General features: G+C 61.3%; 110 protein-coding genes, 1 tRNA gene and 4 pseudogenes (2 of these 115 running past the window's edge). 70 read left to right on the top strand and 45 right to left on the bottom strand.

The features are described from left to right. Together VW35_RS19350 and VW35_RS19345 are read left to right on the top strand one after the other, a co-directional pair. A protein-coding gene (locus tag VW35_RS19350) for a TetR/AcrR family transcriptional regulator (RefSeq protein ID WP_052951880.1) crosses the window boundary here: on the top strand, positions 1-201 show its final stretch. Its footprint begins 414 nt before the window's first position; the window shows 201 of its 615 coding nt (coding positions 415-615); its start codon lies off the left edge, out of view; the stop codon is at positions 199-201. 4 nt (positions 202-205) lie between these two features. Next, on the top strand, positions 206-1,690 hold the full coding sequence (locus tag VW35_RS19345; RefSeq protein ID WP_046144729.1) for a DHA2 family efflux MFS transporter permease subunit: 1,485 nt from the start codon (positions 206-208) through the stop codon (positions 1,688-1,690). Between the two features lie 77 nt (positions 1,691-1,767). Here VW35_RS19345 and argB read toward each other — a convergent pair whose 3' ends face one another. Beyond that, complete coding sequence (gene argB, locus VW35_RS19340; RefSeq protein ID WP_046144728.1) at positions 1,768-2,667, bottom strand: acetylglutamate kinase; 900 nt, start codon at positions 2,665-2,667, stop codon at positions 1,768-1,770. 194 nt (positions 2,668-2,861) lie between these two features. On the opposite strand from argB, the gene VW35_RS19335 reads away from it, so the two are divergent. The 5 genes from VW35_RS19335 (at position 2,862) to VW35_RS19315 (ending at position 6,421) form a co-directional block, all read left to right on the top strand. Continuing rightward, positions 2,862-3,407 (top strand): sigma-70 family RNA polymerase sigma factor, encoded by a 546-nt coding sequence (locus VW35_RS19335; protein WP_046144727.1) that lies wholly within the window; start codon positions 2,862-2,864, stop codon positions 3,405-3,407. After that, on the top strand, positions 3,404-4,105 hold the full coding sequence (locus tag VW35_RS19330; protein WP_052951879.1) for an anti-sigma factor: 702 nt from the start codon (positions 3,404-3,406) through the stop codon (positions 4,103-4,105). The genes VW35_RS19335 and VW35_RS19330 overlap by 4 nt, the downstream gene beginning before the upstream one ends. A 340-nt stretch (positions 4,106-4,445) precedes the next feature. Then, entirely contained in the window at positions 4,446-5,009 is a 564-nt protein-coding gene (locus VW35_RS19325) for a fasciclin domain-containing protein (RefSeq protein ID WP_046144726.1), read from the top strand. A gap of 118 nt (positions 5,010-5,127) precedes the next feature. Next, on the top strand, positions 5,128-5,622 hold the full coding sequence (msrB, locus tag VW35_RS19320) for a peptide-methionine (R)-S-oxide reductase MsrB (RefSeq protein WP_046144725.1): 495 nt from the start codon (positions 5,128-5,130) through the stop codon (positions 5,620-5,622). Positions 5,623-5,716: 94 nt separating this feature from the next. Then, positions 5,717-6,421 carry a type 1 glutamine amidotransferase gene (locus VW35_RS19315; RefSeq protein ID WP_046144724.1) on the top strand — a complete coding sequence of 235 codons (705 nt, stop codon included), beginning with the start codon at positions 5,717-5,719 and terminating at the stop codon, positions 6,419-6,421. Positions 6,422-6,427: 6 nt separating this feature from the next. Here the strand turns inward: VW35_RS19315 and yihA are convergent, their stop codons facing one another. The 4 genes from yihA to rpmH form a co-directional block, all read right to left on the bottom strand. Next, entirely contained in the window at positions 6,428-7,087 is a 660-nt protein-coding gene (gene yihA, locus VW35_RS19310) for a ribosome biogenesis GTP-binding protein YihA/YsxC (protein WP_046144723.1), read from the bottom strand. A gap of 67 nt (positions 7,088-7,154) precedes the next feature. Then, positions 7,155-8,999: a membrane protein insertase YidC gene (yidC, locus tag VW35_RS19305; protein WP_046144722.1), complete on the bottom strand. Its 1,845-nt coding sequence runs from the start codon at positions 8,997-8,999 to the stop codon at positions 7,155-7,157. Next, entirely contained in the window at positions 8,996-9,418 is a 423-nt protein-coding gene (rnpA, locus tag VW35_RS19300; protein ID WP_046144721.1) for a ribonuclease P protein component, read from the bottom strand. Before rnpA ends, yidC begins: the two co-directional genes overlap by 4 nt. Before the next feature lie 13 nt (positions 9,419-9,431). Further along, positions 9,432-9,566, bottom strand: coding sequence for a 50S ribosomal protein L34 (gene rpmH / locus VW35_RS21155; protein WP_035077916.1), 135 nt, complete (start codon positions 9,564-9,566; stop codon positions 9,432-9,434). Positions 9,567-9,800: 234 nt separating this feature from the next. On the opposite strand from rpmH, the gene VW35_RS19295 reads away from it, so the two are divergent. The 3 genes from VW35_RS19295 (at position 9,801) to VW35_RS19285 (ending at position 12,903) form a co-directional block, all read left to right on the top strand. Further along, positions 9,801-11,228, top strand: coding sequence for an FAD-dependent oxidoreductase (locus VW35_RS19295; RefSeq protein ID WP_046144720.1), 1,428 nt, complete (start codon positions 9,801-9,803; stop codon positions 11,226-11,228). Between the two features lie 47 nt (positions 11,229-11,275). Continuing rightward, positions 11,276-12,703: a sensor histidine kinase gene (locus VW35_RS19290; protein WP_046144719.1), complete on the top strand. Its 1,428-nt coding sequence runs from the start codon at positions 11,276-11,278 to the stop codon at positions 12,701-12,703. A gap of 123 nt (positions 12,704-12,826) precedes the next feature. Next, positions 12,827-12,903, top strand: a tRNA-Arg gene (locus tag VW35_RS19285). Positions 12,904-13,252: 349 nt separating this feature from the next. Here the strand turns inward: VW35_RS19285 and VW35_RS19280 are convergent. The 5 genes from VW35_RS19280 to VW35_RS19260 form a co-directional block, all read right to left on the bottom strand. Beyond that, positions 13,253-13,759, bottom strand: coding sequence for a hypothetical protein (locus VW35_RS19280; RefSeq protein ID WP_152662666.1), 507 nt, complete (start codon positions 13,757-13,759; stop codon positions 13,253-13,255). A gap of 401 nt (positions 13,760-14,160) precedes the next feature. Then, the gene (locus VW35_RS19275) at positions 14,161-15,291 is read right to left on the bottom strand and encodes an SAVED domain-containing protein (RefSeq protein ID WP_046144717.1); all 1,131 of its coding nucleotides are present in this window, start codon (positions 15,289-15,291) and stop codon (positions 14,161-14,163) included. Positions 15,292-15,327: 36 nt separating this feature from the next. Beyond that, complete coding sequence (locus tag VW35_RS19270) at positions 15,328-15,819, bottom strand: M67 family metallopeptidase (RefSeq protein ID WP_046144716.1); 492 nt, start codon at positions 15,817-15,819, stop codon at positions 15,328-15,330. Continuing rightward, positions 15,800-17,518, bottom strand: a complete 1,719-nt coding sequence (locus VW35_RS19265; RefSeq protein ID WP_046144715.1) for a ThiF family adenylyltransferase — start codon at positions 17,516-17,518, stop codon at positions 15,800-15,802. Before VW35_RS19265 ends, VW35_RS19270 begins: the two co-directional genes overlap by 20 nt. Beyond that, complete coding sequence (locus tag VW35_RS19260) at positions 17,515-18,729, bottom strand: nucleotidyltransferase domain-containing protein (protein WP_046144714.1); 1,215 nt, start codon at positions 18,727-18,729, stop codon at positions 17,515-17,517. The genes VW35_RS19265 and VW35_RS19260 overlap by 4 nt, the downstream gene beginning before the upstream one ends. A 528-nt stretch (positions 18,730-19,257) precedes the next feature. Here VW35_RS19260 and VW35_RS19255 point away from each other — a divergent pair. From VW35_RS19255 to cysG, 7 genes are all read left to right on the top strand, one after another. Then, the gene (locus VW35_RS19255; protein WP_046144713.1) at positions 19,258-19,953 is read left to right on the top strand and encodes a YoaK family protein; all 696 of its coding nucleotides are present in this window, start codon (positions 19,258-19,260) and stop codon (positions 19,951-19,953) included. A 294-nt stretch (positions 19,954-20,247) separates the two neighbouring features. Further along, positions 20,248-20,835 (top strand): ANTAR domain-containing response regulator, encoded by a 588-nt coding sequence (locus VW35_RS19250; RefSeq protein ID WP_046144712.1) that lies wholly within the window; start codon positions 20,248-20,250, stop codon positions 20,833-20,835. A gap of 16 nt (positions 20,836-20,851) precedes the next feature. Beyond that, positions 20,852-22,087 (top strand): CmpA/NrtA family ABC transporter substrate-binding protein, encoded by a 1,236-nt coding sequence (locus VW35_RS19245; RefSeq protein WP_046144711.1) that lies wholly within the window; start codon positions 20,852-20,854, stop codon positions 22,085-22,087. Between the two features lie 311 nt (positions 22,088-22,398). Then, a complete protein-coding gene (gene nirB / locus VW35_RS19240; protein ID WP_046144710.1) occupies positions 22,399-24,843 on the top strand; it encodes a nitrite reductase large subunit NirB in 2,445 nt (814 codons plus the stop codon). A gap of 5 nt (positions 24,844-24,848) precedes the next feature. Then, on the top strand, positions 24,849-25,199 hold the full coding sequence (nirD, locus tag VW35_RS19235) for a nitrite reductase small subunit NirD (RefSeq protein WP_083983104.1): 351 nt from the start codon (positions 24,849-24,851) through the stop codon (positions 25,197-25,199). 40 nt (positions 25,200-25,239) lie between these two features. Continuing rightward, positions 25,240-26,094: a formate/nitrite transporter family protein gene (locus VW35_RS19230; RefSeq protein ID WP_046144709.1), complete on the top strand. Its 855-nt coding sequence runs from the start codon at positions 25,240-25,242 to the stop codon at positions 26,092-26,094. Between the two features lie 22 nt (positions 26,095-26,116). Beyond that, positions 26,117-27,559, top strand: coding sequence for a siroheme synthase CysG (gene cysG / locus VW35_RS19225; RefSeq protein WP_046144708.1), 1,443 nt, complete (start codon positions 26,117-26,119; stop codon positions 27,557-27,559). A gap of 197 nt (positions 27,560-27,756) precedes the next feature. Here the strand turns inward: cysG and VW35_RS19220 are convergent, their stop codons facing one another. The 3 genes and pseudogenes from VW35_RS19220 to VW35_RS19210 all read right to left on the bottom strand — a co-directional run bounded on the left by VW35_RS19220 (position 27,757) and on the right by VW35_RS19210 (position 29,433). After that, positions 27,757-28,011, bottom strand: coding sequence for an HU family DNA-binding protein (locus VW35_RS19220; protein ID WP_046144707.1), 255 nt, complete (start codon positions 28,009-28,011; stop codon positions 27,757-27,759). 14 nt (positions 28,012-28,025) lie between these two features. Next, positions 28,026-28,412, bottom strand: a complete 387-nt coding sequence (locus tag VW35_RS19215; RefSeq protein WP_046144706.1) for a limonene-1,2-epoxide hydrolase family protein — start codon at positions 28,410-28,412, stop codon at positions 28,026-28,028. Positions 28,413-28,470: 58 nt separating this feature from the next. Next, a pseudogene (locus tag VW35_RS19210) lies at positions 28,471-29,433 on the bottom strand (aldo/keto reductase). Between the two features lie 131 nt (positions 29,434-29,564). On the opposite strand from VW35_RS19210, the gene VW35_RS19205 reads away from it, so the two are divergent. After that, positions 29,565-30,449: an AraC family transcriptional regulator gene (locus VW35_RS19205; RefSeq protein WP_046144705.1), complete on the top strand. Its 885-nt coding sequence runs from the start codon at positions 29,565-29,567 to the stop codon at positions 30,447-30,449. Positions 30,450-30,638: 189 nt separating this feature from the next. On the opposite strand, the gene VW35_RS19200 is transcribed toward VW35_RS19205, so the two are convergent. Next, the gene (locus VW35_RS19200; RefSeq protein WP_200896918.1) at positions 30,639-31,052 is read right to left on the bottom strand and encodes a winged helix-turn-helix transcriptional regulator; all 414 of its coding nucleotides are present in this window, start codon (positions 31,050-31,052) and stop codon (positions 30,639-30,641) included. 33 nt (positions 31,053-31,085) lie between these two features. Here VW35_RS19200 and VW35_RS19195 point away from each other — a divergent pair, with 33 nt between their 5' ends. Then, positions 31,086-31,940: an SDR family oxidoreductase gene (locus tag VW35_RS19195; RefSeq protein ID WP_046144704.1), complete on the top strand. Its 855-nt coding sequence runs from the start codon at positions 31,086-31,088 to the stop codon at positions 31,938-31,940. Between the two features lie 104 nt (positions 31,941-32,044). On the opposite strand, the gene VW35_RS19190 is transcribed toward VW35_RS19195, so the two are convergent. Then, positions 32,045-32,587 carry a cysteine hydrolase family protein gene (locus tag VW35_RS19190; protein ID WP_046144703.1) on the bottom strand — a complete coding sequence of 181 codons (543 nt, stop codon included), beginning with the start codon at positions 32,585-32,587 and terminating at the stop codon, positions 32,045-32,047. 88 nt (positions 32,588-32,675) lie between these two features. Here VW35_RS19190 and VW35_RS19185 point away from each other — a divergent pair, with 88 nt between their 5' ends. Continuing rightward, the gene (locus VW35_RS19185) at positions 32,676-33,599 is read left to right on the top strand and encodes a GlxA family transcriptional regulator (protein ID WP_046144702.1); all 924 of its coding nucleotides are present in this window, start codon (positions 32,676-32,678) and stop codon (positions 33,597-33,599) included. Positions 33,600-33,995: 396 nt separating this feature from the next. On the opposite strand, the pseudogene VW35_RS19180 reads toward VW35_RS19185, so the two are convergent. The 6 genes and pseudogenes from VW35_RS19180 to VW35_RS19155 form a co-directional block, all read right to left on the bottom strand. Then, positions 33,996-35,221 (bottom strand): annotated as a pseudogene (locus VW35_RS19180) (IS91 family transposase). Positions 35,222-35,224: 3 nt separating this feature from the next. Further along, entirely contained in the window at positions 35,225-36,133 is a 909-nt protein-coding gene (locus tag VW35_RS19175) for a tyrosine-type recombinase/integrase (RefSeq protein WP_046144701.1), read from the bottom strand. Between the two features lie 360 nt (positions 36,134-36,493). Beyond that, on the bottom strand, positions 36,494-37,798 hold the full coding sequence (locus VW35_RS19170; RefSeq protein ID WP_046144700.1) for a GH1 family beta-glucosidase: 1,305 nt from the start codon (positions 37,796-37,798) through the stop codon (positions 36,494-36,496). A gap of 96 nt (positions 37,799-37,894) precedes the next feature. Further along, positions 37,895-38,920: a mannonate dehydratase gene (locus tag VW35_RS19165; protein ID WP_046144699.1), complete on the bottom strand. Its 1,026-nt coding sequence runs from the start codon at positions 38,918-38,920 to the stop codon at positions 37,895-37,897. 63 nt (positions 38,921-38,983) lie between these two features. After that, the gene (kdgD, locus tag VW35_RS19160; protein ID WP_046144698.1) at positions 38,984-39,886 is read right to left on the bottom strand and encodes a 5-dehydro-4-deoxyglucarate dehydratase; all 903 of its coding nucleotides are present in this window, start codon (positions 39,884-39,886) and stop codon (positions 38,984-38,986) included. Positions 39,887-40,118: 232 nt separating this feature from the next. Continuing rightward, positions 40,119-40,820: a FadR/GntR family transcriptional regulator gene (locus VW35_RS19155; protein ID WP_046144697.1), complete on the bottom strand. Its 702-nt coding sequence runs from the start codon at positions 40,818-40,820 to the stop codon at positions 40,119-40,121. Positions 40,821-40,945: 125 nt separating this feature from the next. On the opposite strand from VW35_RS19155, the gene VW35_RS19150 reads away from it, so the two are divergent. The 8 genes and pseudogenes from VW35_RS19150 (at position 40,946) to VW35_RS19115 (ending at position 51,115) form a co-directional block, all read left to right on the top strand. Then, complete coding sequence (locus VW35_RS19150; protein WP_046144696.1) at positions 40,946-42,547, top strand: ABC transporter substrate-binding protein; 1,602 nt, start codon at positions 40,946-40,948, stop codon at positions 42,545-42,547. Between the two features lie 15 nt (positions 42,548-42,562). Beyond that, on the top strand, positions 42,563-43,591 hold the full coding sequence (locus VW35_RS19145; protein ID WP_046144695.1) for an ABC transporter permease: 1,029 nt from the start codon (positions 42,563-42,565) through the stop codon (positions 43,589-43,591). After that, a complete protein-coding gene (locus VW35_RS19140; RefSeq protein WP_083983047.1) occupies positions 43,588-44,490 on the top strand; it encodes an ABC transporter permease in 903 nt (300 codons plus the stop codon). The genes VW35_RS19145 and VW35_RS19140 overlap by 4 nt, the downstream gene beginning before the upstream one ends. Beyond that, entirely contained in the window at positions 44,477-45,319 is an 843-nt protein-coding gene (locus VW35_RS19135) for an ABC transporter ATP-binding protein (protein WP_046144694.1), read from the top strand. Before VW35_RS19140 ends, VW35_RS19135 begins: the two co-directional genes overlap by 14 nt. Beyond that, entirely contained in the window at positions 45,316-46,053 is a 738-nt protein-coding gene (locus VW35_RS19130) for an ABC transporter ATP-binding protein (protein WP_046144693.1), read from the top strand. Before VW35_RS19135 ends, VW35_RS19130 begins: the two co-directional genes overlap by 4 nt. A 105-nt stretch (positions 46,054-46,158) precedes the next feature. Continuing rightward, a pseudogene (locus VW35_RS19125) lies at positions 46,159-47,078 on the top strand (alkene reductase). A 204-nt stretch (positions 47,079-47,282) separates the two neighbouring features. Beyond that, complete coding sequence (locus VW35_RS19120) at positions 47,283-49,511, top strand: hypothetical protein (RefSeq protein ID WP_052951878.1); 2,229 nt, start codon at positions 47,283-47,285, stop codon at positions 49,509-49,511. Positions 49,512-49,528: 17 nt separating this feature from the next. After that, positions 49,529-51,115, top strand: a pseudogene (locus tag VW35_RS19115) (alpha-L-fucosidase). A gap of 79 nt (positions 51,116-51,194) precedes the next feature. On the opposite strand, the gene VW35_RS19110 reads toward VW35_RS19115, so the two are convergent. The 7 genes from VW35_RS19110 to VW35_RS19080 all read right to left on the bottom strand — a co-directional run bounded on the left by VW35_RS19110 (position 51,195) and on the right by VW35_RS19080 (position 55,135). Then, positions 51,195-51,563, bottom strand: coding sequence for a DUF5655 domain-containing protein (locus tag VW35_RS19110; RefSeq protein WP_046144692.1), 369 nt, complete (start codon positions 51,561-51,563; stop codon positions 51,195-51,197). A 196-nt stretch (positions 51,564-51,759) separates the two neighbouring features. Further along, a complete protein-coding gene (locus tag VW35_RS21725) occupies positions 51,760-51,993 on the bottom strand; it encodes a VOC family protein (protein WP_046144691.1) in 234 nt (77 codons plus the stop codon). Positions 51,994-52,200: 207 nt separating this feature from the next. Continuing rightward, the gene (locus VW35_RS19100; RefSeq protein WP_046144690.1) at positions 52,201-52,986 is read right to left on the bottom strand and encodes a sulfite exporter TauE/SafE family protein; all 786 of its coding nucleotides are present in this window, start codon (positions 52,984-52,986) and stop codon (positions 52,201-52,203) included. 13 nt (positions 52,987-52,999) lie between these two features. Beyond that, positions 53,000-53,323, bottom strand: a complete 324-nt coding sequence (locus VW35_RS19095) for a protein tyrosine phosphatase family protein (RefSeq protein WP_046144689.1) — start codon at positions 53,321-53,323, stop codon at positions 53,000-53,002. A 5-nt stretch (positions 53,324-53,328) separates the two neighbouring features. Next, on the bottom strand, positions 53,329-54,243 hold the full coding sequence (locus VW35_RS19090; protein ID WP_046144688.1) for an MBL fold metallo-hydrolase: 915 nt from the start codon (positions 54,241-54,243) through the stop codon (positions 53,329-53,331). A 26-nt stretch (positions 54,244-54,269) separates the two neighbouring features. After that, a complete protein-coding gene (locus VW35_RS19085; RefSeq protein ID WP_046144687.1) occupies positions 54,270-54,707 on the bottom strand; it encodes a DUF6691 family protein in 438 nt (145 codons plus the stop codon). After that, positions 54,707-55,135: a YeeE/YedE family protein gene (locus VW35_RS19080; protein WP_046144686.1), complete on the bottom strand. Its 429-nt coding sequence runs from the start codon at positions 55,133-55,135 to the stop codon at positions 54,707-54,709. The genes VW35_RS19085 and VW35_RS19080 overlap by 1 nt, the downstream gene beginning before the upstream one ends. A gap of 95 nt (positions 55,136-55,230) precedes the next feature. Between VW35_RS19080 and VW35_RS19075 the strand changes: the two genes are divergently transcribed. The 12 genes from VW35_RS19075 to VW35_RS19020 all read left to right on the top strand — a co-directional run bounded on the left by VW35_RS19075 (position 55,231) and on the right by VW35_RS19020 (position 64,863). Further along, complete coding sequence (locus VW35_RS19075; RefSeq protein WP_046144685.1) at positions 55,231-55,560, top strand: ArsR/SmtB family transcription factor; 330 nt, start codon at positions 55,231-55,233, stop codon at positions 55,558-55,560. A gap of 189 nt (positions 55,561-55,749) precedes the next feature. Continuing rightward, on the top strand, positions 55,750-56,022 hold the full coding sequence (locus VW35_RS19070) for a PepSY domain-containing protein (RefSeq protein WP_046144684.1): 273 nt from the start codon (positions 55,750-55,752) through the stop codon (positions 56,020-56,022). Next, positions 56,015-56,599 (top strand): cytochrome b/b6 domain-containing protein, encoded by a 585-nt coding sequence (locus VW35_RS19065; protein ID WP_046144683.1) that lies wholly within the window; start codon positions 56,015-56,017, stop codon positions 56,597-56,599. Before VW35_RS19070 ends, VW35_RS19065 begins: the two co-directional genes overlap by 8 nt. Next, positions 56,580-57,254: a response regulator transcription factor gene (locus VW35_RS19060; RefSeq protein ID WP_046144682.1), complete on the top strand. Its 675-nt coding sequence runs from the start codon at positions 56,580-56,582 to the stop codon at positions 57,252-57,254. The genes VW35_RS19065 and VW35_RS19060 overlap by 20 nt, the downstream gene beginning before the upstream one ends. Next, positions 57,251-58,570, top strand: a complete 1,320-nt coding sequence (locus VW35_RS19055) for a sensor histidine kinase (RefSeq protein ID WP_046144681.1) — start codon at positions 57,251-57,253, stop codon at positions 58,568-58,570. The genes VW35_RS19060 and VW35_RS19055 overlap by 4 nt, the downstream gene beginning before the upstream one ends. Beyond that, positions 58,567-59,265, top strand: a complete 699-nt coding sequence (locus tag VW35_RS19050; protein WP_046144680.1) for a VIT1/CCC1 transporter family protein — start codon at positions 58,567-58,569, stop codon at positions 59,263-59,265. Before VW35_RS19055 ends, VW35_RS19050 begins: the two co-directional genes overlap by 4 nt. A gap of 247 nt (positions 59,266-59,512) precedes the next feature. Beyond that, on the top strand, positions 59,513-59,827 hold the full coding sequence (gene groES, locus VW35_RS19045) for a co-chaperone GroES (protein ID WP_046144679.1): 315 nt from the start codon (positions 59,513-59,515) through the stop codon (positions 59,825-59,827). Between the two features lie 24 nt (positions 59,828-59,851). Continuing rightward, positions 59,852-61,477, top strand: coding sequence for a chaperonin GroEL (gene groL, locus VW35_RS19040; RefSeq protein WP_046144678.1), 1,626 nt, complete (start codon positions 59,852-59,854; stop codon positions 61,475-61,477). Between the two features lie 404 nt (positions 61,478-61,881). Then, entirely contained in the window at positions 61,882-63,540 is a 1,659-nt protein-coding gene (locus VW35_RS19035; RefSeq protein ID WP_046144677.1) for a Na/Pi cotransporter family protein, read from the top strand. 139 nt (positions 63,541-63,679) lie between these two features. Next, positions 63,680-64,201 carry an NUDIX domain-containing protein gene (locus tag VW35_RS21395; RefSeq protein ID WP_152662664.1) on the top strand — a complete coding sequence of 174 codons (522 nt, stop codon included), beginning with the start codon at positions 63,680-63,682 and terminating at the stop codon, positions 64,199-64,201. Positions 64,202-64,399: 198 nt separating this feature from the next. Then, complete coding sequence (locus tag VW35_RS19025; RefSeq protein ID WP_046144675.1) at positions 64,400-64,615, top strand: cold-shock protein; 216 nt, start codon at positions 64,400-64,402, stop codon at positions 64,613-64,615. Positions 64,616-64,671: 56 nt separating this feature from the next. Then, positions 64,672-64,863, top strand: coding sequence for a hypothetical protein (locus VW35_RS19020; protein WP_046144674.1), 192 nt, complete (start codon positions 64,672-64,674; stop codon positions 64,861-64,863). An 87-nt stretch (positions 64,864-64,950) separates the two neighbouring features. Here VW35_RS19020 and VW35_RS19015 read toward each other — a convergent pair whose 3' ends face one another. Both VW35_RS19015 and gcvA read right to left on the bottom strand, forming a co-directional pair. Further along, the gene (locus VW35_RS19015) at positions 64,951-65,304 is read right to left on the bottom strand and encodes a hypothetical protein (RefSeq protein WP_342017866.1); all 354 of its coding nucleotides are present in this window, start codon (positions 65,302-65,304) and stop codon (positions 64,951-64,953) included. 203 nt (positions 65,305-65,507) lie between these two features. Beyond that, positions 65,508-66,398: a transcriptional regulator GcvA gene (gene gcvA, locus VW35_RS19010; protein ID WP_046144673.1), complete on the bottom strand. Its 891-nt coding sequence runs from the start codon at positions 66,396-66,398 to the stop codon at positions 65,508-65,510. 128 nt (positions 66,399-66,526) lie between these two features. Here gcvA and VW35_RS19005 point away from each other — a divergent pair, with 128 nt between their 5' ends. From VW35_RS19005 to VW35_RS18945, 13 genes are all read left to right on the top strand, one after another. Further along, the gene (locus tag VW35_RS19005) at positions 66,527-66,937 is read left to right on the top strand and encodes a VOC family protein (RefSeq protein ID WP_046144672.1); all 411 of its coding nucleotides are present in this window, start codon (positions 66,527-66,529) and stop codon (positions 66,935-66,937) included. Positions 66,938-66,947: 10 nt separating this feature from the next. Then, entirely contained in the window at positions 66,948-68,132 is a 1,185-nt protein-coding gene (locus VW35_RS19000; RefSeq protein ID WP_046144671.1) for a hypothetical protein, read from the top strand. A 22-nt stretch (positions 68,133-68,154) separates the two neighbouring features. Beyond that, the gene (locus tag VW35_RS18995; RefSeq protein ID WP_046144670.1) at positions 68,155-69,237 is read left to right on the top strand and encodes a ketopantoate reductase family protein; all 1,083 of its coding nucleotides are present in this window, start codon (positions 68,155-68,157) and stop codon (positions 69,235-69,237) included. After that, positions 69,234-70,349 carry a Gfo/Idh/MocA family protein gene (locus VW35_RS18990; RefSeq protein ID WP_046144669.1) on the top strand — a complete coding sequence of 372 codons (1,116 nt, stop codon included), beginning with the start codon at positions 69,234-69,236 and terminating at the stop codon, positions 70,347-70,349. The genes VW35_RS18995 and VW35_RS18990 overlap by 4 nt, the downstream gene beginning before the upstream one ends. Further along, a complete protein-coding gene (locus VW35_RS18985) occupies positions 70,346-71,965 on the top strand; it encodes a DUF885 family protein (RefSeq protein ID WP_046144668.1) in 1,620 nt (539 codons plus the stop codon). Before VW35_RS18990 ends, VW35_RS18985 begins: the two co-directional genes overlap by 4 nt. Beyond that, positions 71,962-72,984, top strand: coding sequence for an ABC transporter ATP-binding protein (locus tag VW35_RS18980; protein ID WP_046144667.1), 1,023 nt, complete (start codon positions 71,962-71,964; stop codon positions 72,982-72,984). The genes VW35_RS18985 and VW35_RS18980 overlap by 4 nt, the downstream gene beginning before the upstream one ends. Continuing rightward, positions 72,977-73,969, top strand: a complete 993-nt coding sequence (locus tag VW35_RS18975; protein WP_046144666.1) for an ABC transporter ATP-binding protein — start codon at positions 72,977-72,979, stop codon at positions 73,967-73,969. The genes VW35_RS18980 and VW35_RS18975 overlap by 8 nt, the downstream gene beginning before the upstream one ends. 164 nt (positions 73,970-74,133) lie before the next feature. Then, complete coding sequence (locus tag VW35_RS18970; protein ID WP_046144900.1) at positions 74,134-75,063, top strand: 2-hydroxyacid dehydrogenase; 930 nt, start codon at positions 74,134-74,136, stop codon at positions 75,061-75,063. Positions 75,064-75,124: 61 nt separating this feature from the next. Continuing rightward, positions 75,125-76,738: an ABC transporter substrate-binding protein gene (locus VW35_RS18965; protein ID WP_083983043.1), complete on the top strand. Its 1,614-nt coding sequence runs from the start codon at positions 75,125-75,127 to the stop codon at positions 76,736-76,738. A 162-nt stretch (positions 76,739-76,900) separates the two neighbouring features. Next, positions 76,901-77,854, top strand: a complete 954-nt coding sequence (locus VW35_RS18960) for an ABC transporter permease (protein ID WP_046144664.1) — start codon at positions 76,901-76,903, stop codon at positions 77,852-77,854. Next, entirely contained in the window at positions 77,847-78,725 is an 879-nt protein-coding gene (locus VW35_RS18955; RefSeq protein WP_046144663.1) for an ABC transporter permease, read from the top strand. Before VW35_RS18960 ends, VW35_RS18955 begins: the two co-directional genes overlap by 8 nt. Position 78,726: 1 nt before the next feature. Continuing rightward, positions 78,727-80,385 (top strand): gamma-glutamyltransferase, encoded by a 1,659-nt coding sequence (locus VW35_RS18950; RefSeq protein WP_046144662.1) that lies wholly within the window; start codon positions 78,727-78,729, stop codon positions 80,383-80,385. A 165-nt stretch (positions 80,386-80,550) separates the two neighbouring features. Further along, positions 80,551-81,576: an aldo/keto reductase gene (locus VW35_RS18945; RefSeq protein WP_046144661.1), complete on the top strand. Its 1,026-nt coding sequence runs from the start codon at positions 80,551-80,553 to the stop codon at positions 81,574-81,576. 140 nt (positions 81,577-81,716) lie between these two features. Here VW35_RS18945 and VW35_RS18940 read toward each other — a convergent pair whose 3' ends face one another. Beyond that, entirely contained in the window at positions 81,717-83,303 is a 1,587-nt protein-coding gene (locus VW35_RS18940; RefSeq protein ID WP_046144660.1) for an aldehyde dehydrogenase (NADP(+)), read from the bottom strand. Positions 83,304-83,464: 161 nt separating this feature from the next. Between VW35_RS18940 and VW35_RS18935 the strand changes: the two genes are divergently transcribed. Beyond that, the gene (locus VW35_RS18935; RefSeq protein ID WP_200896915.1) at positions 83,465-83,896 is read left to right on the top strand and encodes a YdeI/OmpD-associated family protein; all 432 of its coding nucleotides are present in this window, start codon (positions 83,465-83,467) and stop codon (positions 83,894-83,896) included. Here the strand turns inward: VW35_RS18935 and VW35_RS18930 are convergent. The 3 genes from VW35_RS18930 to nudC form a co-directional block, all read right to left on the bottom strand. Beyond that, positions 83,877-84,305 (bottom strand): DUF1810 domain-containing protein, encoded by a 429-nt coding sequence (locus tag VW35_RS18930; protein ID WP_046144898.1) that lies wholly within the window; start codon positions 84,303-84,305, stop codon positions 83,877-83,879. The two genes, VW35_RS18935 and VW35_RS18930, sit on opposite strands and share 20 nt — an antisense overlap. An 18-nt stretch (positions 84,306-84,323) precedes the next feature. Next, the gene (locus VW35_RS18925; RefSeq protein WP_046144659.1) at positions 84,324-84,626 is read right to left on the bottom strand and encodes a PRC-barrel domain-containing protein; all 303 of its coding nucleotides are present in this window, start codon (positions 84,624-84,626) and stop codon (positions 84,324-84,326) included. 76 nt (positions 84,627-84,702) lie between these two features. Then, positions 84,703-85,662: an NAD(+) diphosphatase gene (nudC, locus tag VW35_RS18920; RefSeq protein WP_200896914.1), complete on the bottom strand. Its 960-nt coding sequence runs from the start codon at positions 85,660-85,662 to the stop codon at positions 84,703-84,705. A 115-nt stretch (positions 85,663-85,777) separates the two neighbouring features. On the opposite strand from nudC, the gene VW35_RS18915 reads away from it, so the two are divergent. Continuing rightward, a complete protein-coding gene (locus VW35_RS18915) occupies positions 85,778-86,074 on the top strand; it encodes a DUF1905 domain-containing protein (protein ID WP_052951900.1) in 297 nt (98 codons plus the stop codon). Positions 86,075-86,098: 24 nt separating this feature from the next. On the opposite strand, the gene VW35_RS18910 is transcribed toward VW35_RS18915, so the two are convergent. Then, a complete protein-coding gene (locus VW35_RS18910; protein WP_046144657.1) occupies positions 86,099-86,689 on the bottom strand; it encodes an NADPH-dependent FMN reductase in 591 nt (196 codons plus the stop codon). A 177-nt stretch (positions 86,690-86,866) separates the two neighbouring features. On the opposite strand from VW35_RS18910, the gene VW35_RS18905 reads away from it, so the two are divergent. Beyond that, positions 86,867-87,241 (top strand): winged helix-turn-helix transcriptional regulator, encoded by a 375-nt coding sequence (locus VW35_RS18905; RefSeq protein ID WP_046144656.1) that lies wholly within the window; start codon positions 86,867-86,869, stop codon positions 87,239-87,241. On the opposite strand, the gene VW35_RS18900 is transcribed toward VW35_RS18905, so the two are convergent. The 6 genes from VW35_RS18900 to VW35_RS18875 form a co-directional block, all read right to left on the bottom strand. After that, positions 87,238-87,993, bottom strand: coding sequence for an amino acid ABC transporter ATP-binding protein (locus tag VW35_RS18900; protein ID WP_046144655.1), 756 nt, complete (start codon positions 87,991-87,993; stop codon positions 87,238-87,240). The two genes, VW35_RS18905 and VW35_RS18900, sit on opposite strands and share 4 nt — an antisense overlap. Continuing rightward, positions 87,990-88,670: an amino acid ABC transporter permease gene (locus VW35_RS18895; protein WP_046144654.1), complete on the bottom strand. Its 681-nt coding sequence runs from the start codon at positions 88,668-88,670 to the stop codon at positions 87,990-87,992. The genes VW35_RS18900 and VW35_RS18895 overlap by 4 nt, the downstream gene beginning before the upstream one ends. 67 nt (positions 88,671-88,737) lie before the next feature. Further along, positions 88,738-89,505, bottom strand: a complete 768-nt coding sequence (locus tag VW35_RS18890; protein ID WP_046144653.1) for an amino acid ABC transporter substrate-binding protein — start codon at positions 89,503-89,505, stop codon at positions 88,738-88,740. 255 nt (positions 89,506-89,760) lie between these two features. Then, entirely contained in the window at positions 89,761-89,976 is a 216-nt protein-coding gene (locus VW35_RS18885; RefSeq protein WP_046144652.1) for a cold-shock protein, read from the bottom strand. A gap of 187 nt (positions 89,977-90,163) precedes the next feature. Next, positions 90,164-91,216: a LacI family DNA-binding transcriptional regulator gene (locus tag VW35_RS18880; protein WP_052951876.1), complete on the bottom strand. Its 1,053-nt coding sequence runs from the start codon at positions 91,214-91,216 to the stop codon at positions 90,164-90,166. Between the two features lie 23 nt (positions 91,217-91,239). Continuing rightward, complete coding sequence (locus VW35_RS18875) at positions 91,240-92,241, bottom strand: Gfo/Idh/MocA family protein (RefSeq protein WP_046144895.1); 1,002 nt, start codon at positions 92,239-92,241, stop codon at positions 91,240-91,242. Positions 92,242-92,427: 186 nt separating this feature from the next. Between VW35_RS18875 and VW35_RS18870 the strand changes: the two genes are divergently transcribed. From VW35_RS18870 to VW35_RS18855, 4 genes are all read left to right on the top strand, one after another. Continuing rightward, positions 92,428-93,156 (top strand): ThuA domain-containing protein, encoded by a 729-nt coding sequence (locus VW35_RS18870; RefSeq protein WP_046144894.1) that lies wholly within the window; start codon positions 92,428-92,430, stop codon positions 93,154-93,156. A gap of 107 nt (positions 93,157-93,263) precedes the next feature. Continuing rightward, on the top strand, positions 93,264-94,415 hold the full coding sequence (locus tag VW35_RS18865) for an MFS transporter (protein WP_046144651.1): 1,152 nt from the start codon (positions 93,264-93,266) through the stop codon (positions 94,413-94,415). Between the two features lie 83 nt (positions 94,416-94,498). Continuing rightward, entirely contained in the window at positions 94,499-96,544 is a 2,046-nt protein-coding gene (locus VW35_RS18860) for a M3 family metallopeptidase (protein WP_244465946.1), read from the top strand. A 235-nt stretch (positions 96,545-96,779) separates the two neighbouring features. Continuing rightward, positions 96,780-97,472 (top strand): DedA family protein, encoded by a 693-nt coding sequence (locus VW35_RS18855; protein ID WP_052951875.1) that lies wholly within the window; start codon positions 96,780-96,782, stop codon positions 97,470-97,472. Here the strand turns inward: VW35_RS18855 and VW35_RS18850 are convergent. The 4 genes from VW35_RS18850 to VW35_RS18835 form a co-directional block, all read right to left on the bottom strand. Next, on the bottom strand, positions 97,469-98,086 hold the full coding sequence (locus tag VW35_RS18850; protein WP_046144649.1) for an FMN-binding negative transcriptional regulator: 618 nt from the start codon (positions 98,084-98,086) through the stop codon (positions 97,469-97,471). The genes VW35_RS18855 and VW35_RS18850 overlap by 4 nt on opposite strands. Positions 98,087-98,256: 170 nt before the next feature. Further along, positions 98,257-99,261, bottom strand: a complete 1,005-nt coding sequence (locus VW35_RS18845) for an ABC transporter ATP-binding protein (RefSeq protein WP_046144648.1) — start codon at positions 99,259-99,261, stop codon at positions 98,257-98,259. Position 99,262: 1 nt separating this feature from the next. After that, positions 99,263-100,831: an ABC transporter permease gene (locus tag VW35_RS18840; protein ID WP_425283798.1), complete on the bottom strand. Its 1,569-nt coding sequence runs from the start codon at positions 100,829-100,831 to the stop codon at positions 99,263-99,265. Positions 100,832-100,941: 110 nt separating this feature from the next. Continuing rightward, on the bottom strand, positions 100,942-101,940 hold the full coding sequence (locus VW35_RS18835) for an iron ABC transporter substrate-binding protein (RefSeq protein WP_046144647.1): 999 nt from the start codon (positions 101,938-101,940) through the stop codon (positions 100,942-100,944). A gap of 143 nt (positions 101,941-102,083) precedes the next feature. Between VW35_RS18835 and VW35_RS18830 the strand changes: the two genes are divergently transcribed. The 10 genes from VW35_RS18830 to kdpB form a co-directional block, all read left to right on the top strand. Beyond that, positions 102,084-103,346: an imelysin family protein gene (locus VW35_RS18830; RefSeq protein ID WP_046144646.1), complete on the top strand. Its 1,263-nt coding sequence runs from the start codon at positions 102,084-102,086 to the stop codon at positions 103,344-103,346. Between the two features lie 191 nt (positions 103,347-103,537). Then, positions 103,538-105,001, top strand: a complete 1,464-nt coding sequence (locus tag VW35_RS18825; protein ID WP_244465950.1) for a di-heme oxidoreductase family protein — start codon at positions 103,538-103,540, stop codon at positions 104,999-105,001. Further along, positions 105,001-106,056, top strand: coding sequence for an imelysin family protein (locus VW35_RS18820; RefSeq protein WP_046144644.1), 1,056 nt, complete (start codon positions 105,001-105,003; stop codon positions 106,054-106,056). Before VW35_RS18825 ends, VW35_RS18820 begins: the two co-directional genes overlap by 1 nt. Positions 106,057-106,058: 2 nt before the next feature. Then, positions 106,059-107,150, top strand: a complete 1,092-nt coding sequence (locus tag VW35_RS18815; protein WP_046144643.1) for a DUF1513 domain-containing protein — start codon at positions 106,059-106,061, stop codon at positions 107,148-107,150. A 79-nt stretch (positions 107,151-107,229) separates the two neighbouring features. Then, positions 107,230-107,964 (top strand): SDR family NAD(P)-dependent oxidoreductase, encoded by a 735-nt coding sequence (locus VW35_RS18810; protein WP_046144642.1) that lies wholly within the window; start codon positions 107,230-107,232, stop codon positions 107,962-107,964. 103 nt (positions 107,965-108,067) lie between these two features. Next, positions 108,068-108,208, top strand: a complete 141-nt coding sequence (locus VW35_RS21720; RefSeq protein WP_161796950.1) for a hypothetical protein — start codon at positions 108,068-108,070, stop codon at positions 108,206-108,208. A gap of 15 nt (positions 108,209-108,223) precedes the next feature. After that, positions 108,224-109,255 carry a GNAT family N-acetyltransferase gene (locus VW35_RS18805; protein WP_046144641.1) on the top strand — a complete coding sequence of 344 codons (1,032 nt, stop codon included), beginning with the start codon at positions 108,224-108,226 and terminating at the stop codon, positions 109,253-109,255. Continuing rightward, positions 109,255-109,404: a hypothetical protein gene (locus tag VW35_RS21715; protein ID WP_161796949.1), complete on the top strand. Its 150-nt coding sequence runs from the start codon at positions 109,255-109,257 to the stop codon at positions 109,402-109,404. The genes VW35_RS18805 and VW35_RS21715 overlap by 1 nt, the downstream gene beginning before the upstream one ends. A 311-nt stretch (positions 109,405-109,715) precedes the next feature. Next, the gene (kdpA, locus tag VW35_RS18800; protein ID WP_046144640.1) at positions 109,716-111,425 is read left to right on the top strand and encodes a potassium-transporting ATPase subunit KdpA; all 1,710 of its coding nucleotides are present in this window, start codon (positions 109,716-109,718) and stop codon (positions 111,423-111,425) included. Positions 111,426-111,444: 19 nt separating this feature from the next. Further along, a protein-coding gene (gene kdpB, locus VW35_RS18795) for a potassium-transporting ATPase subunit KdpB (protein WP_152662676.1) crosses the window boundary here: on the top strand, positions 111,445-113,235 show its 5' portion. 267 nt of this gene lie beyond the right edge of the window; the window shows 1,791 of its 2,058 coding nt (coding positions 1-1,791); it begins with the start codon at positions 111,445-111,447; its stop codon lies off the right edge, out of view.

Here is a 113,235-nt window from a genome sequence, read left to right as displayed (position 1 = left end):
ACCGAGCAATTCGCCACGGTCTACCGGCTCGGCATCGCGGATGGGTCCTTCCGTAACACCATCGATCCTGCAGCCGCTGCCGTCATCACCACCGCAGCCCTCTACGATTGCTGGCGCCCGCATCGACGCGATCAACTCGACGGCGTTTTCGCCGAGCTTGAGCGCGCCTTTTCCAATCCGTCTCATGCCTCACAAGGATAGTTCCATGTCCGATCATCACCCCGCCGCGGCCGGTGCGCCGCCCGATCCGCGCCGCTGGGTCGGCCTTTTCGTGCTGCTCATTGCCAATTTCATGAACCTGATCGACGTGACCATCGTCAATGTCGCGCTGCCCTCGATGCGGGAAGGGCTCGGCGCTTCCGACACGCAGATCGAATGGGTTGTCGCCGCCTATATTCTCGCCTTCGCCCTTGGTCTTCTGCCGTTCGGCCGTCTTGGCGACATTCTGGGGCGCACGACGCTCTTTCTCTGGGGCGTCGCCGGCTTCACCGCCGCGTCCGCCCTTTGTGGTCTCGCGCCCAATATCGAGTTCCTCATTATCGCCCGCATCATCCAGGGCCTTGCCGGCGCCATGATGACGCCGCAGGTTCTGGCCATCGCAACCGTCACCTTCCCCCCGCAGGAACGCGGCCAGGCCTTCTCGCTCTTTGGGCTCTCGGCCGGCCTTGCTTCGGTGTGCGGCCCTATCCTGGGCGGCCTGCTGATTTCAGCCAATCTCTTTGGCCTTTCTTGGCAGCCGATCTTCCTCGTCAATATCCCGATTGGCATTGCAGCCGTGGTCGCCGGCTGGTTCCTGATCCCGCGCCTGCCGGGCCATCCCTCGCTCAGCAATGACTATGTCGGCATCGCGCTTTTCGGCCTCGGCATCATGGCCGTGGTGTTCCCCATCGTCGAGGGCCGCGCCTATGGCTGGCCGTTCTGGGCCTTTGGCATGATCGTTGCCGGTGTCGCGCTCATCGTTGCCTTTGTCTTCTGGACGCGCAACCGCGCTGCCAATGGTCAGCCGCAGCTTCTCAATTATGATCTCATCACCAATCGGCAGTTCATGTTCGGCGCCTTCGTCGTGACGATCTTTGCCTCCGGCATTCCGGGCATGTTCATGGTGATTTCGCTGTTGCTGCAGGGCGGGTTCGATTTCACCCCGCTTGAATCGGGCCTCACCAACACGCCCTTTTCCGTTGGCGTGCTGATCGCTTCAGCTATCGCCGGCCGGTTCGGCGCGCGTTACCTGCGGACCCGCCTCGCCACTGCCGGGGCGCTTCTCAGCTTCGGCATCGGCTGGCTCCATTTCTATATCGCTGGCGTCACCGACATGATCGATCATTGGGCATTCCTCCCGCCCTTGCTCATCGCCGGCATCGGCCTTGGTCTCGGCTTTTCCTCGCTCTTCCAGCTCGTTCTCGCCAACGTGCCGCAGCGCGATGCCGGCGCCGGTTCAGGCGCACTCCAGGCCTTCCAGCAGGTGGGCGGTGCACTGGGTGTCGCCATCATCGGGGAAATCTTCTTCACCCACCTCGGCAATTCCATGGCTGCCGGCTCGACGCCTCACGCCGCCTTTGCCGATTCGACGGCCCTTGCCCTTTGGTATCAGGTCATCAGCTTCGGTCTTGTGCTGGTGCTGGCTTTTGCCTTCAAGCGCCCCGGCGTCAGTCGCCAGGCCGCGCCGCAGCATGTTGCGGTGGAAGTCTGAAACAACAAAGGGGCCGCGTCAGCGGCCCCTTTTTTTCTTTTCGGCTCAATCTGGTAGGTCCGGGGGACCTGGCTGGCTTAGCGGACGATCAGCGTGCCCGCGCCGAACTCGGTGAAAAGTTCGACCAGCACCACATGCGGCTGCTTGCCATTGAGGATGACGACGCCTTCCACGCCCGAATCCAGCGCTTCGAGGCAGGTTTCCACCTTCGGGATCATGCCGCCAGAAATGGTGCCGTCCGCGATCAGCTTCTTGGCGTCGCTCACCGTCAGCTCCGGAATGAGCTTGCCTTCCTTGTCGAGCACGCCGGGCACGTCGGTCAGGAACAAGAGGCGCTTGGCGCCGAGCGAGCCGGCAATGGCGCCGGCAAAGGTGTCGGCATTGATGTTATAGGTATTGCCGTCGCGGCCTGGAGCCACCGGCGCGATGACCGGGATCATTTCCGAGCGGGCAAGCAGATCGAGCAGGGTCCGGTCGACTTCGACCGGTTCACCGACAAAACCGAGATCGAGCACGCGCTCGATGTTCGAGCCGGGATCTTTCACCTTCTTTTCGGCCTTGCGGGCAAAGACCATGTTGCCGTCCTTGCCGCAAAGCCCGATGGCCCATTCGCCTTCGGCATTGATCAGCGCGACGATTTCCTTGTTGATCGAACCGGCCAGGACCATCTCGACGATTTCCATCGTCCTTGCGTCGGTCACGCGCAGACCGCCTTCGAACTTGGATTCGATGCCGAGATTTTTTAGCATCGAGGCGATCTGGGGTCCGCCGCCATGCACGACGATGGGATTGACCTTGGATTGCTTGAGCAGCGCGATGTCGCGGGCAAAGGCCTGGCCGAGCTTGAGGTCGCCCATGGCGTGGCCACCGTATTTCACAACGACCGTCTTGCCCTCGTAGCGCTGCATATAGGGCAGGGCTTGCGCGAGGATGCCGGCATCATGGCTGAAGCGATCGGTCGTGTTCTGGTCGGTCATGGGTCGACTGTTTCCTCGGAAAGACCTGCGGACGGGCAAAGGGTCTAGTGCATTTTGCCGCCCGTTTAAATCAGTGGAGGCGACAAAATCGTGGCCGATGATCCATTTCTTCCACAATTGCGTTGTCCGAGCGGCGGGTGCGTGGAAAGATGCTCGCATGGAGGAGCCGGAGAGCGTTTCCGGACATAGAACCGATGCAAGCAGATGCCCGCGACATCGCGGACCTAATCTCTCGTTGTGCCTTACGCGATCGAGCGGCCTTTCGCGCGCTTTACGACAGAACCAGCGCGAAACTTTTCGGCGTAATTCTTCGTATTTTAAAAGACAGAGCCGAAACCGAGGAAGCTATCCAGGAAGTCTACGTCAAGATCTGGCAAAAAGCCGATCGTTATGTCTCGAGCAATACCAGCCCCATCAGCTGGCTTTGCGCTGTTGCCCGCAACCACGCCCTCGACATCATCCGGGCACGGCGTCCGACCAACGAAGACATAGACGTTGCCCTCGATATCCCCGATCTCAGCCCTAACCCGGAGCGGCAGACCGAAGCTGCCGAAGATAGCGCGCGGATCGAGTATTGCCTCGGAACGCTCGACCCCGATCGTGCCGATGCTGTGCGCGGGGCCTATCTCGATGGCTTCAGCTACGAGGAACTGGCAAGCCGCCATTCCGTCCCGGTCAACACGATGCGGACCTGGCTGCGACGCAGCCTGATCAAACTACGAGAGTGCCTGACGACATGACCGAGCAAGATTTCGAGCAAGAGGATGAGCGACGCGCCGCAGTCGCCGAATATGTCCTTGGCCTGCTCGGCCCCAAGGCTCATGCCGCCATAGAAGCGCGCATTGCGCAGAAGGTCGATTTGCAGCGCGAGCGCGATTTCTGGGTCCAACGCTTTGCCCATCTCGACAATCAGGTCGAGCCGGTCACTCCGCCGTCCCATCTTTTCCAAAATCTCGAAGCGCGGCTTTTCGGCGCAGAAAAGCGCACGTCGTTCTGGGATAGCCTGGTTTTCTGGCGGTCCATGGCTGCAGGCGCATTGGCCGTTGCCGCTGTGGCCGTCGCCTTCACCGCTCTTGAGCCGCAGCCCAATTCTGGGCAACTCGCGACCCAGCTTGTCGCCGCCCTTCAGGCCGAAGGCAGCGATGTCGAGTTCGTGGCGCTCTATGACGGAACAGGCGCAGTGCGCCTGACCTCGCTCTCGGGCGACGCCGTGCCCGGCAGCGATTATGAGCTTTGGGCCATTCAAGGTGGCCAAAACCCCATTTCTATGGGTGTCGTCCCGGTCAATGCCCGCACGACCGTCGAGCTTTCCGACGCCGTTCGCGCCGGCTGGGGCGAAGGCTCCGTTCTCGCCATCACCCTCGAGCCCGCCGGAGGCGCTCCCAACGGCGTTCCCACCGGCCCGGTCGTGGCACAAGGCGCGGTGACGAAGATTTAGCCAAGCGCGTTTGCGTGCTCGCTAGCCCAATTCCCACACTATCGTCATTGCCCAGCTTGTCCGGGCAATCTATCTTTTGGCCAAGTGCACCGCCCGGACGAGCCGCATGGTGACGGCTGCCAGATTATTGGAGCTTACCGACGGTGATGTGTCGACCCGCATTATTCAGGGAACGCCAGCCCCGTTCCTGAACAACCCCCACGATGCCAGACGCCAAAAAGTTTCACTGTTTTTCTCGCAAAAAAAGCGAAACTGACGAAAACTACTCCGGAAAGTCCTTCGTACCTATCTCTGTCCCGACAGTGATCGGGAACAGAATTAAAACAGGAAGGAACTTTCAATGACCATTTCTCTTCGCGCCCTGTCGCTCGCAGCCGTCCTCTCTTTCGGTGCCATCTCCGGCGTCGCCTATGCTCAGGAGAATCCGGAAGTCGGCGGCGCAGCCATGTTCGCTGACAAGAACATCATCGAGAATGCCGTCAATTCCGCCGATCACACCACGCTCGTTGCCGCCGTCAAGGCCGCTGGCCTTGTGGAAACCCTGTCGGGCCCGGGCCCCTTCACCGTGCTCGCGCCAACCAACGAAGCTTTTGACGCTCTCCCGGCTGGCACTGTCGAAACCCTGCTCAAGCCGGAAAACAAGGATCAGCTCACCAAGATCCTGACCTGCCACGTGATCCCGGCCAAGGCCCTCTCGACCGACATCGTCAGCATGGTTGAAGAAGATGGTGGCGAGCACGTCGTTGACACCGTCGGCGGCTGCAAGCTGACCCTCAAGGCCGATGGCGGCAAGGTCACCGTGACCGACGAGAATGGCACTGTTGCCAATGTCACGATTGCCGACGTGATCCAGTCGAACGGCGTCATCCACGTCATCGACAAGGTCCTCACCCCCAAGATGTAACCTTATTCGGCACCACGCCGAATGATGACTGGAGGCCCCGCTCCCCCGCGGGGCCTCTCTTGTTCTTGACCACCATTCGCCCCGGTTTGCTTTGTGCTGACGGGCAGGGAGAAACGACATGCAGCTTACCCGACGCGCAATGCTTCTCGGCGGCTCGGCCGTAGCCGCGCTCTCGGCCTTTTCGATCTGGCGCTCGCCCGGAGACGTCGTCGCGGCCGAAGGCAATTTTCCGTTCAAGCTCACGGATGCCGAATGGAAGGCCAAGCTCGATCCGGCCGCCTACGATGTGTTGCGCCATGAAGGCACGGAGCGCCCATTCACCTCGCCGCTCAACGACGAGCACCGCTCCGGCACTTTTCATTGCGCCGGTTGCGACCAGGCGCTCTTCAAATCCGAAACCAAATTCGACAGCGGCACCGGCTGGCCGAGCTTTTACGATTTTATCCCCGGCGCGATCGGCACCACCGAAGACAACAGCTTCGGCATGGTCCGCACCGAAGTGCACTGCTCCAATTGCGGCGGGCACCAGGGGCACGTCTTCAACGATGGTCCGGCTCCGACCGGCCTGCGCTACTGCATCAATGGGGTGGCGCTGAGTTTCGTCGCCGCCTGAGCCAAACGGCATGGCAGGTTTGAAGAGGCCCGGAGTTGATCTTCGGGCCTTTTGTCGACTACCTGTCCTTGCCCTCACTTTTGCCGTTGACCAGATGCGACTGACGATCGTCCAGACCGGGGATGTCCCGGCGCCGCTCCGTTCCCACTTCGGACCTTACCCCGCCATGTTCGAGCGCATGTTCGACAATACCGGAAAAGCGTTCGAATACGAGACGGTGGTCGTCAATGATAACGGAATGCTACCCGATCCGACGCAGCTCGAAGGCATCGTCATCACCGGTTCGCCTGCCGGCGTTTACGAGAATCACGCCTGGCTGCCCCCGCTCCGCGCCTTCATTCGCGCTGCCTATGAGGCAAAAACACCCATGCTCGGCATCTGCTTCGGTCATCAGATTATGGCCGATGCCCTTGGTGGCGATGTCCAAAAATCCGAGAAAGGCTGGGGTCTCGGCCGCCATACCTACCGCGTCGCGAGCCGTCCCGGCTTTATGGCCGATGCGCCGGAAACGCTTGCCATTGCCTGCTCGCACCAGGACCAGGTGATCGTCCCGCCCTCCGAAGCCGAGGTAATCCTTGCATCCGACTTCACCCCCAATGCCGGACTTTTCTATAAGTCCGGCAAGGCTTTAAGCTTCCAGCCGCACCCGGAATTCCTTGACGATTATGCCCTGGCGCTCGTCGAACTCCGCCGCGGCAAGGCCCCCGACACCGTTGTTGATCAAGGCATCGAATCGTTCGGCAAGACCTCGGACAGCGATCGGCTCGGCGACTATATCGGCGCCTTTTTTCGCGACTGACTGGCGCTAATCCTGCGTGCCGCTGGTGGCCAGCAGCATGGCGATCTCGGTACGCAACTCCTTGATGCCCGTGCCTTTTTCGCTCGAGGTCAGCAATACGTGAGGGTGTGAGGCCGGGCGTTTCGCTATCGACCAGCGCGTCGCGGCCAGGGCCTTTTCGACATCGGCAGAGTTAGGCTTGTCGGCCTTGGTCAGAACCACCTGATAGCTCACCGCAGCCTTATCAAGCTCGTTCATGACGCTGAGGTCATTGTCCTTGGGCCCATGGCGGCTATCGACCAGAACATAGACCCGACGGAGCGTCGCGCGCCCGACGAGGTATTGATGGACGAGCTTGGTCCAGGCCTTGACCTTGGGCTCGGGCGCCTTGGCATAGCCATATCCGGGCATGTCGACGATGCGCAGGTTTTCGCTCTGGCTCTCGAATATATTGAGCTCCTGCGTCCGCCCCGGCGTATTCGAGGTGCGCGCCAGATTGGACGTGCCGCACAAGGCGTTGATAAGGCTCGACTTTCCGACGTTCGAACGTCCGGCAAAGGCAATCTCGACGCGGTCCATAGGGGGCAGGTCGGCGAGGCTGACGCAGCCCTTGGTGAAGATGATGGGGCGGGCAAAGAGCAGGCGGCCGCGTTCGATGAGGTCGGTTGGGTAGTCGATTTCGGTCATTTTGATCAGCCTCAAAGACAAGGCCCGCTGGCTTTACCAGCGGGCCCCGTGCGTGTCGGGTTTGGCGTTAGCTCTTGGAATTTTCCGCCGGCTTTGGCTTCTTGCGGAAGCTGTCGACGATATTGCCGAAAAGGTTCACCTCGGCGCCGTGGCGCTTCATGATGAACCATTGCTGGGTCACCGACAGGGTATTGTTCCAGGCCCAGTAGATCACGAGGCCAGCCGGGAAAGTGCCGAGCATGAAGGTGAAAATCACCGGCATCCAGTTGAAGATCATCGCCTGGGTCGGATCCGGCGGCGGCGGGTTGAGCTTCATCTGCACCCACATCGTGATGCCCATGATCACCGGCCAGATGCCGAGATGGAGGAACGAGCCGATGATTGGCAGCACGGTCGGGTTCCAGGGGATAAGCCCGAAGAGCGTGAAGATGTTGGTCGGATCGGGCGCCCCGAGATCCTGAATCCAGCCAAAGAACGGCGCGTGCCGCATTTCGATGGAGATGAAGATAACGGTATAGAGCGAGAAGAAGACCGGGATCTGTACGAGGATAGGCCAGCACCCCGAGAGCGGATTGATCTTTTCCTTGCGGTAAAGCTCCATCATCGCCTGCTGCTGGGCGGCACGATCGTCCTTGAGCCGTTCCTGGATCGACTTCATTTCTGGCTGCACGCGGCGCATCGCGGCCATGGAAGCATAGGAGCGGTTGGCAAGCGGGAAGAAGATCGCCTTGACGATGATGGTCACGGCAAGGATCGCAAGGCCGAAATTGCCCAAGATGCCGTAGAGCGTCACCAACAGCCAGTGCATTGGCTTGGTCAGGAAGTGGAACCAGCCCCAGTCGATCAGGAGTTCAAGACGGTCAAAGCCATATTGGTTCTGATAGCCCGAGATGACTGCCTCTTCCTTGGCGCCCGCGAAAACGTAGCTTTCCGAAGAGGCAGTGCCACCTGCCGGAACGACGACCGGAGCGGTCTCCACATAGTTGGTCTGGTAGACTGGGGTAGAGCCCGATGTCGAATAGGCAAAGCGCGCATTGATGCCGGCTGCAGGCTTGGGCAGCACGGCAGTGGCCCAGTACTTGTCGGCAATGCCGAGCCAACCAGTGGTCGAGGCGAAGTCTACCTGACGATCGTTCTGGAGGTCGTGATACTTGCGCGACACGTAGTTGTTGGAGCCGAGAACGCCGATCGGGCCTTCATGCTGGATGAAGAAGTTCTGAACCGGCGGGGTGCCTTGGCGCACGACGCGCGCATAGGGGAAGAGGGCCACGTCGCCCGTACCGGTATTTTCGACCGATTGGGTGATGGTGAAGAGGTAGTGCTCGTCGACGGCGATGGTGCGGCGGAAGATCAGCCCCTGGCCATTGTCCCAGCGCAGGGTGACGGGGGTTGCGGCCGTCAGCGTGGTTGTATCGCCTTCGACCGACCAGACGGTATTACCATCGGGCAGGGCGATGGTAGCACCGGCTGCCGGGGCCCAGCCATGTTCGACATAATAGCCGCCCGGCGCGCCCGAAGGGCTGAGGAGGGTAATGATCGGCGAATCGTCCGCTGTGGTCTCGCGATATTGTTCGAGCTTGAGATCGTCGATCCGGGCGCCGGTCAGATTGATCGAGCCGGCGAGGTCTTCGGTGTCGATGGCAATGCGGTTCGAAGCGGCAATGGCAGCGTCGCGATCGGCAAAAGTCTGCGTGCCGGAGGCGGGCTGCTCGGCGTTGGCTGCCGGCGTCGTGCCATCGGCAGGGGTGGCGGGCACGGCGAGCGCTTCCTGCTCGGCTTGCTGCTGCTGGGCGATCTCATTGGCGCGCTGCTGGCGTTCGAGCTGCGGGCCGGCAACGAAGAATTGCCAGCCGAACAGCACGACCATGCTCAGCACGACGGCGAGAATCACATTGCGATTGTCAGAATTCATGGTGTCGCGTTCCGTGGGCCACGGCCGGCCCCTGTCCGATTATCGTTCGCCTTGGTGTCATGCACATTGGTGTCATGCACGCGGGCGATAAGACCGCTGAGGTCCGTGATCATTTTGGCAAAGGGCCTCGATAGGGCCTCGCGCCTTGCCAACAGCACATAGTCATGGCCGGGCAGAAAGTCATCGGCACATGCTGCCGCAGCCGCGCGCAGACGACGCTTCATGCGATTGCGCTCCGGCGAGTTGCCGACTTTCTTGGTGACGGTGAAGCCGATGCCGGCCAGGGCTTCGTCTTTGGATGCCATCACCTGCAGCCCAAACGCAGAGCGCCCGGCGCGATTGCCCCGGGCTGCCCTCAAAAACTGCGAGCGCCGCTTGAGGCGGCGCAATGTCGCTTTCGGTTGCGCGTCGGCCGTCATCCGGCCAACAGCCTTAGGCGGAAAGCTTCTTGCGGCCGTCGCGACGACGACGGTTCAGAATCGCACGGCCGTCCTTGGTGGCCATACGAGCACGGAAACCGTGACGGCGAGCACGCACGAGCTTGGAAGGCTGGTAAGTACGCTTCATGACTTTTAACCGCGCGAGAGCACGGTTCCTCTATTGCTGGCGCATCTCGCGCATAAAACTTATCCGGCCGGCGGGACAGGCGCGCCAGCTTTGGTCGTGGCGTCTATAGGGAAAAGCCCCCGGCAAGTCAACGCGGCAACCACGGGCCAGCTGCACTTTCCAGCCTGTTGCCAAGGGGCTCCATATCCTTCCATAAGTGCATCGTTTCTTTGAGCCTGCGGCGGATTTGCGTACGTGTCCACTTCTTCTGACCTCTGCATAGTCGGTGCCGGGGCGCTCGGCATCGATCTGGCGCTTCACGCCCGTCGCTTCGGCGCCGATGTGGTGCTGGTCGATCGTGGCCAGCCCGAACCGGGCGATGCGGCCCAGCAGGCCGTGCGGGCTGCCAGCCTCAAGGAAAGCGCCCGCCGCGCGCAGGACCTGCGCCAGGCAGCCGATGTCGGCCTTGTCGCTGGCGAGATCAAGTTTTCGGTGCGGCAAGTGACCGAGCGCGCCAAGGCGCTGGCGGAACGCCGTGCCCGCGCGACAAGCGAGGAAATCCTGACGGCGCGCGGCGTCACCGTCATGCGCGGCGCCGTCAGTTTCGTCGATCACCGCTCAATGCTCGTCGGCGATATCACCCTGCGGCCGCGAAACATCCTCGTGGCCATCGGCGGCGCTCCGGCGATTCCCGATGTGCCGGGGCTAGGCGATATCGGCTACTTTACCACTGACAGTATTCTCGAAAACACGCGGAAGCTGACCCATTTGGTCGTCATCGGCGCAGATGCTGCGGCGTTCGAGCAGGCGCAGGTGCAAAAACGCCTTGGTGCGGAAGTCACGCTTGTCGCCAATGGCCCCATGCTGGCCGGCTTTGATCCCGAGCTTGTGGCGTTGCTGTGCAGCATGCTGGCCGAAGAGGGCATCCGCATCCTTTCGGATGCCCGCATCGGCGCGATCAAGGCGCGCTCGCAGGGGATCGGTATCGAGATTGTGCGCGAAGATGGAACGAGCCAGCTGCTCGATGCTTCGCATATCCTTGTGTCGGCAGGCCGCACGGTCGATCTCGATGGGCTCGCGATCGCCAAGGCTGGGCTCAAGCCCGGCAATCATCCGCTCCATGCCTATATTCGCGGGCCGTTCGGCGAGACCTCGGCGCGCTCGATCCGCCTTGCCGGGCTCGCCGGGGGCCAGGAAAGCTGGGCCGAGGCGCAGGCCCATGGCCGCGCCTCTGTCGAGACGATTCTGGGGATCAAGCGGGCGGCCTCCGCCGTCCGTGTGCCGCGGCTTGTCGAAACCGAGCCGGGCCTCGCCCAGATCGGCCCGCACCTCGAGCGTGCCGGCAAGCCGCGTCCCGGTGAGCAATCGCTGCGCGAAAACTTTGCCGAGAACGATCGCGCCGCTGCCATGGCCAGCGAACGCGGGCTCTTGAAGGTCAGTGTCGACGCACAGGGGCAGGTGCTGCGCGCCGGCATTGTCGGCCCGCGTGCCGCCGAAATTGCGGGTGCGCTCGCCTTGGCCGCCGATCGCCGGATCGGGCTTGCCGGGCTTGCCGAGCTGCCTGTGCCGACGCCGAGCCTTTTTAACATTCTGGTGCGATTGGCGGAAAACTATCTGGCGTCTCGCCCCGTTTCCTCTATGGCGCAGCGGACTGCGGCGCTGCGCCGGCTGTGGCGCCGATAGGGCAGGGGCTGACGTTTGCCATCGTCATCTCCTATGATTGAGTCGCGATGACAGACGAGTCCAACGTCACACCGAGCCGGTTTTCCGGCCTGTCGAACAAGCTGATCGCCGCAATCATCGCGGTGATCCTGCTTGTCGAAATCATCGTCTATCTACCCTCGCTCGCCACCTTCCGCGCCTCATGGCTCGACGATCGGCTCCGCGTCGGCATCGTCGCCGCCCGCGTGCTCGATGCCGTGCCTGATGTCATGGCGCTGCCGCGCGACCTGACCGATCGCCTGCTGACGTCAGCAGGCGCCAATGCCATCGTTTATCGCCGTGCCGGCCAAAGCCAGCTGATCGAGCTTGCCGATCCCGTGACGCCCGAGCGTGTGGTGACCGCCGATATGCGCCAGCGCGATCTGCCGAGCCTGATCGTCGGCGCGCTCGACACGCTCTTTGCCGGACCTGGCCGGACATTGCGCATCGTCGGCGAGGGCGATGTCGACGATAGTCTCGTCGAGATTCTGATGTTCGAGCGGCCGCTGCGCGCCGACATGCTCGATTATTCGCGCAACATCGTTCTCGTCTCGCTCGGTATCGCTGCGGTCACGGCCTTCGCGCTCTACATGCTCGTCAGTTCGCTCTTCATCCTGCCGGTGCAGCGCCTCACCAACAATATTCTGCGGTTCCGCACTGCGCCTGAAAATGCCACGCTTATTCTCGATCCCACCCAGCGCCGCGACGAGATTGGCGTTCTGGAGCGCGAACTTTCGGCCATGGAAAGCGAGCTTTTCGGCATGCTGCGGCAGCAGCGTCACCTGGCCGATCTCGGCCTTGCGGTCGCCAAGATCAATCACGACCTGAGGAACACCCTGACCTCGGCGCAACTGCTCTCGGATCAGGTGGCAACGCTCGACGATCCCAAGGTCCAGCGCCTGGCGCCGCGCCTCGTGACGACGCTCGACCGGGCGATCGGTTTTGCCCAATCTGTGCTCGATTATGGACGGGAAGCGGCGAGCGTGCCGCAGCCGGCGCCCGTCAACATCAAAAGCCTGATCGAGGATGCCGCTTTCGAGGCACGTCTTGTTGGTCACCCCGCCATCGCCTTCGAAGCCAGCGTTCCGGAGGACCTCACGGTCCATGTCGATCCGAGCCAGATGACGCGGGTGCTGGTCAACCTGATGAAGAATGCGCGCGAAGCGCTTGAAGCAAGCCAGCAGATCGAAAGCCCCAGGGTGAGGGTCACGGTCACTGCGGAGGCAGACAGGGCGCTGATCGTCGTTGAGGACAATGGCCCCGGCCTGCCGCCCCGTGCGCGCGAGAATCTCTTCGTCGCCTTCGAGGGGTCGGCCCGCGCCGGCGGCACGGGGCTCGGCCTTGCCATTGCCCGGGAACTCACCGAAGCCAATGGCGGCACATTGCGGTTTGTCGAAACCGGCGCTCCTGGGACGCGCTTTGAACTGACGCTGCCCAAAGATATTCACAGCCTCTGAGCGCCGATCACAAAAACCCGTGTCACACGCTTGCAATGCGCGAAGCACCACTATATGGGTTGCCTCGCTTTCGGGATGAGCGCACCGCTCACCTCCGAACACCGCCGCGACACAGCGGCCTGCGCGCCCGTAGCTCAGCTGGATAGAGCACCAGACTACGAATCTGGGGGTCAGGAGTTCGAATCTCTTCGGGCGCGCCATTTCTTTTCGAGTGTCCTGACACGGAAAGAGCGACTCGATTGCGTCGATAAACGACTCGATTGCGCGTTAAGAGTGACTCTCCATTCCGCGATACGAACGACCCGTACGCACGGCTTTTCACGGTGTCAGGTGCGCGCCAAGCAGCACCGTCGCTAAAGCGACTGGTTACGGGCTAGGATTATCCGCAGCCAAGGAGTGGAATTTCCCCGTGACGTTGGATTAAACCATCTATCCATGCTGCCCCATTGGGCGCGGCCGCCTACGCCTTTAACGGCCACCCCAAAAGCCAGTCGCTTTGCTGACAGAACGCTAATTCTCCAACGCCGATATACCGCTGCGCCGATGACTTCAGTGCCTTGAAAGCTCCGAAGCCAATTCGGTGCGCGTAGCAGCCGCAAGAAAGCGCAAGCTCAGGTACCGGGCGTAGTCAGGTTCCGCTTGCGTCCTCGCCAGACGATCTTCAAAGCGTTCTCCAGGCGCCAGAGTGAATGGCTCGGCGATCGCCTCGTAAATGCGCAGACTGCGCAGAACCACGTCATCGTGATCTCCGCGTACCATGGCCGCCGCTTGCAAGAGAATGGCCCAATGGCGGGCATCCAGCTTGGGCAATGATGAAAGAAGCGCACTCCCATTCTCGATTGCGACAGATAGTGCCACCACCTCTGAAGCGTCGGTGTGCTCTTGCGCTTGCTCGGCGCGCTCCCGCGACTTGTGCAAGTCTTCGAGCATTCCGCTGATGGTACTCACCATGCTCGCAACAGAAGGCGTTTCTACTTTACCGAGGGCTCCAATCGCGGATTCGAGAAAGAACAGCTCCTCGAACGTTATCTCTGTGAGGTCAATGTAGGCGGTCAATGCTCGAATCCTTTTCAATAGCGACCTGAAAACGGTCGCTCGGATTTTGGCAAGGCACAACCACGAAGGCGACGCATAGGCGATGCGGCTGACTAGCCCGTCTTGCCGATCTCCAAAAATTGAAAAGTAAAGGATTAATGCGACGTGGCCTGCCATCACGATCGTGATTCAAGCGCCGAACCGCTTCGAACTTTTTTGGGCGGCAAGGACGGCAGGAGTCACCTAGTAGGCACTCATCGACAGAAATGGACGACTGTAAACAGGCCCTGATACTGCTTGAAAGAAGCGGAGGCAGATAACGACCGTAGTGGGGCCGAATGCCGACTGGCGGCTTACGGGACCCGCTTGGCGAGAGCTGACATTTCGGCTTAGGTAGGATGTTGCTAGGCCACCGCGGTGTCCTACCCGATGGCGATCGTTGGGACGAATGCTTGCGCGGTACGGTTCTGGTCGTAGATCTTCATCGAGAGGTCCGCCTTAGGCATCCATATGCGCCCCGCCTCCACCGCTGCGGAAGCCGGCACCACGGGGAAAACATGCAGCAACACGCCTTCCCCGTGGTAGGCCTTGATGCGGTTGAACATGTCGCGGACCAATTTCTTGTAGGCGGCGAGGTCGTCCTTCCTCCGCATGATGTCGTTGCCAGGTTGTTCGCAGGTGATTGACCAGATGGCGGTATCTTCACCCAGTACCGACGTGATGCGCTCGTCGTTCACCGTGGCACTCAGGGACAGCTTCAGCGCGACCGGCACGTCCTTCCTGCCACTGTATTCGCCGACCTTGTAGGCGATGCGCGGCTGGTCAGGCAGCCATTTCCACGTGTCTGGTTCGCGGTGCTTCTGATGTACGGAGACCGGTACAACGTCGCCGAGGAGCGTCCCAAGACGGATGAGCAACGGCTGTGGAGCCAGGGCGAAAACGCTGAGTTGGCGGATTTCCCGTTGCTCGATCCTCTCCTTGATCTTCCGGGCGAAGGCTGTCTCCAGGTTTCGGCCTTGTTCGGTCCAGTAAGCCTCTTCGTGATCCTTCAGTTCGGAGCCAATGAGTTCGATATCGATCGTCCGAAAGTCAGCCGGATGGTGATCAGGTGGCATGGCGGCGAAGATCGCTCGCGTCGTGATAACCGCGTCGCGTTGACCGATGTCCGCTGCGAACCTAACGACATGGGAGACGCGGTCGACGTCCATATCCGTGACGATCTCGATGCGGTCCTCATGTTCGGCCTTCATGGCAAGAAGCGCGGCTTCGTCGTAGTCGGCCAGATGGTCCACGTCGATCGCCTTATGATGGATCGGGCACATCAGCATCAGGTTGTCGATGTCCTGGGCAAGCTGCAGCGACCTCACCGCGTCGCCACGGGGACCGCCTGGCTCATCGGCAACGATGTGGGCGATGTAGCCATATTTGCCCGTCCTCTTGCCGGTGATCAGGTCACCGACAAGAAGCTTGTTGCATCCACGGAACTGGCAACGCCCCGCAGCTTTTGCCCAGAGGGCGTTTGCAACCTTTGGCGGAATTGCAGTCTTGGACATGTCGCTCCTCCTATCGCCGCATCGAAGGCGACAAACTTAAATAAATCTTCTCTTCGACCGTGGCATCGGATCGTCGATCATCTCGACGCGTTGCGGGTGCTGCCCCCGCATGAAGAGGTAGGTTCCCACCTGCAGCATCACGAACATCCGCAGCCGGACGATCATCAAAACTGAGAAGTCGATGTTGCCGACGTCTTCGACCATCGCCTGCATGGTCCTGATGTCGGTGATGCTCGGGTCCACTGGAAAGCTCGGATGGGAATGCCATTCCCCCAGGTAGTTGAAACGGCCAAACTCGTTTCCGTTCTTCTCGAAGAAGGCTTCCAGTGCCTGGGCGTGCAGTTCCGGGCGGCGCTCGAAGTAGGCGCTCTCGCCGCCGCTTGGGTCCACGGTGACGTCGACAACCCGAAATCTTCCTTGGTCGTCCAGTTGCTCGGCGAGCAGCAAGCCCCCGGTTTCGCGGCGTCCTGACAGCGCCAGTTCGCTGCAAATCTTCTTACGGACGGTACTAGACAGGGCGATCTGCATCGTCGGCCTGTAGGGGAAAAAGGAGGGTCACGAGCTCTGTCAGCTTCACCTCGTCGGGTGAGGATCCCGCGTCCCAGCCCTCAGTACCGATATAGGTGATGGGGTGGGTGTCGAATGGAGCGGCGAATATCCAGCCTTCGCCGAGGCCGACCGCATATGCGGGAGCAGGGAACTGGCTCCCGCCACCCCGAAGCGTGTCAATCGCGAGACGTGCCAGGTGGCCCGCCATTACGGAGACGTCGGCATCGTCTGCGATCAACGGTGCCTGATCCGCCCGCATAATGCCGTATTCCACCTGCCGCGAGGGCAACTCCCACTCGACGCCCTTGTCTTCGCACCACTTCAGAATTTGGCGGCGGGCCAAGTCGGGAGACGGATCATGACCCGGTCGAGACCGGGCGATGATGCCGCCGATCCCGCCCTCGAAGACTTCGCCCCAGACCATCGGTCGGCCCTTAAATCTCGCGGCGGCCGAGGCGAGGCCGAAAACGGTCGCGTCCGCCGTGGCGTCGATGATCAAGTCACAGTTGGATAATGTCTCTAGCGCTGTTGCGGTCCACTCAGAACTCTCCTGGCCGCCGAGGTTCACGATCTGCACCGTGATCTTAGCGTCAGGGGCGATTTCGAGCAGTCGTGCTCGCAACGCCTTGGCCTTATGTGCGCCAACAGCGCGCCAATCCAGTTCGTTCCTCACCAAGTTGCCGGGCGAGAGGATGTCATCGTCGAATAGTTCGAGCTTCCGGGCTCCCGATCGTACAAGCATTGCCGCTGTTCTCGACCCCAGCGAGCCGCATCCGATCAGGGCGATCCGCTTGTCGGCCAGCGCCGCGTTCGCGGTCGGCAGTCGCTGTTGGTCTGAGTCGATGACGAACGTGGCGTATCCATAATCCTGAACGCCACCATCCGCCTTGCGATACACCATCGCCAACCACGCCGTCGTGTCATCCACCAGCATGTAGTTGGCAGGTGGCCAAGCCGGGTAATCAGTCGTAAGGCCCGCAGCCTTGAGCGCGACCTCAAGGGTCTCTTTGATGATCGGGCCTGGAAACTTAATTCCCCGAGGAACACGGATGGCAAGTCCCTTGTATTTGGATGCCGTCGAGACCGGCTTGTTCCGATGCCATATCCTAGCCTCATCTGGACCGAGGGCAGTTAGATGCGCCACGGCGGCTTCGCCGTAATAGTGTTCGTCGATCTCGATCGGCTCGACATGGCCGTTGTCCATCGCCTGGATCAGGCGCAACGGTTCTTCGGGTATGACCAGCCTGAGATAGCTCCCGCGAAGACGCTGGCCTTCGGATACGGCATGAGCTGACGGAACTCCTTGACCCGCAAACTCCGCGCTTTCTCCGAGGAGAAGGCGATGGGCGCTTGCGATCATCATGGCGCCCGTCCAATCGAGTTGCCAGTTGTCGGGCCGATACTCCAAGCAAAGTTCGCCCGATAGACCGTATTGATGTCCAGATAGCCGTTCGCCGTCCGCGTTGAACAATAACGGCGGGATGGAGGGGAAGAAGTCCGGGTAATGCATGACGAGACGCCACCTGGATTCGCCTTCGACAATGTCGAAATCTAGGAGCAGCTTCAGGCCATCAAGGCGCCACCTTACGTTCTGGAGCCAGTCTGAGGACTGCTCGAGGCGGGCGACCTCGCGGCGCTCCGCTAAGCCCCGGTCCGGATCGGAAATCCACCAGCTCATATGCCGCCGAATCCGGCCGGCTTGCCGGGAACACGCGGCTCGGAGGGGAAGGTCGGTGTTGCAGCCGCCGTAGCGGACACCGCCGTGGCGGGGCGCAAAAGCGATGTGGCCGGCCTGGGCGCTACACGATCCCTTGCCCTTTCGGCAAGGCTGCGGCCGATGCGGGGAGCGACGGAGTCCGTAATCATCTGTCGGCTGCTGACCTGAGCCGCATAGAAGAAGTCGCCCCGCGCTGCTTGCAGCCATTCGTAGAATGCGGCACGGCGCTCGGGATGCTCGGCCCATTTGTCCGCGAAGTTCTCGAGCGGGTCAGACGGGTTGGGGATATGATATTTTATGCCATCAAACCCGATGAACTGGTCCATCTTGGTCAAGATAGAAACCAATGCCTGACCGATTGTTTCCTCGCCGTCATATGCATGGGCGGACAGGGTGGTCAGGATCACCGAGATCGGTTTGACATCCTTGCGGTCCGCGAACATCTGATCGCGATGCCGCTTCAGGATCATAATCGCCTGTTGCAGTGGGGTGACCACCCGGTATTCGGGAATGCTCTCAACACTGGCCTGGGCCGCTTCTGCAAGCTTTCGGCGCTTGCGCGAGAAAACGACTGCCATGCGCGAGCGGAACCAGTCGGCATAGCCCTTCGGATTGGAACGGGGCCAGTCAGTGGTGGTCTGATAGAAGAGGGGATGCTTGTTGTCGGTAATGGCGATTGCGGTGCCGGCCCACTGTGCATCCAAGCCGCGTGCCTCCAGCAACAGGCGCGTGGATGTGCCATTTGGTATCGCCGGCACGATATCCATGTGGAACTGGGCGCCATCGGCATACTCGAGCGTCCAGCAACGACGGCCTTCGCCGACTGGCTTCACCATTGCCTGCGCCGTCCGATAGGCCTCGATCTCGACCCGAAGCAATTCCTTGAGCGTGTACTGGGTCAACTGGTTCTTCTCGAGAGCGGCCAACTCGCAAACCGAGTCGATATCATACTGGCCGTTTTCGTCGTCGGGCTTGATGACCGTGCCCAGCCGGAACGAACCCTGCGAGTAGACCTGCGGGTCGTACTGTTTCACCGTCGAAGCTTCGCGATGCAGCCAATTGCCCAGCGACTCGTACCGGGCGACCGCCTGTTCGTACCTGGTGGGCGAAATCGTGAGCTCGTCGGCCAATGCCTCGAGGTAGCCTTCGGCTTCCTTAGTAATCGTAACCATCGTGCCCTCGTCCTGCTGACCCGCTGATGAGCACGACTATCGGCGCTTGCGCCGAAGGCGCATGTCGTCCGACAACTCGGATGGCTATGTCCCGAAGCCTGACCGAGTGCGTCGCAACCGACGAGCCAGATTGAATAATGCCCCGCGGCGATTTACCTCTCATTAACCGTATCTAGATTGGCGCCACCAGTCGTTCAAGGTGCATTCTTCGGCGACCCGCACGGGAGTTGAGCAAGTCGCGCAAAGGCCAAAACTGGGCGCTGTCCCCGCCGGTGGCGAGTTCTGCGTCATGTCAGGATTCAGGAAATCGTAGACGCAGTTTTCACGACCGGAATGGGGCGCGTAGCGGCTCCTAGAGTGTGCTGCTCTTGACCAACTAGGGCAGTATCTTATTGGCCAAGCCATTTGCCTTACTGCAGTTGACGACAACGATAGACCAGTTGATTAACGGGGTCATTCCCCAAAAAGCCTTCAGACCGAGAGGGCGCTGAGGTGCGTCTTCCTTCAATAAACTCCAGAAAGTAGACGATGCTTATCCGGGAAGGCGAGGAGCGCACCTTCGATACCGACATTCGGCTTGCTGCGCTGCTCTCCGGGGTGGCCGGCGCCATCAATGCCGCCACGTTCCAAGCGACGGGGCTGTTCTCAGCCAATATGACCGGCAATGTCTCGGCGCTCTCCGACTCCATCAGTCTTGGACAGGTCAGCCGGACAGCGCTGATGGTCTCGCTGGTGCTCGTCTTTATCGTTGGAGCATTCAGTTCCGGCCTGCTCATTGAGGCCGGACGTCAACGCGGCGTCCGAGCGATCTATGCATATAGCATAAGCTTTGAGGCGGTGATGTTGATCGCGCTCGGAGCGGCCGACCTGACATGGCACTCTGTGCTCTCCGGTGGCGGCCTGATCTTAGGTATGAGCTTCGTGATGGGCCTGCAGAATGCCGCAACGACGCGCATCTCCAACGCACGCGTGCGTACGACCCACGTTTCCGGCATGGCTACCGACATTGGGCTGGGCTTAGCCGCGATGGTCACCGCTGCGCATGATCGGAAATCCGCAGTCGCACGATTGCGCCTTTATCTCTTCACCATCATCGCCTTTCTGGCTGGCGGCGTCGCCGGCGTGGCGCTGTACCTCTTATCAGGGGGCTACGTGTTCGTGGTTGCTGGGTGGGTGCTATTGGCTATCGCTGTGCCGGAGGTGCGCAGGGCGAGGCGATCATGAGGGTGCCGAAGGTCGGTCCACAAGCGGAGCCCATCCCCTTTCACACTCCGTCCGCCGCCACGAACCAACTGTCTCGTCACTCACAGGTTTCACTGAGCCGGATACTGACGCAATCACGTCAAACTAGCCGTTTAGCTGGTGGGACGGTGATGACCGCTTTCCGGAAACCCCTAAGGTTCCTGGACTGACCGAAATGGGGCGCATGTTGGACAACTGCAATTCCAATCGCCGACCGGACTACGCTGCCAACGCATACCCGATTGTCCAGCCACACTTTCCCGGCGATAAAGTCGCATGGCCGATCCGTTGTCTATCCTCGTCATCGATGACAATCCCATCCGCGCTTCGATTATCGAAGCAGGGTTGCGTGAGGCTGGGCATCAGACTGTGAAGGTCATTGTCGATATTGAGGATATCGCACAAAAGATCGGCGCCATCTCGCCCGATGTGGTCATTATCGATCTCGAAAACCCAAATCGCGACGTGCTTGAGCATTTCTTCGCCCTGTCGCGGAGCCTTAGGCGTCCCGTTGCCATGTTTGTCGACAAGGCCGATCCGGCCGAGATCGAAGCGGCCGTTGATGCCGGTGTTTCCGCCTATGTGGTCGATGGCTTGCGAAAAGACCGGATCAAGCCAATCCTCGACATGGCCATCGTCCGCTTCCGCGCCTTTTCACGCCTGCAGGGCGAACTCGAGGCTGCGCGTTCCGAATTGCAGGGTCGCAAGGTGATCGATAAGGCCAAGGGCATCCTGATGTCGACGCGCGGGCTTTCCGAAGACGCGGCCTATGCGCTGCTGCGCACCACTGCGATGAATCAGAATCGCAAGATCGCCGAGATTGCCCAAGCGGTCGTCACCGCCGCGGAGTTGCTGGGACCATGAAGGAGAAGATTTGGTCATGGGCCTGACGCAGATCACCGCCGGCTATGTGCCGCTGCTCGATAGCGTGGTGCTGCTTGCCACCGAAGAATTCGGCTTTGCCGAAAGCGAGGGCCTCCACCTCAATCTCGTGCGCGAGACCTCTTGGGCCAATATTCGCGATCGTGTCGCCATCGGCCATCTCGATGTCGCGCATATGCTCGGCCCCATGCCGCTCAGCGCCAATCTTGGCCTCACCCCCCTCGATGCGGCGGTGATTGCGCCCATGGCGCTTGGCCTCGGGGGCGCGGCGATGACCATGTCCAATGCCGTCTGGGCCAAGATGGCCGAGGCAGGCGCGCCGGAGGACGGTGCGCCGGGTCCGGTCGGCGCCGCCCTGCGAAAAGTGGTCGAGGAACGAAACCGCGGCGGCGAGCCGCATCTGCGCCTTGCCGTCGTTCATCCCGAAAGCGCCCACAATTACGCGCTGCGCTATTGGCTGGCGGCCTCCGGGATGGACCCCGACAATGACGTCGATATCGTCATCGTGCCACCCCCGCTCCAGGCCGATGCCCTCGCCGCCAAACGCACCGACGGCTTTTGTGTCGGCGAGCCCTTTGGCTCGGTCGCCGTCGCCCGCGGTGTCGGGCGCATCGTCACCACCAAGGGCCATATCTGGCAGATGAGTCCGGACAAGGTGCTTGGCACGCGGCTTCAATGGGCCGAGCGTTTTCCCGAGCAGTTGGCCGCCCTCCTCCGCGCCGCCACCCGCGCCGCGCGCTGGTGTGAAGACCCGACCAATCACGCCGCCATCGCCGCGATGCTGGCGCGCGAAGATCGCCTCGGCATCGACGCCAATCTCATCCTGCGCGCCCTCACCGGCCGGCTGCAATTCGCTCCGGACGTCGAAGAGCCGATCCCCGACTTTTTCGTGCCCTATTCCCGCGCCGCCAATTTCCCGTGGGTCAGCCACGCACTGTGGTTCTATTCGCAGATGGTGCGCTGGGGTCAGGTCACCCATACGCCGGAAAATGCGCGAAAGGCGGCCGCAAGTTATCGCCCCGATCTTTATCGCGCCGCCCTCTCCGGCATGGGCATGCCCGTCCCCGGCGCCAGCAGCAAGATCGAAGGCGCACTCGTCGAACCGACGGAAGTCGGCGCCGTCGGCGGCCACCTGACTCTCGGGCCTGACGGGTTCTTCGACGGGTCGCAATTCGACCTCGATTATCTCGATGATTATATTAGAGGCCAGTCGCGCGATCTGCGCACAGAATAAGCAATCTGCTATAGCCGTGTGCGCAGGCACCAGCGCTCCGCGCGCTCCAGCGTCGCGGGACAAGCCGTAAGCATCTGCCAACTCTGAACATTTATCTCCGCCGCCGATCTGGCACGGTTCATGCAATAAGGTCTGCGAGCGCTTCGGCGCAGCAAAATTCCGGCGTCCAATGACGGGCGCCACAACATCTGGCAACGCCGCCAACCATCAAGACCGGCTCTCCCCATGGGAGACAGGTCGCGACGGTTGGCGGCGTTTTCGTTTTGGCCGCGCGGTTTTGAAAGACCGCCATAACGAGAGCAGTCGACTCAATGACCGAGAAGCTCGTCATCATCGGTGCTGGTATGGCCTCCGGGCGCATGCTCGAGCACCTTTTTGAGACATCACATAATTACGAGGTCACCCTCTTCGGCTCCGAGCCGCGCGGCAACTACAACCGCATCATGCTCTCGGCGGTCCTTGCAGGCGAAAAGGCCTATGAGGACATCGTCACCCACGACGCCGACTGGTACGCGGCCAATGGGGTCGACACGCGCTTCGGCCACGCCGTGACCCGTATCGACCGCACCGCCCGCACAGTCTTCGCCAATGGCGTCGAGACGCCATACGACAAGCTGGTCATCGCCACCGGCTCCGCCCCCTTCATCCTGCCCATCGCCGGCCACGACCTTCCTGGCGTGCGCGCCTTCCGCGACCTCGATGACGTCAACGCCATGCTTTCGGCCGCCGATTGTCCCGGCAGCCGCGCCGTCGTCATCGGCGGTGGTCTCCTTGGCCTCGAAGCCGCCGCTGCTCTGCGTGGCCGCGGCATGCATGTCGTGGTGCTGCATCTCGCCGGGCACCTGATGGACCGGCAGCTCGACCCCGCCGCCGGCTATCTCCTTGAACGCGAACTTGGCCGCCGCGGCATAAAAATCCATTGCCGGGCACAGACCAAGGCCATCCTTGGCACCGACCGTGTGGAAGCGGTGCTGCTCGAAGACGGCACGATCTACGAAGCCGACCTCGTCGTCATGGCGGCCGGCATTCGCCCCGAGACCCGCCTCGCCACCGATGCGGGGATCGAGGTGCAGCGCGGCGTGGTTGTCGACAGCGCCATGCGTACCTCCAATCCCAATATTCTCGCCCTTGGCGAATGCGTCGAACACGAGGGCGCCGTCTATGGGCTCGTAGCGCCGCTCTACGACATGGCCAAGGTGGCCGCTAAGACACTTGTCGGAGAGGCTGCAGCCTTCGTTGCACCCAAGACGGCTACCCATCTAAAGGTTACCGGCGTCAATCTCTATTCCGCCGGCGATTTCGCTGAGGGCGAGGGCCGCGAGGAGATCGTCCTGCGCAATGCCGCCTCCGGGATTTACAAGCGCGTCGTCCTCGCCGGCAACAAGGTAATCGGTACGGTCCTCTACGGCGAGACGGGCGATGGCGCCTGGTTCTTCGATCTCATCAAGCGCGGAACCGACATCTCGCAGATGCGCGACACGCTGATCTACGGCCAATCCTATGGAGGCGGCGCCGTTGCCGATCCGCTGGCCGCCGTCGCCGCCCTCCCCGCCGACGCCGAAATCTGCGGCTGCAACGGCGTCTGCAAAGGCAAGATCACTGACGCCATCTCAGCCCAGGGTCTCACCTCGCTCGATGATGTCCGTGCTCATACCAAGGCCTCCGCCTCCTGTGGCTCCTGCACAGGCCTTGTCGAAAAGCTGCTGATGGCGACGCTGGGCGACGCCTACAATCCCGCTGCCATCCAGCCAATGTGCAATTGCACTGAGCTCGGCCACGACGAAGTGCGTCGCCTCATTATCGCGCAAGAATTGAAGTCCATCCCTGCCGTCATGCAGGAGCTGGGCTGGAAGACCTCCTGTGGCTGCGCCAAATGTCGGCCAGCCCTCAACTATTATCTCGTCGCTAACTGGCCCGGAGAATACGAGGACGATGGCCAGTCGCGCTTCATCAACGAGCGCGTCCACGCCAATATCCAGAAGGACGGCACCTATTCGGTCGTGCCGCGCATGTTCGGCGGCATCACCAATGTCAAAGAGTTGCGCGCCATCGCCGACGTCGCCGAAAAATTCGACGTACCCACTATCAAGGTGACCGGCGGGCAGCGCATCGACCTCCTGGGCGTCAAGAAGGAAGACCTGCCAGCCGTCTGGGCCGATCTCAATGCTGCCGGCATGGTGTCTGGCGCCGCCTATGCCAAAGGTCTCCGCACTGTCAAAACCTGCGTCGGTTCCGACTGGTGCCGCTTCGGCACCCAGGATTCGACCGGCCTCGGCATCCGGATCGAAAAGTTCATGTGGGGCTCATGGACCCCGGCAAAGCTCAAGCTCGCCGTCTCGGGCTGCCCGCGCAACTGCGCCGAAGCCACCTGCAAGGATATCGGCGTCATCTGCGTCGAGAGCGGCTACGAGATCCATTTCGGCGGTGCCGCCGGCCTCGATATCCGAGGCACGGAAGTCCTCTGCCACGCCAAGACCGAAAACGAGGCCATCGAGATCATCGCCGCCCTTACCCAGCTCTATCGCGAGCAGGGCCGCTATCTCGAGCGCATCTACAAGTGGATGAAGCGCGTCGGCATCCCGTCGATCAAGGCCGCCGTCGTGGAGGATCTGGCCAGGCGCCAACAGCTCTTCGAACGCTTCGTTTATTCGCAGCAATTCGCCCAGGTCGACCCCTGGGAGGAGCGCGTCAACGGCAAGGACGCGCACGAATTCGCCGCCATGGCCGAGTTGTCGATGCTGCAGGCGGCGGAGTGATCGCGATGACCGACATGAGCCCCATTACTTGGGTCGAAATCGGCGCCCTCGCCGATGTCCCCCGCCGCGGCGCCCGCTGCATCATCACTGCCTTCGGCAAGATCGCCGTTTTCCGCACCGCCACCGACGAAGTTTTCGCCATCGACGACAAGTGCCCGCACAAGGGCGGCCCCCTGAGCCAGGGCATTGTCCACGGGGCGCAGGTCACCTGCCCCCTCCACAACTGGGTCTTCTCCCTTGAAACAGGCGAAGCCCAGGGCGCCGACAAGGGCGCCGTCCGCACCTATCCCATGCGCAGTGACGGCGGCCGCCTCTTCATCGACGCCAGTATTCTTTCCGCCGCCCCTGCGGCCTGACCCCCCTTCATCCCCACGACCAGACCCCAGGAGACTCCCAATGGACTACGTAGCCCCCAAGGACTTCGTCACCAAAATGATCGATGCCGGCGAGGCGAAGGTCTTCATGTCCACCCGCGACACGCTGATCCGCTCCTTCATGGCCGGCGCCATCCTGGCGCTCGCCGCTGCCTTCGCCATCACCATTACCGTGCAAACAGGCCAGCCGCTTCTCGGCGCCGTGCTCTTTCCGGTCGGCTTCATCCTTCTCTACCTCATGGGTTTTGACCTCCTTACGGGCGTCTTCACCCTCGCCCCGCTCGCCCTTATCGATCGTCGTCGCGGCGTCACCCTTGGCGGCGTCCTGCGCAATTGGGGCCTCGTTTTCACCGGCAATTTCGCCGGCGCCATGCTTGTCGCCCTGATGATGGCGGTCATCGTCACCTTCGGCTTCAGCCAGGCGCCCGACGCGGTCGGCGAAAAGATCGGCCATATCGGGGAAGGCCGAACCATGGGCTACGCCGCCCACGGCGCCGCCGGCATGCTGACGCTCTTCATCCGCGGCGTCCTTTGCAACTGGATGGTCTCCACCGGCGTCGTTGCCGCGATGATGTCGACCTCGGTCTCCGGCAAGGTCATCGGCATGTGGATGCCCATCATGCTCTTCTTCTATATGGGCTTTGAGCATTCCATCGTGAACATGTTCCTCTTCCCCTCGGGCATCATGCTCGGCGGCCAGTTCTCGATCATGGATTACCTGGTCTGGAACGAAATCCCCACTGTCATCGGCAATCTCGTGGGCGGCCTCAGCTTTGTCGGCCTCACGCTTTACGCCACCCACTCACGCACGGCGCCCCGGCGCCAACCCTTCGCCGGTGATCGCAGCGAAAAGATCATCCCCGTCGCCGCCGAATAAGCGCAAGAAAGGAGACCGGCAGATGCATATCGTGCCCCAGACGCGTCCTACTCCTCAAGCTCCGCGCATGGCCGACCTCGCCACGCTGCCGGTCTTCTATATCCTTGCCGACAAGCGCGTGCTTGTCGCCGGCGGCTCCGACGCCGCGGCCTGGAAAGCCGAACTCCTCGCCGCCACCGGCGCCGAAGTGCTCGTCTATGCCCCGGAAGCCGATTGCAGCACCGAGACGCTGGCGCTTGCCAAGTCCGCCCGCGTCCACCTCCACCACGTCGATTGGCGCACGGCCCCCTGGACCGATCTCGCTATAGCCGTGGGCGATTGCGACGACCTCGAAGCCGCCGACTTCGCCACCCATGCCAAATCCATGGGCGTCCCCGTCAATGTCATCGACAAGCCCGACTTCTGCAGCTTCCAGTTCGGCGCCATCGTCAATCGATCCCCCCTCGTCGTCGGCATTTCCACCGCCGGCGCCGCCCCCATTCTCGGCCAGGCCGTCCGGCGACGCATCGAAATGTTGCTGCCGCCCGCTCTCGCCGGCTGGGCCAATATCGCCAAAACGGTGCGCGACCAGGTCACCGCCCTCCTCGATCACGGTCCGCAACGCCGCGCCTTGTGGGAAAACCTTTCGGAGGCCGCCTTCCTCCGCGCCCCCGACGAGAGCCTTATTTCCAACTGGCTCGCCACCGCCAAGACAGCACAAGCCGGCAAGGTGACCCTCGTCGGCGCCGGCCCGGGCGACGCCGAATATCTCACCATCAAGGCCGTGCGTGCCCTCCAATCCGCCGACATCATCCTCTTCGACGATCTCGTCTCCGACGATGTCCTTGAGCTCGCTCGTCGCGAAGCCAAGCGCATTCTCGTCGGCAAACGCAGCGGCCGACCAAGCTGCAAGCAAGAAGACATCAATGCCATGATGATCTCCTTGGCCAAACAAGGCCACCATGTCGTCCGCCTCAAGTCTGGCGATCCGATGATCTTCGGCCGCGCAGGAGAGGAGATCGCTGCGCTCGAGGCGGAGAATATTCCCGTCCATGTAGTCCCCGGCATCAGTGCGGCCATGGCGCTAGCGGCGGGCCTCAACATCTCGCTTACCCATCGCGAATGCGCCCAATCCGTCCGCTTCGTTACTGGCCATTCCCGTGACGGTGGTCTGCCGGATAATCTCGACTGGCGAGCACTTAGCGATCCGTCGACCACCCATGTTTATTATATGGCGGGGCGCAACGGCGCCGCCATTGCCAAAGCGCTGATCACCCACGGCATGCCACCGCAGACCGGCGTGGCCATTGCCAGCGACATCAGCCGAGCAAACGAGACTGTCATTCATACGTCTCTCAAGCACATGGCCGCCAAAATGGGGGAAAACATACCGCCAAATGGCCCGGTGCTTATCATGGTTGGCGACGTACTGACCCGCGCGGAAAAAACAGCCACCGTTGAGAAATCCGTCGCACGGGCCTTATAATCTTGCACTATAGCGGGGCCGACAGAAATACCGACGCCCAGTACGTCGTCGATTGCTTATGCCGAACTGTTTCTGAACGGCTGCTTTAGGGAGTTGGGGATTGCTCCCATGACGTCCGGAATGGGGCGCTTGCCGGCCGGCGGCTGTCGACCCCATTGCGGCCATTCGGTTGGTTGTTGTTGATGCCGAAATGCGGACTAAAGCGCCAGACGAAAAGCGACACGAACCGAGGCTGATGTGGCTATCGCTTCTCCAGTCGAAGGGTGGTGATCTCGCCGTTCGGGAACCTGCTCCGCGTAGAGCGTGCCGGCGCCGGGAAAGTCGATTGTGCTGCCGCCCACGATAGCCTCAGCTAACTCGTGCATGACGCGGTCCACTATGTGCATTGCGGTGGCAGCTTCCATTTGATGCTCGCTGGCGATCTTGGCGGCGATGTGATCGGAGAGTTTCATGACATGATCTCTATTCAGTCAGCGGCCGCCATCGAGAGTGCATTTGGGTGAGCATAATCGCGCCATGCGGCAATGTGATCACCGTCCAGCTCATAAATGCCCATGAGAGTCGTCCGACCGATCTCGCTTCCATCAGCACGTTCGAAAATGTCCAGGCGCTCGGTGAGAACCCGATTGCCGGTTGCCGCGATCGCCAACATCTCAATGCGGACCGTGGCGATACCCATGGATTTCTCAAGCCCGTCGATGAAACCGATCGCTTCTTCAATTCCGGTCGTCGACGTGATGCCGACGTTGTCCCAAATTGTCTCTGGACTAAACCACCGTCTGATAGCGGCTCTGCCGCCGTCCTCAACGAAAGCGGCGCAGAACTCGGATACAATTTCGATTGGTGTGGTCATCTCATTCTCCTTTGGAGGTGGGGCCGATCAGTTATCGGTCGGCCCTGTGGTTTCGGCATCAAATCCAGGTCGGTTTGAAGCCTTCCGCATAACGGTCGCCGAAACCGCCGTCGGGTAGGATTTCTTGGATGCGGGCCAGGTCGCCGGCCGTAAGCACCACATCGGCGGCACCGACGTTTTCCGCGACGCGCTCTGCTTTTCGAGACCCGGGTATTGGCACGATGTCGTCGCCTTGGGCGAGCAACCAAGCGAGCGCCAACTGCGAGACCGTTGCGCCCTTGGACGCAGCAAGCTCTTTCAACTGGCGAACGGCTTCGACATTTTTTTCGAAGTTACCGGGCTGCCAGCGCGGGTCATCCCGGCGCATATCGCCCTCTTCAAGCTGGTCAGCAGGCTTGACCGCACCGGTCAAAAAACCACGACCGAGTGGAGAGTATGGGACGAAGCCGATACCGAGCTCGCGCAAAAGCGGGAACAAGACCTCCACCTCACGCTCGAATACCGAGTACTCGGTCTGCAATATTGCCACTTCTTGCACGGCATGAGCCTTGCGAATGGTTTGGGGACCGGCTTCGCTCAGCCCAAAATGCTTCACCTTTCCTTCGTCAATCAGGTCTCTGACCGTGCCGGCAACGTCTTCGATTGGCACGTTGGGATCAACGCGGTGCTGATAGAGCACGTCGATATGGTCAACGCCCAAATATCTTAGGCTGTTCTCGGTCACTTCGCGAATGTGCTCAGGCCGACTGTCAGCTTCTCAAGATGGAGTGAAGCCGAACTTGGTGGCGAGGACGACGTCATCGCGGAAGCCTGTGATGGCACGTCCGATGAACTTCTCGTTTTCGCCCCACCCATAGAGCTCGGCGGTGTCGAAGAACGTTACGCCAAGATCATAGGCACGACGAATTGTCGCCAGACCTGCTTCTTCGTCGGCGGAGCCATAAGCCAGATGGAAGCCCATCGCGCCGTAACCAATGGCTGAGACTTCCGGGCCGTTTGTACCCAGTTTCCGCTTTTGCATAATTCTACCTTTCATTGCGTGAAAGGAATTTGGACCAAGGGTGGCTGTTCCACCATGCCTGATGGTCCCGAAAAAATGCCTGATCCCGCCGGGCGCTTGATATTTTCAGGCATCGGGGCACATTATTGTGCATGGATAAACTCGACGACATTCGCGCCCTGGCGATGCGACATGCTGGTGTGAAGCACCCTGGCATGCCTCGCCTGAGTATTTACAGCATTACCCAGCCAACGGAGCTGAGCGCGCTCGTCTACGATCCAATGGCGTTCATCGTGCTGCAAGGCACGAAGCGGACCATTATTGGTGATCAGGTTTTCGAATACGGTCCTGGACAGACCATGGTTGTAGCCGCTGAAATAACCGCAATGGGCCAGATCATTGAGGCATCACCCGAGCAGCCCTTTTTGGCCATCAACCTCGATCTCGATCCTGCCGTCATCATGAACGTGGTGCTCTACCTGTCCGAGACGCCAGAACTACAGATGCAGCCTGGCTTCGCCTTCAGTATGGCCAATGTTGAACTGATCGGTGCGTGGCAAAGGCTATTGGCAGTGTGCGACAGGCCAAAAGAAATCCCGGTAATGGCGCTGCATCTCGAGCACGAGCTGATGTTTCGGCTTATGCTAAGCCCACATGCCGAGATGCTTCGTCAGATCGCCGGCGTTGACTCCCGTCTTTCCCATATCCGAAGGGCGATGGCTTGGATTCGTGAGCATTACACTGAGCAACTCAGCGTCGAGGATATGGCTGCTATCGCCGGTATGAGCGAAACTGTATTCCACCGACGCTTCAAGGCCGTCACGGCTCTAAGCCCTCTCCAGTATCAGAAACACATCCGCTTGCAGGAAGCGCGCCGTCGCATGGTGGCAAAGGAGGCTGATACGGCATCGGTGTCCTTTGCCGTCGGCTATAAAAGCACCTCGCAATTCAGCCGTGAATACAAGCGCCTTTTCGGCGAGCCTCCTCGCCGTGATGCCGAGATTGTACAGACAAGGGTTGGAGCAGGTTTGCAATAAGACGCCGCACCGGGCGTCAGTTGCAATTCGACCGGCCCCTTGTGGGCTTTTGGCATCGGAATGCCGGAACCCGCCAGTCCGCTACCCAACCCGCTATGGCAGTGCGAAACTGACCGAACTGGATCATACAATCGTCGCAGCTCATGCCTTAAAAACAGCCGACCGTATCCTACAGCATCATTGGATTACTCAGCCCGCAAGTTGCTCATCCTCAACCGAAACACCCCAGGCGTTCATGGCATTCAGCACGCCACTCAGCGTCATGCCCAGTGCCGTCAGTTCATAAACGACCCGTGGCGGTGTTTCGGCAAAAGCAGTTCGGGTGACAATGCCGTGTTGCTCGAAACGTTTGAGACGATGGGTAAGCGTGTGGGCGCTGATGCCATCTAGAGCCGTTTTCAGTTCATTGAACCGGCGCGGCCCCACCAGCAGCTCTCGAACAATCAGCGTTGCCCAAGGACCATCCAGCAACAGTAGACATCGTTCGACCCCACATTCGGGAAGACAGTGATCCGCCATGTTCGCTCTCGCTTTCCGCTCAAAATAATTTTGCGCGACGTCCATTAGTGCATTTGACGTAACCGATGCACAGAATGCACTCATGCGCCTTTCTAACAGCTTAGCGAGATTATTCCTATGTCCTTCATCATTCACGGCGCCACCGGCGCACAAGGTGCTCCCCTGTTCGACCGCCTCAAAGCGGCAGGAAAATCCGTTAAGGCGGCGTCGCGAAATGCTGAGAACAGCGACCATACCGTTACAGCAGACGCCGCTTCTGCCGACTCGCTGACCAGCGCATACAACAAAGCAGAAGGCGTTTTTGTGCACCTGCCCCAGGCTCCAGAAGATCTGCGTCTCAGCTACGCCAACAATATCGTTGCGGCGATCCGCGCTGCGCAGCCTGCGCGCGTCGTGATTTCGACCAGCGGCGCGGTTGTCGACGCCCCAGATAGCCCGCTGCAGTCGCCTGCCGATTCCGCCATCACGACACTGATCAATGGTGTCAAGGACAGTGGCGTTTCAAACTCTGTGGTCGCCCCCCGGCTGTACCTTGAAAACCTGCTGCTGCCGATGGTTTCCGCACCCGTCACGGCCGAGGGCGTGTTGCGATACCCGGTTCGGTCCGATTATGCCGTTTCGTGGAGTACTCATGCCGACGTAGCCAAGGTGGCGGAACGACTGCTGATGGACCACACATTGACGGGCGTTGTCGGCATTGGCCATTTGCCGGGTCTGCTGGGCGCGGATCTGGCCGCCGGTTTCAGCAAGCATTTTGGCCGCGACGTGAGATTTGAAGCGCTGACACCTGAAGCGTTTGGGGATCTGATCGAGCCGTTCTTCGGCCCGGCCTTTGCGGGTGTCGTCGGCTTCTACAAAGCACATTGGCAGGCTCCGGCAAATACCATCGAGCCAAAGACCAGTGCGCAGACCTTGTTGGGTATCGAGCCTGACAACGTGCAAACCTGGCTTGCCCACGCTTTGGGCAGTTAACCCGTCACAATTGTCTCACCTTCCGTGCAGACACGGACGGCTTAGAGGACATTGTCGGGTGGGTTGCGCCTGTGCGGGTAAGCGTCCCGCACGGGCGCAATTGCTTACTTCACGTATTCATCGGATTTCACGACCTTGCCGTAAGCAAAGCCCAGGGCCGACATGAACGCCGTGTGCACCTGAGCTGCCGGAACGGTCATACCGTCGAACTCGGCGTCGCGGGTTGCGGCAGCATCTTCGACCACAGTCACGTTGAACCCGTAGTCGGCGGCGGCCCTGGCGGTGGCGTCGATGCACATGTGGCTCATGGCCCCGATGATGATCACATCCTTTGTACCCGCGGCGTCCAGCTTGGCCTTGAGGTCAGTGCCGCGGAACGCGTTCGGGAAGTTCTTAACGACGACCTGCTCACCGTGCTTGGGCGCTACGGCGGGGATGATCTCGGCTCCGGGTGTCCCGATGACGAAGAACGGCGAGCCTGCAGGGCTCTCATGCCGGACATGGATGACGGGAATGCCCTTGGCTCGAGAGGCTTCGATCACCCTGACCGCATTTTTTACGGCGACATCCACACCGACCAATGGCCAGGAACCGGATGCAAGGTAGTCGTTCTGTAAATCCACGACGATGACAGCTTGGTTGCTCATGAATGGCTCCTTTCGATGCGTGTTTATGGACGCTGGCTGACAACGGCGCTATTGGCGATACCGACAAATTGCGGGTCGGAAACGACAAATGAGCGACGACATTGAAATCGGGCTTCTCGAGTATTCCGGTGCTCAGGAGGCCGCCTTGCTGGGGTTGGAAGACTTATTAGAAATCGCAAATCAGCCTGATCGACCTCAGCTCCGGGTGACAAGATGGCGGGCTATCGGCGATGAGCTAGTACCCGGCAGGAATACCGCGGCGCCTTCCGTCATCATCATACCTCCCGGCAAGCTGGGGCCGGTTACTGCCGATGTGGCTCGACCTAGCGCCTCGGCGCTGCGACAACTGCATGGCAACGGCACCACCTTGGCGTCCGTGTGTGTTGGCGCGTTCATTCTAGCTGAAACAGGTTTGCTGGATGGGCGATCGGCGACGACGCATTGGGAAACAGCTGAGGCTTTCCGGTTTCGGTTTCCCAATGTCTACCTCGACGTCGATAGGCTTGTGATCGATGACGGAGACATCATGACTGCTGGTGGCATGATGGCGTGGACGGACTTGGGATTGAAGTTGGTCGACAGGTATCTCGGTACTACGGCCATGATGAAGACCGCAGGAACTCTGCTGATCGATCCTCCTGGTCGCGAGCAGCGCTACTACAGTTCCTTCCTACCAACACTGGCCCACGGCGACGCGCCTATCTTGTTGGTGCAGCATTGGCTGCATGCAGAGTATGCAGACAGCATCAGCCTTTCAGATATGGCCAGCAGGTCAGGCTTGGAGGAGAGAACCTTCCTGCGGCGGTTTCGGAAGGCGACGCACATGACTGCAACCGAGTACCTCCAACGATTTCGCGTCAACAAGGCCCGCGAGATGCTTCAGTTCGGAGCTGACGCCGTTGAAGCGATTGCATGGGCAGTTGGCTACAGTGATGCCAGCGCCTTCCGAAAGGTCTTTTTTCAGATCGTAGGCTTGTCGCCGTCTGATTATCGGAGGCGATTTCGCGCCTAACTTATCTACAGCTTTGCATCGCTCATGCGCTGACGGCAACTATTTGATGATCAATCGCCCAGGTCTGCTTTGTGGGATCTTTCGTCAAAACCGGTCTGACTGCATCCCTGAAGAGTTTCGGCTGCCGGTAGGCGCCCGAAAGTCCGGGAAGACCGAACCCGCGAGCCACGGGGTGGGCGCTATGGGTTTTTCTGGATTTGGCCGACTTGTGGACCGTCTGGTGGGTGTGATTGAGCCGCGACGCTAAGGTTGAACAAGTCGATTTCGCTATCGTTGCGCTGGAGTCTGCGGCAGCAGATGTGGCCGATCGAGAGGGTGATGACGATCCAGCCATCGAGGGGCGCAAGGTCCCCTGCGGGCCGCGATGGTGATGTCGCGGTCTGGGCGAGCAAAAGTTCATGCCGGGTCATTGATGGTCTCCCGGTTTGGTGGTGGCGCGGTCGGCGGTGCCCGCGGCTGGCACCATGCAGCGAAGGTCTCGATGATCACCATAGCGCCGCCGCAGCAGGGACAAGGTGGGCGCAGGTCCGGAGTGGCCTGCTCGACCGCGGGTTCGTCCGGGGCTGGCGCCACTCCAAGCATGTTGCGGGCCAGGGCAAGGCAGTCCTTGCGGGCGGAGCCGGCGAGCAGGCCCCCGGAACAAGTCCGGGGCAGGCTCCGTGCCGGATACGGTGGAACCCGCGTGGCAGAACGTGGATCAGGAAGCGGCGAATGAACTCGTTGGCGGCCAAGGTCATGACCTGCTGCCGGTCGGTGCCAGCGCGGCGGTAATCCTTGTAGCGGAAAGTGACCTCCTTGCCGTCGAACCGGAGCAGGCGGCTGTTCGAGATGGCGACCCGGTGGGTATAGCGAGAGAGATAGGCGAGCACCGCCTCAGGCCCAGCAAAGGGCGCCTTGGCATAAACGATCCAGCGCTTCTTGCGGACCGAGGCGATGTGGTTGACGAAGGCCCGGCGGTCGTTGAGTCCTGCCATTTGTCCGAAGAAGGCAAGCTTTCCGGCATTGTGCAGCTCAAGCAGCCTGCTCAGGAACAATCTTCGGAACAGCGCACCTAGAACCCTGACCGGCAGCAGGAAGGCTGGTCGCGACGAGATCCACCGACCATCCGGCGCAATGCCGCCACCGGGCACGATCATGTGGATGTGGGGATGGTGGGTCATCGCCGAGCCCCAGGTGTGGAGCACGGCGGTCATGCCGATACGGGCGCCCAAATGTTTTCGGTCGGCCGCGATCGTCAGCATGGTCTCGGACGCCGCCTTGAACAGCAGGTCGTAGATCAGCCCCTTGTTGTGGAAGGCGATGTCGGCGATCTCTGCGGGCAGCGTGAAGACGACGTGGAAGTAGCCGACCGGCAGGAGATTGGCCTCTTGTGCTTCGAGCCAGGCGCGTGCGGCAGCGCCCTGGCATCGCGGGCAATGCCGGTTGCGGCAGGAGTTGTAGGCGATCCGCTGATGGCCGCAGTCGGAACAGGCTTCGACGTGGCCACCCAGGGCAGCAGTGCGGCAGGTCTCGATCGCCGACATGACCTTGAGCTGACTGAGGCTCAGATGAGCGGTATGGGCGGCGCGATAGGCAGGGCCGGCAGTCCGGAAGATATTGGCGACCTCGATGGTGGAGCGCACCGCTCAGGGGGCGGGTGGCGTCTCTGTCGGAACGAAGATGCCCAGCTTGTCGAGCGGACTGATGATGGCCCGCACCGTGCGGGTTGCCACCTTGGTAAAGAGCGCCGTCGTCTCGAGCTTGGCGTGGCCTAGCAGCACCTGGATGATGCGGACATCGACGCTGTCTTCCAACAGGTGCGTGGCAAAGCTGTGCCGCAATGTGTGTGGACCGACGCGCCTGGTAATCTCGGCGGCGTGGGCAGCCTCCACCACGACGCGATAGAGCTGCCTGGTGCTGATTGGCTTGAGGGCGTACTGGCCCGGAAACAGCCAGCCATCGCGATGCAGTACCCCTTGGCGATGGCCATCATGCCACCACTGGCGCAACAGGGTGAGCAAGTCGGGCGAGAGCATGGCATTGCGATATCGCCCGCCCTTGCCGCGCTCGACCCGGATCATCATGCGTTCGCTGTCGATATCGCGCACCTTGAGCATGGCGACCTCGCCGACGCGCAACCCAGCACCATAAGCCACCGACAGCGCCGCCTGATGCTTGAGGCTGGTGGTGGCGTTGAGCAGCCGGGCGACCTCGTCGCGGCTCAATACCACCGGCAGGTTACGCGGATGGCTCACGCGCACCAGCTTGCGCGCCAGGTCAGGCCGGTCGAGCGTATTGGCGAAGAAGAACCGCAGCGCCGAGACCACGGTATTCATGGTCGGCACCGGGACACCGGCCTCGCTTTGAGCAAGCTGGAACTGGCGCACATCCTCGGTGGTTGCCGTGTCCGGTGATCGCCGGAGGAACGATGCGAAGCGCCCCACATCACGGATGTAATTGCGCTGGGTGGCCGCCGAGAAGTGGCGCATGGTCATGTCGTCTATCAACTTCTGGCGCAGCGGGCTGACAGGGACGTTAGGAAGGATCGTGGTCATCGTCGGGCTCCTGGGTTGAAGGAGCCAAAAGGGAACGCCCAAACCAGGCGATCCTCAATCAAACCGTGACGACCGGTCCTTCGCCGTTATCCAACCGCGCGCACCCTCCCGCGGCAGCGGGTTCGTTCTTCCACCCCGATTAGGTCGTCGCCCGGCGTGATGGGAATGTCCGCTTTGAGGAATTCGCTGAAGCCAGTCTAACGTCCGAGATGGGCCGCATTGCTGAATCGGCATCTCTCGACTCCATTCCATTTCTGTCTACATCTGCATGATATGCTCAAAGCTGCCTTTCCCTCGTGAGCATCCGCTCCCAACGCATCCGCAAGCGTCGGTGTTTGCCATTGCGCATCATTGGCGGTGCTACTTCGTCAGCATCTTCTGGAAAGCGCGATAAGTGTCCTTGGGCTTGCGGTCACGCGTGTCGGGGTCCATGCCGACGATGCCGAATTTCGGCGTAAAGCCTTCTGCCCATTCAAAATTATCGATCAGCGTCCAGGCGATGTAACCGCGGAGGTCAACGCCCTGGCGCTTGGCGTCCAGCATGGCGGCAAAGTGCCGGTCGAAGAAGCTCATGCGCTTTGCTTCATCCGTTTCCGAAGCGCCGTTTTCCGTCACGTAAAGGGGCACGTTCGGGTAACGTTGAGAGACGCGTAAGAGGAATTCGGTGAGGGCTTCGGGAATGATCTCCCAACCCACATTGGTTTTCTCGAGCGGACCGCGCGCTTGCGTAAACGGAAACACCGGGACGCATGGGTCGGCGGTGTAGAGGAAGCGCGTGTAGTAATTGATGCCGACCCAATCGAGGGGTTGGTTGAGCGTCGCCATGTCGTCGCGCCAGCCCTTGGGCAGATGCGGATCGAGGATATTGGTGACCTTCTCCGGGTAGGTGCCCTTGAGGACGCCATCGAGGAAGAACTGGTTGAAGATGGCATCGCCCAGTGCGGCCGCTTCGATGTCCTCGGGCTTGTCGCTTGCCGGGTCGCACTTTTCCATGTTGACGACGATGCCGAGGTTCTTGTTGGTCCCGACCTCGCGCATGGCCTTGATACCGAGGCCGTGGGCCAAGAGGACATGGTGCATGGCGCGGGCGGTGGCGCGGACGTCGCGATAGCCCGGGGCATGGGCGCCGAGGAAGTGGCTGAGCATGGTGATGCACCAAGGCTCGTTGAAGGTCGCGATGCTTTCGAGCCGCAAGCCGAACTTTTCAGCGGCAAAGGCGGCATAGTCGGCAAAGGCCGCGGTGGTGTCGCGGTTCATCCAGCCGCCGCGATCCTGCAGCGCCGATGGCAGGTCCCAGTGGTAGAGCGTTGCGAGCGGCTTGATGTTGCGCTCGAGCATGCCGTCGATCAGGCGATCATAGAAGTCGACACCGGCCTGGTTGATGGCGCCGGTGCCTTCGGGGATCAGCCGCGACCAGGAGAAGGAGAAGCGATAAGCGTCGAATCCGCCGTTCCGGATGATGTCGAGGTCCTCGGCCCAACGGTTGTAGTGATCGCAGGCGATGTTGCCGCTGTCGAAATTGCGGGTGTTGCCCGGCGTATTGGCAAAGGTATCCCAGATCGAGGGACCGCGGCCATCGGTCTGGCCGCCTTCGATCTGGTGGGCGGCCATGGCAACGCCGAAGAGGAAATCGGGGCCGAAATCGGCGCGCTTGTGAGTGAACATTTTTGGTCCTGGAGGATGGTTCAAGAATATGGCTCCCCGGAGTGAACCGGAGAGCCATCAGGCTTCGACGAGGGAGGAGGCGAAGCCCGATCAGGCTCAGGGGCGGCCGTATGGATCCCAGCCGTTCGCCTGGAAAAGGCCGATGATATAGCCGTAGCAGAAGGCGAAGCCGGTCTCGAACGGGGAGATGCCGTCGATCTCTGGGACGTGGTCGGGCATGATCATGCAGTCGACGCCGACTTCCTTGTAGATCTTGAGCGCGGCCGGCATGTCCATGTCGCCATCATCGGGGAACACTTCGGTGAACGAGAAGCGCTTGCCCTTGATGTTGCGGAAGTGGACGTTGAAAATTTTGCCGCGCGAACCGAACCAGCGAATGACGTCGCCGATTTCTTCGCGCGGGTTTTCAAGGCTTTCGCCAATCGTGCCCTGGCAGAAGTTGAGGCCGTGATAGGGGCTCTCGGCGATCGAGACGAAGCGCTTCAGTCCTTCCACATGCGAAATCACGCTTTCCTCGATGCCGCGATAGTTCGGCGGAGTCATCGGGTCATTGGGATGGCAGGCGAGGCGCACCTTATTCGCCTCGGCCACCGGAATGACGCGCTCAAGGAAATAGGTGATGCGTTCCCAGAAGGCATCGGCGCTGACATGGCCCGCGCTTGTGATGTCCCCCGCATTGGTGATCTGGTCGGCCCGGAAGGTTGGCACCAGCGCCCCGCCGCGACCGCGCTCGGACTTGGTCCGCGGCACGCCCAGATAGCTGAAATTATACTTGGCTGAGTGGACGCCGAGCGAAGCGAGGTTTTCGATCAGCTTGCAGATCGCCTCGATCTGGCGATCGCGCTCGTCGCCCTGACCAAGAACGATGGCCGGTGAACTGACCTTGTCGATGTCATCTCGGTCGATGATCAGCGAGGCAAGCGGCAGCTGCACCATGTCGAGCTTGAGCCCGGCGGCATCGACGCGCTCGATGTGACGGGCGATGTCATCGCGCGTCCAGTCACGCGGATTGCCGACCGGATCGATGCAGACGTGGTAAAGCCCGAGCTGGGCGAGCTGGCGCAGGTGGGCATCGCCGAATTCTTCGACCATGCCGCCGCTGAGCTGTGTTCCTACATACATATTGGTCTCCTCAGACTTGCCCCCAAATCCGAGGAGGCCAGGCTTTTCCAATTCAGCTTGCGCTTACGCGACCTTGGCGATCAGCGCCTTGAGCTCGTCCATTTCCGCACCGGTGAGATCGGTCAGCGGCGGACGCACCGGTCCGGCCTGGCGACCGCGCGCCTCAAGGCCTGCCTTGATGATCGAGACGGCATAGCCCTTCTTTCGGTTACGCAGCTCAACCAGCGGGAAGAAGAAGTCCTTCAAAATCTGGTCGGTCGTGGCTTTTTCATTAGCGCGCAGCGCCGTGTAGAATTTTTGGGCCAGTTCCGGCACGAAATTGAAGACCGCGGACGAATAGGTGGTCACGCCGCCCGAGAAATAGGCCTGGGCGTAGAGTTCGTGCGTCGGCATGCCGCCGATATAGACGAGGCGATCGCCGAGCTTGGTGGTGATCTCGATGACGCGGTCGACTTCGCCATGGCCATCCTTGAACCCGATGAGGTTCGGGCACTGGTCGGCAAGGCGCTGCACGCTGTCGGCGGAGAGGATGATGTTGTCGCGGTTGTAAACGACGACGCCGATGCCGACGGCGTCGCAAACGGCCTTCACATGCGCAACAAGCCCGGCCTGTTCGGCAAACATCAGGTAGGGCGGCAGCAGAAGGATGCCATCGGCGCCGGCAGATTCCGCAGCCTTGGCCATTTCCACAGCCATGGCCGTGCCATAAGCAGCGCCACCCAAGATCGGCGTCTTGCCAGCATGCTTTTTGGCGACCTTGGTCACCTGAGCCACTTCATCGGGGGTCAGCGAGAAGATTTCGCCGGTCCCGCCCGGCGCGAAGAGGGCCGCGGCGCCAAAACCATCGAGCCAGTCGATATGGGCGGAGTAAGCCGCTTCATCGAACTTGAGGTCGGACGTAAAGGTTGTGACGGGGAAAGACAGCAATCCGCTGCCGAGCGCGGCTTTGACTTCGTTGGGAGTCATTGATTCAATCCTGGAAGAAAGGTCGGTGGGTTTCGAGTGATTGCAGCATCGCGGCCGATGGGCTGCGTGTGATCGGGCATGATCAGTTTGCCTCTATCGGCTTGCCACCGAATAGAATCCGCTCGCGTCCGTTTTCTTGTCCGCGCGCTTCACTATGTGACCCTGCATACATGCCATCCTCCTCGCATAAGATATGACATAATATGACTTGAGAGATGTGTCGAGCCTTTGTTTAGCGCGCGAGCTGCCGATAACGCTTCTGGCTGCCGGTCAAATGCGCCCGCATGGCCTGGCGGGCAGCCTCTGGATCCTGCTCGGAAATGGCTTCCAGGATACGCTCGTGCTCGCCAATGACCTTCTGCAAATAGTCGCGGCTTTCGGCATCGGGCAGGGTGGGGAACTGGCTGCGCGGGATGGAGCGGGCGCCGAATCGGTCCAGCGCATCCACGAAATGACGATTGTTTGCGGCCTTGGCGATGGCTTGGTGGAAGGCGAAATCCGCCTCAATCGTCGCCTCGCCGGCGTCGACCTGGCTCTTTAGAAACTGGTTGGCAGTGCGGATATCGGCTTCCTGCTGCGCCGAGCGCCGATAGGCGGCAATGGCTGCCGCTTCTGTCTCCACAGCAATGCGAAACTCAATCATTTCAAGCGTTTGCGGGATACTTTGGATTTCGGTTGGGGTCAGAATGGTCGCCGAGGCCGACTCGGTGACGAACATGCCTTTGCCCTGCACTGGCGTCACAAGGCCCGCAGCGCGCAATTCGGCGATGGCTTCGCGAATAACGGTCCGGCTGACATCGAACTGCGCCTCGAGTTGCGGTTCGGTCGGCAAGCGGTCGCCCACGGCGAGCGCGCCGCTCTCGATTTGCTTTTTCAGTGCATCGATAACGCTTTGCGCCAAACGCGGCCGACGCCTTGTGGTGGCAATGTCCATTCCGCCCATTACTCCTCGATCGGTGATTTGCTCACCCTATTGCCTTCATCGATGAAAGGCCATATTCATATTACGACATACCAACGACATCGTATGTCGATATGGTATCCTGTGGAGGAAAATTTATGAAGCATGTTTCCAAGCGCCTGATGATGGGCGCTGCCTTCCTTGCCATGGCCGCTTTCGTGCCGGCCGCCTTTGCCGCGACGCCGAACGACCAGCTCGTCATTGGTACCTCGCTCGCGCAGGTGCTCTCCCTCGACCCGCAGCAGGGCACCGAGGTCAAGACTCAGGAAATCCTCGCCAACGTCTACGACCGCCTCGTCGCCTTCGACCCCGAAACCAGCGAACTTTTCGGCGAATTGGCCGAAAGCTGGGACGTCGATGACACCGGCATCACCTTCCACCTGCGCGACGCCCAGTTTGCCTCCGGCAATCCTGTGACCGCTGCTGACGCCGTCTTCTCGCTCGTCCGTCTCTTCAAGCTCGATCAGTCGGCCGCCGCCGGCCTCAAGTCCTTTGGCTTCAATGCCGACAATGCCGAGAGCCTGATCACCGCCGTCGACGACAAGACCGTCCGCATCAATTTCGCCGACAAGGTCATTCCCGAAGCGCTGCTTTATCGCCTTGCCAATGGCGTCGGCAGCGTCGTCGACAGCGTCGAAGTGCTCAAGCACGTCGCCAACAATGACTACGGCAATGAGTGGCTGCGCACCAATACCGCCGGCTCGGGTCCGTTCGTGCTCAATCGCTGGTCGCCGAATGAAATCGTCCTGCTGCAGCGCAATGACAATTTCTGGGGCGAGGCTCCGGCCATGACCCGCGTCATGTTCCGCCACGTGCCCGAAAGCCAGGCTGCCCGCCTGATGATGGAGCGCGGTGACATCGACATCGCCAATGCGTTGACTGCGCCCGACGTGCGCTACTTCGAAGCCCAGGAAGGCTTTGCCATCGACCAGGCCAAGACCGGCGGCTTCTATGCCCTCGCCATGAATGCCGGTCGCGAACCGCTCAACGACCCCAAGGTCCGCGAAATCATTGCCCAATACGGCATCGATTATGCCGGTATCGCCCAGACCATCGTCGGCCCCTATGGCCGCGTGCGAAACGTGCCGGCGCCAGAAGATTGGGAATTCGCCATTCCGAACCCCGATTGGTCCTTCCGTCCCGAAGAGGCCAAGGCGATGCTGGCCGAAGCCGGTTATCCCAATGGTTTCTCGCTGACCATCAAGACCATCGCCCAGCCGCCGCGCGTCGACATGGCCACCGCCATCCAGGCGAACCTGGCTGAAATCGGCATCAAGGTGAATGTCGTCCAGGGCAATGGCGCCGACATCGTCGCGCAGCACCGCGCCCGCGATTTCGATCTCCTGATCCCGCAGACCTCGGCCGCTGACCCGACCGCTCTCGGCGCACTGGATAACTTCACCAACAATCCGGACAATTCGGCCGAAGCCAACAATGCCGGTAACTTCGTCTGGCGTTCGGACTGGGATATTCCCGAGCTCAACGCCTTGCGCGTTGCCGCCAATTCCGAACTCGACGCGACCAAGCGCGGCGAGATGGTCAAGCAGCTCCAGGAAGACTTCATCGCCTCGAGCCCGGCCGTGTTCCCCATGTTCGAGCGTTTCGAACCGGTGGTGGTCAATGCACGCGTCGAAGGTTATGACGCCCATCCCTGGGGTCTGACCCGCCTCGAAGGCGTCACCAAGGGCGACGCGAACTAAGCTGGACGGCCGATCATGAAGGAATTCACTCTCCTAGAGCTGGGCAAGCGCATCGGGCAACTGCTCGTTAGCCTCTTCCTCCTGCTCGTCGTCACCTTCGTGATCGGCCGCGTGCTTCCCACCGATCCCGTTGGCGCAATCGTCGGCGAGTTGGCGGACCCGGCCGCTTACGAGGCGATGCGCCAGCGTCTTGGTCTCGACCTGCCCATCTACCAGCAGTTCTTCGTCTATGTGACCTCGCTGCTGCAGGGCGATCTTGGCACCGCCATTCTCACCGGCAATCCGGTGGTCAAGGATCTGAGCAGCGCTTTTCCGGCCACGCTGGAACTGGCCACGCTCGCCATCATCCTCTCGACGGTCATCGGCGTACCGCTTGGCATGACCGCGGCCTTCTTCCGCGATAGCTGGTTCGACCAGTTCGCTCGCGTCATTTCGCTCGTCGGTCACTCGATCCCGGTCTTCTGGTTCGGCATTGTCGGGCTCGTCATCTTCTACGCCACCCTTGCCTGGGTCGGTGGACCGGGCCGGATCGACATCTATCTCGAAGGTCTCGTCGAGCCCCGCACCGGTCTCCTCTTGATCGACAGTCTCCTTGCCGGCGACACCGAAGTGTTCTGGAATGCCGTCAACCACATCATCCTGCCGGCCTGCATCCTCGCCTATTCGGCCATGGCCTACATTACCCGCATGACGCGCAGCTTTACGCTCGAGCAGCTGAACCAGGACTATGTGGTCGCGGCACGTGCCAAGGGCGCGTCCAACTGGCGCATCGTTACCGGCCATCTCCTGCCCAACATCGCGGTGCAGCTCGTCACGGTGCTCGCCATTTCCTATGGTGGCCTGCTCGAAGGCGCCGTCGTCACCGAAGTGGTGTTCTCCTGGCCCGGCATCGGTCAGTACATGACCAATGCCCTGATGATCGGCGACATGAACGCCGTCGTCGCCGGCACTCTCATCATCGGCTTCATCTTCATGTTGCTCAATTTCCTTTCGGATCTCGCCTATCTCGTGCTCGATCCGCGCACCCGTGAGGTGACCGCATGAGCCTCGCCACCTCCGCCGGCGCCGGCAGCAAGCCCGGCGTTTTCCTCTTGCGCATCGGCCGCAGCCTCAAGAATGCGCTGACCAAGCTGTCGCGCGAGCCGGTCGGCCTGTTCGGCTTCATCGTGCTGTCGATTCTGATCGTCGTCGCCATCTTCGCGCCGCTGATCGCCCCCTATAGCCCGACGACCCAGAACCTGCCCAATGCACTGCAGGCGCCAAGCTGGGAACACTGGGCCGGCACCGACGAATATGGCCGCGATATTCTCTCGCGTCTGATCTACGGCACCCGCATCACCATCCAGACCGTGCTGGCCGTCTCGCTGATCGTCGGGCCGATCGGCATGTTGGTGGGCATCGTCGCCGGCTTTGTCGGCGGGCGCACCGACGCGATCTTGATGCGCTTTACCGATATCGTCCTCTCGTTCCCATCGCTGATCCTGGCGCTGTCCTTTGCCGCAGCACTCGGGGCAGGGCTCGAAACCGCGATCATCGCCATCTCCTTGACCGGTTGGCCGCCGATCGCGCGCCTCGCTCGTGCCGAAACGCTGATCGTGCGCAATACCGATTATGTTGCCGCGGCCCGTCTTTATGGGGCCTCGCCGCTCCGCGTTCTCTTTCTCTATATCGCTCCGATGTGCATTCCGTCCGTCGTCGTGCGCCTGACGCTCAACATGGCCGGCATCATCCTGACCGCCGCAGCCCTGGGCTTCCTGGGCCTCGGTGCGCAGCCGCCGGCGCCGGAATGGGGCGCGATGATTTCGAGCGGACGCCAATACATGCTCGACAATTGGTGGGTCGCTGTCATGCCCGGCATTGCCATCCTTCTCACCAGCCTTGCCTTCAATCTCGTCGGCGACGCGCTGCGCGATATTCTGGACCCTCGCCATGCCCGCTCCTGAAACCGTCCTTTCCGTCCGCGACCTCGCGGTCCGTTTCGGTCGCTCCGGTGTCCGTGCCGTCGATGGCGTCAGCTTCGATCTCGGCACCGAGCGCCTCGGCATCGTCGGCGAATCGGGTTCCGGCAAGTCCACGCTCGGCCGCGCCATCATGCGACTCTTGCCCAATGCGGCGCATGTCGAGGCGACGACGCTCGACTTCGACGGCAAGCCGCTGCTGACCCGTCCCGAGCGCGAAATGCGCACCCTCCGCGGCAACCGCATGGCGCTGATCATGCAGGACCCGCGCTATTCGCTGAACCCCGTGCTATCCGTCGGCAAGCAGGTTGCTGAAGCAGCGCTCCTCCACGCCAAGATCGGCAAGAAGGACGCCTATGCCAAGGCGGCCGAAATGCTGGCTCGCGTGCGCATTGCCGACGTTGAGCGCGTCATGGGTCTCTACCCGCATCAGATTTCGGGCGGCATGGGCCAGCGCGTGATGATCGCCATGATGCTCCTCGCCAAGCCGCGCCTCGTCGTGGCGGACGAGCCGACCTCGGCACTCGACGTCTCGGTGCGCGGCGACGTGCTTAACCTCCTCGATGATCTGGTGCGCGAAAACAATTCGGGGCTGATGCTGATCAGCCATGACATCCGAATGGTCGCAGCGTTCTGCCAGCGCATTCTCGTGATGTACAAGGGCAGGGTGGTCGAAACTCTGACCAAGCTCGACGAAGCGCAGCACCCCTATACGCGCGGCCTGATCGCATCCATGCCCGATCCGCGCAATCCGGTTCGGCGCCTGCAGACGCTCGACCGCCGCGCCATCGACGCGATGGAGGCGCGCACATGATCGAAGTCAGCAATCTTTCCGTCTCCTTCGGCAGCGGCGAAGCCCGCCGCCAGGTGGTCCAGGGCGTCTCCTTCGTCGTCGGCAAGGGTGAAACCCTAGGGATCGTCGGTGAATCAGGCTGCGGCAAGTCCACGGTCCTCCGCTCGCTCGCCGGCCTCGACCGTCACTGGGAAGGCGACATCCGCCTCGCCGGAAAACCCGTCGACCGCGAACGCAGCCGCGAGCAACTGAAGCTCGCACAGATGGTGTTCCAGGATCCCTATGGCTCCATCCACCCGCGCCACCGGATCGAGCGCGTCCTCGCCGAACCCGCCCGCGCCATGAAAACCGGCGATGGTTGGAGCCGCGTGGCGCCCTCGCTGGAGCAGGTCGGCCTTCCTGCCAACTTCGCCGAACGCTTTCCGCACGAACTCTCGGGCGGCCAGCGCCAGCGCGTTGCTATCGCCCGTGCGCTGATGCTCGAGCCCGAAATCCTGCTCCTCGACGAGCCGACTTCGGCGCTCGACGTGTCGGTGCAGGCCGAAGTCCTCAACCTGCTCTCCGATCTTCGCGAAGAGCGGAACCTCACCTACGTCCTCGTCAGCCACGATCTCTCGGTGATCGCCCACATGTGCGACCGCGTGCTGGTGATGAAGGACGGCACCTTCGTCGACGAACTCGACAAGGGCGCACTCGAAAAGGGTGAGACTCACCATCCCTATTCAGAGCAGCTTTTCGAGGCGAGCTTCCTATAGGGTTGCAAGCCTACGGCGTGACGCCTCCGTCAGCCAATCAAGACCGTGCCCACATAAAAATGAGATGTTCATCGAGGAAACTGCTCCTGGTCCAAGGAGTTGCAAATGTCCCGCTTGTTCGATCCGCTGATGGTTGGCGCCCTCAAGTTGCCGAACCGTATCATTATGCTCCCGCTCACCCGCAAGCGCGCCGGTGTTGATCGGGTGCCGAACGCCATGATGGCTGAGTACTATCGCCAGCGCGCGGGAGCCGGACTGATCCTTAGCGAGGCGACATCGGTCTCGCCGCAAGGTGTTGGCTATCGGGGTATGCCGGGCATCTGGAACGATCGCAGGTCGAAGGCTGGCGGCTGGTCACAGGAGAAGTGCACGAAGCTGGTGGCCGCATCTTTCTTCAGCTCTGGCATGTGGGCCGCATCTCCGACCCGGAATTACTTGATGGCGATCTTCCGGTCGCGCCAAGCGCCATCGCCGCTGCTGGGCATGTCTCCAGCCTCAGACCGAAGCGGCCGCACCCTGTGCCACGTGCTCTTGAAACTGAAGAAATACCGGGCATCGTCGACGATTTCCGGCGCGGAGCAGAGCGGGCCAAGGCCGCCGGTTTTGATGGTGTCGAGCTGCATGCGGCCAATGGCTACCTCATTGACCAGTTCCTTCAGGACAAGACCAACAAGCGAACGGATCGCTACGGCGGTTCAGTGGAGAACCGTGCCCGTTTCCTTCTCGAGATCGTGGATGCTGTGGTCGATGTATGGGGTGCCGACCGAGTGGGCGTACATCTGCGTCCACGTGGCGAGGAACACGATATGGGTGACAGCAATCCCAAGGCGATCTTCGGCTACGTGGCCGAAGAACTCGCCAATCGGAAGATCGGGTTCATCTTTGTTCGCGAGATTGAGGCCGAAGACAGCTTGCTTGGAGAGATCAAGCGCCGGTTTGGCGGTGCGGTTATCGCCAACGAGTTGATGTCGAAGGAGGATGGAGAACGCTTCATCGACTCCGGCATTGCCCCGCGCCCCTGCTAACCCTATCCCGCGGTGACAGCGTGACCGCCTGGGAACTCTCGGCAATCACTGCGGAATACTTTCCCGGGGACGCCAGCACCAGCCGGCGATCCACAAAACTATCATTACATCAATGGCTTCGTTGATGTCGGCGATCTGCCCTGCCGTATCGCCACCTGGCGCGAGGTTGCAAGCCGCACTGTTTCCCTCGACAGAGATTGGGAAGTGGAAAGCCTCAACCTTCCCGGCAGTAATCGCCGGGTTGAATTCACTCAGTTCCGCTATCGCCCGACCCGGCTAAGCCGTTGGTGCCGCACCACAATTGCATCGCGCGAAGACCGCTATTGCTCATTCCGCCTCACCACTTGCGGCGGCGTTCATATCTGGGTCGATGGCACCTTGGCCGCCCGCTTCGAACCCTTCACCCGCAACCAGGCTCAGGACACCGTAGTCCACCTGCCGATCAAGGCTACGGGCGGCGAAGTCATTGTCCTGTCTGAGGAAATGGCGGAGCGCGACACGAATTGGTTCTTCGAGCTCACGCTCCTCGACAAGACTGAACTCGACATTGTCCTCCCCGGCGCCGAGATCGGCGAACAGGCCGGCGCTCTCAAGGCACTCGCGGCGCAAGCCCGCTGCCGCGGCGAAGTCGTCACGGCGGACGAAAAAGTTATCCTCGTCTTCGACACCCCGGCTAAACTGGATGTCGACATCGAGGTCACCTTCGCCAGCACCTCGCACACCCACGCTAGCGCGCTGCAGCGCCGGGTGGTCTTACCAGCAGGCGCAACCGAGGTTTTCGTCTGCCATGGAAGCGAACTGCAGGATGGCTACTACAATGTTCCGCTGAGCTTCAGCATCGGGACGTCCCGCGTCGAACGGGTCATCGGCTGCGCTATTCTCCACACCCTCGAGCCGCAGGTCCTCCCCGGCGATCTCGCCGCCCGCAAGCGCCATGCACTGGAACACGCCGCGCGGCATGGCGAAAACCGCATGGGCACCGTCGTTGCGCTGCTCGAAACGAGCCAGGGCAGCGATCCGCGCATTCGCCCGATCGTCGAAGAGACGCTCAGAGCCATCGAGGAGCGGCACGACTGCGCCGACTTCGTCTCGGTGCCTCTCCTCTGGGCCTATCACCGGCATGCCGTTGATCTTCCCCAGGATTTGCGCGAACGAACTGAGTCTATTCTCCAGGGCTTCCGCTATTGGGTGGACGAACCCGGCAATGATGTCATGTGGTTCTGGAGCGAAAACCACGCCCTCTGCTTCCACGTTTCTCAACTCCTTGCCGGGCTCGCCTGGCCCGATGCGCATTTCAGCGCTTCCAACCGTTCCGGCCGCGAGCAGGCTGAAATCGCCACGCATCGCCTGGGCCTCTGGCTCGATGCCGTCGAGGAAGATGGCCTCGCCGAATGGAATTCTTCCGCTTATTATCCTGTTGATTTCATTGGTCTCCTGGCACTCGCAGAACTCGCGCCTGAGCCCATCGCCATCCGCGCCAAACGCCTCTGCGATCGCATCTTCACTATGCTCTCGCTTCACACGCTCAATGCCGTCCCTGCCGGCTCCATGGGGCGCGCTTATGACAAGGAACTGCGCGCTGGTCCCCTGACCGAACTCGCCCCCTTCGCTGCCGTCGCCTTCGGCAAGGGCTGGCTCAATAGCGGCGTCGCCTCGCTCCCGCTCTTTGCCGCGGGCCGCTATGAGCCACCGGCTCATTTGCTGCCTTACGCCCAGCCCGGCCCGGGTGAAACGATCTCCGCGCACTATCGGCAGGGCTATGGCCCCGCAGCGCTGCTCTCTCTGCATAAGACTGAAAACATTCAGCTTTCCACCAATAGCGGCGCGCGCGCCAGGGGCTACGGCCATCAGCAGCATGTGATCGACTTACGCTTGTCCACCCATCCCATGGCCCGCAGCTGGGTCAATCATCCGGGCGAAGACGATCCCTGGGGCAACCAGCGGCCTTCCTATTGGGCCGGCAATGGCAATCTTCCGCGTATCCTCCAGGACGGCGGCACCGCTCTCATCCTCTATCGTCTCGACGCAGATGCTCGGCTCGATTTTACCCATATCTACGCCGCCCGCAGCGGCATCGAGCACCATGTCAGCGGCGATACGCTCATTCTCAAGGCCGGAAAGGCATTGGCGGCCTACAAAGCGACGTCCAGCCTGCAAGCGATCGTCACCGGTCCTGGCGCGGGCCTGGAATATCGCCAAGCCGGTCTCAACCAGGGCTGGGCTCTGATCACGGCCGAAGATCAAAATCTTGAGCAATTCTCGGCCTATATTGCCGCTCTCCGCCTCGATCTCAACGACGAAGGCGCGCGCCTCGTTCTCTCGGGGCCTGGCCGGGAGGACCTCACGCTCAATTGGATAAGAACGGAACAGGAAGAGCGGCTTGGCGCTCAACTTAAAGCCGAGCCCTCGATCTCTGTAAGAACCGCGCCTTGAAAACTGGATATAATCCCATGCCCCACTACCGCAGCGAACCCATCGCCGCCGGCCCGTTCGAGCCATACTGGGCCTCGCTCAAGAGCCAATATCGCCCACCGGACTGGTTCCGCGATGCCAAGTTCGGGATCTGGGCGCATTGGGGTCCCCAGTGCCAGCCGGAGGCCGGGGACTGGTATGCGCGGCACATGTACATGCAGGGCCATTAGCAGTCGGATCTTCACCGCGAAAGATACGTACATCCAGCCGACACGGGCTTCATCGACATCATCGGCTCGTGGAAAGCGGAGAATTGGAACCCCGATGACCTGCTCGATCTCTATGTGAAAGCGGGCGCTAAATATTTCGTGGCCATGGCCAATCACCACGACAATTTCGACAACTACGCCTCGCGCTTTCACGGCTGGAATTCAACCCGCATGGGCCCAAAGCGTGATATCGTCGGCATCTGGGCTGAAAAAGCGCGCGCCCGCGGGCTCAAGTTTGGCGTCTCCAACCATGGCGCTCATGTCTGGCACTGGTGGCAAACCGCCTATGGCTATGATCCCGAGGGTAGCCGCGCTGGCGAACGCTACGACGCCTCAACACTCAGAAAAGAAGACGGCACCGGCACCTTCTGGGAAGGCCTTGATCCGCAAGACCTTTATGGTGGCCCTGTCATGCCCTTGCCCGACGATATCACCGACGCCAAGGCGGCAGAGCAATGGCACGAAGCGCATGACGCCGTCTGGGATGAAGCCCCGCCCGAGGCCAATCCGGGCTTCGTCACAAGCTGGTACCGCCGCTGCAAGGACCTCGTCGATAGCTATAGACCTGATCTCCTTTATTTCGACAATCATGACCTGCCCTTGGGCCAGGCCGGCCTCGACATGGCAGCCCACTACTACAACGCCTCGCTTGCCTGGAATGCCGGGCGCATGGATGTGGTGCTCAACACCAAGCTGCTGCCCAGCGACCGCGCCGGCGCCTTGGTGGAAGACGTCGAGCGTGGCTTCCGCTCGGAGATTGTTTCTAATCCGTGGCAGACGGATACCTGCATCGGCGACTGGCACTATCGGCGCGATATCTTTGAAAACAAGCGGTACAAAACCGCTGCTGGGGTCATCCATCGGCTTTGCGATGTCGTCTCGAAAAACGGTAACCTGTTGCTGAGCGTGCCGATCAAGGGAGATGGCACCATCGACAGTGAGGAGCGCCGGATTGTTGAGGAGATCGGCGCTTGGAATGCCCTATACGGCGAAGCCATTTTCGGCTCGCGCCCATGGCGGGTTTCGGGGGAGGGACCGACAACCCTGCCGGAAGGACTTTTCGGCGAATCCTCGCTGCGTCCATTCACTGGTGAAGACGTGCGTTTTACCAGGAAGGATGACGCGCTCTACGCCGTCACACTGGGACCGAAATCGGGAACGGTTTCGCTCTCGTCGCTAGCAACCTCAAGCTCCACTGGCGCTGGACAGGTTCAGCGCGTGGAGATCGTTGGGGCAGGAGCCGTACCCTTTACCGCGGACTCCAATGGTCTGCACATCGCCATCCCGGAGCGTGCAGGTCATGCCTTTGGAACCGTGCTCCGCATCTCGGGTCGCGGTCTCTTCGATGGCGGTTGATCGCGCGGTCCGTAATTCCCATTTCTCGAGGAGGCTGAGGATCTTCGATTAGCCGGAACGGGACGCTCGTGCTCCTCCGCTATCGCGTCCCGCCGCCGACCGTTTGGTAAGCTTGCTTGAGCCACTTGACCAAGTCCGCATCGATCTTTTCGTCGGGCTCAAGCGTAAAGCGATGAGTCACAACTTTTTTTGTCGTGTGGAAAGCGGCCTTGAGGTGCTTGTGCTCGATCTGCTCGAGCAAATCGATCGAGCATTCAAGATATTTTCCCTTGATATAGGCCGTCGCAAAATTACGCTTTCCCTTCCAAGCGACCATGCTTGGAGAAACTCTTTCCTCCACGGCAGCGCCAGTCTGCATGGCGGCCTCTCGAAAGCGGAGAAACAGCGGAATTGTCGCTTCATTCTTGCCTTCCAGGTATTTTGACAGGGCGTCAGATTGTTTCGTCATTCGCAAACCTCACCTTCACACAAGCAATGCGTGCGCTCTATCGCGGCTAAAGCCGCTTGGCAGCGAGCGACCTGAAGCCTGTTGGTCATGAATCAATTGTGTGGTGGACAGCTTCGAGAGTGCAGCCGTTAAGGACAATGACGAAGGCGCCATCGTAGCCGGGATGGTACCGTGGCCTTCGCCCGGGTGACCATTGTCAGTGGCCCTGGCCCTGATCGCCACCGCATGGAAAGCATTTACGTCTGCTCCGCTCTGAGCTGCCACAAATATAGTATAGCCTTGAATCGGTAAGTTCACCCCGATCCAAAAATCCGGCCGGACCGCCGCCATAGCGGATGATGCGTCTGATGCCCAGAAAGCCAAGAACGTCATCGTAGAAATTCAAAGAGCTCGCCATGCCGTCAACGCCGATGGCGATGTGATCCAGCATTGCCCACCTCCGGGAATTGTTTGGGGTCACGGTAAAACGGCGCGGACGCGGCTTCGAGTTCCAATGTCTTAAAACGACCGGCTCCTTCCGCGCCTTGAACGCTCCAGGTTGATCATGCCGGAAGGCGAAGTTGCGCAGAGTTTCGATCGGCAGACGGTTCTAAAGCCTGGTCGCACGATCACGACCTGGCACTGATAAACTTCTGGCTCACGCGAAGGCGGTAGCTGTCCGGATGGCCATGTAGATGGCGACGACGATGATAAGGCCGGCAAAGGCGGTGTTGAGGGCGCCCTTGCGGTTGGCCAGAACACCAGCGACGCGTGCGCCAATGAGGCCACCGAGGACGCCGCCACCGATGAATACCGCTGCCAGCGGCCAGTCCACGAGGCCCGAGAAGGCGTAGCTGAGAGCGGTGGTCAGCCCGAAGGCGGTAACGGCGACAAGCGAGGATCCGATGGCATTAAGGATCGGCATGCCGGTCGAGGCGACAAGGCCCGGAACGATCAGAAAACCGCCGCCGATGCCGAAGAATCCCGAAAATGCGCCGGTCAGCGCGCCATAGCCCAGCACTTTTGGCGCCTTTTCCCTGTTGCAGGTGGCGCCGGGAATGCCGGGATTGCCCCGGCCCCGGAACATCAGCACGCCGACGACAAGCATGAGGATGGCGAAAAGGAAGAGCAGCTTGTCGCCATCGATCGCTTTGCCGATGCTTGATCCAACGAAGGCGCCGAGGATGCCTGCGGCCGTGTACATGAGAGCGCACCGCCAGATGACGTTGCCCTTGCGGGCGTGCGCGATGAGATTGGAGGCAGCGTTGGCTGCTACCGCAAAGGCACTGGTGCCGATCGCCACGTGAGCGACTGGAACCCCGACAACATAGACCATCAGCGGGACTGCCAGGATCGAGCCGCCGCCGCCGAAAAGGCCCAGGGTGAAGCCCACCAGGCTGCCCGAAAAGGCGCCGAGCAGATATTGCAGGGGTTCGAGGAACATCGCGGTCTTTCGCTCAGAGTGATGCGGCGTAGAGGCTGCCGGCGCGGGCGCCGGAGCGGCAGTAGCCGAGGATGGGGCCATCGGTTTCGGCAATGGCCTGTTCGAAGCGGATGCGTTGGCCCTCGGTCAGTGGTCCCGAGACGGGAATGTGGAATGCCTTCAGGCCAAAGCGTTCGGCGACCTCGGCGATCTCGGCGAAAGAGGGCTGTCCAGGGTCTTCGCCGTCGGGCCGGGCGCAGACGATGCCCTTGTAGCCGGCTTCCGCTATTGCCCGCACCTCTTCCGGTTGGATTTGCGGGCTCTGGGCGAAGTTCTCGTCGATCTTCTTGATGGCCATGGGGATTATTCCTTTGCGGTTTTGAGCCCGTTGATGGGCACCTTGAGATAGGTTTTGCCGGCGTCATCGGCGGGCGGCAGACGGCCGGCCCGCATGTTCACCTGCAGAGATGGAATGATCAGCTTGGGCATGGAAAGGGTTTTGTCCCGCTCCATGCGCATCTTGACGAAGGCGTCTTCGGAGGTGCCGTGACCGACATGGATGTTGTGGTCGCGCTCCTCGGCAACGGTCGTTTCCCAGGCAATGTCGCGACCATTGGGGCCATAGTCGTGGCACATGAAGAGCCGCATTTCCCCGGGCAGGGCGAGCACTCGCTGGATGGAGCGATACAGCGTGCGCGCATCGCCCCCCGGGAAATCGGCGCGGGCGGAGCCGCCATCGGGCATGAAGAGAGTGTCGCCGACAAAGGCGGCGTTGCCGATCACATGCACCATATCTGCAGGCGTATGGCCCGGCGTAAAGAGGGTGTAGGCGGTCATCGTGCCGATCTGGTAGCTGTCGCCGTCCTTGAACAGGCGATCGAATTGCGACCCGTCCCGCTGAAATTCGGTACCCTCGTTGAAGATCTTGCCAAAGGTGTCCTGCACCACGCGGATCTGATCGCCGATACCGAGCTTGCCGCCGAGTTTGGACTGGATATAGGGCGCTGCGGAAAGATGATCGGCATGGACATGCGTTTCGATCAGCCACTCAAGCGTCCAGCCGTTGTTCCGGATATGCGCGATGATCCTGTCGGCGCCTTCATAGGCGATATGGCCGGAGGCGTAGTCGAAGTCCATGACGGAATCGATCACGGCGCAGGCGTTGGAATTGGGATCCTTGACGATGTAGCTGATTGTATTGGTGGGCTCGTCAAAGAATGCAACGACTTCGGGCTTTGCCCCAAGATCGGGCGTGAACGGTATGGGCTGGTTGGACATGGAAATCTCCTTTCCACTGTTAGGCGTCACGCCAGGGCCTGGCGGCGGAAGAATGCCGCCCTCAGCCCGGTAGCGCCGAGGATGCCGCCGATCATGGCGGCCACGAAGATGAGTGGGCCCGGCTGGCCAGAACCCAATGCGGGGATCGCTCCGCCCGGGCAGAAGCCCGCAATGCCCCAGCCGATGCCGAACAGGGCCGAGCCGGCGATGAGGGGCAGGTCGACGTCCTGCTTGGCCGGAAGGTGAAACTTGCGATCGAACGCTGGTGCCGGGCGCTTGAGGACGAACCGGTAGCCGATGAAAGTCACCAGGAGCGCCGAACCCATGACCAGCACCAGACTCGGATCCCAGGTGCCGAAGAGGTCAAAGAAGTTGAGCACCTTGGCAGGATTGGCCATGCCGGAAATGACTATGCCGAGACCGAAGACCGTGCCGATTGCCGTTGCTGAAGCGAGGCGAAGCATCAAAATCCTCCCAGCAGATGGCGAATGACGAAGACGGTGGTGAAAGTTGCTGCCATGAACGTCGCCGTTGCGAGGATGGAGCGGGTCGAGAGCCGCGCGATGCCGCAGACGCCGTGTCCCGATGTGCAGCCGCCGCCGAAGGTGACGCCGATGCCGACGAGAAGGCCGCCGAGCAGGACCGCCCAGGATGGGATCGTCGACTCGATGGAAAAGGGCATGCCGGTCAGCAGCAGGATCAGCGCCGTAGCTCCGATAGCGCCGATCAGAAAGGCAAGGCGCCAACCCCAATCGCCGCGCGGCAGAATCACGCCTGAGACGATGCCCGTCATGCCGGCGATCCGGCCGTGCAAGCCCATGAGGGCGACGGCAGAGGTTCCGATCAGCGATCCGCCCATCAGGGCTTGCAGAGGGGTAAATGTCGTTTCCATGAGACCTGCTTGTGCTTGGCGCTGCGGGCTGATAATCCGGCTGGCGTCCGATAATTTCGTTGATTTACATATTCGAATATTCTAATGTGTCAAGCATGGAAACGAAAGATTGTGCCCCGATGAACGTCGCCGAGCTTGAACCCCGGGCGGAGGAGGCTGCTCAGCTGCTCACCGCAATGGCTAATCCGAAGCGGCTTTTGATCCTCTGCAACTTGCTCGACCAGGAGCGCAGCGTGAGCGAACTCTCGCGCATCGTCGACCTCGACCAGTCGCCGCTGTCGCAGCATTTGTCGAAGCTGCGGGCCCTCGGCCTCGTCAAGACACGGCGGGAAGGGCAGGCTATCTTCTACCGGCTGGCTTCCGAGCCGGTCTCGCGAGTTCTGGCGACACTCTACGACATCTATTGCCGATCGGCTGTATCGTGAGGCTCCCAGATGCCAGTCGCGGGGTCGTCGTTGCGATCGATCTCGCCACTGACGGCTAGCCGCTCGGGCTCTGTCGCAGGCCCAAAATGCAAAAGGCGCCTCTTTTGCATCGCTGACAGCGTTTGGACAGCTTGAGAGCCTTACTCCATCGTCATCGCCGCACAGACGCGGTGCAAATGGAGACCCAAGATGATCCTCAAGACTGCTCTCGTTCTCGCCCTTGTCGCCCTGACCCCGGCGGTTGCCATGGCCAGCCCCGCTTGCACCACCGAACCTCAGGACAAGTGGATGAGCCAGGACGCGATGAAGGCCAAGGTCGCTGAACTCGGCTATACCATCAAGACCTTCCAGGTGAGCGGCAACTGCTACGAAATCTACGGCTTCACCAAGGACAACAAGCGCGCCGAGGTCTACTTCAACCCCGTCACCGGCGACGTGGTCGAGGCCGAGATCGATGGCTAAGGGAACTATCCCTCTGGCGGCGGATCCTTCCGCCGCCACCGTCACGGTCTGGGACCCGGTCGTTCGCCTCTTTCACTGGATTATTGTCGTTGGTGTCGTCCTCAACCTCTGGGTCTTTGAGCACGGCAAATATCTGCACCGGGTCACCGGCTATGTTGTGGTCGCTGCGCTCGCCATCCGCCTTGTCTGGGGGATCGTCGGCACGCGCCATGCCCGCTTCTCGGATTTCTTCCCCACGCCACGCCGGATCATCGCCCATGTCACGGCTCTGCTCCACGGCAAGGATCCGCGCCGGCTGGGGCACTCTCCGCTCGGTGCATTGATGATGCTGACCCTAATGGCCATTCTTGCAGGCCTCGGCCTTACCGGATGGATGATGGGGCTCGATGCGTTCTGGGGTGTCCAGTGGGTCGAAGATCTGCACGGCCTCCTCGCCAATGGCATCATCGCTCTTGCGATACTGCATATCGCAGCCGCCGTGATAGAAAGCATAAGGCACCGGGAAAATCTGCCATGGGCGATGGTGACGGGCAGGAAGAGGGCCTTGGGTGTGTCGGATGCGGATCTTGCTGATTGAAGATAATGCCCGGCTTCGCGACCTGACGGGCCAGACGCTGCGGGAAGCAGGCTGGCTCGTCGATGCTTTCCAGCTTGGTGAGGATGGTTTCGAAGCGCTCCAGCAGGTGCCCTATGATATCGTCATCCTCGATCTCGGCCTGCCGGATATCGATGGCCTCGACGTGCTGCGGCGTATCCGCAAGCGCAAGATGTCCGTGCCCACTCTGGTGCTGACGGCACGAGGCGCGGTCGACGAGCGCATCGATGGGCTGGATGCGGGAGCCGACGACTATCTCACAAAGCCCTTCAACAATGGCGAGCTGATCGCCCGCATCCGCGCCCTGATGCGCCGCTCTCCCCAGGCTGTCATGCCCGAGCTGATCGTTGCCAATGTCGTGCTCCCGCTTTCGGGCGAACCTGCGCGGTGCGGCGACCAAGTGTTGGACCTGGCGCCTCGGGAGCGGGGTCTACTTGAGATGCTGATGCGCAGCGCCGATCAGGTGGTTTCCAAGCGCAAGATCGAGCACAGCTTTTCAGAGTTCGGGGACGAGCGCAGCGCCAATGCCGTCGAGCTTTCCGTTTCGCGCCTCCGCAAGAGGCTTGAGGGCGTTGGTACAGGATTTGCCATAGAGACCATCCGTGGCGTCGGCTACCTTCTCAGAACCACGCTATGAACCGCCCCCTTTGGCAGATCGCGGCGATCCGCATCGTTTTTTTCGCTCTCATCGCCGCCCTGGCTCAGATGGTGCTGGTGATCGCCGACTATTATTTCAACGATGAGGAGCTTGGTCGCCTGCTGATCGAACAGCAGGTGGATCGCCTGGGAGAGGGTCAATCGACCGAAGGCGGTGTCACGCGCTATGCCCTTCCCGACGAAATGGCAGACCTCTTTGCACCCGGCAGCGGATATTTTGCTCGCGTCCGTATGGCGAACGGGACAATCCTCTATTCCTCGTGTGACGCCGCCTGCGAAGAGCACTTTCTTCCACCAACCGTGCGGCCGCCAGACTTCTGGGTGCGCTTCATCGAGCCGGGCAAGCCCCTCCATGTTGCAGGCGGCGGTACTGTCGAACGCGGTGGACAGGTGCTGCTGATCGAGTTTGCGACCGTGGGCGACACCGAGGGTCTGATCTGGAGCGTCTTCTGGCATGAAGTTCTCGACCACCTTGTTGTTCCCATGAGCCTCCTGCTGGTGCTGGTGATGGGCGGCACGATCCTTTCGATCATCGCGGCTCTCCGGCCGGTGAAAGCGGCCGCCTTTGCCGCCGACAATCTCGATCCCCTCAATCTCGGCGAAGGCCTGCCCACGGGTAACATGCCGGAGGAAATCAGCCACCTCACGCGGGCAGTCAATCGCGCTTTCCAAAGGACCGGCGATCTGATCCGCGGCCAACGCATGATGACGTCGGCCATTGCCCACGAGGTGCGCACGCCTCTTGCCATCATCAAGCTCGAGCTTTCGGGCATCGATAGCTCCCGGGCGCGCAAGGCGGAGGCAGATGTGGATGAACTGGCCGAGTTCGTAACGCAGCTGACAGGTCTTGCCCGGCTCGAAGCCATCAACGAACGCCAATTCGAAGACACCGATCTTGGGCAATTGGGAGAAGAGGTCGTCGGCTCGGTGGCGCCCTGGGTGATGGCGCGGGGCGATACCATCGCTTTCGAAACCGCCGATGCGGTCCGCGCCATGGTGGTGCCCAGCCTCATCCGCGATGCGTGTAGGAATCTCATCGAAAATGCCGTGCGCCACTCTCCCGCCGGCACGGCGATAACCGTGCGTGTGGGGCAGGGACCAACCATTTCAATTATCGACCGCAAACCCGAAGGCTCCGCTGCGAGCAAGACATCGGACAGCCTGGGCATCGGGCTGGCGGTGGTCGAGCGGGTTTTGTCGCTTCATGGCGCAAGGCTGGTCCATCGACAGGACGAAACGGGCATGACCGCGTCGATCCACTTTTCCAACACCGGAGCCGAGGAGGCCAAAACATGAGCCGGTTGACCCATTCCGAAATCCACATGGTGCATCGCATCGGCTGGCTCCGTGCCGCCGTGCTTGGCGCCAACGATGGGCTGGTTTCGACATCGAGCCTCGTGGTTGGCGTGGCGGCGGCCGGCTCCGATCATCAGGCGATCCTGATTGCAGGTCTTGCGGGCCTTGTTGCCGGCGCCATGTCCATGGCAGCGGGGGAATATGTCTCGGTCAGCTCGCAATCGGATGCAGAGCAGGCTGACCTCGCTCGCGAACGGGCCGAGCTTACTTCGGATCCGGCGAGCGAGCTCGACGAACTGACCGGCATCTATGTCGCGCGGGGCCTCGATGAACCGCTTGCCCGCCAGGTTGCCGAGCAGTTGACCGCCCGCAACGCATTGGCGGCGCATGCCCGCGATGAATTGGGCATTTCCGAAACCGTCGAAACGCGGCCGGTGCAGGCGGCGCTCGTCTCGGCATTGACCTTCGCGGCGGGTGCCGTAATCCCTATCCTCGTCTCGCTTCTGACACCGGTTGGCCTGACCAGCCTCGTCGTTGCGGGCGCCACGCTGGTTGGATTGGCCATACTGGGGGCGCTTGGAGCCTCGGCAGGCGGCGCGGGAGTAGTTCGTGGCGCGGGACGCGTCGTCATCTGGGGCAGCATTGCCATGGCCGCCACGGCTGCCATCGGCGCCTTGTTCGGAGTGAGTGCCTGACGTCTCACGCGCGAGGTCGTCCGGGCGGGCTTTTTTGCTCGGGCGCCGTCAAAAACCACTCTTACGACGCCGGGGTAAGAGCGGTACCTGCAGGTGTCTACGGCCGGATTTCGCTCGGTTCCCGCCCATCCCAAAAAAAATTCGTATCGCCTCTTGAAACGGATTTTTCGGCCACCGATCTCACCGATCGCTTCCTCCCGGGAATGCCGGGAGGAGTTCCGACATGTCCAGGTAAGGAGGTTCGAAAATGGGGTTTCGTCCCTTGCATGACCGTGTGGTCGTCCGCCGCCTTGAGGCCAACGAAAAGACGGCCGGTGGCATCATCATTCCCGATACCGCCAAGGAAAAGCCAGCCGAAGGCGAAGTCATTGCCGTGGGCCCGGGTGCCCGTGACGACCGCGGCAACCTCGTTGCTCCGGAAGTGAAAGCCGGCGACCGTGTGCTGTTCGGCAAATGGAGCGGCACCGAGGTCAAGATCGATGGCCAAGATCTTCTCATCATGAAGGAGAGCGACATTCTCGGCATCGTCGAGCAGGCCGAACCGGCCCGCAAGGCGGCTTGAGGATTTTAGAGGGAGCAAACGGAAATGGCTGCCAAAGAAGTCAAATTCTCGTCTGACGCGCGCGAAAAGATGCTGCGCGGCGTGGATACGCTTGCCAATGCGGTCAAGGTGACCCTCGGCCCCAAGGGCCGCAACGTGGTCATCGAAAAGTCCTTCGGCGCGCCGCGCATCACCAAGGATGGCGTCTCCGTCGCCAAGGAAATCGAGCTCGAAGACAAGTTCGAGAACATGGGCGCGCAGATGCTGCGCGAAGTCGCCTCCAAGACCAATGACCTGGCAGGCGACGGCACGACGACCGCTACCGTGCTGGCCCAGGCAATCGTCAAGGAAGGCGCCAAGGCTGTTGCCGCCGGCATGAACCCCATGGATCTAAAGCGCGGTATCGATCTTGCCGTCACCAAGGTGGTCGAAGACCTCAAGGGTCACGCCAAGAAGGTGACCTCGAATTCCGAGATCGCACAGGTCGGCACTATCTCGGCCAATGGCGATAAGGAAATCGGCCAGTTCCTTGCCGAAGCCATGGAAAAGGTGGGCAATGACGGCGTGATCACGGTGGAAGAAGCCAAGACGGCGATTACCGAGCTTGAAGTCGTCGAAGGCATGCAGTTCGACCGCGGCTATCTCTCGCCCTATTTCGTCACCAATTCCGAAAAGATGCGCGTGGAACTCGAGGACGCCTATATCCTCATCCACGAAAAGAAGCTCTCCAACCTCCAGTCGATCCTGCCGCTGCTCGAAAGCGTCGTGCAGTCGGGGCGTCCGCTGGTCATCGTCGCCGAGGACGTCGAGGGCGAGGCGCTGGCAACGCTCGTCGTCAATCGCTTGCGCGGCGGGCTCAAGGTCGCCGCAGTCAAGGCGCCGGGCTTCGGCGATCGTCGCAAGGCCATGCTGGAAGACATCGCCATCCTCACCGGCGGCAATGTCGTTTCCGAAGATCTCGGCATCAAGCTTGAAAACGTCACGCTCGACATGCTCGGGCGCGCCAAGAAGGTGGTGATCGAAAAGGAAAATACTACCATCGTCGAAGGCGCTGGCGGCAAGGACGACATCACCGGCCGCGTCAACCAGATCAAGGCGCAGATCGAAGAAACGACTTCGGACTACGATCGCGAAAAGCTGCAGGAGCGCCTCGCCAAGCTCGCCGGTGGCGTCGCAGTGATCCGCGTCGGTGGGGCGACGGAAGTCGAGGTCAAGGAAAAGAAGGACCGTGTCGACGATGCCCTGCACGCGACCCGCGCGGCCGTGGAAGAAGGCATTCTGCCAGGCGGTGGCGTGGCCCTGCTGCGCTCGCTCAAGGTGCTCGAGACGCTCAAGGGCGCCAATCAGGACCAGCAGGCCGGCATCGACATCATCCGCCGCGCCGTCCAGGCTCCTGCCAAGCAGATTGCGCTCAACGCCGGCGACGATGGCTCGGTGGTGGCGGGCAAGCTGCTCGAAAAGGATCAGTATTCCTGGGGCTATAACGCGGCCAGCGGCGAATACGAAGACCTCGTTCTGGCCGGTGTCATCGACCCCGCCAAGGTCGTCCGCACCGCACTAGAGGATGCCGCTTCCGTCGCCTCGCTGCTGATCACGACCGAAGCACTCGTTGCCGAAAAGCCGAAGAAAGACAGTGCCCCGTCAATGCCGGCTGGCGGCATGGACTTCTGAGGTTCAATCCGGGCCCGGCGCACCAGCGCCGGGCTTTTTAGTACCTGACTCATCAAGGATCGCGAGTGGCGCCGCACTGCGCCGCGCTCGGCGCCGCGCGCTGCCTGATGCCAATCCGTCCTGAAATCTGACCTGCTCGCTGGCCATTACCTTCCCGTTCGACATCTTCCTCAGCATACCGCTCTATGGCGCGATGGCCGCCTGGCTCTACGCCTAAACGTGTCGACACACCTTAGCGGATAATCATCGCCTCTTCGCCGCGATCTGCAATTTCTGGCGACGAGGCGACGCTGCTCGTTTGGGCAATAGGTTCTAGTTCCAAAAGATGGTAAGCAACGCATTTGTGCGCGCGCCAGAAGAGGTGCATCATCTCGCCAAGGAGGTGATTTGTCGGAGATGCATTGGTGGATAGCCTGATCGTCATTCTAGCCCTTGTCGGGGCCATCTCATTGCTCTTGTGGGGGACCCACATGGTGCAATCGGGCGTTCAGCGTGCTTTTGGGCCGCGCCTCCGGACGGTTTTGGCCGACACACTCGACAATCGCATCAAGGCCCTTCTGGCGGGCATCGGCATCACTGTCGTCTTGCAGTCGAGTACTGCGACAGCGCTGATGGCGACAAATTTCACTTCCGCGGGTCTTATCGGCCTCTTGCCGGCCATGGCGGTCATGCTCGGCGCCAATGTGGGTACGGCGCTGATCGTCACCCTCCTGTCTTTCAACGTCGCTATTCTTTCGGCGCCACTGATCACGATCGGGCTTATCCTCTTCCGGCTCGACAAGGATTCCCGTCGCCATGATCTCGGACGGGTCCTGATTGGTCTTGGCTTGATGTTGCTGGCCCTCCACCAGCTTGTTCTCGCCCTAGAGCCCGTTGCTCAGTCGACAGAGGTGATGACGCTCCTCGGGCTCCTCGGAGCCATGCCGCTTGTTGCGGTTATCCTTGGAACGCTGCTGGCCTGGGCCATGCATTCGAGCGTCGCCGTCGTTCTGCTGGTCGGGTCGCTCGCAACGCACGGCATCGTCGGGCATGAAAGTGCGCTGCTGCTGGTTCTGGGCGCCAATCTCGGTACCGCGCTCAACCCGCTTTTGGAAGCCGGCGACAAATCGCCTTCAGCCCGGCGCATGCCCCTCTTCAATCTTGGCAACAGACTCCTGGGCCTTGCTATAGCTTGGCTGGCCCTGCCGCAGATCAGTGTTGCCCTCAGTGCCATGAACCTGCCCGATGGTGCCGATGTCGCCGTTTTCCATCTCGGCTTCAATTTTGCCATGGCGCTGATTGCCTTGCCTTTCCTGCCTCAGATCGCGGTCTGGATGTGCCGATTGCTCCCAGACCGGCAGGACGCGGCTGATCCGGCCCAGCCGATTTATCTTGACCACAGCGCGCTCGATATCCCCATGATCGCCCTTGGTGGCGCCCAGCGCGAAGCGCTTCGGCTCGCCGATACCCTTGAGGCGATGCTCAATGGAGCCCGCGAGGTGCTCGTTCATAACGAGCGCAAGCTTCTGGCCGAAACCCGCGCCCGCGACGACGTGCTCGACAGCCTCAATACCCACATCAAGCGCTATCTCGCGCAGGTGGACGAAGATGACCTCGGTGAAGACGACAAGGAGCGGCTGCACCGTATCCTGGTCTTTGTGATGAACATGGAGCAGGCAGGCGACGTCATCGATCGGCATCTCCTGCTGCATGCCACCAAGCGCCTCAAGCGTGGCCTGCTTCCCGATGCCGACAATGAGGAAGAGTTGACGGCAATCCTTGATCGCCTGATCGCCAATACGCGCACCGCGGCGTCCCTCTTCGTCACCGAGGACGCGCAGGTGGCGCGCAAGCTGGCCGAAGAAAAGGCTCTCTTCCGCCGCGTCGAACAGGATGCAACAACGCGCCACTTCGCCCTGATGCGCGATGGCGTAACGGCGGCATCCCAATCGAGTGCACTCCACCTCGACCTCCTGCGCGACCTCAAACTCGCCAATTCCTTCGTCGTCGCCGCCGCCGCCTATCCCGTCCTCGACCGCGCAGGCGAACTTCTCCCCAGCCGCATGGCCTCGACCATCGGGTAGTTTGCGCTAGGCTGCGTCGAGAACGGTCCAGCCATCAACAAGGCGTCGCGAGAGGAGTCTTGAAGCTGAACCATGAGCGCTGGGCGTCAAGATTGGCCTGGCGCTCGCTTCCGGCGCCTGTCTCGAAGCGAGGGTAATTATGGGCGAGAAGGTCTGCGCTGTGCCGTTCCGGCAGACGTCTCAGGGGATGGAGGTTCTCTCGTTCCTGCACCCGGTCGCCGGACGTCAGTTCGTAAAGGGCACGCTCGAGCCAAATGAATTGCCGGCCGTAGCTGCCGCACGCGAGCTGCGGGAAGAAAGCGGCCTGTCCCTTGCCGCCAGCCCGGTTTTGTTGGGCGATGCCATGATCGGCTCGCCGCCGGTTCGATGGCATTTTTATGCTTTCAACACCGATGGTTTGCCCCAGAGTTGGAGCCATTGGACTGAAGATGATGGTGGCCACATGTTTTTATTCTTCTGGCACCTGCTCGAAAAAGACCTCGATCGTGAATGGCATCCGATCTTTCACCAGGCTTACCGAATAATACGCTTCGGGCTTCGTGATATTGCTGGACCAGTCCCGCAAGGCGCTGCCTCGAAGGCAGGGGCACGGCGAGTATCTGACAAACAGTTTTCGATCGGTCGCTCTCCCACCTTTTCCGCTCCTTCGCGAAGAGATTGAAAACCGCGCCTTGTGCTCGACACGATTGCCTGCGATAATCCCTTCATACGTTTTCAGCCCAAGTCGGCTGCCTCTCCCCGGTGAGAACTGGGTCTTGGCTCTCTGATCTATCTTGCGAACGTTTTAGGTCCTTTCTGCATGTCGCAGTGGGGAAACTGCTCGTTCCGCTACGGCTCCGAGCTAAAAGGAAATCATCCTATGTCCAGACTCAATGGCACCGTCAAATTCTTCAATTCGACCAAGGGCTTCGGCTTCATCACTCCCGAAAACGGCGGTAAGGATCACTTTGTCCACGTCTCGGCGGTGCAGAATTCGGGCGTTGATGGCCTCTATGAAAATGACAAGCTGAGCTACGAGGTCGAAACCGGCCGCGATGGTCGCGAATCCGCGATCAACTTGATGCTCGTCAAGTAAGCGTCTACTTTCCGGAAGGCCGCCCCAGGGTGGCCTTCTTCAGTTTAGGAGCGCCCATGATCCCGCATATGACAGCTTTGGAGCGAGCCTTCGAACTTGCACGGAGCGGAAAGTTCGCAAGCGTGACCGAGGTCAAGCTGGCAGTCTCGAAAGAGGGATATCTCGTCAGCCAGATGGAAGGCCCGCAGCTTTCAAAGCAATTGCGCGCCCTCGTCAAGGCAAATAGGCGCCCCGACACGGACGCATGAGGCGTCCTCAAGCGCGGTTGTTCAGCCGCGCTCGAAGGAAAAGTGCTGCCCATCCCGCCTCCGCACGGCGAGCACATAATCGTCTTTTCAACGCGATGCCCGGCGGACCAGATCGCCGAGTGGAGCCCGGTCCGGATCGGGCAGTTCGCCTTCTTCTAGCACACGTCCATTCGGGTCGCGCGCTTCGAGGTCTTGCGGCAGCTCGTCTATGACTTCGGCTTGCGGATGATCGTCGCCGCGCGAAAACTCTTCCTGCCAGTTCCCCTCCGCATCTTGATACTGGATCTGCTCGTCCTCGCCGGCCAGCCTCTGCCGGTCGGCCGCCGACTCGGCAGCCTCGCGGGCCGCCTGATGGGTGGCAAAAGTCTCGGAAAAGACGTCGCCCACGCGATAGGCGAAGCCGCCATTATGTTCGACGACGTCGTAGGTGATGCCGGCCATCCGGTCCTCCATGCTTGCCGCCCCGATGGCGGCACCGGCAGGACAATGCGCGACAGGCCCGATCCGGCCCTTCAATCATCCGTGTTAGTCCCCGCTGGAACCGCCCCTAAACCCCAGCCACTTCGAACACCGCGCCGATTTCGACCGGAATGCCATTGGGCAGGGAGTTGCGGACCAAGCTGCTGCGCTTATGGGCGCTGACGCTATTTGAGTTGATCGAGGACCCAGCGCCTGAAAGCCATGACGCGGGGCAGGCCTGCCTTGGTTTGGGGGGTGATGAGGTAATAGGCGCCGGGCCCCGAAACACGGGACTTGAACGGGGCGACGAGCGTGCCGCTCGTCAGTTCTTCCTCGATGAGGAATGTCGGGAGCAAGGCCATGCCGAGCCCTGCTTTGGCCGCTTCAATGATCATGAAGAAATGCTCGAGCCGCGGGCCCCAGTTGATATGGGGCAGGTCGGCGCCGACCGATCGGAACCAGTGCTCCCAGCTATAGGGACGGGTCGAATGGTCGATGAGCCGGTAGCGGGCGATGTCCTGCGGCTCGTCAAGCGGGTTGTCCTGATCGAGCAGCGCCGGAGAGCAGACAACCTGTACTTCCTCGCTCATCAGCGGATCGACCAGCGCATCGCTCCATTCGCCATGGCCGAAGCGAATGGCGATATCGATGCGCTCGCGCGTGAAATCGAGGTCGCCGTCACTGGAGACCACATTCACAGACACATCGGGATAGAGCTTCTGAAACGAGGGCAGGCGCGGCAGCAGCCAGCGCGTGCCGAAGGTCGGCAGCATGCCCACCGAAAGCGTGCCCTTGCCGGCCTTGGACGACATCAATTCGACCGTCCCGGCCTCAAGCAGATCGAGTGAGCGGCTGACGAGGCGGCTATAATATTCGCCTTGGTCGGTGAGCTGGATGCGCCGGCTGCGCCTCGTGAAGAGCGGCACCTCGAGATATTCCTCAAGGCTGTGCACAAGCCGGCTTGCGGCGCTTTGCGTCACATTGAGCTCTTCCGCCGCGCGGGTGAAGGAGTTGTAGCGAGCGACCGCTTCGAAGGTTCTTAATGCGTTGAGGGAAGGAAGAATGCGCCGTTTCACTGATTATCATTCCATGAGGTCATGCAAGGGCAATCTTTATGCGCCTTGCAGCAAGACGCCAAGCGTTTAGCTTTTTCCTTGAGACGCGGGAGAGCCGCGATCGTTCCTCATCCTCTTGGACCCGCCAAATGATCCCATTTCACATGGCCTTCGCAGTGAAGGACAAAGAAAGCACCCGAAATTTCTATGGCGAGATCATCGGCTGCAAGGTCGGGCGCGAGGCCGAGAACTGGATAGATTTCGACTTCTTCGGCCACCAGCTCTCCGCTCACATCAACAATGACCCGAAGCCCACCGCCCGCTCCAAGGTCGGCAATGACATGGTGCCGTTGCACCATTTTGGCGCCGTGCTCCCCTGGGACACCTGGAACGGCCTGATCGAGCGCCTCCGCGGCGCCTCCTATGCCTTCGTCATGGAGCCAAAGATCCGCTTTGAGGGCGAGCCGGGCGAGCAGGGGACCTTCTTCCTCCTCGACCCTTCGGGCAATGCGCTTGAATTCAAGTCCTTCCGCAATCCCGACGCCATCTTCGAACACTGAGTTTTATCCCATGAATTCCTTCGAGATCGGTCGCGACCTCACCGCCATCACCATGGGCATCGACGCCTATGAGCGCCGCCAGCCCGCCGACAAGAGCCTTCTTGGCGGCGAAGGTCTCGTCCCGATCTATCTCGGTGGCGACAGCATTCCGGCGCGTCAATACAATGACGTCGAAGCCATCAAGGCCGATCTCGACACGCTTGTCACCGAAGCCGCCGCCCTGCCGGCGAGCCCGCGAAAAGTCTTCCTTGAAGGCATGATCCGCTCGGTCCGCACTGCCACCAAGATGCTGGCTGGCGCGAGCCCCAGCTTTGAGGAAAAGGTCACCCAGCTCGTCGGCGCCCCCGCCGGTCGCGAAGACGCCGCCGTCATTGAAGACGCCCGCGCCAAGCTCGACGCGGTGCTCAAGCGCTCGGGCTTCGTCAACGGCACCCTCGGCGAACGCGTCGCCGCCTGGGAAGAAGCCCGCGCCATCCCTGCTGAACAGGTCGAGACCGTCTTCCGCGAGCTTATGGCCAAGGCCAAGGCCAAGACCGACGCCATGATCTTCGACACCGGCGATTATGACATGGTCCTCAACCCGGTCCGCGGCATGTTCTACACTGCCCGCTGCTCCTTCAACGAAGGCAAGATGGACCTCAATTTCGACCTCAGCTTCACCCGCGCCGCGCTCAAACACCTGGTCTGCCACGAAGTCTATCCCGGCCACTCGACCCAGCTTCTGTCGACCAAGGCCGCCGTCGATGCCGGCGAAGCCCCGGCCGACGCCCTCCTCATCACCACCGACGCCATCACCGGTTGCGTGCAGGAAGGCATCGGCGACCAGGGCGTGCACCTCATCGATTTCGTCGAAGACGACGATGACGCAATCCACATCGAGCTCCGTCGCGTCCGCTCCGCCGCCCAGACCAGCGCCGCCTGGATGCTGATGGTCGAAGGCATGCCGCGCGAAGACGTCGCCAATTACCTCCGCACCACCGCCATGGGCCAGGAAGCCTGGGTCCAGGGCCGCCTGCGCATGGCCGCCCACCCCTTCCGCGGTCCTTTCATCTCCTCCTACTGGGCCGGCAACGAGATCGTCCGCAAGGTGCGCGAACGCGTGACAGACGCCGAGCGTCCCGCCTTCATCAAGGCGCTCTATTCCTACGCGAACTCGCCCGAGAGCCTCTCGATGTTCCCCCAGGTCGCCAACTAACAATAAGGTCAGGGCCCCACCCATGAAATTCACCATTATCGGTGCCGGCGCCATCGGCGGTCTGGCCGGCGCCTATATGACCAAAGCCGGCCACGACGTGCTCCTCGTCGATCGCTGGAAAGAACATGTCGACGCCCTCAACGCCAATGGCATGACCATCGACGGCGTCCGTGGCGACCTTAACGTCAAGGTCAAGGCTGCGACCCCCGACCAGCTCTCGGGCGATCTCGGCGTCGTCCTTGTCGCCACCAAATCCCAGCACACGCTCGAAGCCCTCAAGCAGATCGTGCCGCTCCTCAAGGCAGACAGCGCCGTCGTCTCCTACCAGAACGGCTTCAACGAGCCCGACATGATCGCGCTGCTCGACGAACATGGCCTCCCCGGCAAGAACATCATCATCGGCTCGATCCCCAATTATGGCGGCGCGCTGGTCGATCCGGGCTATATCGAATTCGTCCACGAAGGCCCGATCCAGCTTGGCGAGATGAGCGGCGAGATGACCCCGCGGCTCAAAGAGATCGGCGACGCGCTCTCGGCCCTCACCGAAGTTCAATATTCGGACCGCATCTGGGGCCAGATCTGGGCCAAGGAAGTCTATTCCGCCCAGGTCGTCTTCTCGGCCCTGGCCGACGCCAAGATCCGCGACACGCTCGGGGTCGAGCGCTATGCCCGCCTTGCCGGCGCTATCGTCAAGGAAGCCCTCGAAATCGCCGACGCCAACAATATCGACATCCAGGCCTTCGACTTCTTCGATCCCGCCAATTATCGCGTGAAGACGGCCGAGGACACCAAGAAACTCCTCGCCAATATCGACCACGCCATCTGGCTCCTCAAGAAGGACCAGGACAACAAGCCGACCCACAATTTCAAGAAAAAGGGTTCGGGCATCTGGTGGGATATCGTTTATCGCAAGCGCCCGTCCGAAACCCGCGCCTTTGCCGGAAAACTCATCGAGTTCGGCAAGAAGGCCGGCGCCGATACCCGTCTCAACGAGAAGATGGTCGGGATGATCTACGAGATCGAAGACGGCAAGCGCCAGCTCGGCTTCCATAATTATGATGAACTCGAAGCCTATGCGGCCGAGATCGGAAAGACCCTGCCATGACCAGCAAACTCGGCGTCGGCCTTATCGGCGCGCATACCTGGGCCGATAAGGCACACCTTCCCGGCTACAAGGCGCATGAGCGCGTCGACCTGATCGCCGTCTGCGATCTCGATCCCGATCGCGCCAACGCCATGGGCGAAAAATACGGGGCCAAAAAGGTCTTCACCGACCCCGAAAAGCTCATTGCCGACCCGGATGTGCAGATGGTCGACGTCTGCACCCCGACCCATACCCACCTGCCGCTCAGCCTCCTCGCCATCGAAGGCGGCAAGCACGTCCTTTCGGAAAAGCCGCTCCACACCGAAGCCGCTCCAGCTTTCGATGCCGCGGCCAAGGCCGATGCCAAGGGCGTCCGCACCAAGCTCGGCTTCACCTTCCGCTATTCGCCTGCCATCCGGCAGATCAAGAAGTGGATCGATGACGGCACGCTCGGCGAAGTGTTCCACATCCACGGCTTCGAGCAGAATTCCCAGTGGCTCGATCCGCAGGAGCCACTGCGCCAAATCACGCCGGGCGTTGATCGCAATTCGCTGATCCCGGCTTCGATCGTCGGCTATGGCTCGCACCTCATCGACCTCATGCGCTGGCTCGGCGGCGAGTTCGGCTCCGTCGCCTCGACGATGAAGAATTTCATCCCCGAACGCATCGTGCGCGGCGAAGTCGGCCTCCAAAAGATCAAGGTCGAAGACGGTGCTGTGGCTCTGGTCGAATATGCCAATGGCGCACAGGGTCTCCTCCAGACCTCTTATGTCGCCGTCGGCAATTATCCCGGTGTCGAAATCCGCGTCTATGGCTCTAAGGGCGCCGCCGTTGCCCGCCTGATCTCGGAATTCGGCACCGCCGAAACCCTGAAAATCGCCAAGGCCGAAGCCGTCGAGTTCATCCCCTACGATGTCGGCCCCGAAGCCCTGCCGCCAGGCACGACGCTCAACACGCCCTGGCCCGAACTCTACTACCGCAATCTCGTCCGCCACTTCGTCGATGAAATCCTCGAAGATCGGCCGCAGGAGTGCACCTTCTTCGATGGCGCCAAGAGTCAGGAAATCGTCGACGCGATCATCAAGGCGCATTTCGAGCGCCGCTGGGTCGACCTGCCGGGCAAGAGCGCATGACGGTTTCCTACGATCCGGCGCTGGTCGATGACTTCCTCGCCCATCACTGGCGCTTCCGCCCAGTCGACGCGACCTTCATGGGCGACAAGGCCCATGATAGCGAGCTTCCCCCGGCTGGCCCCGAAACGCTGACTGAAGAGATCGCCGAAATCGACGATCTCCTCGCCCGTCTTGAGGCCAGCGAGGAACCCGAAAATCTCGGCGATCGGCTCGACCGGCGCATGATGCTGGCCGAGCTGCGCATGCAGCGCCTCGCCGCCGAAACACGTCCGCGCCTCCACAACCCTGCATGGTATTCGGGCGAAGCGGCCTTCTCGATCATTTCGCTGCTCCTGCCGCAATCCATGCCGATCCGCCACGCGGCGCTGGTCGCGCGGCTCAACGGCATTGACACCTTCCTCCGCGCCGCCGCCGAACGCCTCGATGGCGTGCCCGCTGCGCAAGGCTGGATCAAGCGCGCGCAAAAGGAAGCGACGGCCATGGCCGGTTTCTTGCGCAGTGACATAAAGCTCCACGAAGAATTCGCCGACGATTGGGCCGAACCCGCGCGCCAGGCCGCCGACGCCTTCGAAGCCTTCGCCGCCGCGCTCGACACCCAGCCCGACGCTGATCCGGCCTGTGGCGAAGCCTATCTCAGCCAGCTTATGACCGAAATCCACGGCCTTCCCATGTCGCCGCGCGAAGCCGTCGACTTGGCCGAAGCCGCCTATAAGCGCATGGGCGACGAGATGGCCGAGATGGCCCGCGCCATCGACCCGAGCCGCAGTGTCGACCAGATCCTCGCCAGTCTCGCCGACATCCATCCCGCCGATCCCGAAGCGGTCTTTGACAGCTATATGGATTGGGACGTGCAAGCGGTTGCCCAAGGCGCCGAACTCGTCACCCCGGCGCAGGAATACGATCTCGACTACCGCTGGATGGCCCCGTGCTTCCGCAAGATCAGCCAGCCACTGTACTTCCTCTTTTATCGCTCGCCCCCCGGCCTCAATCCCGGTGCCGGCAGCGTATATTGGGTGACCCCGCCCGGCGAGGATGAGCAGGCGTTTCTCCGTGGCAACAATACCGCCATGGTCAAAACCATCCATTCGGTCCACCACGGCAGCGTCGGCCATCACACGCAGAACACCCGCGCCCGTGCCGCCCAATCGCGCCTCGCGCGCATCGCCGGCACCGATTGCGCACTCGGCCTCGCCTTTCTCGGATCTGGCACGCTCATCGAAGGCTGGGCCTGCTATGTCGAAGACCTGCTGATGGAAGCGCCGGGCTTCTACACGCCCGAGGAAATCCTCCTACTCAAGCAGTTCGAGCGCCGCAACGCGGCGAGCGTCCTTGTCGATATAAAACTCCATCTCGGCGATTGGAGCCTTGATGAGGCCATGGCCTTCTACCGCGAGGCCGGCTTTGCCGCCGCCCGCGTCGAGGGTGAAGTCGTACGCAATTCCATGCTGCCGGGCTCGCGCCTGATGTATTGGCTGGGCGTTGAAGGCATCAAAAGCTTGCGCCAGCGCTGGAAGGGCGACACGCTCGGTTTCCACGATCATCTCCTCAGCTACGGCCACATGCCGCTCGCCTGGATATCAGAGGAAATGGAAAGGGCAGGGCACCTCAACCCATGACGGATCAGACCACTCCACTGCTCGACATCCGCGGCCTCGTCACCGAGTTTTCGACTGAAACCGGCGTCGTTCGCGCCGTCAAAGGCGTCGATCTCACCATCGGGCAGGGCGAAACCGTTGCCCTGGTCGGTGAAAGCGGCTCTGGCAAATCCGTCACCAGCCTTTCGGTCATGCGCCTCATTCAAAAGGGCGTCGGCGCCATAACGGGCGGCGAAATGCTGTTTCGCACCCGCTCCGGACAGATCGTCGATCTCGTCCAGCAGCCCGAAAACGCCATGCGCGCCATTCGCGGCAACGAAATCGGCATGATCTTTCAGGAGCCGATGACCTCGCTCAATCCGACCCAGAAGGTTGGTGCCCAGATCGCCGAAGCCGCACGGCTTCACCAGAACCTGACGCGAAAACAGGCCTGGGCCCGCGCCGTCGAGATGCTGGCTCTGGTTGAAATCCCCGATCCGGCCCGCCGCGCCGATGTCTATCCCCACCAAATGTCGGGCGGCATGCGCCAGCGCGTCATGATCGCCATGGCGCTTGCCTGCAATCCCGCACTGCTCATCGCTGATGAACCCACCACCGCCCTCGACGTGACCGTGCAATTGCAGATCCTCGAACTCATGCGCCGCCTGCAGCGCGAGATCGGCATGGGCATCCTCTTCATCACCCACAATCTGGGCGTCGTCGCCGAAGTCGCCGATCGCGTCGCCGTCATGTATGGCGGCCGCATCGTCGAAACGGCCCCGGTGCGCGAACTTTTCGCCCATCCGAGCCATCCCTATACCCGCGGTCTTCTCGATAGCCTTCCCGTCGTCGATCATGCCGCCCGCGCCTCGGGCCAGGAGCTTCGCCTCCGCGCCATTCCCGGCAGCGTCGTTGATCCGCGCAACCCGCCGCAGGGCTGCGATTTCAACCCGCGCTGCGCCTGGGTGATCCCTGAATGCCGCGCCGCTGTGCCCGCCCTCCTGCCTGTCGTTCCCGAACATCGGGCTCGCTGCATCCGCTGGAACGAAGTCCATGGCTGAACCGCTCCTCGTCGTCGAAGACCTCGAAGTCCACTATCCAATCGGCAAGTCGCTGTTCAAGGAAGGCGTCACGCTCCGCGCGCTCGATGGTGTCTCTTTCACTGTCGGCAAGGGCGAAGTTGTCGGCCTTGTCGGCGAATCCGGTTCGGGCAAGACCACGCTCGGCCGCGCCGTCCTGCGTCTCGTCGAGCCGACATCGGGCAGGGTGCAACTGGGCGATAAGGACGTCACCGCCCTCCCGCCGGCGGATCTCAAAGCCCTGCGCAGCAAGATGCAGATCATCTTCCAGGACCCCTATGCCAGCCTCAACCCACGCATGAGCGTCGGCCAGACGCTGGGTGAGGCCCTGATGCTGCACAAGATCGGCACGCGGAAAGATCGCGACCAGCGCATTGGAGATCTCCTCGAACAGGTCGGCCTGCCGCGCAGCGCTGCCGCTCGTTTCCCGCATGAGTTTTCCGGTGGGCAACGCCAGCGCATCGGCATCGCCCGCGCCCTCGCGGTCAACCCCGAATTCATCGTCGCCGACGAGCCGGTCTCGGCGCTCGACGTCTCGATCCAGGCCCAGATCATTAACCTCTTGCAGGATCTCCGCCGCGAATTGGGCCTCTCGCTTCTCTTCATCGGCCACGATCTTTCGGTCATCGAATTCCTCTGCGACCGCGTTATCGTCCTCTATCTCGGCCGCGTCATGGAAATGGGCACCGCCGCGGAGCTCTATGCCAACCCCCGCCATCCCTATACCCGCGCGCTTCTCGACGCCGCGCCTGTGCCGGACCCTACAGTCCGCCGCGACCGCATTACCCTCAAGGGCGATCTTCCAAGCCCGGTCAATCCACCCTCCGGTTGCGTCTTCCGCACCCGCTGCCCCTATGCCATCGATGCCTGTGCCGAGGTTGTGCCGCCGCTCGAAACACTCGAAAGTGGCCATCGCGTCGCCTGCATTCGCAGCCACGAACTGAACCTTGCCAACCCGATCGCCTGACCGGTCCTGCTCAATTCAAAAGCATTGTGGATAAGCACGCGCCAGCCCCGGCGCGTGCTTTATCATTTTGGCCCGAAAACCCGCCTTGCATGATCTCAAGTGCAGGGAAATTGAATTTTTTCGGCCATTGCATGATCCAAGCTGGACACATCATGCTCCCTGTCATGAAACGTATATTCATTGCCTCGCGCGGAAATCCTGAACAACTGGCCCAACTTTTCCGTGCAGAGCTGCCGGATTATGAGGTCCTGACCGAGCAGCCCAAACCGGGTGATGCCGATGTGCCCTACATCGTCGTCGGCCGTCCGCTGCCCGGCGTCATCCGCGCCGTGCCCGGCCTGAAATTGGTCCTCAGCCTCAATGCCGGCATCGAGCATCTGCTCGCGAGCGGCGAAGTCCCCGACCATCTCCCCATCGTCCGTCTTGTCGACGATGGCCTCGCCCTTGGCATGGCTGAATGGGTTCTGGCCCAGGCCCTGGCCTGGCATCGCAACCTCTTCCTCTATGCCGAACAGCAGGCGCGCGGCGAATGGACCCCGCAGCCCGAAAAGCTCGCCAATGAGCGCAAGGTCACCGTTCTCGGCGCCGGCGCTCTCGGTCGCCCAGTCGCCGAGCACTTCGTCCGGTTCGGTTTCGACACCCGTGTTTGGGCGCGCTCGCATCACGAGATCGAGGGCGCGACCACCTATGCAGGCATGGACCAATTGGCCAATGCCGTCCGCGGATCGGACATTTTGGTCAACCTTCTGCCCCTGACTAACGAAACCGCCGACATCGTCGATCTCGATGTTATCGGAATGCTAACAGATGGCGCCTTTTTCATTAACGGTGCGCGGGGTGGTCACGTCGTCGATGCCGACCTTCTGGCTGCCCTCGACGGCGGCAAATTGAGCGGCGCAGCGCTCGATGTTTTCCGCATCGAGCCGCTCCCATCCGACGATCCGCTCTGGAAACACCCCAAGGTCCGGCTCTCGCCCCACGTTGCGGCGCCGACGCACCAGCACATGGCCGTCAAGGAAATGGTCAGCAATATCAAGCGCTTCGAACGCGGCGAGCCGATCCCGCACGCTGTCGATCGCAGCCTTGGCTACTGAATAAGACCGGAAAATCCGGCACCGGAGAGAACGCCCCTAGGGCAGAAGCAAGGAAGAGAACATGACGTTTAAATTGACGAGACGTGCCGCCCTTCAGGGCATGCTGGCCGGTGGCGTGGCCATGACCGCATTCCGTGCCTTCCCGGCCTACGCCCAGGCTCCTGGCGGCACGCTAACTGTCGGTCTCACCTATGAAATCGACACCATGAATGTCTACTCCACCGGCTTTTTGGGCGACGCCCAAGCCGCTGTTGTAGAAGGACTTTTGGCGCCCGGCTCGGACGCGAAGTACGTCCCCGTTCTCGCCACCGAAGTGCCGACGCTCGAAAACGGCGGCATCGTCGTTGCCGAAGACGGCAAGACCATGAAGATCACCTATAAGCTCCGCGAAGGCGTCAAGTGGCACGACGGCGAACCCTTCACCTCGGCTGACGTCAAGTACACCTGGGAAGCGGTCAAGGACCCGGCCTTCATCGCTGAATCCAAGGACGGCACCGAAGAAGTCGAGAGCATTGAAACGCCTGACGATTTGACCGTGATCGTCAACTACAACACCATCCTGCCGACTTTCGCCTCGACGCTCTTTACCTTCGGCATCCTGCCCAAGCATGTCCTCGAAGGCACCGATCTCAACACCTCGACCTACAACGAAACCCCGATCGGCACAGGCCCGTTCAAGGTCACCGAATTCGTGCGCGGCCAGTATGTCGTCACCGAACGTTTCGACGAATACTGGGACAAGGCCGAGAACGGCGATCAGCTGCCGTACCTTGACTCCATCATCTTCAAGATGATCCCGGACACCAATACCCTGATCACCCAGCTCCGCTCGGGCGAAGTGACCATGGTCGTCTCGACCCCGTACAGCCAGGCTTCGCAGGTCGAAGGCATTGACGGCATCGAGATCGTCAAGGGTCCGCTACTCTCCTGGCAGCACCTCGACTTCAACTTCAAGAACCCGACGCTTGCCGATCTCGAAGTGCGCAAGGCCATTGCCATGGGCATCGACCGCAATGTCCTGATCCGCGCCCAGGGCGGGTTCCCTGAAGCCATCAAGTCCCCGGTTGTGCCGGTTTTCGAATGGTACGACGCCGAGACCCCCGAAATCGCTTATGACGTCGAAGGCGCCAAGGCAGCGCTTGATGCCGCAGGCTATGTTGCCGGCAGCGACGGCATCCGCGAAAAGGACGGCAATCGCCTCTCCTACCAGTTCATGGTCCAGGCCGGCCGCGCCGATGACGAACTCGCCCAGCAGGTGATCATCGCCCAGCTCAAGGCCATTGGCATCGAAGCCACCGCCAACAACCAGACCGGCGTTGCTTACCGCGAAGCCCGATACAACGGCGGCTACGACCTCATTTATGGTCGCTGGATCACCTCGGCCGACCCGGTCTACTCGGTGTTCTGGGGCACGGGCGGCGCCAATAACGGCCAGTCCTATTCCAATCCCAAGCTCGATGAGGCCTTCGCCAAGTTCGAGAATTCGCTCGACACTGCCGTGCGTATGGAAGCGGCCAAGGAATTCCAGACAATCCTTGCTGAGGATCTGCCGAGCATTCCATTGACGACCAACGTTGCGCTGATCGCCAAGACCGCCAAACTCAAGGACTTCGTGCCCAACCCGACCAACATGACCAATTTCGTGCACACCGCCGAATGGTACATGGAAGGCTGAGCCTGACATCGGGCCGTCCGGCAGCAGCCGGGCGGCCTCCCTCGAGGCACCATTCCCACGCAAGCCTTGCCTTTCGGGCAATTCCGCTTTCGTTGGAATGATGCTTTTCTTTGTATTCCTGGCGCCAGACTGCGCCGCACCAGACACGACCCGGGAGGCGGCATGAGTCTAGGTTACGTCATCCGCCGTTTGCTCGGCGCTATACCACTTCTGCTCGGCATTTCGCTGATCCTGTTCACCATCATCCATCTCGCGCCAGGTGGACCGCTGGACATGTATCTTGAAAACCCCGCCGTCAGCAAAGAAGCGCTGGATCAGATCGCCAGGGCTTATGGCCTCGATCAGCCTGTGCCTGTTCAATATTTCCTCTGGCTCAAATCCATGCTGGTGGGCGATTGGGGCTATTCGATCCGCACCGGACGCCCCGTCCTGACCGAGATCGTGCTGCGCCTTGGCCCCACGCTCGAGCTCGGTGGCCTGTCGCTGCTGATTTCGCTGGCTTTGGCCATTCCGCTCGGTATCATCAGCGCCTCGCGCCGCGGCTCCAAGCTCGATACCACCGTGACGCTCGCCTCCTTCGCCGGCATTTCCATCCCCGTGTTCTGGATGGCGTTGCTGCTGCAGCTCTTTTTCTCGGTGCAACTCGGCTGGCTGCCGTCAGCGGGCTACAAGTCGATTGGTGGTGGCGACTTCCTCGACCGGCTCAGCCATATCGTCATGCCGGCAGCGGTGCTGTCGCTCGCGACGATTGCGAGCTGGAGCCGCTTCATCCGCTCCGGCATGGTCGATGTGCTCAATCAGGATTACATCCGGACCGCCTATGCCAAGGGCCGCTCGGAGCGCGCCGTCGTCGTGCTTCACGCTTTGCGCAACGCCATGATTCCGGCGGTCACTGTCATCGCCGTCGATTTCGGCACCGTCATCTCTGGCGCGGTCATCACCGAAACCGTCTTTGCCTGGCCCGGCATCGGCCGTCTCTTCATGGAAAGCATGGATGGGCGCGACTACCCGATGCTGATGGGTCTCATGATGATGGGTTCACTCGGCATCATTCTCGCCAACATCGTCGCCGACCTCGCCTATGCCGCTCTCGATCCGAGGATCCGTTATGGCTGACACCACAGTTCCCATCGCCGCGCAGCCGCCGCAGTCCTATGGTCGCCGCGTCGTGCGCCGCTTCCTGCGGCATACACCTGCGGTTCTGAGCCTCGCTTTTCTGCTTCTGCTAGGTGCCGTGGTCATCGTTGGACCATGGGTCTCGCCTTACACCTTCGACGGCCAGGATTTTATGCTGATCGGCGCGCCCGGTCCGATGTCGGCCGAGCATTGGCTCGGAACGGACGAACTCGGCCGCGATGCCCTGACGCGCCTTATCCATGGCGGCCGCGTGTCGCTGGCGGTGGGCCTTGCCGGCGCGATCATCGCGACCTTTGCAGGCACGCTGGTCGGGGCTGTCTCGGGCTTTTATCGCGGCTGGGTCGATCAGGTGCTGATGCGTCTTACCGACGTCATGCTGTCGATCCCGACGCTGCCGCTGGTGCTCCTGCTATCGGGTCTGTTCCGCCCCAGCCCGCCGCTCCTCGTCGCGATCGTCGGTCTTCTCATCTGGATGGGCACCGCCCGTCTTGTTCGCAGCCAGTTCATGGCCCTGCGTGAACGAGAGTTCGTGGAAGCTGCTCGCGCGCTCGGTGCCAGCGGTCCGCGGCTGATGTTCCGGCATATCCTCCCCAATGCCATCGGGCCAATCACCGTTTCGGCGACTTTGGCCGTGGGCAGCGCTATTATGCTGGAGTCCGCCTTGTCCTTCTTGGGCTTCGGCATCCAACCGCCGGTGCCCACCTGGGGCAATCTTCTCAACAGCGCCTCATCCTGGCTGTCGGTCGCGCCCTGGCTCGCCATTCCGCCGGGTCTGCTGATCCTCTTCACCGTTCTGGCCGTGAATTTCCTCGGCGACGGCCTGCGCGATGCCATGGAGCCGCGGGAGTAACATGCGACCTCTGCAAGACTACATCGCCGACCAGGGCCCAAAACCCCTGGCCGAAGGCCGCGCCGTGGCCAGCACGGGCAATCCGATCGTTACCGAAACGGCGATCGATATTTTGGCGGCAGGCGGCAACGCGGCCGACGCCGCCATCGCCGCAGCGTTGGTGCAGGCCGTTGTCGAACCGCATCTCACGAGCCATGCCGGCATGGTTTCGTGCCTTTATTGGGATCGCGCAAAGAAGCAGGCACATCAGCTCAACGCGCTGGGGACCCTTGCGTCAGACCTTCCGCCCTTTCGTCCAATCAATGGGGTAGGGGGCTGGGCCCGCGAAGGCGCGCCCGGACCGCAGGCGGCTGTTCCTGGCTTCATGCCGGGCCTTGCCGCGCTCCACGAACGCTACGGCACCAAGAGCTGGGCGGAGCTCTGTGCGCCAGCCGTCGAATGGGCAGAGCGGGGGCACGCGGTCTCCTCCTTCGAATACGGCGTCAATGTCTTCGCCGCACCCTTTTGCACCTATTTCGAATCCGGCCGCGCGGTCTTCATGCCAGAGGGTTTCCTGACGCCGGTGGGCCAGGTGGTGCGCAATCCCGCGTTGGCCGAAACGATGAAGCGTCTGGCCGCCGAGGGACCGGACTATTTTACCACTGGCGCGTGGGCCGAGGCCTTCATTACCGCCGGCAACGATCTTGGGTGGCCGGTCCGTCTCGATCATCTCACCGCCAACCCGCCGCGCTGGCAGACGCCACTGCGCTTCATGCATCGCGGGCATGATGTCGTCAGCCTCGCGCCGCCCGAACGGCAAGGTGCGTTCTGCGCCATGGTGCTCGGCATTCTCGATCATGCCGGCATTGCGGACATGGAGCCATTCGGCGCCGATTACGTCTTCACCATGGCTCACGCCCTGCGCCTCGCCGAACAGGCCTGCGGCTTCCTTCACGATCCAGTCGTGGCTGGCGATGCCGCCTCGGTCCTGATGGACCCCGCCTATCACGCCCAAAAAGCCAAGCTCATCGCCGTCAGCCGGCCGCATGTCGACCTGACCGAGCATGTGCGCCTCACCCGCGGCCGCGCGGCGCTCGCTGCCAGTGGTTGGAACAGCGCGAGCCGCAAGCCCCCGGTCGGCTCCTGCGAAATTTCCATCGTCGATGCGGACGGCAACTGGATCCAGATGATGAACACCATTCAGTCCGGCGGCATCCCGGGCATGGCAGTCGGCGGCGTCTTCATGATGGGCTCGCACGAGCAGACCGCGATGAACGCCCATTTCTCCAATTTCCGCGTCCCCGGCGCACGCATGCGCAATATCCTGGGCAACACCTTCGTCATGAAGGACGGCGCGCCCTGGCTGGCACTGGGCACGCCGGGCAATGTCTACGCAACCGTGGCCCAGATGCTTGTGCACATCCTCGATTTCGGCATGGACCCGCAGGCGGCCTCGGACGCGCCGCGCATGCTGCCGCTTGAGGACGATTATACGCTGCACATCGAGAGCCGGCTGAACGCGAAGACGGTCACGGATCTCACCGCCATGGGCCTGCTCCTCGGGCCGATGCCTCAATGGGACTGGAATCAGGGCTCATTTCAGATGTGCTGGCGCGACGGCGATCGATTAGTAGCCAGCGCCGACTTCCGCCGTACCGGGGCAGCGTCGGCTCTCCGCTAGACGCCCAAAAGATTGTCTCTGCGCTCACGCGGGAAAGCCGACGGAGACTGCCAGTCATTTTCGTAGCATGGCGTTGCCGGGCTCGGTCGTACCCGCTACCATCCAAGTCGCTGACGGAAAGAGCGGCGCGCGTCGCTGATCACGTCCCTTCATCTGGATTTACCCATGACCTATCGTGCCGCGCCCGGTCGCTATGAGACCATGCAATATCGCAATGCTGGTCGATCCGGGCTCAAACTGCCCGTCATCAGTCTTGGCCTTTGGCAGAATTTTGGCGGTGCGCGCGACTATCCGTCTGCCTTCGAAATCCTCGGCGCGGCCTTCGATGCTGGTATCACCCATTTCGACCTCGCCAACAATTACGGTCCGCCGCCGGGCTCGGCCGAAGAACTATTCGGGCAAGTGATGGCACGTGACTTCCGGCCATATCGGGACGAGCTGATCATCTCGTCCAAGGCCGGCTACAATATGTGGGAGGGCCCATACGGCGAGTGGGGAAGCCGCAAAAGCCTCATCGCCTCGGCGGAGCAATCGCTAAGACGCCTCGGCCTCGACTACGTCGATGTGTTCTATTCCCATCGGTTCGATCCCAAAACGCCGCTGGAAGAGACGATGGGTGCGTTGGCGACGCTCGTTGCACAGGGCAAGACACTCTATGTCGGCATTTCCAACTATCCGGAAGCGGAAACCCGGAAAGCGCACGCGATCCTTCAGTCCCTTGGCGTGCCGTGCATCCTTCATCAGCCGAGCTATTCGATCCTCAACCGCTGGATAGAAGACGACAAGACAATCGATGCCTGCGGGGAGCTTGGCATCGGGATGATCGCCTTCTCACCGCTCGCCCAGGGTGTCCTTTCTGGCAAGTACAATACCGGCGAGACCGATGGCGCGCGCGGCACCAGCAATAACCCTTTCCTCAAGGCTGACCGGATCAAGCCCGAGACCCTGGACGCCGTCGGCAAGCTTGGCGTCATTGCCAGGGCGCGCGGCCAGACCATGCCGCAAATGGCGCTTGCCTGGGTGCTGCGCCGGCCAGAACTCACCTCTTCCCTGATCGGGGTTCGTACTCTCAACCAGCTCAAGGACAACCTCGGAGCGCTCGATAATTTGAGCTTTTCCGCGGAGGAAACGGCGGCCATCGACAGCGCCGTTGCGGGGGGACTGACGCCGAGCCATCCCAAGTGGTGGTAGTGCAGCGAAAAGACAGCGCCTTTGATTGAGTTGGATGGACTCTAGAAGCGCGCCGTTGGCCGAAACCACGCCGCGACTTGGCTGGTTGCACCCTCAGACGTTCTTCAGCTCTGCCTCACTCGCGCAGTTGTGTTTTTTGATCATCCAGGGCTTTTGACGACCCCATCCAGCAAGTGCGGGTGGGCCGATAGCGCCTCACCCTGCAGTTCGTTCGGCAACAGCGCTGCGGGAAGCGACTGGTAGGAGACCGGGCGGAGGAAGCGGCGGATGGCGAGCGTGCCAACCGAGGTCGTGGCGCCTGCAGACGTCGCTGGATACGGCCCGCCATGGACCATGGCATCGGTGACCTCAACGCCCGTCGGCCACTCATTGGCCAGGATGCGCCCAGCCTTGAGCTCCAAGGTTGGCATCAGGCTGCGAGCGAGCGGAATGTCCTCGGCTTCAAGTTGAAGCGTAGCAGTCAGTTGGCCTTCGATATAGGCGAGAGCCCTCTCCAGTTCCCCGACGTCCTGGCAAACGACGATCAACGACGATGCGCCGAAAACCTCGCGCTCGAGGTCAGGGTTCTGCGTAAAAGTCGCAAAATCCGTGCGAAACACGGCGGCGCGTCCACGATTGGGTCCGTTCGGCGGCTGGCTTTCGCCGATAGTCGTGACGCCGGGCGAATGCTGCAGCGCGTCGCGGCCGCGTTCAAAAGCGCCGTAGATGTTTTTGGTGAGCATGACCGCCGGCTCATGGTCGCCGATTTCGGCTGCCAGAGCTGACAGGAAGGGCGAGAGTTCAGGACCGTCGATCACGAAAACAAGGCCAGGATTGGTGCAGAACTGCCCGGCGCCTTGCGTCAGCGAGCCGACATAGCCCTTGGCAAGGTCTGCTGGACGGCGCTTGAGCGCCTCGGGAAACAACAGGACCGGATTGATGCTGCTCATCTCGGCATAGACCGGGATCGGTTCGGGGCGGGAAGCGGCGAGGTTGACGAGCGCCATGCCGCCCGCGCGCGAGCCGGTGAAACCAACCGCCTTGATGGCCGGGTTCTTGACGAGTTCCGTGCCGGTGGCGACTTCGCCGGGAAGATAGGAGAAAACGCCTTCCGGCATGTTGGTACGGATCGCCGCCTTTCTGACCGCGCGAGCAACGAGTTCGCCCGTACCGGGATGGGCGGGGTGGCCCTTGACGATGACGGGGCAACCGGCTGCTAGCGCGGAGGACGTGTCGCCGCCAGCTACGGAAAAGGCGAGGGGAAAGTTGCTCGAACCAAAAACGGCAACGGGGCCAAGCGGAATTTGACGCAGATGGAATGCCGACTTTGGAAGAGGTGCGCGATCGGGCTGGGCAGTATCGACGCGTAGATCGAGCCAGTCACCGCGCTCGACGACGCGGGCGAAGAGTTCGAGTTGCCAGCAGGTGCGTGTGCGCTCGGTTTTGATGCGCGCCTCAGGCAAACCGGTTTCCTGCATGGCGCGCGAGATAAGGTCATCGCCAAGCGTCATGATTTCTTCCGCGATTGCGCGCAAGAAAGTGGCGCGCTGCGTGTAGGGCAGGTGACGATAGGGCTGGAACGCCGCGGCCGCGAGCGAGGAGGCGCGGGCGGCATCTTCGGCGCTTGATATGCGGAATGCGGGCTCAAGCATCTCGCCGGTCGACGGGTTGAAGGCGAGAAAGCTCTGCTCTTCGCGCGCAATGTCGGCATTGCCGATGAGGGCGGCTCCGGTGATCTTCTCCGACATGTTCGGCAGTTCCTCGGTTTAAAGTCAAACTTAGGTAATCGCCGGCATGCCGGCTCACAACAGCGCCGTGGGGATTGTCAGCCATGCACGGAGGATGATTTGGGTCACCCCTCGGCCGACATGCTGAAATGTTTAAAAGTGACATTGGATTTTGATGGAAAATGGCGATGAAGTTCTCGTGCATTCTTTTTCAGATGGGCAATAATACCGGCATCGAAGTCCCTGAACATGTGCTCGAAGCGCTCGGCAGCCGACGCGCAGCCGTCAAAGTAACGGTCAACGGATATGTTTACCGAAGCACCATCGGAGCAATGGCGGGGAAAGCGCTCATTCCCTTTAGCTCCGAGCACCGTAAGGCCAGCGGTCTCAAGGGCGGCGACACCGTCGACGTCGCCGTCGAGAAAGACGATGCGCCTCGGGAAATCGAAGTGCCCGCGGATCTTCTTGACGCATTGGCATCAGATGATTTGAAGGCGGGTTTCGAGGCGCTCGCGCCATCGAAACGCAAGGCGCATGTCCTGTCGGTCGAAGATGCAAAGACACCCGAAACCCGGACAAAGCGGATCGAAAAGGTTATTGCGAGCTTGCGCTGATCGATAGTCGTTTGAGTGTTTCGGGGTCTTCTACGCCACCGTAGAACCGATCTATCGCGTCGTAGAAGTGCGGTTCGTCGGGGTTGGCAGCGGCAAACAGGGTCATGGATGACCGGAACTTGAGGTCGTCCGGCGTGCCGAAAATTACGTGGGCGGTCAAGGAGCCGGCATGAGGCATAACGGCTTCAACGCTCCGGCGTAGCCGAGGGCCGAGGACATCATGGGCAAGATAGGCCTGTGCTTCCTTGATGTCCTTGATGGCAAAGCGCTGAGCCATGGGAGAATGTCCCAGTCCCGCGATTTGTGGAAAAATGAACCACATCCAGTGGCTACGCTTATGGCCGGACGCCAGCTCTGCCAGCGCCCGGCCATAAGTGTCTTCCTGAGCCTCGAGAAAGTGTTGGAACACGTCTCTAGCCCACTTCACTTAGTGATGATGGTGGTGCTCAGGCATTTCCTTGAGCTGGTCCTTGGTCCAGGTCGTTACGGCATGGACGTCGCCGGCTTCATCGCGCATGAATTCGAGATCGTTCAGCGGCACGGCCACGGGCTTCGCGCCGATCCCGAGAAAGCCGCCAACGTCGATGACCGCAGTGCTCGCGGGGCCGCTGCCATGAACATGATCGATCTTGCCGACCTTATGGTCGTCGGCGCCGTAGATCGTTGCGCCTTCAAGAATGGAGGGGGTGAGTTCGGCACTGGTCAGACGCACGTGCTGTGAGTGATCCATTTTCACGGTCCTTCATTTGGTTATGCCAAGTGAAGTCCTGAACCGGCCTTCCGTTCCTTCCCCGCGGCGCGATCACTTAGTTGTGCCAGTGCGTCGCCTCAAAAAGGTGGCCATCGGCCCATGCCGAAATTAGCGCTGCAGCAATGGTCCCAGGGCGCGGGCTGTTGATGTCCGGATGCGTGCCCGCAAGGATCAAAAGCACATCGTCCCGGCTGACCCAGCGCGCATCCGCCAATTCCACTGGATCGATGGTGATAAGGTCGCTGACAGCCTCCCCGTGACACCCGAACATCAGTGACATTGGAAAGGGCCAGGGCTGCGAGGTCACATAGCGCACGGCTGCAACTTCGATATGGCTCTCTTCAAGAACTTCCCGTCTAACCGCCGCTTCGATGGTTTCGCCGGGCTCTACGAATCCTGCCAGCAGCGAATACATCCGTTCCGGCCAGCTTGGACCCCGGCCGAGCAGCAGGTTGTCGCCCCGGGTAATCGCCATGATCACGACCGGATCGGTGCGCGGAAAATGCTGCGTGCCGCATTTCGGGCATTTGCGGACCCAGCCGAGACTCTCGACGTTGCTTTCCGCCCCGCAATTGGCGCAGAAGCGGTGGGTGGAGTGCCAGGTGAGAAGTGCGCGGCCAGTGGCGACGCATTCGCCCTCAAGCACCGTCAGGCCTGGCATGACGCTACGCACCTCGACGAGCCTTGCCTCTGGCCAGGCAGGGTGGACCTGAAGGCTCTGGTCGACGAACTGACCGATGGTCGCCGCGTCCTCTGGTGGCGTCCAGAGCGGTAGATCGACTGCGAAGCGCGGTCCATCGGGCGTCAGGCCAAGGAAAATGGGATGGTCGCGGCGATCGGATAGGGCCGGATGATCAAGCCGCACTGCAACGGGATGCCCATCATCTGCTGCCAGAAGCTTGCCACGCCAAAAGACCAGGGCCAGGGCCCTCGGATCCTTTGACACATCATCGCTGGCGCGCAGGTGCGCGGCCCGATCGAGTTGTCCGGGGGCGAATGCAAAGGGCGTATCCACGATCGTTCTCCAATTGGGCCTCTGGTTTAGGAGCACATCGAAGGAGCCGCAAGCGGCCTCACAACTTGCTGTCGACCCTTTGCCGGATCATTCTTGCTTTGCAATGGAGGGCGATATGGATCGCTTCACGTTCGAAGCCCAGGTCATTCAGTGGCGCGGTCCCGCGCCCTATTTCTTCGCCGCGATCCCAGCGGAGGTGGCAGACAAGATCAGCCGTCTTCGCAAGGTCTTTTCTTATGGCTGGGGCGTTATTCCGGTGACGGTCTCGATCCAGTCCGTGCCGTTTTGTACGTCACTTTTTCCCAAGGACGGCGGCTACTTACTGCCGCTCAAGGATGCTGTCCGCAAGAAGCTTGCTATCCCGGAGGATGGCGTCTTGCAGATTGTTCTCACGCTCGGACGCAGCGAATAGGCGGGCATCGCGCCCGCCTCGCGATCAAGCGGCTTCGCGCTTTTCGGCCGGCTGGTGCAACGGCTTGAGGGCACCGGCCCATTTGTGCAGTTCCTCAAGCTGAGTGTTCAACCCGGCGGTCATGGCCTCATTGGCGCGGAAGACGCCGTCTTCGCCGATGAACTGCGAGAACATCGGCACGGGAACCGTCTGCGACAGTGCGTGGACATTCACATTCCCAAGAAGCTGGCGGAGCGTCTGGGCGGCACGCAGGCCGCCTGAAATGCCGCCATAGCTCACGACCCCTGCAGCTTTGTAACCCCATTCCTTGAGCAGGGTCTGAATGGCGTTTACGAGCGAAGCGGGCGCAAAGAAATTGTATTCAGGCGAGACGAAGATGAAGGCGTCCGCTTCCGAAACGATCTTGGCCCAGCGTTTCGTATGCGGATGTTCGTACTTCTGCATTGCCGGGTGAACCGCTTCATCGAGCAGCGGCAGTTTGAGCTCAAGAAGGTCGACAAGCTCGACGTCGAACTTGCCGTGCGTTCGCGCAGCCTCTTCCACCCACTTGGCAATGGTGGGCCCAACGCGGCCGGGGCGGGTGCTGCCGATTATGATCTTGAGTTTGAGTGTCATTAAAGTAGTCCTTGAAGGCGCAGGGGTCGACCACGGGAGGAGGACCCGGATCGACCTAAGGCAAATCTTGTGATCGTATCCAGCGGAGACTTTAGTTTCCGTTGGATACTGAATGCTTATGGACTATGCTCACACTGCTGCACAAGACGGCACCTGTTTGATACCGGAGTATCTGTCATGAAACCTCAGCAACAATCACATGCCCTGGCCTATTGCGGGGCGGCGAGGGATATCCTGACGATTATCGGCGCCAAGTGGTCGGTGCTGGTGGTGAGCCTCCTCGAAGAACGAGCGAAGCGCTTTTCCGAACTCAAGCGGGAGATCGGCGATGTGACGCAGAAATCGCTGACGACGGTGCTGCGCGAGCTCGAAAAGGACGGCATCATAGAGCGGGTGGTCACGCCAATCGTGCCGCCCCGGGTCGATTACAGTCTCACTCCGCTTGGGAGAAGCCTCCTCGTGCCGATCAAGTCGCTCCGGATATGGGCTATGGAGAACCATCCGGCGATCGTTCAATCGCGCTCGCGTTATGCGGAAAAGGAAGCCGCTTAGCCGCTGGCCTGGGCGGTGAGCACCGAGATGAATTTTCGGGTCTGCTCTTGCGCTGGCTTGTGAAAAACCTGCTGGGCCGGGCCCGCCTCGATGACCGTGCCGGCTTGGAGAAAAACGACATTGGAGGCGATCGTTGCCGCGAGGCGCAGATCGTGCGTCGCCATCAGCATGGTTGTGCCGTCGCGCGCGAGCTGGGCGAGAACCTCTACCACCTCGGCCGCCAATTGAGGATCGAGCGCCGAGGTCGGCTCGTCGCAGAGCAGTACGCGCGGGGAGGGCGCCAAAGCACGGGCAATGGCGACGCGCTGCTGCTGGCCGCCCGACAGGCTCGATGGCCAGGCATCTGCCTTTGCCGTCATGCCGACCTTCTCGAGCAGATCGCGCGCCCTGGCTTCGGCTCTCTCCCTAGGCCACTTCAGCACGGTCGTCAGGCTCTCCATGACATTGCCGAGTACGGTGAGGTGCGGGAAAAGCTGAAAGTTTTGGAAGACCATGCCGGTCTTGCGGCGCAAGGCGAGTATGGCGTCCCGGCCGATCCTGGCGCCTGGCGCGAATGAGATCGCAGTGTCATCGACGCGGACTGTGCCGGATTGCGGAATTTCGAGAAGGTTGACGCAGCGAAGCAACGTGCTCTTCCCGCTGCCCGAGGCGCCGATCAAAGCTGTGACGCTACCCTCGGGCACGGCAATGCTGACGCCACGGAGCACATGATTGTCGCCGAAGCTTTTCTCGATGTTGTCGAGGGTAATCATGAGGCCGCCTCGAGATAGCCGCCATAGCGGGAGAAGCGCTTTTCAACGCGCGCCTGCAGGGATGAGAGTGCGGAGCTGACAACGAGGTAGATCAGCGCGACTTCAATATAAAGGATCAAAGGCTCGTAACTCGTCGCGACGATGCGTTGCCCGGCGCGGAAAAGCTCTGGCACGGTGATGGCGGCGGCCAGCGAAGTATCCTTCACCAGCGAAATGAAGGTGTTGGACAGTGGAGGCACGGCGATACGCGCGGCTTGCGGCAGGATGGTTCGGCGCATCGCCTGCGACCAAGTCATGCCGATCGAAAAAGCCGCCTCCCACTGGCCCTTCGGCACAGCTAGAAGCACGGCACGGACGATCTCGGACGTGTAGGCGCCGACATTGAGCGTGAAGCCGATGAGGGCTGCGGGAAAGGCGTCGAGCACGATGCCGACGCTAGGCAGGCCGTAAAAAATCAGGAATAGCTGCACGAGGAGTGGCGTGCCGCGGATGATCCAGACGTAAAACCGGACCACGGCGGCAAAGGGCCAGGGCGCAAAGAGCCGAATGACGGCGGCAAGAAAGCCGACGCCCAGCCCGAGAGCGAATGACAAAAGTGTCAGCGGAACGGTGAACAACAGGCAGGCCCACAAAAGCGAGGGCAGCGAGTCGATCATCAAGGTGAGCCAATGCGGCATCTGGTCTCGCTCAAGGAAAAGGATCGGCCTGTTGGCCGATCCTTGTAAAGGCTAACCGTGATGGCGGCTACTGCGAGACGTCTTCGCCGAAATATTTCTCGGAGATGGCCGTATAGGCGCCATCGGCCTTGATGGCTTCGAGCGCCTCGTTGATAGCCGCGAGCAGTTCCGGCTTACCCTTGGCCAGGATCACGCCCGAATAATCGGCATTGTCGGCCGTAGCGACGATCTTGACCGGCGCATCGGGCTGCTGAGTCTTGAAATCGTAAAAAGAGAGGCTGTCGTTGATGGTCGCATCGGCGCGGCCCTGGATGACGAGAGCTATAGACTGATCAAAGCCTTCCGTACCGACGAGCTCGGCGCCATAGGACTCCGCCAGCTTGCCGAAATTGCTGGTCAGGCTCTGTGCGGCCTTCTTGCCGGCAAGCGTTTCAAAGCTCGTGATGTCGGTATTGTCGTCTTTGACGACCAGTGCAGCCTTGGACGCGATGTAGGGCTCGGAGAAATCGTACTTCGCCTTGCGCTCATCGGTAATGCCGACCTGATTGATGACGACGTCATAGCGGTTGGCGTCGATGCCGGCGATCAGGCCATCCCAGGGACCTTCGATGAACTCGGCCTTGACCCCGAGATGCTCGGCAATTGCTTCGCCGATTTCCACGTCGAAGCCGACGAGAGCCCCGGTATCATCGTGGAAGGTGAAGGGCGCGTAGGTGCCTTCGGTGCCGATCCGGAGCGTGCCGGCCGATTTGATCTGGTCGAGGGCGGACTGGGCGAAGACGGGGGTCGCCAGTGTCGCAAGGCCGATGGCGGCCAGCACGGTCGAGAGTTTCATCTTGTTTTTTCCTTCGTTCTTTCGCCTGCAAAACGGGCTCGAAAGTCGAAGAGAAGTTGCCCTCGGATGACCGGCTTTTCAACGGGTTGGGCAGATGTTTTTCGCGGCGGGCCTGCCGTGGTTTCCTGTGCTCAGGCGAGCAGCAGTTTGAGTGCGTCCTTGCCGGAAAGCAGGCAGAATGAGGAGGCCGTCAAGGCCTGCAACTCACCCGCCAAAAAGTTGAGGGCGCCGTTTGCAGCGGCGCCCTTGAAAACCTTACTGCTCGAGCAGCTTGAGGTTGGTCGCCGATTCCTTGCCGTCACGGCCGGTCTGCAGTTCGTACTCGACCTTGTCGTTTTCGTAGAGGCCATCGAGACCCGAACGCTGAACGGCAGAAATGTGGACAAAGGCGTCCTTGCCACCAGATTCCGGCTGGATGAAGCCGAAGCCCTTGGTGGTGTTGAAGAATTTCACGGTGCCCTTAATGGCCATATGTCTATATCCTGATGCTCTGCTTGCGAGCGGTTTCCCAAGTGCGACATGCAATCGGGGTCTTACGTTCGCATGCATTGGAGCCGGATAGTCCGGAAGAGGCAGCCGACCTAGGCCGCAAACGTCGGCGCACCATAAACGAATTTGTCCAATCAGCCCAGCCTATTCAGTGCGGAGCTTGTTCAATTTATTTATCTAATGAGTGCTTTGCCAGGGGAATGGTTTTGCGCGCGGCGTTGTGGTGAGGCGGCATGTCAAGGCCCGTGCTTCGTCCCCAGCGCACCACGCATTCGATCGCTTGCTGGACGGGCGGTGCCGCGGGGTCACGATCAATGATGTCGGCGAGTGCTTCGCTGACCTTGCCGCTTGGTGGCATGATCGTCGTGATCGAATGAGATTCCCAATTGGCAAGGGCCACGCCATCATGGCCGACTATGGCCAGATCTTCGGGGACGCGGATGTCGAGAAGGGACGCTGCATCCTTGATGCCGACTGCCATCAGGTCATTGGCAGCGATGATCGCGTCGGGCCGACCGCGTCGCAGCAACAAGACGGCTTCCTTATACCCTGACTCGTAGGAATAATCGCCATGTTCGACGAGATCGAAGGCGAGGCCGTGTGCGCCGAGCGCAATGGAAAACCAATCCATGCGCTGCTTGTCGATATGGCTCGAGGAGCGGCCCGAGAGATAGACAAAGCGGCGCCGGCCCTCGGCAACGAGGTGATCGACCACCTCTCGCGTTGCCGCGGCAGCATCGAGCCGGACGTCGGAGACTGCCCGGCCATGGAGGGGTTCAGAAGAGGCGACGACGAGCACTGCCGACCGGAAAATATCGATGGCGTCGTCGATCGAGACGGCGTCGGAATAAAGCACGACGTGGTCGACCCGGTAGGTCGAGGCAAGTCGCATTAGCTGGCTGCGGTCTTCATGGTTGGCGCAGCAAAGCAGAAGCGGCATGCGCTCCCGGGCCTGAAGGCGATGGACCAATTGGTCGAGGCCTTCGCCTTCGGCGGGATTGGCAACTGTGTTCACCACCAGCGCCACGAGACGCGATTGGCTCATGTTAAGTGAGCGCGCCATGGCGTTGGGGCGGTAGCCATGCTCATCGGCGAGCGCGAGGATGCGCGCTCGCGTTTCCGGCTTGATCTTGGCATCGGCGGAAAAGGCGCGCGAAATGGTGGCGGAAGAGACGCCGGCAAGCTTGGCCAGTCCTACCGATGTCAGCCCTTTGCGTCGCATGCCGGCCGTTCCGCTTGAGAGGTTTATGACACCTCTATGGCAATGGGGGTGCCATCGCCAGCCACCGATGCCTTGATGGCGTCCCAGAGCCGGGCAAAGCGCAGGCCATTGGCAACCGTCGACGGATTTTCCATGCGGCCGTCCCGCACCGCCTGGAAGGTCTGCATCGGCGTGTCGCGGATTTCGTTTTCTTCCCGCCCTTCTGCGACGCCGTTGATCGTCACTTCGCGCCAGGCGCCCCAGGCGTCGATGCGGACGATCGCCTTGGTATATAAGAACGTAATTGCCGAAGCGCAGCCGGGAGGACCATCACCGGCGGCATTGAAGGTGACCAGGGCGCCATTGCTGAGGCGGGCGGCGACGGCCGTCGCGAGATCGACTGCGAGGCCGCGATTGTTGGCATAAGCGGAGAGTCGCTCGAATTCGGCATCGGCGAGTACGCAGACGGTGTTCATCATGTGGGCGCCGGTATCGAACATGAAGCCGCCGCCGGAGATGGCGGGGTTCTGCTTCCACTGGCCGGCATAGTTCTTGGCCCAGCCCTCCCAGATCGAGGCATTGACGCTGACAAGGTCGCCGAAGTCGCCGCGGCGGGCGCGGTTTTTGGTGTCATGGACGAGCGGCGAAAGGCCGCCCTGGAAGGCGATGACGACGGTCCGCCCGGTGCGCTTTTCCGCTTCGACGAGCGCCAGCGCTTCTTCGACCGTGGTCACCATCGGCTTTTCAAGGAGCAGGTCGAACCCCGCTTCGACGACGGCCAAGGCATTGGCGCCATGAAAGACATGCGGGGTCGAAACGTAGACAGCGTCCATCTGTCCCTGCATGGCGGCGAGCATGGCTTCGGCGCTGTCATATTCGGCGGGGCGAGGGGCGCCCACCGACTCGCAGGTATCGGCGAAGCGCTTGCGCGACACGTCGCTGACTTCGGCGGTGGCGACGATTTCGACGTCCGGCATTGCCGCCCACCCCTTGGCATAGTCGGCTGCCTTGAGGCCTGCGCCAATGACGCCCAATCGCAAAACCATCTTCAGCTCCTCCTTCATTTTGTGAACACGTGTACATCAGGTTTGCCGGTGTCGCAAACTGTCCACGCTTGGAAAAGTGCTGGAATCTTGAGCTGTGGAAGATTGGGCTCACAGCGACTTGTCGAACATGTGTATACGTGTACATTTTATCACCGTCGCTCACTGACCGCTTGCTTGGAGATTATTTTGACGATTCGCCTGACCATGTGGAACGAGGGGCGCCACGAGAAGAACGATCCACCGGTGGCAAAGATCTATCCCGACGGCATGGACGGGGCGCTCGCGGACGGCTTCAAGGACCGAGATTTTACGATCGAACGCCGGACGATCGATGATCCGGAGCAGGGCCTGACGCAGGACCTGCTCGATCGCACCGATGTGCTGACCTGGTGGGGCCATGTTGCCCATGATGAGGTCAAGGACGAATATATCGACCGCGTACAGCAGCGTGTCTTGGCCGGAATGGGCCTCGTTGTCCTCCACTCCGGCCACCATTCGAAAATGTTCCGCCGCATGGTGGGCACCAATGCCAATCTTTCATGGCGCGAACTGCCGGAAGGCGATCTGGAACGGGTCTGGACCATCCTGCCCAATCACCCCATCGCCGATGGCGTGCCTCCCTTTTTCGAAATTCCAGCTTCGGAAATGTATGGCGAGCCTTTCGACATCCCAGCGCCCGACGAAATCGTCTTCCTCTCCTGGTACAAGGGCGGCGAAGTGTTCCGCTCGGGTCTCACCTTCTACCGTGGTCTCGGCCGCATCTTCTACTTCTCGCCCGGACACGAGACCTTCCCGATCTATCACCATCCCATGGTGCAACATGTGATCGGCAACGGCATCGAATGGGCAATGCAGCCGCATAAGCCTTCGCGAAAGCTCGATAACTGGCACCGCAAGGAGCCGATCCACCGTTAGGACCAGGGGTGGCCGGCGCATCGTGCCGGCCGAATTGTTTTCCTGGCGCATTGGGTCTGCTGCTCAAATCGAGTAGACGAGCGGCATCCTGCCTTCGAGCCATGCCCATGAAGCCCCATCAACGCATTTATTTCCTGCAGTTCGCCCTGGCACTGTCCATGGGCGCCCTGCTTTCTCGCCTGCCGGATTTGCAGACCAAATTCGCGCTGACCGAGGGGCAGGTGGGGCTGATGCTGATCACCATGTCCTTTGGCGTTCTTTGCGGGCTGACCTTTGGTGGAAGGCTGGTTGAGCGGGCAGGCGCGCGGCTAACCACGATGATCACCGTCTTCGGTGCTTCCTTTTTCTATGCCCTTATTCCGTGGATGCCATCGGCCCTGTGGGCGGCGCCGTTGTTCTTTGCTGCCGGCCTTCTCTGTGGGGCCCTCGAGATCAACGCCAATGTCGAAGCAGACCGGCACGAGGGCCAGATGGGACGGCGCATCATGAGCCGCGTCCATGGCATGTGGAGCCTTGGGTTTTTTGTGACCGCATTGATTGCGGCGGTCGTTCGTCAGGCGCAGATTTCGATCGAAGCCCACCTTTTCGTTATGTTCATCGTGGTGGTGGTCTCGGGCGCTATCGTCTTTTCCAGGATGGAGAATGCACCCAAACGCGCCGAGGACCATACGGGCGCAACGCCACCCTTTGCCTTCCCGACCCTCGGTCTCTTGCCGCTCTGCCTCCTGGGGGCCGCGCCTCTCTTTGTCGAAGGGGCGGGCGTGGATTGGTCGGCGATCTATATGCGCGACGTCTTCGCAGTCGAGCCGTTCATCGGCGGTCTTAGCGTCACGCTGTTCTCGCTCGCGATCGCGATTGGGCGGTTGAGCATGGATCCGGTTGTCGATCGCTTTGGTCCGCGGCGTGTGGCAACTGTCCTGCTCATCCTCGCGATCGTCGGCGTGACACTGGTTGCCTCGGCGCCCAGTCCTTGGCTCGCCCTTGTCGGCTTTTTGCTGTCAGGCATAGGGTGCTCGTCGGTCTATCCACTCGCCATCTCGGCAGCGGCGCGACGAACCGATCGCCCTGCCTCGGTCAATGTGGCGGCACTCTCGCAGATGACCTTCGTCGTGTTCTTTGCCGGCCCTCCGCTCCTCGGGTTCATCGCAGAACATTATGGTATTCGCTTTTCCTATTGGATCGTGGTCCCTGTGCTCATTGCGGCTCTCCTCGCGACAACGGCGCTCATCTCTGCGCCTGCGCGCAGGGTGAAAGCATAGTGTCGTCGACATCAGACCCGAGCCTCTGACCTTGCCCAAATCGGTTCTTGCCGCCACGTTAGGCGCCAATAAGGAGCCTGCCCGTGACCAATCCGTTCTTTGAAGCCTGGAACACGCCCTATGAGGCGCCGCCATTCGACCGCATCGAAACCAGCCACTTCCAGCCGGCCTTCGTTGAGGCGCTGAACCAGCACAAGGCGGAAGTCGTCGCCATCGGCGCAAACGGCGCTGCCCCGACCTTCGAAAACACCATTGCAGCGCTCGAACGCTCGGGAAAGCTGCTGCGACGGGTAGAAATGGTCTTCAGCCAGCTCACTTCTGCCGCGACTAGCGATGCGTTGCAGGCCGTCGAGCGCGAGGTGGTCTTGCTGGTCGCTCGGCATTGGAATGCGATCTTCCTCGACCCCAATCTCTTTTCCCGGATCGAAAGGCTTTACGACGCGCGAGGCGAACTCGGTCTTGATCCCGAAGCCCAAAGAGTGCTCGAGCGTTATTACCTCGATTTCGTGCGCGCCGGTGCCAAATTGACCGAGGCGGAACGGGGACGTTTTGCGGAAATCGTTGAGCATCTGGCAGCACTTGGTACGCAGTTTGGCCAGAATGTGCTCGCTGACGAACAGGAAACCGTCTTTCCCCTTTCGGAAGCGGAGATGGATGGGCTGCCCGATTTTGCGCGCGCTGCGGCTGCGGAGACTGCGCGCGATCGCAAGATCAATGCGCCATACGCTGTGACGCCGTCGCGCTCGAGCGTCGAGCCGATCCTGCATTTTGCTACCGATCGTAGCGTGCGCGAGAAAATCTGGGACGCTTTCGTCAAGCGCGGCGCCAACGGCAACAAGAACGACAATTCACAGGTGATCGAAGAAATCGTCGCACTGCGCGCGGAGCAGGCGCGTCTACTCGGCTACGAGAGCTACGCAGCCTATAAACTCGCCGACTCCATGGCAGGAACTCCGAAGGCGGCGCGGGACCTGCTCGAAGAAGTGTGGGATGGCGGCCGGAAACGCGCGGAAGCCGATCGCGAAGCTCTCGAGGCGCTTGCCAGGTCAAAAGGTCAGGCCGAGCCGCTCGAAGCCTGGGATTGGCGGTTCTACGCCGAAAAGCTCCGTCTCGCGCGCTACGATTTCGACGAGAACGCGCTCAAGCCATATCTGCAGCTTGAAAAGGTCATCGATGCGTCCTTCTTCGTTGCCCAAAAGCTCTTTGGGCTGACCTTCGCTCCGCGTGAAGACATCGTTGGCTATCATCCGGACGTGCGTGTCTGGGAGGTCGCCCGGGCAGGCAAGATCATCGGCCTCTTCTACGGCGATTATTTTGCGCGGCCGGGGAAGCGATCAGGCGCCTGGATGACCTCGTTCCGCGATCAGTCCAAGCTCGATGGCGAGCAAATCCCATTCATCGTCAATACCTGCAATTTCGTCAAACCGCCCGAGGGCCAGCCGGCGCTGCTTTCGCTCGACGAAGCGCGGACCGTCTTTCATGAGATGGGGCATGGGCTTCATGGTCTGCTCTCGGATGTGACCTATCCGCGAATTTCTGGCACCAGCGTCGTGCGCGATTTTGTCGAACTGCCCAGCCAGATCTATGAGCATTGGCTCGAAGCCGCGCCGGTTTTGGCCCAATTCACCCATGTCGAAACCGGCGAACCCATTCCGGAAGAGCTGCTTGAGCGGATGCATGCCGCACGGACTGCCAATACCGGTTTCGAGACAGTCGAGTTCGTATCATCCGCCATTCTCGACATGGATTATCATTCCCAGCCGATGAATGGCTCTGTCGCCGAGTTTGAGAAGGCCGTGCTCGACAGTATCAACATGCCGCGCGAGATCGCCCTTCGCCATGCCAGCACCCACTTTCTCCATTTGTTCGCCGGCGATGGTTATGCCGCGGGCTATTACAGCTATCTCTGGAGCGAGGTGCTCGACGCCGACGGCTTCGAAGCGTTTGAGGAAGCCGGAGACCCATTCGACGCCGAAACGGCCAAGCGGCTGCACGATTTCATCTATTCAGCCGGTGGCAAGCGCGATTTTGCCGAGGCCTATCGTCTCTTTCGCGGTCGCGACCCGGACGTCAAAGCGCTGCTGCGCAACCGTGGCCTCGTGACCGTCGAGGCAGATGCCGAAGCCTGACCCAGTGGGCGAGGCGCCTTGCCGGTGCCTTCCTCGACATTACCCGTTTACCGGATCGCCCGTTTGTCATCGGCGCATGGCAATCACAGCTGGTTTTCCGCGCGCTGGAGGATATTCTATATAGGTCTCGGTGCACTATGTTTGCAGTACTTAACCGAGACCCGAGTGTGGGGCGCGCGTTAGGCTGCTATGACCGACGTTCTCAAAAACAGCAGTTCTTCCCGGTTCACGCCTCATGATTGAATACCTGCACACCATTTCGGCCTGGCTCGAGACGCTTCTCAATTCCGTCTCGGACAATTTCTGGCTGTCGATCGGCTTTATTTTTCTCGTGTCGATTGGTGAGGCGGTCTTCATACTTGGGCTTTTCGTGCCCTCGACCCCGGTGCTCCTGCTCGTTGGGGGCATCATCGCCACCGGAAAGCTGCCCTTCTGGCCGATTTATTTCGCGGCGGTTCTTGGCGCTGTGATTGGCGACGCGGTGTCCTACACCGTTGGCTTTGCACTCAAGGACAGGATCAAGACCATCTGGCCGTTCCGGAACTATATTGATCTGCTCGAGCGGGGCGAGGCGTTCTTTGCCAAGCATGGCGGCAAGTCCGTGTTTATCGGCCGCTTCATTCCCGGCGTAAAAGCCGTGGTCCCCGGCATCGCCGGCATGATGGGCATGCCTTATCGCTGGTTCTCTATCATCAATGTCAGTTCCGCCTTTGCCTGGGCGGCGGCGCACATCTTGCCAGGCATGCTCCTGACCGCTTGGCTCAAGTCCATCGGGCTGTCGCTAGAGCTGGTGATCATCGTCGGTGCGATCGTACTGACGGCATTGTTCCTGCTGATCCACTATTTCAAGTCGATCGTCCTGTTCTTCGCTCCCTTCATGGGCGGATTCGGCAGGTCGTTGCAGGAGCGGTGGGCGGGCCGGGTCTAGTCTTTCCGCGCCATCTTTTCGGCGAGCGCCTCGTAGCCGGCGTTTCGCATCCCATGAATCGCGCCATCGCGGTCGGGTTGGTCGCGGTTCTGACTGAGCTTGGATTTGGCAATCGTGCGTGTCACCGCGACGCGAAACGCCACGATTTTATCGAGCATCTCGGTCATGTAGTCGGCCGGCGCATCTGCCATGTGCCAGGCTCCATCGCCATTGACGGCGCGTTCATGCGCCCGCGTCAGGATGCCGACAGCTGCGCGTTTGCTGCTGACGTCATGTTGGAAGGTGATGGTCCCGTAGAGGTGGACGGCCTGATAATTCCAGGTCGGTACCGCGCCGTGGTGCTCTTTCTTGCTGGGATAATAGTTTGGCGAGACATATCCATCGACGCCGCGAAAGACGATCAACACCTCCGTGCCGGCCGGCACAAGGCGATGCATTTCGTTGGCCAAGGCAAAATGCCCGATAACGTCACCTATCTTGTCGATGAATAGCGGCACATGATTGGCTACCAATCCCTCAACAGTGTGGGCGATTATGCAGCCAAGCGGCGCTGAGCTGATGATCTGGGCAATCTCGGCAGGGTCCACTTCCTTGAAATGCTCGGGAAGATACATCGCTACTCCATGAACCCGAGCCGCGGCCAAATGTGCGCCACCCATTCGCGCGCTAGCATACCTCAGGTATCGGATGCGCGAAACGGATGGATGCCTTGGAACGAAGCACTGCCTATGATCCAGGAAAGCGACGTTGCGCTACATGGTGAACACTAGATGTGCCGGGCTTTTCATCTGCTGCGGAACACGTGGCCCCGCCCGTTAACCGCAAGACACACACTGTCGCCTTGTGTCAGGGAGGTGGCGGCTGGAACGTCGATCGAGAAGTGGCCGGCACTCTGGCATTCGAGCTCTAGCCGGCGCGCGGCGCCGCGATAGCTGCTGTGGAGGATGCGGGCCAAAGTGCCGTTTTCTGCAATGCGCACCTGCTCGGGGCGGACGAGAATGGTCGCCTTGGCCGTGTCAGAGTGATCGACAGCGAGCGGACCAAGGGGGGTGTCAGCAACGCCGCCGCGAATCGCTGCTTCGAAAATGATCGTTTCGCCAAGGAATTTGGCGGTCTCGATATCGATCGGCTGCTCATAAAGTCGTTGCGGCTGGCCGGCATCGGCAATACGGGCATCGCGCATGACAACGAGATGATCGGCGAAAGCGAGGGCTTCGGACTGGTCGTGGGTCACTAGAATCGAAGCGATACCGGCCTCGCGCAGAACCGCTTCGACCATGTCGCGCATGGCTTCGCGAAGACCGGTATCGAGGGCGGAAAAAGGCTCATCGAGGAGCATCAGGGCCGGCTGCTGAGCGAGGGCCCTGGCGAGGGCGACGCGCTGTTGCTGTCCGCCCGAAAGTTCGTGCGGACGCCGCGACTTCATCGCGGCGGAAAGGCCAACGCGGGCAAGGAGCGTGTCGATACGGCTTTCGCGATTGCTTGCTTGGCGCGGTATGGCGAAGCCAATGTTTTCGGCAACGCTCATATGGGGGAAGAGCGCGCCTTCCTGAGCAACATAGGCGATGTTGCGCTGATGCGGCGGTACGGTATCGAGAGGGCGGCCATCAAGGGTGATGTTGCCGGCATCCGGCGTTTCGAAACCGGCGATGAGGCGCAAAAGTGTCGTCTTGCCCGAGCCCGATGGTCCAACGATCACAGTGCGGCTGCCGGAAGGCGCGGCGAGATCGACGCGGTCGACGCCAGGCTGATCGCCATAGGTTTTGGTGAGTCCGGAGAGCTGCAGCATGTCAGGCCTGGTCTGCGCGATCGGCCTTGGCGTGAAGCAGCACGACGAGCGGAATGGAAAGAACGATCATGAGCAGCGCATAAGGCGCCGCCGCGGCAAAGTCGAGTTCGCTCGTATAGGACCAGAAGCGCATGGCGAGCGTGCGCGTGCCGTTTGGCGCCAGCATCAGCGTCGCCGTCAATTCGGTAGTGATGCCAAGACCGACAAGGGCTGCGCTGGCCAATGCACCGGGCGCGGCCAGACGAACCGTCGTGTGCCAGATGGCCGAAACGGGCTTACGGCCTAGGCTGAGGGCCGCGCGTTCGAGTTCGACCGGCGCCTGGGCAATGCTGGTGCGGAGGCCGACAAGGGCGCGGGGCAGGAACATCAGCGCATATGCGAAAAGCAGTGTGGCGATGGTCTGATAGAGCGGGAGCGCGACATTGACCGTGACGGTCACGAGAGCCAGCGCGATGATGACGCCGGGCAGGGCCCCCACATAGGAATGGGCGGCTTCGAGCAGTTTTTGCATGCGGCTCGGTGCGCGAACGGTCAGCCATGCCATGGGCAGGGCGGCAAGGGTGGTGAGCGCGGCACCGGCAAAGGCCAAGGTGGCGGTCTGTCCGAGGGCCGGGAGGATAAAATCGAGGCGCCAGATCTCGGCGCCGCCGGCGATTAGCCAGCGCGATAATGTCAGGATCGGCACGGCGAGCGAAAGCAGTGCAAAAGCTGTCAACAGAGCAAGCGCCGGCCACTTCCAACGGCCGAGCATTACGCGGCGGCGCTGCCGGGCAGCGCCAGTCCCTACCCGGGCATAGCGTTCGTCGCCGCGCAACCCGGTTTCGAGGCCCAGGAGTCCGAGGCAGAGCAGCACCAGCACGCCGCCAAGGAGGTTGGCCGAGGGACCATTATAGACCGACTGGAACTGATCGACGATCACGGTGGCAAAGGTATCGAAGCGCGTAAGAACGAAGAGGCCGTATTCGGCGAGAAGATGCAGCCCGATCAGCAGGCCGCCGCCCAGGATGGCGAGGCGAAGCTGGGGCAGCACGATGCGGAAGAAGACGGCCAGCGGCGCCTTGCCCATGGATTGTGCCGTTTCCTCGAGGGCTGGATCGAGCCGGCGCAGCTGCGCGGCAACGGGCAGGTAGACGAAGGGCAGGTAGGCAAGAATGGAAACGAGAACGGCCGCTCCCAAGCCATGGAAGCGGGGCGCAAAGGCGCTCCAGGCATAGGAATGGACGAAGGCGGGCAGGGCGAGGGGCGCGACCATCAGCCAAGACCAGAGCCGGGCGAGCGGCAGGTCGGTGCGCTCGATCAGCCAGGCGCAGGCGACGGCCAGGGTGGCGGAAAGCGGAAGAACGAGGAGCAGGAGCGCCGCGGTATTGAGCAGCAGTGCTGCGACTTTGGGCCGGAGGACAAGGTCTGCGATCGTGTCCCAGCCGCTGGTGACAGCGACATAGAGAACGAAGAGCAGCGGGAGGAGGCTGAGGAGGCCGGTTATTCCCGCAGCAAGGAAGATGGCTGAGTGGCTGCCGCCGCGCGGGACGCGCAGCGTGCGTGGCCGCTGGGCCTCTATGACCTCACCAATAGCCACCCTGTCATCCCCGCGAAAGCGGGGACCTCCGTTTTAAACAGGGGTTCCCGCTTTCGCGGGAATGACACTGTGGGTGTGAAGGGGTCATCATGGGTGATGAGCCGCTAGAGCAGCCCAGCTTCCGTCATCAGCTCCGCAGCCTTGGCGTTATCCAGCTGGCTCGGATCGATCTTGGGCGCACCGAGATCGGCAAGCGGCGGCAAGGCTGGGTTGGAGGCGTGGTCGACACCAACGGCGTATTCGAACGAGGTGCCATCGCGCAGCACGTCCTGGCCCTTGCCGGTAATGAAGCTCAGGAAGGCGAGCGCTTCTTCCTTATGCTGGCTCGAAGCCAGTACGCCGCCGCCGGAGATCGAGACGAAGGCGCCGGGGTCCTCGTTGCCGAAATAGTGCAATGCGGCTTTGTCGCTGTTTTCCTTGGTGCCGGCCTGATCGCCGAACCAGTAATAATGGTAGATCAGCGCGCCATCGACTTCGCCATTGTTGGTAGCGGCAAGGGCTGCGCGATTGCCGCGCACGATGACGGCGTTCGCCGCCATGCCCTTGAGCCACGACAGCGTGGCCTCTTCGCCTTCGAGCGCGAGATAGGCAGCAACAATGGCCTGGAAATCGGCGCCGCTCGGCGAGGCGGCCCAGCGTCCCTGCCATTTAGGATCTGCCAGTTCGGCCATGGTCTTCGGCAGATCGGCTTCGGTCAGCTTGTCCTTGTTATAGGCGAAGACAGTGGAGCGGGCGGCAATCCCGGTCCAGTTGCCGTTCTCGGGACGGAACTCGGCTGGCACCTGGGCGAGAAGGTCTGCGGGCAGGGGCTCGAAGAGCCCGGCCTTGTCGACCAGCGCCATGCCTGGAGAATTCTCAGTCAAAAACACATCTGCCGGGGAATTCGCGCCTTCCTGAAGGATCTGGTTGGCGACTTCGAGATCGGAGCCCTGGCGGAGGATGACCGGAATGCCGGTTTCCTCGGTGAAGGCGGTCGCCCATTCCTGCGCCAGGCTTTCATGCTGGGCGTTATAGACGGTGATGGCGTCCTGCTGGGCAACGACGGGAGCGATAAAGCCAAGCGCGGCAAAGGCGCCGGCGAGAAGCGGCAGATACTTGGTCATACGGCACTCTGCGGCCCACGCGGCCGCCTTCGGTAAAAGCTGATATAGTGTGTCTAATTTAGAGCGGGTCGGATGTCTACCAACAGTTGATCTTTTAAGGTGATAATCGTATTCACCTTTCAGTTTCTCCGGAGGAATGGTTGATGCTGTCGTTTGGCAAGCGCTCATTGCGCGGTCTTGCTCTTTCCCTGGCGCTGTCCGTTGCGCCGGCCGCCGTCTATGCTCAGGCGCCAAGCGATGCCGAGGTGCTCGCCAATTATGCCGATCTGGCCCTGGCAGGCTACGAGGACAGCCTCTCGACCGCCAAGGCGCTGGAGGCGGCGGTCGATGCATTGATCGCCAATCCGAGCGAGGAAACGCTGAATGCTGCACGGGAAGCCTGGAAAGCAGCCCGCATTCCCTATCAGCAAACCGAGGCGTTCCGCTTCGGCAATCCCATCGTTGACGAATGGGAGGGCCGCGTAAACGCCTGGCCGCTCGACGAGGGCCTGATCGACTATGTGGCGGCGGCCTATGGCACCGAAAGCGACAGCAACGCATTGTATGTCGCCAATGTCATCGCCACCCCCAAGATCACCGTCGATGGCAGCGAGGTCGATGCGACCGAGATTACGCCGGCGCTGCTGCAGGATGAATTGCAGGAAGCGGCGGGCGTCGAATCCAATGTCGCGACGGGCTACCATGCGATCGAGTTTCTGCTTTGGGGGCAGGACCTCAACGGCACAGGACCAGGCGCGGGCGATCGACCCTTCACAGATTACTCGACAGCGGAGCATGCCGATCGGCGTGCGGCCTATCTCAAGGCTGCGACGTCTTTGCTCGTTAGCGATCTTGAGGAAATGGTCGGCAATTGGCAGGCCGATGGTGCAGCACGCGCAGCGCTGCCGGAACTGGGGCTTTCCGCCATCCTGACCGGTATGGGGTCGCTGAGCTTTGGCGAACTCGCTGGCGAGCGCATGAAGCTCGGGCTGTTGCTGCATGATCCGGAAGAGGAGCACGACTGCTTCTCGGACAATACCCATGTCTCCCATCTCGAGGACGCGCAGGGCATCGAGAACGTTTATCTCGGCAAGTATGTGCGCACTGACGGTTCGGTCGTTGAGGGCCCGTCGCTGTCGGACGTGATTGCCACCAGGGACGCCGCGCTCGATACCGAAATCAAGGGGTTGCTCGCCGATACGCTCGCCAAAATGCAGGCCATGGCTGACCGTGCCGAGGCTGGCGAAGCCTATGATCAGCAGATCGGCGAAGGCAATGACGAGGGCAATGCGGTGGTTCAGGCGGCGATCGACGGGCTCATCGCCCAGACGCGGGGCATCGAACGGGCCGTGGCGCTGCTCGAACTCGACGGTGTGACCATAGAAGACAGCGATTCGCTTTCCAATCCGGACGCAGTGTTCCAGTAGGACGCGGGGGTAAAACTCTTTATGGTCGTTATTGCCGGGCGTGTCCCGGCAATCCATCTCGCCTCCGCACGGACCATCGGGACAAGCCCGATGGTGACGGCGGGTCGGGGGCGCAAGACAACAGCCACTTATCTGGTATCCGCATGCAAATCCGTTTCGCCCTCGCGCTGATCGCCGTCCTGGCGGGTGGAATGGTTGTCGCTCAGGAGGTCGGGACGCGCACTGATCTCTCCGCTGAAGACCTGGCGCGGGTGCGCGCCGTGACCGCGCCGGCGACGGATTTTGCCAAGGCCGAGCAATTCGAAACTAATCCGGCGGGCAAGGGCACAACGCGGTTTTCTGTGAACCAGGATTCGTTCAGCCATTTTCTCGACAATCTCAGCTTCGAGCAGGAAGAGCAGTTCAAGCTCGGCAATGCGCTTTTTCGAAAGATCTGGGTGAGTTCGCCGAGTTCGACGCAGGCGTCGGATGGCCTCGGGCCGCTGTTCAATGCCCGCGGCTGCCAGAGTTGCCACATCAAGGATGGACGCGGGCATCCGCCATTCGAGGGGCAGGCGGAGAATGTCTCGATGTTCCTGCGCCTTTCGGTGCCGCCGAGCGAGCCCGATACGCGGCTTGCCATGGATGGCGTCATTGCCGGCGAGGTGGGCGATCCGGTCTATGGCACGCAATTGCAGGATTTTGCCGTGCCGGGGCTGAAGGCCGAGGGGCGGATGGTCATCGATTACACGGACCTGCCGGTGACGCTCGGCGACGGGACCGTGGTGACCTTGCGCGAGCCGCATTATTCGGTCGCCGATCTCGCCTATGGGCCGCTGGCTGATGACGTCATGATGTCGCCGCGCATCGCCAATCCGATGATCGGGCTCGGGCTGGTCGAACAAATCCCTGACGAGGATATTATGGTTCATGCCGATCCCGACGATAAGGATGGCGACGGGATATCAGGGCGGCCAAACTGGACCATTGTCCCGGAGACAAAGGCGGTGGCGCTGGGCCGGTTCGGCTGGAAGGCCGGAATGGCGACGATCCGCAGCCAGTCGGCAGCGGCCTTTGCGGGTGATATCGGCATTTCAACACCGCTCGTGAACCTGCCGCATGGCGACTGCACCGAAAACCAGCCTGAATGTCTCAAGATGCCGACGGGCGAGCAGGCGCGGCTGGGGCTAAGCGAGGCGCCGGACCCGGTGCTCGATCTCGTGACCTTTTATGCCCAGACCCTCGGCGTGCCGGAGCGCCGTGATGTCGAGGACCAAGCCGTGCTGGCGGGCAAGGCGGCATTTTATGCGGCAGGCTGCGCTAGTTGCCACGTGCCGAAATTCGTCACCAGCCGGAATGCGGAAAACCACGCACATCGCTTCCAGTTGATCTGGCCCTATTCCGATTTCTTGCTGCACGACATGGGAGAGGGCCTGGCCGATCATCGATCGGAGGGGCAAGCATCGGGCGTCGAATGGCGAACGCCACCGCTTTGGGGCATCGGGCTGACCGAAGAGGTTTCCGGCCACTCATTTTTCCTCCATGACGGGCGCGCGCGCAACCTGACCGAGGCCATTCTCTGGCATGGCGGGGAGGCGCAAAAGGCACGCGATGTTTTTGCCGCAATGAGCGAGGATGAACGTGCCAATCTGTTGGACTTTCTGGGATCCCTTTGATGCGCTTGCTTCGTGCCCTGCTGGCCGCCGTACTGCTTGTTTCGCCAGCGGCCGCGCAGGTGATCAGCCCTTCGGAAATGTTGCGCTCGAGCGTAAGCAATTTCATCCGTCCGCAAACCAAGGCTTTCGCCGCTCGCGCCGATGAGCTGACCTCTGCAATGGGGGCGCTGTGCGAAAACGCGATGCCGGTCGACCTTCGTCTGGCGCAGGACGCGTTCGCCAAGGCGGCAGCGGCCTATGGTCGAGTCGAGTTTTTGCGTCTCGGGCCGTTGATGGACGATAATCGGGCAGATCGCATCCTCTTCTGGCCCGATCGCAAAGGCATCGGGCTGCGGCAAGTGCAGCAGGTGCTGGCGGAAAAAGATGCGAGCGCGACTGAGCTTGAGGGGTTGCAGGGCAAGAGCGTGGCCGTGCAGGGATTTGGAGCACTGGAATTTGTCCTGTTCGGCACTGGCTTCGAGGCGCTGACTTCCCCGGATGGGGCGTTCCGTTGTACCTATGGCCAGGCGATCAGCCAAAATCTCGCGCAGATGGCGGGCGAAATGTCGGAAGGCTGGGCGGACCCCGAGGGCATCGCCAAGCGCCTGACGCAGCCCGAGCCAGGCTACTCGGATTACCGGACGACGACGGAGTCTCTCGAGACCGTGGTCGGGCTTGTTTCGCATGGCATCGAGAGCCTGCGCTACACGCGCATCAATCCGTTCATTGCCAAGGGCGATGGCAAGGCCAACCCCAAGCAGGCGCTGTTCTGGCGCTCGAACCAGACTATCCCGATGCTGCGGGCCAATCTCGATGGCCTGCGTGGCCTTATCGAACTATCGGGCATCATCACCGACGCAACGCTCTCAGGCAAAGTCAGTGCCGCCTTCGACCGTGCCGAGGCAGCGGCCGATAAGGTGACGTTGCCGGTCGAACAAGCGGTTGCCGATCCGGCACAGGCTGCGGCGCTCAACGATCTTGTTGTGGCGACACAAGAGCTACAGCGGCTTATCGGCGAAGAGCTTTCGGCCACGCTCGGGCTCAGTGTCGGCTTTTCTTCGCTCGACGGAGACTGAGCATGTGGCAGCGCCGCGCGTTTTTGAAATCTGCCGGTGCCGGGTTTGTCGCGAGCCTTCTGCCGCAGCAATTGCTGGCGCTTGAAGCCAATGATCTGGTTTTTGCGAGTTCTATCCAGACCGCCGCCGGTGGCTATGGCGCGGTGCTGATGGGCGAGCGCGGCGACGTGATTTCGACGATCGAACTGCCCGATCGCGGGCATGACATCACCATCAGTCGTGAAGCTGGGCGGGGCGTTGTCTTTGCGCGCCAGCCGGGCACCTTTGCCGTGGTGTTCGACCCATTTGGGAACGACGCGCCTCAAACGCTGACCAGCGTGGAGGGAAGGCACTTCTTCGGCCATGGCGTCTTTTCGCCCGACGGCAGATTGCTCTACGCGACCGAAAGCGATTTCGAGGCCGCGCAGGGTGTCATCGGCATCTATGACGCGACGGACGGCTATCGTCGAATCGGCGAGTTTCCGACACATGGCACCGGGCCGCATGAAATGCTGCTCATGCCCGATGGGTTGACCTTTGTCGTTGCCAATGGCGGGATCGAGACGCATCCCGATTTCGGCCGGGCCGAGCTCAATCTCGATACGATGGACCCGAGTGTCGCCTTCATCGACCGGCGTGACGGCAGGCTCATCGGGCAACTCCGGCTCGATGCTGGCCTCCATCAGCTCTCGATCCGCCACATGGCGGTCGATGCAAGAAACCGGGTCTGGTTCGGTTGCCAATATAAGGGCGCGCCCAGCGACACGCCGCAGCTTGTTGGCTATGCGACCATGGATGGAGAGATCCGGCTGATTGAACTGCCGCCCGGCACGCTGAGCGATCTTCGCAATTATGTCGGTTCGGTTGCCGCTTCGATCGATGGTGGATGCATCGCAGTCTCCTCGCCAGAGGGCGACTTGTTGGTTGCGATCGACACGGATGGCAAGCGACCGGTCTTGGTCGAAACGCTGCGCAACGGCTGTGGGCTCGCCGCCGACCAGGCAGGGTTTGTCGCGACGAGCGGCAAGGGCGAAATGATCGGCATGGCCGGGGCGGAACGTCCTGCGCAGAAGTTCGAATTTTTGTTCGACAACCATATGTTGCGGCTGACGTAATCGGTCCCTACGCTCTTTCCGGGGGCCTGTTAGCCTGTCATTGTCGGCGTCAAGCAAGCCGAATATGGCGGGGGAAAGTATGAACCAGATCGACTTGAGTAACCGCGTCGCCGTCGTGACCGGCGGAGCGCAGGGTCTCGGCTTTGCCATTGCGCGACGCTTGGTGGCCTCAGGCGCAAAAGTCAGCCTCTGGGACATGAATGCGGACCTCCTCGATGCCGCGGTGCAAGAGCTTGGCTTTTCGGCGAGCGCCGTGACGGTCAACATCACCGACTATGCGGCGGTCGCCCTAGCGGTCGAGACCGTCGGGGTCATCGACATCCTGGTCCACTCCGCCGGAATTGCCGGCAAGAATGCGCCGCTCGACGAATATGAACTCGAGGAATGGCACCGCGTCATCGATGTCGACCTCACCGGCGCCTTTCACGTCAATCGCGCCATCCTGCCGGGCATGAAAGCGCGCAACTATGGGCGCATCGTCAACATCGCCTCGATAGCCGGCAAAGAAGGCAATCCCAACGCGGCGGCTTATGCCGCGGCAAAAGGCGGCGTCATCGCCATGACCAAGGCGGTGGGCAAGGAATGCGCCAAATATGATATCGCTATCAATGCCATCACTCCCGCAACGGCCAAGACGCGGATACTGGACGAGCTCAAGCCGGAATTTATCGATTATATGCTGAGCCGCATTCCGCGCGGGCGGTTCCTCGAAGTCGAAGAGGCGGCCAATATGGTGGCCTGGCTGGTCTCGGCTGAAAATAGCTTTACCACGGCCTCGGTATTCGACCTTTCGGGCGGCCGCGCGACCTATTGAGAGCGGCTTTACGCTCGGCTTATGCGCGGGGCCGCTTTCCCCATCGAGACTTTATCCTGCTCCATGGCACCTCATGAGCCTGACCAAGGTTAGGAGTGTCTGGATGTATCGTCCCCATTGGTTTTATAGCATCGATACCGGCGCGCCGCTGAGAACCGTCTCGCGGGCCGAAGGCGTCGTGATCGCCCTTCTGCTCGGTGCCTATGCCCTGATGATCGTCGCCCTACTGGCGGCATGGGTTTAGGCCGGGGTTACCGTCATGACGCACCATATGCCGCGCACGCGGCTGCAGACATTCGCCCGCCTTCGCCGTGCGCAAATCGATGATATCGAAGAGCTTGTCGGCCTTTCCCGCCACTTTACCGGGACAGTGCCCGACTGGCAGGGGCTGATCGGCGATCAGCCCGACTGGCAGGGGCTGATCGGCGATCCCGGCGCGTATGTGCTTGTCGCCACCGAATGCCAACTGGTCGTTGGCGCTGCACTTTTGTGCCACGCGCCAATGGCGGCGGAAGCCAGGCTCGCATGGTTGATCGTGGCACCGGACGCTCGTGGCCGGGGCGTCGGACAATTGTTGATCGACATGGCCATCGGTCAGGCGCGCTCTCAGGGCGCAGCGCTTGTCGAAGGCCATGAGCCAATTGGCGCGCATGGGCTGGCCCAGCTTTACCTTCATTTCGGATTTGCCGGCGTGGGCGAGGGCCGCTGGGTGTTTGGGCTCTGGAACGGGCATCAGGCACGGTCCTATTGCGATATCGAAGTGCCGCAGCAGCCCGCCGCGCGCCAGGCCGACGCCTTATCGCAGACCCTCCTTTCGGCATTGGGAGCGCTGGATGCCGGCATGCTCCTGACGCCACGGGCGCGGCAGGTGCTTGCTCATGAACTGGCGACTGGTGGCGCGGGAAGCGAGACCTGCCGCATGGCCATGGCCGCTTCACGCCGTCGCTTCTTCGTGCATCTGGCGCCGAGCCTTGCTTCGAGCCTGCGTCGCCGTATCGGTCCTGATCTGGGAGAATGGATCGTTGCCGACGACGATGCGCTGACGCCGGAAAAGCTGATCGGGCACCTGTCGCGCCACCATTTGCCGATGCTGCGCCTCACCGTCCCGCGCCATGGCAGGGGCAAGCGCTGGCTGATGATTACAGGCTTTGACGGATTTCTCTTCCGCCTTCACGACGTGACGGAAGTCCAAAATCCGGAGCTGCCTCTCGCAGTGACAGCTGCGGAGCTACGCGAAGCCATGGCCGATCTCAAGGGGAGCGAGCATCTGCTGCTCGCCAAGGTGCTCTGATGTGGTGGCAGCTTTACCGTTCGGCCAAGACCCGGGGCTTGCCTTTCGAGGGGCATCACGAGGACGTCGCGGACAAGGGGGCCGTGCTTATTGCCGGCGTCATCCTCTGTCCGGTGATCCTCGCCGCCGTGCTCACCGCAATCTTCTAAGCCAAGGCGCCTCCGGGTGCCTTTTCTTTATGCCGACTTTATAATGGCTACACATCTTCCGTATGGAGACTTTATGCGCTCCGGCGCGAGTGTGCGGACCTCTCTTTCTGGAGGCTCGACATGGTCGATATCGTTTTTCTCGTGGCGGGGGTCGGGTTCTTTGTCCTAACCTACGCCCTCATGCGGCTCTTGGGGCGCGTCTAGCCATGCTGACCCTGCTCTGGGGGCTCGGTGCCCTCGCCATCGCCGTCTACATGGTCGTCGCCCTGTTCCGGCCCGACAAGCTCTAGTGCTCTAGCGGAAACAATCAAATGAACTGGCAAGGATGGGCGGAAATCGCCCTGACCCTCGGCCTCGCCCTCGCTTTGGGCTGGCCCTTGGGTGTTTTCATGTCGCGCGTCTGGAACGGGGAAAAGACCTGGCTCGATCCGGTGCTGAGGCCGGTCGAACGCGTGTTCTATGCCGCCACCGGCGTCGACCCCAATAAATCGCAGAGCTGGATCGGTTATGGCGCGTCGCTGATCGCCTTCAACCTTTTCGGCTTCGTGCTCCTTTACGCCATGCTGCGTCTACAGGGCGTCTTGCCGCTCAACCCGCAGGGGTTTGCCGGCGTGACGCCGGACCTGGCGTTCAACACCGCCGTCAGCTTCGTCACCAATACCAATTGGCAGAACTATGGTGGCGAGACGACCATGAGTCACTTTACCCAGATGGCAGGGCTGACGGTGCAGAATTTCGTTTCTGCAGCCACCGGTGCAGCGATCGCGGCGGCTTTGGCGCGGGCGTTTGCTGGGAACAAGCTCAGCGGCGTTGGCAATTTCTGGGCTGATCTCGTCCGCACGACGCTTTATGTGTTGCTGCCGCTTTCGATCGTTTTCGGCGTCGCGCTGATCGGCACCGGAGTCGTACAGAATTTTGCAGCTTCAGTGACAGCGACGACACTCGATGGCGCCAACCAGACGATTTCGGTGGCGCCGGCGGCGAGCCAGCTTGCCATCAAGCAGCTCGGCATCAATGGTGGCGGCATCTTCAATGTGAACTCTGCACATCCGTTCGAAAATCCATCGCCGCTGAGCAATCTTCTCACCGCTGTGGCGATCAACACGCTCGGCTGGGCCGCGTTTTTCGCCTTTGGCCGCACGGCCATTGCGCGCAAGGACATCCGCGCACTGGCCACGGCGGCCATTCTGATCCTCGCGGCAGGGGCATCGGTGATCTATGTCACCGAATCCCAGCCAGCGCCGGCGCTCGTTGCGGCGGGCGTTGAAAATCCGGTCTATATGGAAGGCAAGGAAACCCGCTTCGGCATCGCTTCGACCGCTGCCTGGGCCGCGCAGACGACCGGCGCATCCAATGGTTCGGTCAACGGCATGCATGACAGCTTCTCCCCGCTTGGCGGTGGCATGGCCATGCTTCTGATGATGCTTGGCGAAATCCTGCCGGGCGGCATCGGCTCGGGCATTGCCATCATGGTCGTCATGGCCGTGCTGTCGGTATTCGTTGCTGGGCTGATGGTCGGGCGGACGCCGGAATATCTGGGCAAGAAGATCGAGGCGCGCGAGATCCAGTTCGCCATGGTGGCGCTTCTTATAGTGCCGCTTTCGACCCTCGGCTTTGCCGCCTTGACGGTTGCCTGGCCGGGCGCGCTCGCGAGCCTCTTCAACCCCGGCGCGCACGGGCTGAGCGAACTGCTCTATGCCTATACCTCGGCCACGGCCAATAATGGCTCGGCCTTTGGCGGCATCTCGGCCAATGTGCCCTGGTGGAACACGACGCTTGGCTTTGCGATGCTGCTCGGCCGCTTCGTGCCCATCGTCGCTGTCCTTGCCATCGCCGGAAGCCTCGCGGCCAAGCCCAAGCTTGCTCCAAGTGCCGGCACCTTGCCGACGCAGGGTACGCTGTTCGTCGGTCTTCTCATCGGCATCATCATCATTCTGGGCGCGCTGCAATATTTCCCGGCGCTCGCCCTCGGCCCGATCGTCGAGCACTTCCAGGTGCTCGAAGCGCTCGGCGCCAATTGAGGTACGCATCATGACTGTCATGGATCTTCCTCCTGACGACACAAAGCCCACGCGGCTGGCCGACAGCTTTTCGCCCGCTATGCTCGGGCGGGCGGTGGGCGAGGCATTCGTCAAGCTCGACCCGCGTAAGCTCCTCGGCAATCCCGTCATACTCGCCACCGAACTCGTCGCGGCTCTCGCGACGATTTCCGCGGTGGCCGGATATGCCGGCGGTATCGGCGACGGCGCCTTTCCAACGGCGATCGCCGTTTGGCTCTGGGCAACGGTGCTGTTCGCCAACTTTGCCGAAAGCATCGCCGAAGGCCGGGGCAAGGCGGCGGCGGATTCGCTGCGCGCCACCCGCACCACCACCAAGGCCAAGCTGATCGTCGATGAAAAGCAGGGCCTCATCGTGCCGACGCCGGCCCATGAGCTCGGGCTCGGTCAGATCATCCTCGTCGAAGCGGGCGATATCATTCCCGTCGACGGCGAAATCATCGAGGGCGTCGCCTCGGTCAACGAAGCGGCGATAACAGGGGAAAGCGCACCGGTCATCCGTGAATCGGGTGGCGACCGCTCGGCGGTGACCGGCGGCACGACGGTGGTGTCGGACTGGATCAAGGTGCGCGTCACCGCCCAGCCGGGTTCGACCTTTCTTGATCGCATGATTGCCATGGTCGAAGGCGCCGATCGCCGCAAGACGCCCAACGAGATCGCGCTTGCCGTGCTGCTCGCCGGGCTGACGCTGATCTTTCTTATCGCCGTTGTCACGCTTCTGGGCTTTGCGGCCTATTCCGGCATTGAGCTCGATCCGGTCGTGCTCGGCGCGCTCTTCGTCTGTCTAATTCCAACGACTATCGGCGGACTTCTGTCTGCGGTCGGTATTGCCGGCATGGACCGGCTCCTCAAGGTCAATGTGCTGGCCACCTCAGGCCGCGCGGTGGAAGCTGCCGGCGACGTCGACACGCTGCTGCTCGACAAGACCGGCACCATCACCTTCGGCAATCGCATGGCAACCGAAGTCATCCCGGTGACCGGCATCCGCGAGGAAGTAGCCTTCCGTGCTGCCGTCATGGCCTCGTTGGGCGACGAAACGCCGGAAGGCCGCTCCATTGTAGAACTTGGCCGGACCAAGGGGCTCTCGGTCACGGCGCCCGCAGGCGGCACGGTCATTCCGTTCTCGGCGACAACCCGGCTCTCTGGACTCGATGCCGAAGGTAAATCCTGGCGCAAGGGTTCGGTCGATGCCGTGCTCAAGCTGATCGGGCGCAGCGAAGCCGACATGCCGGCGCAGTTCCGCCAGTCGGTTGAAAAGATCGCCCGCTCCGGGGGCACGCCGCTGGCTGTGGTCGAAGGCAATAATCTTGTCGGCGTCATTCATCTCAAGGACGTCGTCAAGCCCGGCGTTGCCGCGCGCTTTGCCGATCTGCGGAAGATGGGTCTGCGCACGGTGATGATCACCGGCGATAATCCCGTCACCGCCGCCGCCATCGCGGCGGAAGCCGGCGTCGACGATTTCCTTGCCGAAGCCACGCCCGAAGACAAGCTGCGCCTGATCCGCGAGGAGCAGGGCAAGGGGCGGCTTGTTGCCATGTGCGGTGACGGCGCCAATGACGCGCCGGCTTTGGCCCAGGCCGATGTGGGCGTTGCCATGCAGACCGGCGCCCAGGCGGCACGCGAAGCGGGCAATATGGTCGATCTTGACAGCGACCCGACCAAGGTCATCGAGATCGTCGAAGTGGGCAAGCAGATGCTGATCACCCGCGGGGCGCTGACCACCTTTTCAATCGCCAATGACGTGGCAAAGTATTTTGCCATTATCCCGGCCTTG

This window comes from Devosia soli, from assembly GCF_000970455.1.
Lineage (GTDB): Bacteria > Pseudomonadota > Alphaproteobacteria > Rhizobiales > Devosiaceae > Devosia > Devosia soli.
Note: the sequence above shows the minus strand (reverse complement) of the source record. Positions and strands in the feature narration are given on the sequence as shown.

Coding starts and splice junctions, on each gene's coding strand:
- rpmH (WP_035077916.1), bottom strand. CDS start 9,566: ATGAAGCGTACTTACCAGCCTTCCAAGCTCGTGCGTGCTCGCCGTCAC.
- VW35_RS18915 (WP_052951900.1), top strand. CDS start 85,778: ATGGATCGCTTCACGTTCGAAGCCCAGGTCATTCAGTGGCGCGGTCCC.
- VW35_RS19015 (WP_342017866.1), bottom strand. CDS start 65,304: ATGGCCGGCATCACCTACGACGTCGTCGAACATAATGGCGGCTTCGCC.
- VW35_RS18980 (WP_046144667.1), top strand. CDS start 71,962: ATGACGGATCAGACCACTCCACTGCTCGACATCCGCGGCCTCGTCACC.
- VW35_RS18940 (WP_046144660.1), bottom strand. CDS start 83,303: ATGTCGGAGAAGATCACCGGAGCCGCCCTCATCGGCAATGCCGACATT.
- VW35_RS19290 (WP_046144719.1), top strand. CDS start 11,276: ATGACAGACGAGTCCAACGTCACACCGAGCCGGTTTTCCGGCCTGTCG.
- VW35_RS18825 (WP_244465950.1), top strand. CDS start 103,538: ATGGTTGTCGCTCAGGAGGTCGGGACGCGCACTGATCTCTCCGCTGAA.
- VW35_RS18805 (WP_046144641.1), top strand. CDS start 108,224: ATGACGCACCATATGCCGCGCACGCGGCTGCAGACATTCGCCCGCCTT.
- yidC (WP_046144722.1), bottom strand. CDS start 8,999: ATGAATTCTGACAATCGCAATGTGATTCTCGCCGTCGTGCTGAGCATG.
- VW35_RS19095 (WP_046144689.1), bottom strand. CDS start 53,323: ATGGCCATCAAGAAGATCGACGAGAACTTCGCCCAGAGCCCGCAAATC.
- VW35_RS19100 (WP_046144690.1), bottom strand. CDS start 52,986: ATGTTCCTCGAACCCCTGCAATATCTGCTCGGCGCCTTTTCGGGCAGC.
- VW35_RS19140 (WP_083983047.1), top strand. CDS start 43,588: ATGAGCCTCGCCACCTCCGCCGGCGCCGGCAGCAAGCCCGGCGTTTTC.
- VW35_RS19330 (WP_052951879.1), top strand. CDS start 3,404: ATGACCGAGCAAGATTTCGAGCAAGAGGATGAGCGACGCGCCGCAGTC.
- VW35_RS19255 (WP_046144713.1), top strand. CDS start 19,258: ATGCTTATCCGGGAAGGCGAGGAGCGCACCTTCGATACCGACATTCGG.
- VW35_RS19090 (WP_046144688.1), bottom strand. CDS start 54,243: ATGTCCAACCAGCCCATACCGTTCACGCCCGATCTTGGGGCAAAGCCC.
- VW35_RS19245 (WP_046144711.1), top strand. CDS start 20,852: ATGGGCCTGACGCAGATCACCGCCGGCTATGTGCCGCTGCTCGATAGC.
- yihA (WP_046144723.1), bottom strand. CDS start 7,087: ATGACCGAAATCGACTACCCAACCGACCTCATCGAACGCGGCCGCCTG.
- VW35_RS18925 (WP_046144659.1), bottom strand. CDS start 84,626: ATGGATCACTCACAGCACGTGCGTCTGACCAGTGCCGAACTCACCCCC.
- VW35_RS19270 (WP_046144716.1), bottom strand. CDS start 15,819: ATGCAGATCGCCCTGTCTAGTACCGTCCGTAAGAAGATTTGCAGCGAA.
- VW35_RS19135 (WP_046144694.1), top strand. CDS start 44,477: ATGCCCGCTCCTGAAACCGTCCTTTCCGTCCGCGACCTCGCGGTCCGT.
- VW35_RS21725 (WP_046144691.1), bottom strand. CDS start 51,993: ATGCTGGATCACATCGCCATCGGCGTTGACGGCATGGCGAGCTCTTTG.
- VW35_RS18910 (WP_046144657.1), bottom strand. CDS start 86,689: ATGACACTCAAACTCAAGATCATAATCGGCAGCACCCGCCCCGGCCGC.
- VW35_RS19130 (WP_046144693.1), top strand. CDS start 45,316: ATGATCGAAGTCAGCAATCTTTCCGTCTCCTTCGGCAGCGGCGAAGCC.
- VW35_RS19215 (WP_046144706.1), bottom strand. CDS start 28,412: ATGACCACACCAATCGAAATTGTATCCGAGTTCTGCGCCGCTTTCGTT.
- VW35_RS19200 (WP_200896918.1), bottom strand. CDS start 31,052: ATGAGTGCATTCTGTGCATCGGTTACGTCAAATGCACTAATGGACGTC.
- VW35_RS18890 (WP_046144653.1), bottom strand. CDS start 89,505: ATGAAACTCTCGACCGTGCTGGCCGCCATCGGCCTTGCGACACTGGCG.
- VW35_RS18990 (WP_046144669.1), top strand. CDS start 69,234: ATGACCAGCAAACTCGGCGTCGGCCTTATCGGCGCGCATACCTGGGCC.
- VW35_RS19150 (WP_046144696.1), top strand. CDS start 40,946: ATGAAGCATGTTTCCAAGCGCCTGATGATGGGCGCTGCCTTCCTTGCC.
- VW35_RS18955 (WP_046144663.1), top strand. CDS start 77,847: ATGGCTGACACCACAGTTCCCATCGCCGCGCAGCCGCCGCAGTCCTAT.
- VW35_RS19075 (WP_046144685.1), top strand. CDS start 55,231: ATGGAAACGAAAGATTGTGCCCCGATGAACGTCGCCGAGCTTGAACCC.
- VW35_RS19085 (WP_046144687.1), bottom strand. CDS start 54,707: ATGCTTCGCCTCGCTTCAGCAACGGCAATCGGCACGGTCTTCGGTCTC.
- VW35_RS19220 (WP_046144707.1), bottom strand. CDS start 28,011: ATGAAACTCTCCGATCACATCGCCGCCAAGATCGCCAGCGAGCATCAA.
- VW35_RS19275 (WP_046144717.1), bottom strand. CDS start 15,291: ATGTCCAAGACTGCAATTCCGCCAAAGGTTGCAAACGCCCTCTGGGCA.
- VW35_RS19175 (WP_046144701.1), bottom strand. CDS start 36,133: ATGACCACGATCCTTCCTAACGTCCCTGTCAGCCCGCTGCGCCAGAAG.
- VW35_RS19195 (WP_046144704.1), top strand. CDS start 31,086: ATGTCCTTCATCATTCACGGCGCCACCGGCGCACAAGGTGCTCCCCTG.
- VW35_RS19070 (WP_046144684.1), top strand. CDS start 55,750: ATGATCCTCAAGACTGCTCTCGTTCTCGCCCTTGTCGCCCTGACCCCG.
- VW35_RS18895 (WP_046144654.1), bottom strand. CDS start 88,670: ATGCCGCATTGGCTCACCTTGATGATCGACTCGCTGCCCTCGCTTTTG.
- VW35_RS19260 (WP_046144714.1), bottom strand. CDS start 18,729: ATGGTTACGATTACTAAGGAAGCCGAAGGCTACCTCGAGGCATTGGCC.
- VW35_RS19250 (WP_046144712.1), top strand. CDS start 20,248: ATGGCCGATCCGTTGTCTATCCTCGTCATCGATGACAATCCCATCCGC.
- VW35_RS18900 (WP_046144655.1), bottom strand. CDS start 87,993: ATGATTACCCTCGACAACATCGAGAAAAGCTTCGGCGACAATCATGTG.
- VW35_RS19315 (WP_046144724.1), top strand. CDS start 5,717: ATGCGACTGACGATCGTCCAGACCGGGGATGTCCCGGCGCCGCTCCGT.
- VW35_RS18865 (WP_046144651.1), top strand. CDS start 93,264: ATGAAGCCCCATCAACGCATTTATTTCCTGCAGTTCGCCCTGGCACTG.
- VW35_RS19190 (WP_046144703.1), bottom strand. CDS start 32,587: ATGAGCAACCAAGCTGTCATCGTCGTGGATTTACAGAACGACTACCTT.
- VW35_RS18880 (WP_052951876.1), bottom strand. CDS start 91,216: ATGCGACGCAAAGGGCTGACATCGGTAGGACTGGCCAAGCTTGCCGGC.
- VW35_RS18965 (WP_083983043.1), top strand. CDS start 75,125: ATGACGTTTAAATTGACGAGACGTGCCGCCCTTCAGGGCATGCTGGCC.
- cysG (WP_046144708.1), top strand. CDS start 26,117: ATGCATATCGTGCCCCAGACGCGTCCTACTCCTCAAGCTCCGCGCATG.
- VW35_RS19110 (WP_046144692.1), bottom strand. CDS start 51,563: ATGACGAAACAATCTGACGCCCTGTCAAAATACCTGGAAGGCAAGAAT.
- VW35_RS21395 (WP_152662664.1), top strand. CDS start 63,680: ATGGGCGAGAAGGTCTGCGCTGTGCCGTTCCGGCAGACGTCTCAGGGG.
- VW35_RS18850 (WP_046144649.1), bottom strand. CDS start 98,086: ATGTATCTTCCCGAGCATTTCAAGGAAGTGGACCCTGCCGAGATTGCC.
- rnpA (WP_046144721.1), bottom strand. CDS start 9,418: ATGACGGCCGACGCGCAACCGAAAGCGACATTGCGCCGCCTCAAGCGG.
- VW35_RS19005 (WP_046144672.1), top strand. CDS start 66,527: ATGATCCCATTTCACATGGCCTTCGCAGTGAAGGACAAAGAAAGCACC.
- VW35_RS19185 (WP_046144702.1), top strand. CDS start 32,676: ATGAGCGACGACATTGAAATCGGGCTTCTCGAGTATTCCGGTGCTCAG.
- VW35_RS18985 (WP_046144668.1), top strand. CDS start 70,346: ATGACGGTTTCCTACGATCCGGCGCTGGTCGATGACTTCCTCGCCCAT.
- groES (WP_046144679.1), top strand. CDS start 59,513: ATGGGGTTTCGTCCCTTGCATGACCGTGTGGTCGTCCGCCGCCTTGAG.
- VW35_RS19060 (WP_046144682.1), top strand. CDS start 56,580: ATGCGGATCTTGCTGATTGAAGATAATGCCCGGCTTCGCGACCTGACG.
- VW35_RS19065 (WP_046144683.1), top strand. CDS start 56,015: ATGGCTAAGGGAACTATCCCTCTGGCGGCGGATCCTTCCGCCGCCACC.
- VW35_RS19000 (WP_046144671.1), top strand. CDS start 66,948: ATGAATTCCTTCGAGATCGGTCGCGACCTCACCGCCATCACCATGGGC.
- VW35_RS18835 (WP_046144647.1), bottom strand. CDS start 101,940: ATGACCAAGTATCTGCCGCTTCTCGCCGGCGCCTTTGCCGCGCTTGGC.
- VW35_RS18885 (WP_046144652.1), bottom strand. CDS start 89,976: ATGGCCATTAAGGGCACCGTGAAATTCTTCAACACCACCAAGGGCTTC.
- nirB (WP_046144710.1), top strand. CDS start 22,399: ATGACCGAGAAGCTCGTCATCATCGGTGCTGGTATGGCCTCCGGGCGC.
- VW35_RS18945 (WP_046144661.1), top strand. CDS start 80,551: ATGACCTATCGTGCCGCGCCCGGTCGCTATGAGACCATGCAATATCGC.
- VW35_RS19020 (WP_046144674.1), top strand. CDS start 64,672: ATGATCCCGCATATGACAGCTTTGGAGCGAGCCTTCGAACTTGCACGG.
- VW35_RS19050 (WP_046144680.1), top strand. CDS start 58,567: ATGAGCCGGTTGACCCATTCCGAAATCCACATGGTGCATCGCATCGGC.
- VW35_RS18905 (WP_046144656.1), top strand. CDS start 86,867: ATGAAACCTCAGCAACAATCACATGCCCTGGCCTATTGCGGGGCGGCG.
- VW35_RS18845 (WP_046144648.1), bottom strand. CDS start 99,261: ATGCTGCAGCTCTCCGGACTCACCAAAACCTATGGCGATCAGCCTGGC.
- nirD (WP_083983104.1), top strand. CDS start 24,849: ATGACCGACATGAGCCCCATTACTTGGGTCGAAATCGGCGCCCTCGCC.
- msrB (WP_046144725.1), top strand. CDS start 5,128: ATGCAGCTTACCCGACGCGCAATGCTTCTCGGCGGCTCGGCCGTAGCC.
- VW35_RS19025 (WP_046144675.1), top strand. CDS start 64,400: ATGTCCAGACTCAATGGCACCGTCAAATTCTTCAATTCGACCAAGGGC.
- VW35_RS19055 (WP_046144681.1), top strand. CDS start 57,251: ATGAACCGCCCCCTTTGGCAGATCGCGGCGATCCGCATCGTTTTTTTC.
- VW35_RS21720 (WP_161796950.1), top strand. CDS start 108,068: ATGTATCGTCCCCATTGGTTTTATAGCATCGATACCGGCGCGCCGCTG.
- kdpA (WP_046144640.1), top strand. CDS start 109,716: ATGAACTGGCAAGGATGGGCGGAAATCGCCCTGACCCTCGGCCTCGCC.
- VW35_RS19170 (WP_046144700.1), bottom strand. CDS start 37,798: ATGTTCACTCACAAGCGCGCCGATTTCGGCCCCGATTTCCTCTTCGGC.
- VW35_RS18815 (WP_046144643.1), top strand. CDS start 106,059: ATGTGGCAGCGCCGCGCGTTTTTGAAATCTGCCGGTGCCGGGTTTGTC.
- VW35_RS19265 (WP_046144715.1), bottom strand. CDS start 17,518: ATGAGCTGGTGGATTTCCGATCCGGACCGGGGCTTAGCGGAGCGCCGC.
- VW35_RS19230 (WP_046144709.1), top strand. CDS start 25,240: ATGGACTACGTAGCCCCCAAGGACTTCGTCACCAAAATGATCGATGCC.
- VW35_RS18995 (WP_046144670.1), top strand. CDS start 68,155: ATGAAATTCACCATTATCGGTGCCGGCGCCATCGGCGGTCTGGCCGGC.
- VW35_RS19145 (WP_046144695.1), top strand. CDS start 42,563: ATGAAGGAATTCACTCTCCTAGAGCTGGGCAAGCGCATCGGGCAACTG.
- VW35_RS18875 (WP_046144895.1), bottom strand. CDS start 92,241: ATGGTTTTGCGATTGGGCGTCATTGGCGCAGGCCTCAAGGCAGCCGAC.
- VW35_RS19205 (WP_046144705.1), top strand. CDS start 29,565: ATGGATAAACTCGACGACATTCGCGCCCTGGCGATGCGACATGCTGGT.
- VW35_RS18970 (WP_046144900.1), top strand. CDS start 74,134: ATGAAACGTATATTCATTGCCTCGCGCGGAAATCCTGAACAACTGGCC.
- VW35_RS18935 (WP_200896915.1), top strand. CDS start 83,465: ATGGCGATGAAGTTCTCGTGCATTCTTTTTCAGATGGGCAATAATACC.
- VW35_RS18855 (WP_052951875.1), top strand. CDS start 96,780: ATGATTGAATACCTGCACACCATTTCGGCCTGGCTCGAGACGCTTCTC.
- VW35_RS19335 (WP_046144727.1), top strand. CDS start 2,862: ATGCAAGCAGATGCCCGCGACATCGCGGACCTAATCTCTCGTTGTGCC.
- VW35_RS18950 (WP_046144662.1), top strand. CDS start 78,727: ATGCGACCTCTGCAAGACTACATCGCCGACCAGGGCCCAAAACCCCTG.
- argB (WP_046144728.1), bottom strand. CDS start 2,667: ATGACCGACCAGAACACGACCGATCGCTTCAGCCATGATGCCGGCATC.
- VW35_RS18830 (WP_046144646.1), top strand. CDS start 102,084: ATGCTGTCGTTTGGCAAGCGCTCATTGCGCGGTCTTGCTCTTTCCCTG.
- VW35_RS19155 (WP_046144697.1), bottom strand. CDS start 40,820: ATGGACATTGCCACCACAAGGCGTCGGCCGCGTTTGGCGCAAAGCGTT.
- VW35_RS18820 (WP_046144644.1), top strand. CDS start 105,001: ATGCGCTTGCTTCGTGCCCTGCTGGCCGCCGTACTGCTTGTTTCGCCA.
- VW35_RS21715 (WP_161796949.1), top strand. CDS start 109,255: ATGTGGTGGCAGCTTTACCGTTCGGCCAAGACCCGGGGCTTGCCTTTC.
- VW35_RS19165 (WP_046144699.1), bottom strand. CDS start 38,920: ATGTATGTAGGAACACAGCTCAGCGGCGGCATGGTCGAAGAATTCGGC.
- VW35_RS18960 (WP_046144664.1), top strand. CDS start 76,901: ATGAGTCTAGGTTACGTCATCCGCCGTTTGCTCGGCGCTATACCACTT.
- VW35_RS19080 (WP_046144686.1), bottom strand. CDS start 55,135: ATGGAAACGACATTTACCCCTCTGCAAGCCCTGATGGGCGGATCGCTG.
- VW35_RS18975 (WP_046144666.1), top strand. CDS start 72,977: ATGGCTGAACCGCTCCTCGTCGTCGAAGACCTCGAAGTCCACTATCCA.
- VW35_RS18810 (WP_046144642.1), top strand. CDS start 107,230: ATGAACCAGATCGACTTGAGTAACCGCGTCGCCGTCGTGACCGGCGGA.
- VW35_RS19345 (WP_046144729.1), top strand. CDS start 206: ATGTCCGATCATCACCCCGCCGCGGCCGGTGCGCCGCCCGATCCGCGC.
- kdgD (WP_046144698.1), bottom strand. CDS start 39,886: ATGACTCCCAACGAAGTCAAAGCCGCGCTCGGCAGCGGATTGCTGTCT.
- VW35_RS19325 (WP_046144726.1), top strand. CDS start 4,446: ATGACCATTTCTCTTCGCGCCCTGTCGCTCGCAGCCGTCCTCTCTTTC.
- groL (WP_046144678.1), top strand. CDS start 59,852: ATGGCTGCCAAAGAAGTCAAATTCTCGTCTGACGCGCGCGAAAAGATG.